Genomic DNA, 115343 nt, shown 5'->3' with positions numbered 1-115343 from the left:
AGGAGGAGTCCGTGACGGCCACGTCGTCGTCGACCACCACCGTCCGCACCTCGACGCCCTCGGCCTCGAGCAGCTCGGCGGCCGTCTCGAAGTTGAGCACATCGCCCGTGTAGTTCTTCACCACGAGCAGCGCGCCCCCGCCCGCCTCCACCTCCCGCACCGCGGCGACCACCTGGTCGGGGGTGGGTGAGGTGAACACCGGGCCGGGGCAGGCGGCCGCCAACATGCCCGGGCCGACGAACCCGGAGTGCAGCGGTTCGTGCCCCGAGCCGCCTCCGGACACGACCGCGACGGCGCCCGGCGGGGTCGGCTCCACCCGGGTGACCACGGCGGGGTCGGTGCTCACCCTGAGCAGCTCGGGATGAGCCAGGGCCAGACCTCGGAGCGCGTCGGTCACCACGGTCGAGGGATCGTTGAGGATCTTCTTCACGCGTCGAACCTCCCTGTCGACCCGCCCGGCTCGTCCGGGCAGGCCCCACGCCCGCCCCCTGACCGGGTGACGGCCGTCACCACGGTGACCCTACCGGTGCCAGAGGTGTCGGGTCGGGTGGACGGCCGGGGCGGATGCGGACACCGGACGACGGCGCCGCCAGGGGTCACCGCCGGTAGCGCAGGCGCAGGAGCCGGCCCAGCCGCCGCACGGCCCTGGTCCGCCCCGTGAAGGTCATCGGGTTCAGCAGGGGGCGGAACCGCCGCCGCACCACCGACTGCGCCCTGGCGAAACCGCGGAGGCCGTCCTCCCCGTGCACCCGGCCGAAACCCGACTCGCCGGAACCCCCGAAGGGGAGAGCGGGAACGGCGGCGAAGGTGAGGACGCCGTCCACCGCCACCATGCCCGCTCGCAGCCGGGGCGCGAGGTCCGCTCCGGCCGGACCGGCGAAGACGGCCGCTCCCAGCGCGTGGCGTCCGGAGTTGGCCCGGGCGACGGCGGTGTCGAGATCGGGAACGCGGTGGACGACGAGGACCGGCCCGAAGGTCTCCTCCGAACTGACCAGCGCCTCCTCCGGCACGTCGACCAGCACCACCGGCTCGACGTACGGCGGCCGTACGGACTCCACGCCGCCGACCAGCGCCCTGCCTCCCCGCTCCAGCGCCTCGGCGAGCTGGCGGCGCACGACCTCGACCTGGGCCGGGTCGGTCATCGGCCCGTAGTCGGCGTGGGGTTCACCGCCGGGTCGCACCCGGGCCACCCGTTCGACGAGCAGTCGGAGGAACTCCTCCGCGACGGCCTCCACCACGTAGATCCGTTCCACCGACACGCAGATCTGGCCGGCGTTGGACAGCCCGCCCCACACGGCGGCGTCGGCGGCGCGTCCCAGGTCAGCGCCCTCCCCGACGATGAGGGCGTCCTTCCCCCCGCATTCGAGCACGACGGGTGTGAGGCTGTCGGCGCAGGCGTGGAGGACGGCCCGGCCCGTGCTCGCCGAGCCCGTGAAGGAGATCTTGTCCACCCCGGAGGCGCACAGCGCCGCGCCGGTGTCGCCAGCCCCGGTGACGGTGTGGAGCAGTTCGCGCTCCGGCACGCTCTCGGCGAGTGAGGCCGCCAGCCACCGCCCCACCCCGGGCGTGAGCTCGCTGGGTTTGAACACGACCGTGTTCCCGGCGGCGAGCGCGTAGGCGATGCTGCCCATCGGGGTGAGCACGGGGAAGTTCCAGGGCCCGATGACGCCGACGACGCCGAGCGGGAGGTACTCGACCGTGGAGACCTGGTTGTTCATCAGCCACCCGGACGGCACCCGCCGGCGCCCCAGCACCCGCTCCGCGTGCCGAGCCGCCCAGCTGAGGTGTTCGACGGCCATCGCCACCTCGACCCGGGCGTCGTCGACCGGCTTCCCGGTCTCGGCGCAGACGAGGTGCGCCAGCTCGTCGAAGTGGCGGACGAGGTGGCGGCGCCAGGCGGCGAGCCGGGCGGCACGGCCGCCGAACCCCAGCCCGGACCACCACTCGCCGGCGGCGCGCGCCGAGGCGACGGTGTCCTCGACCTCCTCGGGTGTCCGCAGCGGGTAGTGGCCGACGGTCTCCCCGGTGCGGGGGTCGACGGAGGTGAAGCGCCGCGCTCCCGGCCCCGTCACCGACTCGCCGGTGACCGTCCCGCAGCCGCCCCCGGACACCCCCGCCACGCTGTTGTCCTGGCCTGGCACGGGGTTCGGCATGGTGCATCCTCCCAGGGACCGGGGAGCGTCGCGGGCCGTCAGCCCAGTTCGCGCGCCGGACACGTCGCGGTCGTGACAGATCATCTTCCGGACACCCCCCATTGCGCACCCGTTGGCGTGGGGCCGTGGTGAAGATCCGACGAACGGGTGATGGGCGGGGTGGGCGGGGAACACCCCGTGAGTCAGGCCGAGGGCGGCAGCTCTGGCCTGACCTCCTGGGCCGCGGCGAGCGCGCCGGCGCAGACGTCGGCCCCGTCCCGCAGGACGTCGTCCATCACCACCCGGACGATCTCGGACTCGTACGCGCCGCCGCCGGTGGTTCGGTGCAACCAGCTGATCTCGCACTGGGGGTAGACGATCTCGGACCGTTCGCGGTAGGCGACCGCGCCGGCCACCTCCACCTCCTCGGTGACGTCGTCGTCGGCGGGGTCCGACCCCTGCGCGAACTCGACGAGGAGGGACGGGCCCGCCGGGGCTCCCCAGCGGCACCGGTACAGGCCGTCCGGCCGCGACTCCTGATCGGGTCCCAGGACGTCCTCCACCACGTCCGGGGCCAGCAGGGCGCAGGGGTCCCGTTCCAGCAGGGTGCCGTCCGGGGTGTCCAACAGCGGGGGACCCTCACGGAGTCGTTCGACCGCCACGCGGGCCAGTTCGCCGCCCTGGTCGCACAGATCCTCGCCGGGGCCGTCGACCAGCACGGTCAGCGCGCGGGGGTGTTCGCCCTCGCTGGTGAGCAGCCGCACCGTGCAGTTCCCGCCGGACCCGCTGCTCATCGACTGCAGGTAGGTGGGGAGGCCGGCGATGTCCTCGGCAGCCTCCTGCGCGAAGAGGAGCGCGTTGTCCCCGAGCTGGAGGGACACGTTCAGGGAACGTTCCTCCAGGAGCTTGTACCCGTAGCAGCGGTCCCAGCCGGAGTTGGACAGGGTCAGGTCGTCGGCCAACGGGGCGAGGGCCGCGGGGTCGACCAGCGCGCACGGATCGACCCGCCGTTGGGCGTCCAGGGTCAACGCCGGGTCCTGTGGTCCGGTCCACTCCGCCGCGACCCCCGGATCGACCGGGGCGGGTTCCATCGGGACCGTGCTCCTGGCCGAGACGGTCTTGGTCAGGTCGGGTGCCGCTCCGCAGCCGGCCGCCACCAGGGACATGAGCACGGCCGCTCCCAGGAACGAGGAGGCGGGACCGGTTCGACGCACAGGCACGTCCGCACGCTAGCCGGTCGTCGGCGCCGGTGGGTCCACTACGGCCAACCGTGGTCCCCCGGCTCGCGCGGGGAGCGCGTTCGGTCCCGTACGGGAAGTGGAGGACTCCGCTGGGTGCGCGTCCGCGCTGGTCCCCGCGCGCGGCCAGCCCGTCGAGGACCGCGCCGGCGGGCGAGACCTCTCGGCCCGTTCCAGCCCCCGCCCGGACGGGGGCGCGCACGGGCGGCCGGGGAGGCGGTGAGGGCGGCCCGTCGGTTCACCGGCTCGGGCTCGTCCGCCGTCCCACCTGGATCCACCGCCGCTGGGGATGGCCGCCGCGCGGGGGGCTCCCGGAGTTCGGTGGCGAGCGGGTCGAGGGTCGTCACCAGGAACGTGAGGGGGACGTCGCGCGCGGCGAGCACGTCCGACGCCCAGTCGAGGAAACCGTGGAAGAGCTCGTCACCGCCGAGGTAGGGCGCGGTCACCAGGAAGCCGATGATGTGGACCCACGTCCTCGGCGGTGTGCTGGCGCTGCCGTTCGGTGTGCTCGGTGACAGCCGGGAACAGATCCTCCAGCCGCGCGCAGGTGGTCCGGACGAGACCCGTGGCACGCCGCGCGACCATCGTGCACTCCCGCGCCACCAGGCGCGGGAGGTCGTCGACGGGGTGGCGGGGGAGGTCGGCGGTGGTGGCCGCCGCGCCGCGAGGAGGTCGGCCGCCTCGCGGGCGTCCCGGGCCCAGGCGTGCGCTCCGAGCGGTTCGGCGTAACGGCCGTCCGCGCCGCAGGGGGCTCCGCCGACGATGACGGGCCTTCCGTCGGCATGGCAGGCGGTGACGGTCGCGTGCGCGGTGGGGAGGCGGGTGGCGATCGAGCGGGAGAGCGCCACGACGTCGGGGCCCTCCCGGTGCGGGTGGGTGATCAGCGGTGAGGAAACGGGAGTGCGCGTCGACCAACCACGCCGGTTGCCCTGGTCGAACCGGGCACCCCCGTCGGCGGCGGGGAAGCCGTTGAGGGCCCGCGGGGTGCCGTCGCGCCCGAGCAGCACGGCGGGACAGGGCGTGGAACCCCACAGCTCGTCACCCACGAGGGGCGGGGAGGCGCGCGTCAGGCCGTCCGTGTCCACCGTTCCCACTGGTCCCGACCTGGTTCGGCGGTCGCGAACGGGTCAGCGGCGCTCACGTGTTGAGCGACCAGACCGCGGCGTTCAGCAGGGCCGCGAACCCCACCCAGAGCAGGTAGGGCACCAGCAGCACAGCCGCCGTGCGGTGGAGCCGGGCGAACAGGCCCACGAGGACGGCGACGACGAGGAACAGCACCACGATGTCGACCAACGCGAGGCCGTAACGTCCGGCGGCGAAGAACAGCGGCGTCCACGCGGCGTTCAACACGAGCTGGGCGCCGTACAACCCGAGCGCGGTACGGGCTCCGGTGATGCCGTGCCGCCGCCACACCAGCCAGCCCGAGACGGCGATCAACACGTAGAGCGCCGTCCACACGGGCCCGAAGAGCCAGGAGGGCGGGGCCCAGGACGGCAGTTCGAGCGCCGCGTAGTCCTCGGCCGCGGATCTTGAGGCGAGCGAGCCGACCACGGCGGTCGCCGCGACGGCCGCGACGAAGACGAGCAGCCCGCGCACCGGGTGCGCGGGGGCGTGGCCTGGCTCCGGTTGGACGGGCATCCCCCCAGGCTAGGGCCGATGCGGACGCCCGTGTTCCCGACGCCCCGCGCTCAGAAGAGGCGGAACTCGTCCGGTTCGATGCCCCGCAGGGCGTCGTAGTCGAGGGTGACGCAGCGGATGCCCCGGTCCTCGGCCAGCACCCGCGCCTGGGGCCTGATGATCTGCGCGGCGAAGACACCCCGCACCGGCGCCAGCAGGGGATCCCGGTTGAGCAGGTCCAGGTACCGGGTCAGCTGTTCGACCCCGTCGATCTCACCGCGACGCTTGATCTCCACGGCGACCGTGGCCCCCGCGTCGTCGCGGCAGAGCAGGTCGACCGGGCCGATGGCCGTCGGGTACTCGCGGCGCACCAGCGACCAGCCCTCCCCGAGGGTGGTGACGTGCTCGGCGAGCAGCTCCTGGAGGTGCGCCTCGACACCGTCCTTGACCAGGCCCGGCTCCGGGCCCAGCTCGTGCTTGCTGTCGTGCAGGACCTCGCTGATGGTGATGACGAGCTTCTCGCCGGCCTTGTTCTGCACGGTCCACACGTCGGGGTCCTCGATCAGCCAGCAGGGCGGGCTCATCCAGTTCAGCGGTTTGTACGCGCGGTCGTCGGAGTGGACCGACACGGACCCGTCCGCCTTGATCAGCAGGAGCCTGGTGGCCTTCGGCAGATGGGCGGTGAGCCGGCCGACGTAGTCCACCTGGCACTGAGCGATCACGAGACGCACCCGGCACAGCCTAGATGCCCCGTCGACGCCGTCGCGCGCGCCCCGCCGGCCGGCTCGCCGTCACTGCCCGGTGTAGAGGAGGAGGTTGGGCGAACCCGCCTGCGGGTCCTCGACCACGTCCGGCGTCGCGGCGTCGGTGAGGGCCGCCGCGATCTCCTCGGGAGTGGCCTCGGGGCTCTCGGCCAGGAGGAGGGCGGCGGCGCCCGCGACGTGGGGTGAGGCCATCGACGTCCCGCTGATGGTGTTGGTGGCGTCCTCCCCGTCGATCCAGGCCGAGGTGATGTCGACGCCGGGGGCGAACAGGTCGAGGCACTCCCCCCAGTTGGAGAAGTAGGCGCGGCCGTCCTCGGCGTCGGTGGCCCCGACCGTCACGGCTTCCTCGACCCGGGCCGGTGAGGTCCCGCAGGCGTCGGTGTTGGAGTTGCCCCCGGCCACGACGTAGGTGACGCCGGCGGCCACGGAGTTGGCGACGGCCTCGTCGATGGCGGTGGCCCCGGCGCTACCCAGGCTCATGTTGGCCACGGCGGGCGTCTCGGCGTTCTCGGTGACCCAGTCGATGCCCGCGATCACGCCGGAGCTCGTGCCGGAGCCGTCGCATCCGAGCACGCGCACCGAGTAGAGGTCGACGCCCTTGGCCACCCCGTACTCCTCGCCGCCGATGGTTCCCGCGACGTGGGTGCCGTGGCCGTTGCAGTCCTCGCCCTCCTGGCCGTCGTCGACCGCGTCGAACCCGAGTTGGGCTCGGCCACCGAAGTCGACGTGCCCGTGGTTGATGCCGGTGTCGAGGACGTAGACGGACACCCCCTCCGCGGTCGACTGGTACTCGTAGGCCTCGTCGAGGGGGAGTTCCCGCTGGTCGATGCGGTCCAGGCCCCAGGTGGGGCCCTCCTGGACATCGGTGAGCCGAACCCGCTGGTCCTGCTCGACGAGCGCGACACCGGGTTCGGCGGCCAGCAGCGGCGCCTCGGCGTCGTCCAGGCTGACGGCGAACCCGCGCAGCGCCGTCCGGTAGGTCATCTCCACGGAGCCGCCGAACTTGGCGGCCAGATCACCGGCGGTTCCCACGACGTCCTGGGCGGAGACCGTGTCGTCCAGGACCACGATGTACCGGCCGGGCACCGCGTCGGGGTTCTCGGTGCCCAGCACGTCCCCGCGTGGGCCTTCCGTCGCGAGTGCCGTTCCTGGCAGGGCCGCGACGAGCGCCACCGCCCCCAGGAACGCCACCGCCCTGGACCATGAGTCGTTCATTGCCACTCCTCCCCGTCGATCCGTCAGGAAATTTCCAACAGGACCGACTATTCGTAAGGGAAAGATTGACATTCGACCGGCTGGTTGCGGAATGCCTTCGCGTTCGTCGGGCGGGGCTGTACCCCTTCGAATGAGGGGTCTCACCCGTTCGGCCAAGGAACCGTTCACGAGTGGTGGCGGGGACTGCTCCAACCGGAGCACGGTCTCCACAGCGGAGCGGGGTTCGTGGGTCGCGGAAGCACCACCCCCGGACTTGGCACCCTCCTCGCCAGGAGGCAGGATCATCGGCCGTGGACACGCTCGACAGCCGCCAGGTGTACGCGAACCCGTGGATGAGCATCCGAGAGGACACCATCCGGCGCCAAGACGGTTCGGTCGGGATCTACGGGGTCATCGACAAGCCACCGTTCGCGCTGGTGATCCCGGAGGACGGGGAACGGTTGTTCCTCGTGGAGCAGTTCCGCTACCCACTGGGTCGGCGGTGCTGGGAGTTCCCGCAGGGCACCGCCCCGGACCAACTGGAACTCCCGCCGAGGGAACTGGCCGAACGCGAACTCCGCGAGGAGACCGGCCTGCGGGCGGGTCGGCTGACCGAACTCGGCACGCTCGACCTCGCGCCGGGGCTGAGCAGCCAGCGCGGCGCGGTCTTCCTGGCCACCGAACTCACCATCGGCGTGCACCAGCGGGAACACGAGGAGCAGGACATGCGTGCCGCCTGGTTCACCCACGAGCGGTTCCGGGAGATGGTGGCCACCGGCGAGATCACCGACGCCCAGTCCATCGCGGCGTACTCCCTGCTCCTGCTGCACCGGGCGGGCGTCGGCGTCGCTGACTGACCGACGCCCGCACCCGCTCAGGTCTCGTCGAGCACGGACTCCAGGAAGGTCCTGGTGCGCTCCTGCTTGGGGTCGTCGAAGATCTCGGCCGGCGGAGCCGCCTCGATGATCTTCCCCTGGTCGAACATGAGCACCCGGTGGGAGACGTCCCGGGCGAACTTCATCGCGTGGGTGACGCAGAGCATGGTGATGTCACTGCTCTTCGCGATGTCGCGCAGCACGTCGAGCACCTCGGCGGCCAGCTCGGGGTCCAGCGCCGAGGTGACCTCGTCGAGCAGCAGGATGTCCGGGTCCATGGCCAGCGCCCTGGCGATCGCTACCCGCTGCTGCTGACCACCGGAGAGCTGCGACGGGTACGCCCGGAGCTTGTCACCGAGCCCCACCATGTCGAGCAGTTCCTTCGCCCGCTCCTCCGCCTCGTCCTGCGAGCGGCCGAGGACGTGCACCGGGGCCTCGGTGACGTTGCGCAGGACCCGCATGTTCGGGAACAGGTTGTACTGCTGGAACACCATCGTGATCCGACCTCGGACCTTGCGGACGTGCTGCTCCCCGGCCTTGACCAGCTCGCCGTTCCGCTCCTCGTGGTAGAGGTAGTCCTCCCCCACCCTGATGGTGCCGGAGTCTGGCTTGGTCAGCGTCATGAGCATCCGAAGGATGGTGGTCTTCCCCGAACCGCTCGGCCCGATCAGCGTCACCCGCTCCCCGGACCCGACCGAGAACGACAGGTCGTCGAGGACGACGTTCTTCCCGAAGCGCTTGCTGATCTGGTCGAAGACGATGAACCCGTCGTCGGTGGTCGCTTTCTCCCCCGGCGAGCCGGCCGCCGCGGCGCTGGGCTCGGTCATGTCGAATCCTCTCGGTCTCACGAAGAACGGTGGGGTGGGGCTGGCGGCGGATCAGGCCGCGCGGACGGTGCCGAAACGGCGCTCGAAGATGCGGGCGATCCACGACATCACCAGGGCGGTCGCCAGGTAGAGGATGCCGGCGACGGTGATGGGTTCCGGGTAGCGGAAGGTCTCCGACCCGATGCCCTGGGCGGTGGTCAGCATCTCCGGGAGCGTGATGACGATGAGCTGCGGGGTGTCCTTGAACATCGCGATCACGTAGTTGCCCAGCGCCGGCGCCGAACGCGGGATCGCCTGCGGCAGGATCACGCTCGTCCAGGTGCGGCGAGCCGGCAGGTTCAGCGCCTTCGCCGCCTCCCACTGCCCCTGGGGCACCCCCTCGATGCCAGCCCGGTAGACCTCCGAGATGTAGGTGGCGTAGTGCACGCCCAGTCCGATGGCACCGGTCATCAGGGTGGAGAGGTGCACGTCGAACTGCGGCAGCACGTAGAAGAGGAAGAACAGCTGCACGAGCAGCGGCGTGGACCGGATGAACTCCACGACCAGCCCCACCGGAGCGGAGACCCAGACCAGCCGGCTGCGCCGCAGCAGGGCGAAGACCAGGCCGAGCACCAGTGCGATCAGGTAGCCGACGACGGTCGCCTGGAGCGCGATGACCAGCCCGTCGAGCAGCCGGGGGAAGGAGTCCCAGAAGATCTGCCAGTCCCAGTTCATGCGGAGGCCTCCGTCCTGCGGAAGATGCGGGCGATCATGCCCGGCGGCACGGTCCGGCCAAGCGAGGCGGCGGCACGCCGTTCGAGGAGCCGCATGAGCGTGGTGAAGACCAGGGCGATCAGGCCGTAGGCGACCAGGAGCAGACCGAAGGTGCCAGCGGTGTTACCGGTGGAGGCCCGCACCAGCTGCGCACCGAAGGTGAGGTCGGACAGGAAGACGACCGAGACCAGCGCGGTGGCCTTGAGCAGCTCGATGAGGTTGTTGCTGAAGGAGGGGATCATCGCCACGACCGCCTGCGGGAGGATGACCTTGCGCATCCGCTGCCACGGCGTGAAGTTGAGCGCGATCGCCGCCTCGATCTGCCCCTGCGGTACCGCCCGCACCGCCCCGCGCACCACCTCGGCGCCGTAGGCACCGATGTTGAGCGAGAGCGCGAGGACACCGGCGAACAGCGGCGCCAACTGGACCCCGAAGACCGTCGGGAGCACGAAGATCAACCAGAACAGCACCACCAGTGCCGAGAGCCCCCGGAAAGCCTCGGTGTAGGCGAATCCCATTCCCCGCAACAGTTTGTTCCCGCTGAGCCGGGCCAACCCGGCCGCGAAGGCGAACACCAGTCCCAGTATCGCCCCGAATATCGTGAGCTGAAGGGTGACAAGCAACCCTTCGAACATGTAGTTCCAGAGACCCGCGGACATCTGCGCGAACTCCTTCTCGTCAGGACACCGGCGCGCTGCACAGTTCGTCGGCGGTCAGATCAGTCATCTCTGCCTCGGTGAAACCGAACGGCTCGACGATTTCCAGCAGTTCTCCCGAGCTCTTCATGTCGGCGAGTTCGCGGTTGAAGTCGTTGACGATGTTCCCCTGGTCCTGCCGGAAGCCGAAAGCGCCGGCGCCGTGCTGCTCCACCCCGTCGACGACGGCGACGAACGGAGGCCCGAGTTCCAGCGGGGTGCCGGGGCGGGCCTCCAGCGCGGAGCGCAGCGAGAGGCCGGTGAGCAGGAAGGCGTCCGCTCGACCCGCCAGGACGCCGTCGAAACCGGAGGGCTGGTCCGGGAACACCACGATGCGGCTGTCCGGCACCCCGATGTCCCGGGCGATGCCCTGCTCGACGCCGCCGACGATGACCCCGATCACCGCGTCGTCGCGCCGCACGAAGTCCTCGACCGTGCCCAGCCCCTTGGGATTTCCCTCGGGCAGCAGCAGGTTGTAGGGGGCGTTGTAGTCCGGGTTCGTGAAGCGGATCTGCTCGCAGCGCGCCGGGGTGATGTACATGCCGGCGGCGATCACGTCGAACAGGCCCGCGTTGAGACCGGGGATCAGCGAGCTGAAGTCGGCGAGCTTCGGGACGAACTCCTCGACCCCGAGCCGGCGGAAGATGGTCTTCCCGACCTCGGAGGCCTGGCCGGTGAGGTTCCCCTCGCTGTCGATGTAGGCGAAGGGCCGCTCGTTGGCGAATCCCATGCGGACGTTGCCTCGGCTCCGGAGCTCGTCGAGCAGGCTCCCGCCCTCCGTGGTGGCCTCGAGATCCACTCGACTGCAACCGGTCGCGAGTCCCGTGCCGAGTCCGACCACCAGCAATCCGCCTGCCGCACCCCGGAGGAAGTTTCGTCGGTTGACGTTCGCAGCAGACACAGCGGGCCGCTCCCTACTTGGTAACAGGTGACGCCGGGTTCCCGATTACCCGGGTGACCCGGCGCTCCGAACCTAGGCCGCGTCATCCCCCCGGTCAAAGACGACCGTTCACACGGTCAGGCGACGTTATCGGAACGAGATTCACGATTCACCCCGCGAGCGACAAAGATCGCCACGGGAAAAACTCTGCGTTACCAGCAGATTCACCCATTCGGCTGACATCGTGCGAACGTTGTGCTATATGGGTCTCGTTTTGATTACGATCAGCCGCGCACGCGAGGACTGCGCACCGAAGGAGAACGACCACGTTTCGTGAGCGGCGCCGCGTTCCCCGCCAGGGAAACAGACCGGACGCGATCAGGAAACGATCCGGCAATGCATGCGGGAAGAATACGTGTGGAACGCCGCGCGGATGGGTACTCGCGTCGGGTGCGTCCCGCTCCCCCAGGCGCTCCCGCCCGACGGCGGGAGCGGACACGACATCCCACTCCCGGGGCGAGGCCACGGGCCCGCCGAGAGGTACCGCCGGGCTCTCCGAGGGCGGTCGTCTCGCGTCGATCGACGCGCCTGGTCGGTTGGTGCCTCGGGGGATGGCGGATGGCGGATGCCTCGCGGATCGGGTCCGCCAGCCGCCCGGGCACGTGAGGACAGCGCCCGGGGCCGTGTCCAACGCGCCGAGGGCTCGAGCGCCGTCACCTCGCCACGGCCCGGTCAACGGCGGCGGCCACCGCACGAGCACGTGACCGTCCGCCACCGGCACCCGGACACGGCCGTGGGCCTCGGGACGCCCGCCGAACCCGGAGGATCACTGGACCGGGCACCAACGCATGCCGAACCGACGGGCGACGCGGCGAGGGGGTGGAGCGACCGTCGAACGACGACGGGCCGGGCCTGGGCGGAGACTCCCGGGAGCAGCGTGGGCCACGCCGTGCGAGCTGCCCGCGCACCGCCGGGACCGAACGCCCACTGACCTGGCCGGTCGCCGCCGACCGAGCGCACCTCGACACACGGGGCCTCGCCCCGCGCCACCGCCCCGGGATGGTCGGGCCCGAGGCCTCGCCCGCCCCGGGCCCGCCAGGACCGTCGGCGCGACCGCGGTCGCCGCCGGGGTGCTCGTTCCGGTCATCCTGGGAGCGTCACGGCACCGGGAGTTCGCCCGGCCAAGTCCGCTCCGGCCAAGCACGTCCCCACCCGCACCCACGAGAACGGTTCAACTCCGCCACGAACCGCCTGACCCGCATCACCAGAGCCCGCGAGAACGTGAGAAGTGGGGCCACGCGCCGACCGAGCGCGTGCTGGAGGCCGCGGCCCGGGCGACCCTCGGGCTGAGGGGCGCCACGCCGGCCCTCACCGGCGCCCAGACGCCCCGCCCGGCTCCCGGCGGGGCCCGGACCGGAGGCACCGGTCCGACCCCGGAGAATGCCGCTCAGCGCTGCGGGGGCTCCGACACCCGCTCGACGTCCGCGCCGAGCCCACGCAGGTTCTCGACGAACCTCGGGTAGCCCCGGTCGATGTGGAACACGTCCCACACCTCCGTGACGCCCTCCGAGCACAGCCCGGCCAGCACGAGACCGGCGCCCGCCCGGATGTCGGACGCCCACACCGGCGCGCTCGACAACCGCTCCACGCCCCTGATCACGGCGTGGTGGCCATCCGTCCTGGCATCGGCCCCCAACCGGACCATCTCGTCGATGAAGCGGAACCGGGCCTCGAAGACGTTCTCGGTGATCATCGACGTGCCGTCGGCGACCGCGGCCAGCACCACCGCGAACGGCTGGAGGTCGGTGGCGAACCCCGGGTAGGGCAACGTCACGAAGTCCACCGCCGAGGGCCGTCCGGACATGACGACCCGGAACTCCTCGTCCCCGACGGTGACCTCCGCGCCGGCCATCCGCAGCTTCTCCAGCACGAGGTCCAGGTGGTGCGGGTCGACGCCGCGCACGGTGATGTCCCCCCGCGTGGCCCCGGCGGCAAGCGCCCAGGTCGCGCCCACGATGCGGTCGCCGATCACCCGGTGCTGGGTCGGCTGGAGCGCCGTGACGCCGTGCACGGTGAGGGTCGACGTGCCCGCCCCCTCGATCTTCGCCCCCATCTGCTGGAGCATCGCGCAGAGATCGATGATCTCGGGCTCCCGGGCCGCGTTGTCGATCACCGTGGTGCCGTCCGCCAACACGGCCGCCATCAGGATGTTCTCCGTGGCGCCCACGCTGGGGAAGTCCAGCCAGATCTGCGCGCCGTGCAACCCCTCCGCCTCGGCCACAACGCACCCGTGTTCGATCTCGCTGCGCGCGCCCAGCTTCCGGAGCCCCGCCTGGTGCATGTCCAGCGGCCGCGAGCCGATCGCGTCCCCACCGGGCAACGCGACCACGGCCCGGCGGCACCGGCCCACCAGCGGCCCCAGCACGCACACCGAGGCGCGGAGCTTGCTCATCGACGCGAAGTCGGCACGGTGGTCCGGCTGGGCGGGCGTCGTGATGCGCACCGTCCCGCCGTCGATGGTCACCTCGCACCCGAGATTCCGCAGGACATCGCCCATCAACGGGACGTCCAGGATCTCGGGGCAGTTGGTGATGGTGGTGGTTCCCTCGGCCAGCAGTGCGGCCGCCATCAGTTTCAGGACGCTGTTCTTGGCGCCGACCACGTCGACGGTTCCCACCAACCGCGCGCCACCACGAACCCGGAAGTGCTCACTCACGGCCAGCCAGCGTAATGGTCGACTCCTCGGCCGTCCGCGACGGCCACCGGACGTGGCGGGTCCGACCGTGCGACGCTGGCCAGACGGGCGACGCCTCCGTAGGCTGCCCGACATGTCGGTGCACCTGAACAGGATCTACACCAGGACCGGTGACGACGGCATGAGCCGTCTCGGCGACTCGAGCCAGGTGCGCAAGACGGACCCGAGGCTCGTGGCCTACGCCGACGTCGACGAGGCCAACGCGGCGATCGGGACCGCCCTGGCACTCGGCGCTCCCCCCGAGGACGTCACCGAGGTGCTCCGCACGATCCAGAACGACCTCTTCGACGTCGGAGCGGACCTGTGCACCCCGATCGTGCCCGACCCCAGGTACCCGCCGCTGCGCGTCACCCAGGCCGCCGTCGACCGCCTGGAGGGGTGGTGCGACGACTTCAACGCACGGCTCGGCAAGCTCGACTCGTTCATCCTGCCCGGCGGGACGCCGGCGGCCGCGCTGCTGCACACCGCCCGGACGGTGACCCGCCGGGCCGAGCGGGCGGTGTGGGCGCTGCTGGAGACCGACCCGGAACGCTGCAACATCCTCACCGCCCGCTACCTGAACCGGTTGTCCGACCTCCTGTTCATCCTCGCCCGGGTCTGCAACCCCGACGGGGACGTGCTGTGGAAGCCCGGCAGCGGCCAGGCCTGAGGACCTCGGCGAAGGAGCGGCGGCATCGGCTCCCTGGGCCCGAACTCCTCCCCCGCCGTGGGCGGGTCACGGCACGGCGGGCCGGCACCGCCAGCGGTCGCGCGACCGCCCGCCCCGAGGAACCCGACGCGCGGGGCGGAGCTGACCGCGCCGAGGGCGGTACGGGAGGCGATCACCGGCCGCCGGAACGCGCCCTCCCGAGGAGGCCGGGACGGGTGACGTCACCGAGATCGCTCGGGGCGCGGCACCCGACCAGGGACGGCGGCGCGCTCCTCGACCGCGGTCCCAGCGACGCGGCCGCACCCACTCCGACACGGCGGGCGGCGGCGCGCTGGTACATCCCACGGGAGTAACGCACACCGGGCGGTGCGGGGCTCAGGACGCCCAGGGCACCGAACGGCCGGGAGGGGACGACTCCAACCACGACAGGAACCCGGTCAACGCATCCGGCCCCATCGCCAGCTCGACCTCGAGGTCCCCCTCGGCCCCGGTGCAGTGCAGGACCGTGGAACCCGGTGGCATGGCGTAGGCCTCCGGCGCCGTCGGGGAGCGGCGGCTGGCGATCTCCAGGCCGGTCCGCCGCAACACCCGGTCCGGCCCGGAACGGAGGCTCAACACGCGGTACCAGCGGAAGTCACCGCCCCGGTAGTGACCGACACCCAGGTGCCAGCCCCGGGGCGTGTCATCCACGCGCGACCGCAGGGCCACGTCGACCCCACCGATCCGGCGCAACAGCCGGATCCGCCGGGTGATCAGGACTGCCAGGACCACCACGGCCACGAACAGGCCCACCCCGATGGTCTCGATCACCCACACGGCTCGGCCCGCCCGTATCTCGGCTTCTCAGACAGCCTGCCCGGCCGCTCGGAGCTTGCCCCGGGCTTTCGCCCGGATCACCGAGTCCTCGCTCTCCGCCTCGAGCTTCGCCTGCTCGATGTCGATCTCGTGGGAGAGCTGGGCGTCCTCGGCGAGCACGCTCACCCGGTCCCCGGTCACGGACAGGAACCCGCCGTGCACCGCCGCGTTGATCCGCTCCCCGTCGGTGGTGGTCACGCGGAACACACCACCCTCGACGAGCTGACCGAGCAGCGGCTCGTGCCGGGGCAGGATGCCGATCTCCCCCTCGGTCGTCTCGGCCACCACGGAGGTCGCCGTCCCGGACCAGAGGCGACGCTCGACAGCGACGAGTTCGACGGTCATCTCGGCCACGCGCATCTCCTTCATCGGCTGGTTGCGTGCAGTCTAGACAACGGGACAGGCAACCTCCGCCGCCCTCCCGGTGTCCTGACCCGATGTACCCACTGACAGGAGACGGGAGCCGCCGGTGAACCGGCAGGACCGGGAGTTCCACGACGTCGTCGTCCACGGATCGCGCGCCCTGCCGCGCACCGCGTACCTGCTCACCGGCGGGGACGCCCCCGGCTGCCGAGGACCCGCTCCAGGACGTCCTCGCCCGGACGTACCCGAGGTGGCGGTCCGTCGCCGGTTCCCCTGGGGCCCACGCGCGGGCGACGCTGGCCAACGCCACGGCCAACCGCTGGCGCCACCTCTCCCGACGGGGGTCCGGGAGACGCCGTGGGAGGACGGGGGCGAACATGGACCAGGACCCGAGCTGGTCCGGCCCGACGAGGTCACGCGCGCGGGCCACGCTGCCGCCCCGACAGCGGGCGGTGATCGTGCTCCGCTTCTCCGAGGACCTGACGGAAGAACGGACCGCCACGGCCCTCTGGGCCTCCAGGGGCACGGTCACGGAGCCAGACCGCGCGGGCACTCGCCCGGCTGCGCGCCGTCCCGCACCAGGCAGGGGACGACCAAGGCGCGAAGGGCCGCCCTCTCCCCCACTCCCCCCTGCCCGCCGGGGAGAACGCCCCCGCGTCCCGGTCGGAGGAGACACCCCTTGGCCGTTGGGGAACCGCGGCGGGTACTGGCCCCCGCCGGCTCCGACCGCACACTCCCACCCGGCTTCGGGACGGGGCCGGGTCGCGGAGGCTGGCCAGAGGAACGCCGCCAGCTCCACCGCCGGCAGCCCGACCGTGCCAGTCACGAGGCCGAGGCGACGGCGTCGCCGGTAGCCACGGCCCTGGGCGAGGGTCGCGTCGGCCACGATCCTGGTGGCCCCCGGTACGGGCACCCGGCAGCGGGTGACCTCGCCGGAGCGCACGACCTCCTCCGAGGTGCTGGAGGGGTGACGGGAGTGGGTTCCCCACTTCGTGGAACCTGCGGCAGGGCCGGACGGAAGACATCCCCGGCGCCCCCAGGTGCCGTGGCGGGCACCACACCTGGCGGAACGGTGGCCGTGATCGGCCAACGCGTGCTCCTACCAGCGAACGGGTCGTCACGGGCGAGGACCAGGTGAGCACCCTGGTCGGCCTGGTCGGACCGGACGCGGAGACCGGCGAGCTCCGCGTCCTCGGCGAGGATCTCGGCCACCGCGTTCCCGGTACCCAGCAGATCATCCCCTCGGGGTTCCTGATCGGCGAGGACGACCGCACCCTCCTCGTCATCGACCCCCGGCCGGAGCCCGAGCCGCACGTCTCGACCCGCCGGTGGTGGACCGAGGACGCCCGGGGCGAGCGGGACTGGCGTGAGCTGGACGTCCAGGGCGCGGTGGCGGTCACCGAACTGCCCGAAGACGTGGACAGCGAGGCCGTCCAGGTCGCCACCCCCGATCCGGGGTCGAGGTGATTCCGGAGGACGGCGAGCCCGTCGTCGTGCCCCTCGCCGGCTGACCGCCCGGAGCGGGGCGCGACCCGACGTGTCCACGCCACTCCCGCCGGCGCGGCGTGGACACCGTCCGGCCGGCCGGGGACACCGGGCCGTCGACGACCGCTGGCCCAGCTGCCCCGTTCCCTCCCCGGCGACCAGAACCCCGGCGCCGGGCCCGTCGAACACCTCCCCTCGCAACCACCGGGACCGGCACGGTGTCAGGTCTGGTGACAGTGCTCCGCCAACCACCGAGGTGGTCCGTGACAGGAAAGAACAAGGACTGGGACACGGAGTTCACCGACTTCGTCGTCCACCGTTCCCCGGCACTCCTCAGAACGGCCTACCTGCTGGCCGGCGGGGACCCGGAGGCCGCACGGGACCTGCTCCAGGACGTGCTGGAGCGCATGTACCCCCGCTGGCCCCGCATCACCGGCTCCCCCGAGGCCTACGCCAGGGGCGCGCTGGCCAACACCGCCGCCAACCGCTGGCGCCGGCTGTCCCGCCGGGTGCGGGAGACACCGCTGGCACCAGGCCAGCTCGCTCCCGCGGTGGACGGGCCGGAGGAGGCCGTCGTCACGGCCGACCAGATCGCACCGCTGCTCGCCAGCCTGCCACCGAGGATGCGAGCCGTCATCGTGCTGCGGTTCTTCGACGACCTCAGCGAGCGGCAGGTGGCCGAGGTGCTCGGCTGCGGGATCGGCACGGTGAAGAGCCAGACCTCGCGCGGGCTCGCGCGGATGCGCGAAGCCCTGCGACCGGACGGGCCAGGAGCGGCCCGGTTGACCACCACTCCAGCGGGAGGACAGCGATGATCGACGAGGACTCGCTCCGGGAGGCCATGCGGGAGACCACTGACGGGCTCCGACCGCCGACCCGGTTGGCCGAGGAGGTCATCGGGGGCGCGCGTGCCCGCCGGCGTCGGCGGCGGCGGACCGGCGTCACGGCTGTCGCCCTGGCAGCGGCCCTCGTCGTGACCGGCGGAGCCCTGACGACGATGAACCTCACCACCACCGAGGTGCTGGGCGGCGAGGGTGCCCCCGCCGTCGCGAGGAGCTGGTTCGACGTGCCCACCCGGGGCGACCTCGCCGACGACCGGGACTTCGTCGGGCGAGCGAGCACGACCTGGCGGGATGAACTGCCGCTCTTCCTGGGCATCAGGGCGGGCCTCGACGAGGGTGGTCGCGGCGACCCCCACCTGGTGGCCGCGACCACCACCCCGTCCGGCCCGGCCGCGATCTTCGTCCAGCGCCATGCCCCCCCGGGCGACGACGAGAGCTACGACATGCTGGGCCTGGTCGCACAGTCGCCGGAGGACGGCGAGCTGCACCTGCTCTCCGTGGGCCGCGACGAGGGCAAGGGCCAGCTGTACCTGTTCGGCGAGGACGACCGCACCCTGATCGGCCTGCCCGGCCCCGAACCGCTGCACCTCTCCACGGGGCCCGACATCGACGGGAGCACCGGTGAGGTCACCCGCCAGTGGGAGGAACTGGTCGCCGAGGACGGCCTCATCCTGCGGCAGCTGCCAGCGGACAGCCATGCGCACGACGTCGTCGCCGCGACGGAGGTTCCGGACACCCTGATACCCGAGGAACTCGAGCGCCGGCCCCCACTGGCGGTGCTCACCTCCGAGAGCAGGGCGGCCGCGCTCGATCCGGGCGCGGCGCAGCACTTCCTCCGGCCCCGTTCGCTGGACTCGAACTGGAACGAGAGCCTCACCTTCTTCTACCTACCGGTCGCCAGCCGACCCGCCCTGACCTACCAGGAACGGCTGGCCGAGGAGGAAGCCCTGGACAGCCCGGACAACTGGCGGTGCGAGACCGGTGAGAACGGCGGGGAAAGCTGTGAGCGGATCACGGCAGCGCCCAGCCACCCCGACAGCGAGCGCGAGCTGGACCTGATGGACAGGACCCAACGCGCGCTCTGGGACTCCGGCCGCGCGGACCTGATCAACCACCACAGCGGGGGCGTCTTCGGCAGCTTCCTCGTCATCGTGCGCATGACCGACGGCAGGATCGCCACCATCGGCGAGCAGTGGAACCGCGTCCAGCACGGCGAGGCGCACGCCGTCGTGTTCACCGACGACAACCTCACCGAGGTCGACGACTTCGCCTACGGGGGCCCGACCCGGCCCGACGACCCGGTGCAGCTCTCCGTCCGGCTCCCGGACGACGAGGGCTGGGTCGTGCTCTCCTACCAGGCCGCGCTCAGGTACCGCACCACCCCGGACGGTCCGTGGCAGGCGGTGGAGTCCGACCGCGGAGCGGCCCTGCTGCCGGCGGAGGCCGTGCAGGTCGAGGTCAGCCGCGAGGGCGGGACGGACGTGGTCGAGCTCGTCCGCTGAGGGCGGTGGCCCCCCTGGTCACCGCTCCCGCCCTGGTCGCCTGGGCGGCGGCGCGATCCCATCGCCGCCGGCAGGCCCCGCCCGTGCCCTGCCAGGGCAGGGTGACGGCGAACGGCCGGGTGGAGCCAAGGGCGGCGCGCGACAGGTCGCCCGCGCCGTCCGCGACACCCACCCGGAGGTCCGGCCCTGCCGGAAGACACGTCGGGGCCGGACCTCCGTGGTGGAGGTCCGGCCCCGAACGTCGCGCCGTGTCCGGCGCGGGACGACGCGGCGGCGCCGTCCCCACCGATCACTTGCCGGTGAGCTTCTTGTACGCCTTCTCCAGGTCCTCCAGACCACCGATGGAGAGGAACGCCTGCTCCGGGTAGTGGTCGAAGTCGCCCTTGGTCAGCCGGTCGAAGGCCTCGATGGTCTCCTTGACCGGGACGAACGAGCCCTCCTCGCCGGTGAACTTCTGCGCGACGAAGAAGTTCTGCGACAGGTACCGCTCGATCCGCCGGGCCCGGCTCACCGTGAGCTTGTCCTCCTCGGACAGCTCGTCCATGCCGAGGATGGCGATGATGTCCTGGAGCTCCTTGTACTTCTGGAGGATCCGCTTGACCTCCTGGGCCACCCGGTAGTGCTCCTGCCCCACGACCGAGGCGTCCAGGATCGTGGAGCTGGAGGTCAGCGGGTCCACCGCCGGGTAGATGCCCTTCTGGGAGATCGCCCGGGAGAGCTCGGTGGTGGCGTCCAGGTGCGCGAAGGTGGTCGCCGGCGCGGGGTCGGTGTAGTCGTCCGCCGGCACGTAGATCGCCTGGAGCGAGGTGATGGACCGGCCCTTGGTGGAGGTGATCCGCTCCTGGAGCTCACCCATCTCGTCGGCCAGCGTCGGCTGGTAACCCACGGCGGAGGGCATCCGGCCCAGCAGGGTCGACACCTCCTGACCGGCCTGCGTGAACCGGAAGATGTTGTCGATGAACAGCAGCACGTCCTGGTTCTGGACGTCCCGGAAGTACTCCGCCATCGTCAGCGCCGACAGCGCCACCCGCATACGGGTGCCGGGCGGCTCGTCCATCTGACCGAACACCAGCGCGGTGTCGGGGAGGACGCCCATCTCCTCCATCTCGACCCAGAGGTCGTTGCCCTCACGGGTCCGCTCGCCGACGCCGGCGAACACCGAGGTCCCGGAGAACTCCCGGGCGATACGGGTGATCATCTCCTGGATGAGCACCGTCTTGCCCACACCGGCGCCACCGAACAGGCCGATCTTGCCGCCCTTGACGTACGGGGTCAGCAGGTCGATGACCTTGATGCCCGTCTCCAGGACCTCGGTCCGACCCTCCAGCTGGTCGAAGGCCGGGGCCTTGCGGTGGATCTCCCAGCGCTCCGCGTCCGAGGCGTGCCCCGGCTTGTCCAGGCAGTCGCCCAGGGCGTTGAACACGTGGCCCTTGACCGAGTCGCCGACCGGCACCGAGATGCCGGCGCCCGAGTCGGTGACCTTGGCGCCCCGGACCAGGCCCTGGGTGGGCTGCATGGAAATGGTCCGCACCGAGTTGTCACCCAGGTGCTGCGCGACCTCCAGGGTCAGCGTCTTCTCCATGCCCTCAGCCGTGATCTCCACCTTGAGGGCGTTGTAGAGGTCGGGCACCTCGCCACGCGGGAACTCGACGTCCACGACCGGGCCGAGAACCTGGACAACGCGGCCGGCCCCAACCGCGGTGCTGGTGGCAGTTGCAGTCATGTCACTCACTTCCTGCGGACGAGAGCGCCTCGACACCGCCGACGATCTCGCTGATTTCCTGGGTGATCTGCGCCTGGCGGGCCTGGTTGGCCTGGCGACTGAGGTTCTGGATGATCTCGTCGGCGTTGTCCGTCGCGGACTTCATCGCGTTCCGGCGGGCCGCCAGCTCGGCCGCCGAGGCGTCGAGCAGACCGGCGTACAACCGGGAGTTGATGTACTTCGGCAACAACGCCGCCAGCAGCGCCTCCGCGTCCGGCTCGAACTCGTAGTTCGGCGTGGGCGCGGCCTCGGTCGGCTCGTCGGTGTACTCGACCTCCAGCGGAGCGACCCGGCGGGCCACCGGCCGCTGCGTGAGCATCGAGACGAACTCGGTGTGCACCATGTGCAGCTCGTCGATGCCGAGCACGCCGTCGGCGCCGGGCTCGTCACCCTCGTCGTCGGCACCGGCCAGGAAGGCCCGCACCAGGGTCTCGGCGACATCAGCGGCGTCGGTGTACCCGGGCCGCTGGCTGAAACCCGTCCAGCTCCGCTCGATGTGCCGCTGGCGGAAGCGGTAGTAGCTCACGCCCTTGCGGCCGACCACGTACAGCACCGGGGTCTTGCCCTGCTCGCGCAGCAGCGTCTGGAGCTCCTCCGCCGCCTTGATCACGTTGGCGTTGTAGCCGCCGCAGAGCCCCTGGTCACTGGTCACGACCAGCACACCGACCCGCTTGGGCTCCTCACGCTCGACCAGCATGGGGTGGTCGAGCGAGGAGGACCCGGCGAGCGCGCTGAGCACGTTCGTGATCTCCTCGGCGTAGGGCCGGGAGGCCTCCACCCGCGCCTGCGCCCGGTTGATCCGCGAGGTCGCGATCAGCTCCATCGCCTTGGTGATCTTGCGGGTGGACTTGACCGAGCGGACCCGTTCGCGTAGTTCTCGAAGTTGGGCCATGTCATCGGCTCACTTCTTCGGAGCGGGACGGTTCACCTTGACCGTCTCCTGCCCGACCTTCTCGGCGTCCATCGCCTCGGCGGGGGCCTCGTTCGGGATCAGCGAGGAGCCGTCGGAGGTGACGAACTGCTTCTTGAACTCGTCGGTCACCGAGACGAGCCGCTCCGCGTTGTCGTCGCTGAGCACCTTGCTGTCCCGGATCTCGGTGAGGATGCCCTCGTGGGCGTGCCGCAGGTGGTCCAGCAGCTCGGACTCGAAGCGGCGCAGGTCGGCGACCGGCACGGCGTCGAAGTGGCCCCTGGTGCCGAGGTAGATCGAGACGACCTCCTCCTGCACCGGCACCGGCTGGCCCTGGCCCTGCTTGAGGATCTCGTAGAGCCGCGCGCCCCGCTCCAGCTGCGCCTTGGAGGCCGCGTCCAGGTCCGAGGCGAAGGCGGAGAACGCCTCCAGCTCCCGGTACTGGGCGAGGTCGAGCCGCAGCGTTCCGGAGACCGCCTTCATCGCCTTGATCTGGGCGGCGCCACCAACACGGGAGACGGAGATACCGACGTCCACCGCCGGCCGCTGGCCGGAGTTGAACAGGTCGGACTGGAGGAAGCACTGCCCGTCGGTGATGGAGATGACGTTGGTGGGGATGTAGGCCGAGACGTCGTTGGCCTTGGTCTCGATGATCGGCAGACCGGTCATCGAGCCGCCACCGAGCTCGTCCGACAGCTTCGCGCAACGCTCCAGCAGACGCGAGTGCAGGTAGAAGACGTCACCCGGGTAGGCCTCGCGGCCCGGCGGGCGGCGCAGCAGCAGCGAGATGGCCCGGTAGGCCTCCGCCTGCTTGGACAGGTCGTCGAAGATGATCAGGACGTGCTTGCCCTGGTACATCCAGTGCTGGCCGATGGCGGAACCCGCGTAGGGGGCCAGCCACTTCAGGCCGGGCGAGTCGGACGCGGTGGCGGCCACGATGGTCGTGTACTCCATCGCGCCGGCGTCCTCCAGCGACCGCTTCACCGAGGCGATCGTGGAGCCCTTCTGGCCGATGGCGACGTAGATGCAGCGGACCTGCTGCTTCGGGTCGCCGGTCTCCCAGTTGCCCTTCTGGTTGATGATGGTGTCCACGCAGACGGCGGTCTTGCCGGTCTTGCGGTCACCGATGACCAGCTGGCGCTGGCCCCGACCGATCGGGGTCATCGCGTCGATGGCCTTGATACCGGTCTGGAGCGGCTCGCGGACCTCCTGCCGCTGCACCACGGTGGCGGCCTGGAGCTCCAGCGCCCGCCGCTCCTCGGCGACGATCTCGCCGAGGCCGTCGATGGGCTCGCCCAGGGCGTTCACCACGCGGCCGAGGAAGCCATCGCCCACCGGCACCGACAGCACCTGGCCGGTGCGGCGGACCTGCTGGCCCTCCTCGATCTTCTCCGAGTCACCCAGGACGACGGCGCCGATCGACCTCTCGTTGAGGTTCATCGCGACGCCGTTGATGCCGCCGGGGAACTCCAGCAGCTCCTCCGTCATCACCGAAGGCAGGCCCTCGACATGGGCGATGCCGTCACCGGTGTCCGTGACGACGCCTACCTCTTCTCGGCTGACTTCGGGAGAGTAGCTGGAGACGTACTTCTCGATCGCACTGCGGATCTCGTCCGACGAGATCGTCAGCTCCGCCATGTCGTTCCTGCTCTCGGTCGTTCTCAAGCGGTGTTGGTCTTGGTTGCGCGGCTACTCGCGCGGGGCGCCGGCGCGCCTACCCCGCGAGCTGCCGCCGTAGTGCGGCCAACCGGCCCGCGGCGCTGCCGTCGATGATCTCGTCGCCGACCTGGATGACCAGGCCGCCGACCAGCGTCGGGTCCACCTCGGTGTGCACGGCGACTGGTCGGGAGTAGATCCGGCTGAGCAGCGCGGCCAGCCGTTCCTCCTGAGCGTCCGACAGCACGGTCGCGGAGCGAACGTGCGCCACGGAACGCTCCCGGCGCTTGGCGGCGGCTGCCGCCAACTCCTCCAGGCCCGCGACGGCCGTCCGGCCGCCCGGCTGGCTGACGAGCTGCTCCACCAGAGCCAGGGTCACCGGGTCACTCCGGTCGGTGAGCAACTGCCGGACCAGGGTCACCTTGCCCGCCGCCGACCCGGCCGGGTCGGACAGCAGCTGGTCGAGGTCGGGCTGGCTGGCGACGATCCGGCCGAGGCGGAACAGCTCGTCCTCGACGGTGTCCAGCCGACCGGCGCGCTCGGCGCTGATCAGCATGGCCTCCCAGCTCAGCCGGCTGACGCCCTCCACGAGTTCGCGAGGGCTCGACCAGCGGGCGGTCACCACGGTCGCGAGGACGTTCAGCGCCCGGGCGCCGATCTTGCGCCCGAGCACCTCCCGCACCAGCGACTCGCGGTGTGCCGGCTCACTGGCGGCGTCGGCGAGGGACCGGCGCAGCGAGGACTCCCGACCGAGCAGCCGGCTGACCGCTCCGAGGTCCTCGCCGACACCAGCCAGTTCCTCGCCGGTGACGCCGTCGAGTTCGGCGCGCAGCCGCTCGGCGGCGGCGGCGAAGGCGTCCCGACTCGCCGCGTGCAGTGTGGTCACGGTGGTCACGACGTCTCCACTCCCCTGTTCGGCACGATGGTCACCTGGTCACTTGCTCGCCGGAGCCGACACCGAGTCCAGCTCGTCCAGGAACCGGTCCACGGTTCCCCGACGACGGGCCTCGTCCTCCAGGGACTCGCCGATCACCCGGCTGGCCAGGTCGATCGACATGCGGCCCAGGTCGGCCCGGAGCTCGGCCACGATCTGGGCGCGCTGGGCGTCCAGCTGGGCCTGGCCCTGGGCGACGATGCGCGCGGACTCCTCCTGAGCCCTGGCCCGCATCTCCTCGATGATCTGGTCGCCCTCGGCACGAGCGTCGTCCCGGATGCGGGCCGCCTCGGCCCTGGCCTCGGCGAGCTGGGCCTGGTACTGCTCCAGCGTCTCCTTGGCCTCCTGCTGGGCCTTCTCGGCCCGGGCGATACCGCCCTCGATCTTGTCGGTTCGCTCGTCGAGCACGCGCTGGAAGATCGGGAGGACGAACTTCCAGAACAGCAGACCGACGAGAACGAAGCAGACCGCGGACCAGAAGATGTCGTACCCAGGCGGCAGCAGCGGATTCGGGTTGTCGCCCGCCGCCAGCACTGCGAATGTACTCACGATGGTCGCCTAACGGTCGGTTCGGATCAGCCCATGCCGCCGAAGAGGATGCCGGCGATGAGGCCCAGCAGACCCAGGACCTCGACGAAGGCGATACCCAGGATCATGGTGGTCCGCAGCTGGCCGGCGATCTCCGGCTGACGGGCCATGCCCTCGACCGTCTTGCCGATCAGGATGCCCAGACCGATACCCGGGCCGAGAGTGGCCAGACCGTAGCCGACGGTCGCGATGTTGCCTTCGATCGCAGCGAGGATTTCCACTTCCGTGTCTTCCCTTTCATGTTGGCCTCCCGGCGTTCACCGGAAGGTCGTCTCTGGTGCTCGCAGGTCGTGCCGTCAGTGTTCGGCGTGGGACGCCAGGTCGATGTAGACGGCGGCGAGCAGAGTGAAGATGTACGCCTGCAGCACCGCCACCAGGATCTCGAAGAGCGTGAAGGCGAACCCGGCCCCGAGGGTCAGGACGCCGACCGGCGCGAGCAGCGCCGATCCCGCCTCGACGAACATGAAGTTGGTGGCGGAGAAGAACAGCACCAGGATCAGGTGGCCGGCCATCATGTTGGCCAGCAACCGGACCGTCAGCGCGAAGGGGCGCAGGATGAACGTCGAGACGAACTCGACGGGCACGATGATCGGCGCCATGTAGAGCGGAACACCTGACGGGAGCAGGTTGCTCTTCATGTAGGGGCCGAAACCCTGCGCCTTGATCCCCGCGTAGTTGAAGACGATCCACGCCACGATGGCCAACACCAGCGGGGTGCCGATGAGGCTCGTCCCCGCGATGTTGAGCAACGGGATCACGCCGGCGAGGTTCAACGCCGTGATCATGAAGAAGAACGTGGTGAGGATCGGCAGGAATCGTCGCGCCGCCCCCTTGCCGAGGATCTCCTCGGCGATGTGCAGGCGGACGAAGTCCAGGAAGTACTCGGCGACGTTCTGGAGCCCCCGGGGCACGAGCTTGGCCCGGCGCAGCGCGAGGATGAAGAACAACGCCAACAGCGCCACCATGACGAACCGGACCAGCATGATCCGGTTGATCTCGAAGATCGTGCCCTCGAAGAGCAGGGCACCGGGGTAGAACTCCTCGATACCGGGCGCGTGGAAACCCTCTCCGTCACCCGCGGCCAGCACGGCGGCCAACACTTGCGCGTTCAGTGTGGTCTCCCTGGTCGTAGCCGGCGCGGATCAGGCCCGGCCGAAACGGACGTACACGATGTAGAGCGCAGTAAGCAGCCCCAGCCCCAGACCGACGAAGGTCCACAGCCAGCTGTCACTGATCAGGTCAACGGCGAACCCGATGCCACCCCAGGCGATGGGGCCGGCGATCAGGGTCCTGATGAGCAACCCTCGGGTGGACTCACCCTTCTGGGGTGGTTTGTCCGACTGATCACTCATCTTGAAACGCACTTTACCAATCGGTTTTCGCCAGGACGAACCCCAGGGGCGTTAGCCGTCGTCACTGGTCAGAGCCTGATCGGCTCGTAGCGGGAGCGGTGTCGACCGCGTCGCTCCCCTCCGGGGCCACCCCGGGTCGAGCCGGTTCGTCCCCGGTGTCCGGTTCACTACTCGGCGTAGTGGTGTCGACGTAGGGCACCCGACTGGTGAGGATCACCCGGGTCTGGACGGCCATCACGCCGATCACCGTCAGTACGACGACGCCGAACAGGACTATCCGCGAGTAGAAGTCCTCGTTGCGCAACAGGGCCAGCACGACGAACAGCACGATCATCTTGCCCAGCCACGAGCCGAGCACGGCCGCCGCCATCACGGTGGGGGACGCCGACGCGGTCATGACGCTGACCACGGTCGTGACCAGCATGAACCCGGCGGCCAGCGCGATCCCGATCGCCGCGCCCCACACCCCGGGAACCCCGTCGACCAGCCAACCGGCGCCCAGCAGCACCGGGGTGCCCACCCCGAGTGCCAGCAGCGCCTGACGCAGGGCGGAACGCAGTGTCCCCGCCACGGTGGCTGCCTTCACCGCACGACCCCTCACTCGTCGACTGCGCGGGACTCACGTCCTCGCGCGGCACCATTGTCGCCCATACCCGGACCTCACCCGGCGACCGGGTGCCGGGCCGGCGCGCTCCGGCAACGCTGGTCACCGTGCGTGATGACCAGGGAGGGACGCGGGGCGCGGCGGCCGGATGTGGCCAGCGGCGGTCAGGGGCGGCGGCGGTTCGCGAGCTGGCGCAGCCGGGGCACGGCGGACACGATCACCGCGAGGAGCAGCCCGCCCAGCACGCCCCAGACGACCACTGACGGGTCGAAGATGGTCACCGCGACCGCCCCGAACGCCAACAACGCCGCCCACAGGTAGATCAGCATGACCGCGCGACGCTGGGAGTGCCCGATCTCCAGCAGGCGGTGGTGCAGGTGCATCTTGTCCGCGCTGAACGGGCTCTGCCCGCGCCGGGTACGGCGGATGATCGCCATGATCAGGTCGAGCAGCGGCACGAAGAGCACCGCCGCCACCACCAGCAGCGGGGAGAGCAACGCGATCGCGTCGCTCGCGCTGTAGCGGGAGTAGTCGATGTCGCCGGAGGCCGTGGTGCTCGCGGCCGCGAGCATCAGGCCGATCAGCATCGACCCCGAGTCACCCATGAACAGCCGAGCCGGCTGGAAGTTGTACGGCAGGAAGCCCAGGCAACCGCCCGCCAGGGTGGCCGCGATCAACGCCGGCGGGTAGGCGCCGACGTCACCCCCCACGTCCGAGAGCAGGCCCAGGGAGAACACGCAGATCGCCGAGGCCGCGATGAACCCGATGCCCGCCGCCAGCCCGTCGAGGCCGTCGACGAAGTTCATCGCGTTGATCATCGTGACGGCGAGCAGCACGGTGAGCACCGCGCCCTGGTTACCGGAGAGCACCAGCAGCGAACCGACGCTGTCCCCCTGCTCCCCCCACGGCACCCAGAAGAAGAACCACTGCACGCCGAAGAGCACGAGGATGCCAGCGGTCATGATCTGGCCGGCGAGTTTGGTGATGGAGTCCAGCTCGAAACGGTCGTCGAGCATCCCGATCAGGACGATCACCCCGCCCGCGACGGCCACTCCGAGGATCTCGTAGGAGTAGTCGAAGGCGCGGCTGAGGACCGGGAGCCGCCAGGCGAGCAGCATGCCGGCCACCACGCCGATGAAGATCGCCACCCCACCCATCCTGGGCATGGGCTTGATGTGGACATCCCGCTGCCGGGGATGCGCCACGGCGCCGATGCGGATGGCGAGCAGCCGGATCACGCCGGTGACCAGGAAGGTCACGGCGGCTGCCGTCAGTCCCACGAGGAGGTACTCGCGGACCGGTAAGCCGGCCGGAGCGAAACCTGGCATCACGCTTGTCGTACCGCTTCTGTCGTCAGGCCGGACGGGGGTAGGCGGGGAGGGCGGCCACGAGCTCGGCCACCTCGGCACCGACCTCCGCGAGGACGTCGTCGCCGGTGGGGGAACCGGGTACCGCGCGGACCGCTCTGGCGAGCAGCCGGGCGATCTCCGCCATCTCGGGCTCCCGCATGCCCTGCGTGGTGACGGCCGGCGGCCCGATCCGGATGCCGGAGGCGACCGCGGGTCGGGCCGGGTCGAAGGGGATGGCGTTCTTGTTCAGGGTGATGCGGGCAGCCTCGGCCCTGCTCTCGGCCTCGGCACCGGTCAGCCCGAGCGGACGCAGGTCGAGCAGCGCCAGGTGGGTGTCCGTCCCGCCGGAGACGGCACGCATCCCCGCCGCCTCCAGGCCGCTCGCGAGTGCCCTGGCGTTCACCACCACCTGCCGGGCGTACTCCTGGTAGGCGGGGCTGGCCGCCTCGCGGAGCGCGACCGCCTTCGCCGCGACCGCGTGCATCAGCGGACCGCCCTGGGTGAAGGGGAAGACGGCCCTGTCGATCGCCCTGGCGTGCTCGGCACGGCAGAGGATCATGCCGCCACGCGGACCGCGCAACACCTTGTGGGTGGTGCAGGTGACCACGTCCGCGTAGGGAACGGGGGACGGGACGGCCCCGCCGGCGACCAGCCCGACGAAATGGGCCGCGTCGACCACCAGCACGGCTCCCACCTCGTCGGCGATCTCGCGGAACGCCGCGAAGTCGATCAGGCGCGGGTAGGCGGTGGCGCCGGCGATCAGCAGCCGGGGCCGGTGCTCCCGCGCGAGGTCGCGCACCTGGTCGTAGTCGATCAGTTCGCTGTCCGCGCGCACCCCGTAGGAGACCGCGTTGAACCAGCTCCCCGAGAAGTTGACCCGCGATCCGTGGGTGAGGTGGCCGCCCTGCTTGAGGTCCATGGCCAGCACGGTGTCCCCTGGCCTCGCGAACGCGGCGTAGACCGCGAGGTTGGCGCTGGCGCCCGAGTGCGGCTGGAGGTTGGCGTGCTCGGCTCCGAACAGTTCCCGCGCCCGCGCCGTCCCGATCTCCTCGGCGCGGTCGACCTGGGCGCAGCCCCCGTAGTAGCGGCGTCCCGGGTAGCCCTCGGCGTACTTGTTGGACAGCGTGGACCCCAGCGCGGCCAACACCGCCGGACTGGTCAGGTTCTCGCTGGCGATCAGTTGCAGCCCACCCCGCAACCGGTCCAGTTCCCCCAGGACCACGTCCGCGATCTCGGGGTCGGTGTCACGCAGGGAGTCGAAGTCCGGCCCCCAGAACGGCGTGCTCACTGCTGGATGCTCCTCGCCTCGGATGGGAACGAGTGACCGCGTCGCGTCGCCACGAGCGTTGGCCCGACCGGGCCCCGCGGTGTCCGCCCGTCGTCAGGTCTCCACCAACCGGCGCCCTCGCGCGTCGCGGTGCCCCAGACCTTAGCCCTGGTTGGTGGTGCCGGGCACACCAGCCTCGGGACGGGGAGGCCCCCGCGCGGGGGCGTCGGCGCGCCCGGAACCGGCGGGGACGCCGGGGCCGAACGCGCGCTCTCACGCTACTGCGTGATCTTGCTGTCAGGTCGGCGGCCCGATCTTCGTCCGGTCGGCGCGCCGTCCCCGAGCACCGAGGGGTCCCGCCTGTCGCGCCGTGGAGGGGCCAGCAGGGCGCCGCCGCCGAAGCCGAGGTCGACCGGCCCCACCCGCCTGACCGGGATGGCCGAGGCGATGCCTCGGCGCCCTGTCGTGCGGGCACCGGCTTCGGCGTCGAGGAGCTCGGCCGCCGGACCCCTCAGTCCGCGACGGCCACCTCGACGCCGAGGACCTCGGAGATCTCCTCAGCCGACACCGCACCCACCCGCAGGATCTGGGGCGTGGGGCCGGTCAGGTCCACCATCGTGGACGGGGTGGCCCGCTCGGCGGCGCCACCGTCGAGGTAGACGGGGACGTCCTCCGCCAGCTGCTCCCTGGCCTCCTCCGCCGTGGTGGCCGGCGGCTGACCGGACCGGTTGGCGCTGGAGACGGCCATCGGGCCGACCTCGCGCAGCAGTTCGAGGGCCACCGGGTGCAACGGCATCCGCAGCATCACGGTTCCCCGGGTGCGCCCGAGGTCCCAGGCCAGGGAGGGGGCGTGGTTGAGCACCAGGGACAGGCCACCCGGCCAGAACGCCTCGATCAGGGCCCTGGCCGGCCTGGGCACCGACAGCACCAGGCCATCGATCGTCGTCCAGGACCCGACCAGCACCGGGACGGGCATGTCCGGGCCACGCCCCTTGACGCTCAACAGGCTTCGGACGGCGGCGGAGTCGAAGGCGTCGCACCCCAGCCCGTAGACGGTGTCGGTGGGCAGCACGACGAGCTGGCCGGCGCGCACCGTCTCCGCGGCGGCGGCGAGCCCCGCCTGCCGGGTCTCGGGAATGTTGCAGTCATAGCTCGTGCTCACACGGACGATCCTGGCACCCCCGGTGACGGGGAGGGCAGCGGGACCTGCCCGCCGGTGGCGGACAGGGGAACGGCCCACCCGCTCCCGACCGCCGGGGCCGGTGCCAGCGTGCCCCGTCCCGCCCCCCTGGCCGAGCGGGGCGACGACGGCCTTCCCCTGGGGGTCCGGCGAGGGAACAGCCGTCCTCCGCGAAACGGACCGGCACGCGATGCCCTCGGCACTCCCGCGTTTTCCCGGCTCCGCTCCGACGATTCCCTTCGTTCACCCGATCGCCTTTCCCGCGTCCGCGAGTGGAACGAACGTCGAATGGCTGGCGCCGACTCCTTGTCATTCGCCCCGCACCGGGCGGGTGTACCCGCGATACGGCGAACCCGCAGCGCAACGGCGGCCACCTGGCCCGTTTTGGGCCGATTCTGACCACCTCTGATGCACCGCACGGCGGTATCCGGAGGTCCGGACGGAAGCGGTTCCAGTACTCCCGCCAGCCTCGCCCCAACCCCACGGGACATCCGCGCCCTTGACATCGGGAACTGGCGGTGTTTTGTTTCCGACCACAATTCTTCCGCCCGTGAGTGGAGGTCATCTTCATGGCCCTTTCCCCTGTGCCGACGTCCGGTCGACGTGGCCGGAGAAGGAATGCCGGCGTCCTGGCCGCTGTCCTGGCCGTCGGCGCGAGTCTCGCCGTACCGGCCGCCCACGCGGACGTCGACCCGGCACCCGATGTCGACGCGTCGACGGCGCTGGCGTCGACGACGAGCGCCCCCTCCTCGGCGGTCGGGGCGACCCCGCTCGCCCTCACCTGGGAGGACGACTTCGAGGGTCCCTCCGGCGCCGCCCCCGACCCCGCCAGGTGGAACCACGAGATCGGTGGCCACGGCTGGGGCAACAACGAACTCCAGTACTACACGGCCGACCGCCGCAACTCCGCGCTCGACGGGCAGGGCAACCTGGTCATCACCTCGACCCGGGAGGGCACCGACGGGCTGAGCTGCCACTACGGCCCCTGCCAGTTCACCTCCGCCCGCCTCACGACGCAGGACAAGTTCTCCCAGCGCTACGGCCGTTTCGAGGCCCGAATCCAGGTGCCCCGGGGCAACGGGGTGTGGCCAGCGTTCTGGATGTTGGGCGACAACTTCCCCGAGACACCCTGGCCGCACAGCGGCGAGATCGACATCATGGAGGTCGTCGGCCGGGAGGGTGGCACCGCGCACGGCACCATCCACGGCCCCGGCTACTCGGCCGGCGAGGGCATCACCGGCTCGTACACGCTGCCCGGCGGCCAGCAGTTCGCCGACGGGTTCCACGTCTTCGCGGTCGACTGGTCACCCGATGGCATGGTGTGGTCGGTGGACGGGCACGTGTACCACCAGGTCACGCGCTCCGACGTGGGCAACAACCCCTGGGTGTTCGACCAGGACTTCTTCATGATCCTGAACTCGGCGGTGGGCGGCAACTGGCCCGGCCCGCCCGACGACTCCACCCAGTTCCCCCAGCGGATGCTCATCGACTACGTACGGGTCTACGAGGGCTCGGGCACCCCGCCGCCCGGAGACGGGACCGGGACGATCAGGGGCATCGGCGAGCTGTGCCTGGACGTGGCCGGCGGCAACGCCAGCGACGGCACCCCGGTGCAGATCGCCCACTGCAACGGCTCGGACGCCCAGCAGTGGACCCGGGAAGGCGACACCATCCGCGCCCTCGGCTACTGCCTCGCCGTCGCCGGCGGCGACCCCTCCGCCGGCACCCCGGTGCGGATCGCGCACTGTGACGGGTCGGACGCCCAACGGTGGCGCGTCGAGTCGGGGGACATCGTCTCCGTGCTGGCCAACCGGTGCCTGGGCACGGAGCACGGCCGCTGGGACGACGGCACTCCGACCCTGATCTGGCACTGCACGGGCGCGGTCGACCAGAAGTGGTACCCGTACTGGTGACGGTTCACCGAGTCGGGGAGGGCGGCCGATCGGACGCCCTCCCCTGGTCGGATCAGGACAACGAACGCCGCAGGGCCGTGGCGAACCTCGGCCGTCCCGCCAGGTCGGGGTGGTCGGCGACCTCGGTGAGCACCTGGCGCGCCCGGAGCAGTTCGGGCACCGCCTCGCCGTGGGTGTCGTCATGTTCGAGCGCCAGCGCCCCACCTGGGCGGAGCAGCCGCACCGCGCAGTGCACGACGTGGCGGATGGTGTCCATGCCGTCGAGGCCGCTGAAGACCGCCGCGTGCGGATCGTGCTCCGCGACTTCGACCGGCACGGGCGTTCCCTCCGGCACGTAGGGCGGGTTGCACACGACGAGGTCGACCGTGCCGTCCAGCTCCGCCAGCAGCTCCGGATCGCCGACGTCACCGAACCGGAGATCGACCGGGCGGTCCCCCGCACCCACCAGCGCGTTGGCGTTGCGCCTCGCCCAGGCGAGCGCGCTCGGGTCCCGCTCGACCGCGTGGACGGAGGCGTCGGGGCGGGCGTTGGCGAAGGCGAGCGCCAGGACACCGGAGCCGGTGCACAGGTCCACGATCGTCGGCTGCCTGGTGCGGCGCAGGTGCGCCAGCCCCCAGGCCAGCAGCAGCTCCGTCTCCGGCCTCGGTACGAAGACGCCCGGCCCCACGCTCACCGTGATCGCCCCCATGGCCGCCCAGCCGGTGATGTGTTGGAGGGGGATGCCCTTCGACCGTTCCCTGACCAGTCGGTGCAGTTCCTCGACCACGGAGACGGACACCAACGGAACCATCGTGAGCTTGGTGCGTTCCACCCCGACGACGTGGGCGGCGAGCAGTTCGGCGTCCGCGCGGGGGCTCGCGACCCCGGCCTCCCGCAGGATTCGTTCGGCCTCGGCGACGGCGAGTCGCAACGGCTGCTTGGACAATTCCTCCCCCTCCCGGTCCGGAACCCGTCTCCCCCGCACCAGCCAACCACGGCCAGCGCGGTGCGCCCGGTCAGCGGGCGCCCGACCCGACCAACCCGCCGACCGGGCTACCGGGGTGGTCCCCCGCCGGAGTGAGCGCCCCGCCGGGGAGGTGGGCCGCCGATCGGTCCTCGAACCTCAGGCCGTCGGTGCCGCGCTGCGTTCCATCCGCTCCTGGCGGTCGGCGGCGCTCAGCGCGTCCAACACCGCGTCGAGGTCGCCCTCGAGGACCTGGTCCAGGTTGTGCGCCTTGTACCCGACCCGGTGATCGGAGATCCGGTTCTCCGGGAAGTTGTACGTCCGCACCCGCTCGGAGCGGTCGACCGTGCGCACCTGGCTGCGGCGGGCGGCGGACGCCTCCCGCGCGGCCTGTTCCTCCGCCGCCGCCAGCAGCCGCGCGCGGAGCACCTGCATGGCCCTGGTCTTGTTCTGCAACTGGCTGCGCTCGTTCTGGCAGGACACGACGATGCCCGTCGGCAGGTGGGTGATCCGGACCGCGGAGTCCGTCGTGTTCACGCTCTGCCCGCCGTGCCCGGAGGAGCGGAACACGTCCACCCGGAGGTCGTTCTCGTCGATCTCGACGGCGACGTCCTCCTGTTCCGGGTACACGAGGACCCCGGCGGCCGAGGTGTGGATGCGGCCCTGGGACTCCGTCACCGGGACCCGTTGGACGCGGTGCACCCCGCCCTCGAACTTCAGCCTCGACCACACGCCGTCGGCTCGCACCGGGCCCTTCACGACCATCGTGGCGTCCTTGATGCCCCCGAGTTCGGACTCGGTGACGCCCAGCACCTCGGTGCGCCACCCCCGGCGCTCGGCGTACCGCTCGTACATCCGCAGCAGCTCGGCGGCGAACAGCGCGGACTCCGCGCCGCCCTCCCCCGACTTGATCTCCAGCACGGCGTCGGAGGCGTCGTGCGGGTCGCGGGGGACGAGCAGCTCGGCCACCCTCGCCTCCAGCTCGGGGAGCTGGGCGGCCAGTTCCTCTGCCTCCTCGGCGAAGGCCTGGTCCTCGGAGGCGAGCTCCCGGGCGGCCTCCAGGTCGGTGCGCACCCGCTCCAGCTCGCGGGCGGCCTGCACGATGGCCGTCAGCTCGGCGTGCCGCCGGCCGTACCGGCGTGCCGCGGCGCGGTCCGCCAGCACGGCGGGGTCACCCAACCGCTCCTCCAGCTCCCCGTACTCGGTGAGCAAGCTCCGTAGCGCCGAGTTCTCCACGCCGCACCCTCCGTCCTGACGACACCGCCGGGCCCTGGTCACTGCCGACCGGACCCCGGACACACGCCGACGGCGCCCACCCCGCCAGCTCGGTGGGGTGGGCGCCGTCGAAAGAGCTACTTCTTGCGGCGGCCGTAGCGGGCCTCGAAGCGGGCCACCCGGCCACCGGTGTCCAGGATCCGCTGCTTGCCCGTGTAGAACGGGTGGCAGTTGGAGCAGACCTCGACAGTCACCGCACCGGTGGAACGGGTGCTCCGGGTGGTGAAGGTGTTGCCGCAACCGCAGGTGACCTGCGTGGTCACGTACTCGGGGTGGATACCGGTCTTCACAGGTGTGTCCCTTCCTTCTTGGGCCGCCGGGTCCGCCCTGCCTGGTCGCCTGGCACTCGCCAGGGGCCGGGTGAGGGGGTGAACCGGAGCCGGGTTCGGCGAACCAGTGTGCCAGATGGCCACCGCGTCGCCGCCACCCTCCACAACGCGTGGGGGTCGCCGTCTGTTTCCGAACGCCCCATGCCACTCACCGTGACGCAGGGGCCACCCGCCGCCGTCTCCGGTCCGTCGGGCGATCGGAGCGGCTGGCTGCCGCCGCGCCAGGCGGGGCTGTTCCATCCTGGCTCCGTGTTGTGCGCGAACCTGGGACCGCTGCGGGTGTGGGCCTGGCTGCTGGTGCCCCCGACGTTCCTGTGCACCGTGCTCGGGCTGGGTGGCCTGGGCCTGGTGCTGCCCGCCGCCGGGGATGCCGTTCACCCGGACTGGTCGGTCCTCTTCGGCGCGGCGGCCGGGTTGAACGCGGTGTTCGCCGGTTCGGTCGCGTGGACCCGCCCGTGGTCACCACGGTGGTTGAGCTGGCCCTACGGCCTGGTCCTGATCACCTGCGCGTTGACCGTGGGCGACCTGCCGGTCCCCACGTCGGCGGCGCTGGGGTGCGCCGCCGCGGCCGTGGTGTCCTGGGTGCTGCTGCTCGCCGGCCGGCGCCCCTGCCCGACCGATGGCGGCGAGGCGGACCGTTGTTCGCGGCCCGAGGTGGTGAGCGGCGCCGGGTGACCGGAGGCCCTGCCGCCGTGCGACGACGGCAACGCCTCCGGTGCGTCCTCAGTCCCCGTTCCCGCCAGGCGTGTTCTTCGCCACCTGCATCAGGAACTCGATGTTCGTCCGGGTCTTCCGCAGCCGCTCGAGCAGCAGGTCGAGCGCCTGCTGGTCATCCAGCGCGGAGAGAACACGCCGCAGCTTGTGCGTGACGGCGAGCTCGTCCGGGGAGAGCAGGAGCTCCTCCTTGCGGGTGCTCGAGGCGTCGACGTCGACCGCCGGGAACGTCCGCTTGTCCGCGATCTTGCGGTCGAGCTTCAGCTCCGCGTTGCCGGTGCCCTTGAACTCCTCGAAGATCACCGTGTCGCCGGCGGATCCCGTCTCGACCAGCGCCGTCGCGAAGATGGTCAGTGAACCACCGTTCTCGATGTTGCGGGCCGCGCCCAGGAACCGCTTCGGCGGGTACAGCGCCGTCGAGTCCACACCACCGGAGAGGATCCGACCCGAGGCCGGCGCCGCCAGGTTGTAGGCCCGGCCGAGCCGGGTGATGGAGTCGAGGAGCACGACCACGTCGTAACCCAGCTCCACCAGCCGCTTCGCCCGCTCGATGGCGAGCTCCGACACCGTCGTGTGGTCGGACGGCGGCCGGTCGAAGGTCGAGGCGATGACCTCGCCCTTCACCGAGCGCTGCATGTCGGTGACTTCCTCGGGCCGCTCGTCGACCAGCACGACCATCAGGTAGCACTCGGGGTTGTTGGTCGTGATGGCGTTGGCGATGGCCTGGAGCACCATCGTCTTGCCGGCCTTGGGCGGCGAGACGATCAGGGCCCGCTGGCCCTTGCCCACCGGCATGACCAGGTCGATGACCCGGCCGGTCAGGGCGTGCGACTCGGTCTCCAACCGCAGCCGCTCGTTCGGGTACAGCGGAGTCATCTTGGTGAACTCCGGGCGTCCCCGAGCGGCGTCCGGCGCGAGGCCGTTGATGGAGTCGACCCGCACCATCGGGTTGAACTTCTGGCGCTGCTGCTCGCCCTCACGCGGCTGGCGGACCACACCGGTGATCGCGTCGCCCCGCCGGAGCCCGTACTTGCGGACCAACGACAGGGACACGTAGACGTCGTTCGGGCCGGCGAGGTACCCCGAAGTGCGGACGAACGCGTAGTTCTCCAGCACGTCCAGGATGCCGGCCACGGGCAGGAGGACGTCGTCCTCCCGCACCTCCGGCTCGTTCCCGCCACCCTCGGCGCGGCCACGGCCCCGGCGACGATCCCGGAACCTGCGTCCCCGCCGCCGGCCGCCGCCGTCCTCGTCGTCATCGTCCCGACCGTCGTTCTGGCGGTCGTTGCGCGACGCGCGGTCCTGGCGGTCGCCGCGGTCCTGGCGCTCACCACGGTCCTGACGCTCGCCACGGTCCTGACGCTCACCACGGTCCTGACGCTCACCACGGTCCTGACGCTCACCACGCTCCTGGCGCTCGCCGCCCCGGTCATCGCCGCCGCCACCGTCGGTGGCGCTGGCGGCCCGGCTCGAGGTGCGGCGACGACGGCCGCGACGGCCACCGTCCTCCTCACCCTCACCGGACGACGCGCTCTCGGACGCACTGGCGCCCCTGGAGCGGCGGCTGGGAGCCGGCTGCGCCGGCGCGTCCGCGGAGGTCTGCTCGGTCTTGCCCTGGTCCCCGGACCCGAACGGCAGCTGCGCAGCGGTGTCGGTCTTGGCGGAACCACCGCCCTGCCGCTCCTTGATCGCGGCGATGAGATCACCCTTACGCATTCCAGTGGTGCTGGTGATGCCGAGTTCCCCGGCGAGCTGGCGAAGCTCCGCCATCACCATGCCGGACAGCCCTCCGCGCCGACGGGGAGCGGCTCCGTTGTCCGCCTGGTGCGGTACCTCCCCCTTCGCCGCAGAGCCCTTGCGTGACTTGGGCTTATCCGCTTCTGGCTGGTCAGCAGCCGAGGCCGCCGTGCCCGCCTCGCCGCTCAACAGTTCGGTGTTGCTCACAAATGTCCTTCCTGACCGGTCCGCGCCTCCTACGCGGACCAGCGGACCTGCCACGCTGCGGGACGCAGTGCGGCACTGCGGGCTCGGGGGCAGAACTGGCGGTCACGACGTTCTGCCCGCACGCACCCTAACCTGCCCGCTTATGGCGATTCTCGACGCTGCCACACCTGACGACACTCACGAAGAACCACCCGTACGGACTCCTCGGCCACCCCAGGCTGTCCGGGTACTCTCCACCGCTGGTCCCCGCTGGATAGCGTGAACCAACCTCATAGCGAGAGAATGCCTCCCGAGTTGACTACCCGGGACGGTACCGGCGCCCGTGCGCGCGGTGACTGATCGCCTTCGAGGGTAGACCGCTCGTCAACAGCTCGCAACAACCCGCGTCACCTGCGTGTCTCCCGGCGGCCGAACCAACGGCCAAGATCACCACCGATGGAGGGTGTTGTGCCGTCGATCGGGTATGGCTGACGGAGAAGGCGACCAGGTAGCGGGGGTACTGGCGAAAGGCTGGAGGTCCAGCGGTTCTGGCCAGCGCGGTGCTTCGCCGCGGCCATCCCCCTCCGATGACTCCATGTTACCGGCTGCCCGGGAGTCCCCTCCTACCGGGGACCCCGAACAGCCCAGGCACGCCCGCGGCACCGGTCACGGATCGGCCGGCTCCTCACGGACCGTCACCCCTCGGGTGTCCACGGCCAACGGGCACACCTCGAACCCGCTCGTGTCGAATCCCGCCCAGGACGGCGCGCCGACGGGGAAGGCGACCACGGTGGGGCCCGCCCCGGAGATGGCCGCCGGGACACCGGCGGCCCGCAGCTCCTCCACCAGCGCCAACGACCGGGGCCAGGCGGGTCGCCGGTACTCCTGGTGCAGCCGGTCCCCGGTCGCGTCCAGCAGCAGGTCGGGCCGCGAGGTCAGCGCCGCGACGGCGAGGGCGGCCCGGCTGGCCGCGAACGCCGCGTCCTCGTGGGGGACCCGCTCCGGCAGCAGACCCCGCGTGGTGTGGGTGGCCGACTCCACCTCGGGCACCAGCAGCACCGGCGCGAGCGCGCGGTGCGGTTCGAGCCGGAGCGCGCGGAACGTCGGGGACGCACCGGCCGACGACCAGGCCACGACCACCCCGCCGACCATGCTCGCCGCCACGTTGTCGGCGTGTCCCTCGAACCGGGCGGCGAGGTCGAGCGCCGACTCGTCCGGCTCCCGCCCGGCCAACGCGTAACCGGCGGCGATCCCGGACACGATCGTCGCGGCGGAGGAGCCCAGACCCCGGGCGTGCGGGATGCGGTTGACGCACCGCAGCTCCACCCCGGGCAGCTCCACGCCGAGCGCGTCGGTGGCGGCCCGCAACGCCCGCAACAGCAGGTGGCTGGCGTCCCGGGGCACCGCGTCGGCTCCCTCGCCCGAGACCTCCACCCGGACGCCCCGGTCCACCACCCGGAGCCACACCTCGTCGTACAGCGCCAGGGCCAGCCCGAGGGTGTCGAACCCCGACCCCAGGTTCGCCGTCGACGCGGGAACCCGCACCGACAGCTCCCGGCCGATCACGGTCGCCTCCACCCGGGGAACGCCGCTCGTCTCCAAAGGCTCACCGGAGCTCCAGGGCGGCGGCGACGGCGTTCGCGTCGACGGGCAGCGGCTCCACGTCCACCGCGCCCTCCAGTGCGGTGCCCGGGTCCTTCAGACCGTGCCCGGTGACGGTGCACACCACCACGGACCCGGGGTCCAACCGCCCCTCCTCCGAGGACAGCAGCAGACCGGCCACGCTGGCCGCGGAGGCGGGCTCGACGAAGACACCCTCCCGGGCGGCCAGCAGCCGGTAGGCGCTCAGGATCCGCTCGTCGGTCACCGCGTCGAACCGACCACCGGACTCCGCCCTGGCGCGCTCGGCCCCCTGCCAGGACGCGGGGCTGCCCACCCGGATCGCGGTGGCGATCGTCTCCGGGTTGGCGACCGGCTGGCCGTGCACCATCGGAGCCGCCCCAGCCGCCTGGAAACCGAACATCCTGGGCGTACCCCGCACCAGGCCGTCGTCCGCGTACTCCTGGTAGCCCTTCCAGTAGGCGGTGATGTTCCCGGCGTTGCCCACCGGCAGGCAGTGGATGTCGGGGGTGCGGCCGAGGACGTCGCAGATCTCGAAGGCCGCGGTCTTCTGCCCCTCGATCCGCACCGGGTTGACCGAGTTGACCAGGGTCACCGGGTGCTCCGCCTCGGTCTTGCGGGCCAGTTCCAGGCAGTCGTCGAAGTTGCCGGCCACCTGGAGGATGCGGGCCCCGTGGGCCACTGCCTGGGCCATCTTGCCCAGGGCGATCTTCCCGCTGGGCACCAGCACCGCGCAGGTCAGGCCGGCCCTGGCCGCGTAGGCGGCGGCGGAGGCCGAGGTGTTGCCGGTGGACGCGCAGATCACGGCCTTGCTGCCGGAGGCCAGCGCGTGCGTGATCGCCACCGTCATACCCCGGTCCTTGAAGGACCCGGTGGGGTTGACACCCTCCACCTTGAGGTAGACGGAGGTACCGGTCAGCTCGCTCAGGTGGGGGGCCGGGAGCAATGGGGTGCCGCCCTCGTGGAGGGTGACGATCCCGGCGCCGGCGGGTACCGCCACCCGAGCGGGGTAGGCGGCGATGACACCGGGCCACCCCGCCGCCGGACCGCCGGTGCCGGCCACCGCCGAGGGGCCGGCCCCGCCGGACACCGCCGGTGGGATGGGGGACAACGCGGTCTGTTCGGTCACGGCTCCTCGCCCTCCACGCGCATCACGCTCACCACTTCCCGCACGGCGGAGAGGGCCGCGATCTTCTCGACGGTGCCCCGCAACGCGTCCTCGGAGGCGAGGTGCGTGGCGATGACCAGGCTCGCCTCGTCGCGGTGGCCCCGCTGGGTCACGGTCGCGATGCTCACGTCGTTCTCCGCGAACACGGCGGCGACCTGCGCCAACACTCCCGTGCGGTCCGCGACGTCCAGGCTGATGTGGTAACGGGTCGCCACCTGCCCCATCGGGCGCACTGGCAGCTCGGCGTAGGCGGACTCCCGGGGGCTGCGCCCGCCGGCGACCCGGTTGCGGGCCACCGCGACGAGGTCCCCGAGGACGGCGCTCGCCGTCTGCGGGCCACCCGCGCCCTGCCCGTAGAACATCAGCTGCCCGGCTGCCTCCGCCTCCACGAACACGGCGTTGAACGCCCCGCCCACCGTCGCCAGCGGGTGGCCGCGCGGGATCATCGCCGGGTGCACCCGGACCGAGACGGACTCGCCGCCGTCCTCGTCCACCACCCGGTCGCAGATGGCCAGGAGCTTCACGACACGCCCCATGCCCCTGGCCGCCGTGATGTCGGCGGCGGTCACGCGCGAGATGCCCTCCCGGTGCACGGCCTCGGCCGGGACCCGGGTGTGGAAGGCCAGCGAGGCCAGGATCGCGGCCTTCGCGGCGGCGTCGAAACCGTCCACGTCCGCCGTCGGGTCGGCCTCGGCGTACCCGAGCCGCCCCGCCTCCTCCAGGGTCTCGCCGTAGGCGGCCCCGGTCGAGTCCATCGCCGACAGGACGTAGTTGGTCGTGCCGTTGACGATCCCCATCACCCGGTTGACCCGGTCACCGGCCAGGGACTCCCGCAGGGGCCGCAGCAGGGGGATCGCGCCGGCCACCGACGCCTCGAAGTAGAGGTCGGCGCCCGACTCGTCGGCCGCCTCGTACAGCTCGGGGCCGTGCTCGGCGAGCAGGGCCTTGTTGGCGGTCACCACCGACTTACCGGCGCGCAGGGCCGCCAGCAGCAGGCTCCTGGCCGGCTCGATCCCACCGATGACCTCCACGACGACATCGACGTCGGAGGCCACGAGCGCCTCGGCGTCCGTGGTCAGCAGTTCCTCCGGCACCTCACGGTGGCGGTGCGGTCGGCGCACCGCGATGCCGGTCAGCTCCACCGGAGCCCCGACCCGCGCGGTCAGGTCGGCGGACTGCTCCCGGATCAGGCGTTCGACCTGCGTACCGACCGTGCCGCAACCGAGCATCGCGACCCTGACCGGTGGGGTCGAACCGGTAGCCGATGTCATGACACCTCCAGGCGCAACAGGTCGTCCATGGTCTCCCGGCGCAGCAGCAACCGCGCCTGGCCGTCCCGGACCGCGACGACGGCGGGCCGGGGCAACCGGTTGTAGTCGCTCGCCATCGCGTAGCAGTAGGCGCCGGTCGCGGCGACGGCGACCAGGTCACCCGGTCGCAGGTCGGCGGGGAGCCAGCAGTCCCGCACGACGATGTCACCGGACTCGCAGTGCTTGCCGACGACCCGGCTGAGCACCGGCGGTTCCTCGGCCCGGCGGGAGACCAGGCGGCAGTCGTACACCGCGTCGTAGAGGGCGGTGCGGATGTTGTCGCTCATCCCGCCGTCGACGCTGACGTAGCGCCGGCTGGCCCCGTCCTGGACGACGACGTCCTTGGTGGTGCCCACCTCGTAGAGCGTCACCATCACCGGCCCGACGATCGAACGTCCCGGTTCCACGGCCAGCAGCGGCGTGTCCAGCCCGGCGAAGCCGCACTCCCGGCGGACGATCTCCCAGAGGGTGGCGGCGATCTCACCGACCTCGGGGACCCGGTCCTGCTCGGTGTAGGCGATGCCGAGCCCCCCGCCGAGGTCGAGGGTGTCCAGGTCCGCCATCGTCTGGGCGCCGTGCTCGTCGTGGAGGTCGGAGAGCAGGCCGACGATCCGCTTGGCGGCCAGTTCGAAACCGGCGAGGTCGAAGATCTGCGAACCGATGTGGCTGTGCAGGCCCACGAGCCGGAGCCCCCCAGCCCGCAGCACGCGCCTGGCCGCCTCGGCCGCGGCTCCCCCCGCCAGCGAGAAACCGAACTTCTGGTCCTCGTGGGCGGTCGCGATGAACTCGTGGGTGTGAGCCTCGACTCCCACCGTGACCCGGATCATGACGTCCTGCCGGCCGCCGGCCGGCGGGTTCTCGGCGGTGAGGCGGTCCAGGCGGTCGATCTCCTCGAAGGAGTCCACCACGATGACGCCGACGCCGGCGTCCAGGGCGGCCGCGAGCTCCGGGACCGACTTGTTGTTGCCGTGGAAGGCGATCCGCTCCGGGGGGAAGTCCGCTCGCAGCGCGACGGCGAGTTCCCCGCCGCTGCACACGTCGAGGCTGAGCCCTTCCTGGGCGACCCACCGGGCCGCCTCCGTGCACAGGAACGCCTTGGAGGCGTAGTGGACGCGGGCCCGTTCCCCGAAGGCGCGCTGGTACTCGCGGCACCGGGACCGGAAGTCGTCCTCGTCGAGGACGAACAGCGGGGTGCCGAAGTCCCTGGCCAGCTCACGGACGTCCACGCCACCGATCCGCACCGCTCCGTCGGCGTGGCGGGACGTGTTCGCCGGCCACACCGTGGGCGGCAACGCGTCGAGCTCGGCGGAGGACGCCGGCCGGGGGCCGGCGGTGTTGACCGGGAGCAGGACCTCCGCGTGGCGGGGACCGGCGGGATGGGCGCGCATGATCACATCCGTTCGGGTGCGCTGACGCCGAGCAGGGCGAGGCCGTTGGCCAGCACCTGCCGCGTGGCGGCGCAGAGCTGGAGGCGGGCCGAGGTCAACTCGGTCGGCTTCTCGTCGCCCATCGGCAGGACCCGGCAGGCGTCGTAGAACTTGTGGTAGGCGCTGGAGAGCTCCTCCAGGTACCTGGCGATCCGGTGCGGCTCCCGCAGCCGGGTGGCCATCTCCACTTTTTCCGGGAAGGCGGCGAGCTCCCGCAGGAGGTCACCCTCCCGCTCGTGGGAGAGCAGGCCGTAGTCGGTCCGCTCCGGGTCGCCGGCGTCCACCCCGAGCTCCAGGGCGTTGCGCTGGATCGAGGCGAGCCGGGAGTGCGCGTACTGCACGTAGAAGACCGGGTTCTCGTTGCTGCGCGAACTCCACAACTCCTGGTCGATGTCCAGCGGGGAGTCCACGGATGCCCGGATCAGCGAGTACCGGGCCGCGTCGACCCCGACGGCGTCCACCAGGTCCTCCAGGGTGACCACGGTGCCCGCGCGCTTGCTCATCCGGACGGTCTCCCCGCCCCGGACGAGGTTGACCATCTGGCCGATCAGGACCTCGACCGTGCCAGGGTCGTCCCCGAACGCGGCCGCGGCGGCCTTCAGGCGGTTGATGTAGCCGTGGTGGTCGGCCCCGAGCATGTAGACGCAGAGGTCGAAGCCCCGGGACCGCTTGTCCAGGTAGTAGGCGAGGTCACCGGCGATGTAGGCGGGCTGCCCGTCGCTCTTGATGACCGGCCGGTCCTTGTCGTCGCCGAACTCGGTGGAGCGGAGCCACCAGGCACCCTCGGAGTGGTAGAGGCTCCCCGCCTCCTTCAGCCGCTCGACCGCCCGGTCCACCGCTCCCGAGGAGTGCAGGGAGTCCTCGTGGAAGTAGACGTCGAAGTCGGTGCCGAAGTCGTGCAGGCTCCCTTTGATCTGCTCGAACATCATGCCGACGCCGACCCGGCGGAAGGTCTCGGCGACCTCGTCCTCCGGCAGGCCGAGCACGTCGGGCTCCGCCTGGAGCACGCTGGCGGCGATCTCGGCGATGTAGTCGCCGCCGTACCCGTCCTCTGGCACCGGCTCGCCCTTGGCGGCGGCGACCAGCGAGCGCACGAAGCGGTCGATCTGGGCGCCCGCGTCGTTGAAGTAGTACTCGCGGGTGACGTCGGCGCCGCGCGCGGCGAACAGCCGTCCCAGGGTGTCCCCGACCGCCGCCCAGCGGGTACCGCCCAGGTGGATGGGCCCGGTGGGGTTGGCGGAGACGAACTCCAGGTTGATCCGGGTGCCGGAGAGCTCGTCGCCCTCACCGAAGTGTTCGCCCCGGCGCAGCACCTCGCGGATGACCAGTCCCTGCGCCTCCGGGTCGAGGCGCAGGTTGAGGAAGCCGGGACCGGCGATGTCCACCGACCGCACGCCGTCCTGGTGCGCCAGCGCCTCGGCGAGCCACCCGGCGAACTCGCGGGGCGCCACTCCGACCTTCTTGGCGACCTGGAGGGCGAGGTTCGTGGCGTAGTCGCCGTGCTCGGGGTTTCTGGGTCGCTCCACGGTCACGGTGGCTGGCAGCACGGTGGTGTCCAGCCCACGGGTGGTGAGCGCTTCCGCTGCGGTGGAACGGATCAGGTCGCTGAGCACGGCGGGGTTCACCCGGGAAAGTCTAGGCAGCCGCCACCACGACAAACGAGCGGGTTGTCCGGTGGGCGCACCGCGTCCCGCCTGCTGGGACGCGGTGCGGCTTGGCCGCCCCGTGGGTGGCCCACCGCGCGTGTTCGCTCACGTCGAGTGCCCCCACCCGGTACCCACACCCGCTTCACCGCCGGGTGCGGACACCGCGCACACGCCCGGCCGGGGCGGGGTCGGCGACCCCCGCGAGGGGTCGGCACCGTCCGCCATCCCGGTCTGACTCTGGGTGAACGAGAGGCCGACCACACGTACCGAATTCCGCTCGCGGCTCATAGACTGTCCGCCGTCAGGTGCGGAGTGCGGTAGTCACGGAGACGAGGTCCGACAGGCATGGCGAGCGGAAAGAGCTCCAAAGCGGTACGCAACGCCCGCGCGGCGACGGCCGTGAAGAAGTCGAAGCCCTGGGGCACCCTGGCCGCCGTGGCGGTGCTGGTGCTCTTCGCCGGCGGCATCTTCACCTACGTCTACACGCAGTACGAGGCCACCGCCGACATCCGCGCCTTCACGCCCTCGGAGGAGAACCAGAACCCGGCCCTGGACATCGAGGGCGTCACCAGCGAGGAGTACGCGGGCCAGTTGCACGTGGTCGCTCCGCAGCGGGTGGCCTACGAGGAGTTCCCGCCCAACGGCGGACCGCACGACGAGGTGTGGGCTGGCTGCAACGGCGTGGTCTACGACGTCCCGGTGCGGAACGAGAACATGGTCCACTCGCTGGAGCACGGCGCCGTCTGGATCGCCTACAACGAGGACCAGATCCAGGGCGAGGACCTGGAGACGCTGCGGAACAAGGTCATCGGTGAGCCGGCGATGATGATGTCGCCCTACCCCGACCTCGACAGCCCGATCTCGCTCCAGGCATGGGGCCACCGGTTGAAGGTCGACAGCGCCGACGACGAGCGGATCGACCAGTTCATCACGGCCCTCCAGCTCAACGCCTACGTCTACCCCGAGATCGGTGCCACCTGCATGCCGAACCCGGCCCGCTTCGACGTGGACAACCCGCCGCCCTTCGACCCGAGCGAGCCCGGACCGGACGCCATGCCGATGTCGGCGAACCCGGAGGACTTCGGCGGCTACACCGGTCCCGGTGACGAGATGCTCGACCCCTCGGGCGCCCCGGAGGCGAGCGAGCAGCCGGAGGGCGAGGAGGACCCGGCCACGGATGAGTCGGAGGCCCCCGAGTCCGACGAGGGCGCTGACGCATCCGACGAGGGCGACACCAACGACTGAGGGCTGAGGGCCACGTGGTGACGAGGCACCCGAGGGCGCGGAGCGGGAGCGCCGAGAAGAGCGACGGTTCGCCGCCCCCGGGGGTCGGCTCCGGTGGGCCGCCGTGGATACGGGCGGTGACCCTCGTGGGCGCGGTGCTGGCGCTGCTGCTCCTCGGCGCCGCCGGCGGCATGCTGGTCGGGCTGCCGGGGGCCGGCGGTTCGGCGGCCCCGTCGGCGGAGTCCGTGGACGTCGGCTTCGCGCAGGACATGACGATCCACCACCGCCAGGCGACGACGATGGCGACCCTGTACCGGGTGAACGGGGAGGACCCGTCGATCTCCCAGCTGGCCTTCGACATCGACACCAACCAGCGCGAGCAGATCGGCTGGATGCAGGGCTGGCTGAACATCTGGGACCGTTCGCTGACACCCGTGGACGGCTACATGAACTGGATGACCGGCCCGGAGGGCCACCAGCACCACGGCGCCGTGCCCCAGGACGAGAACGGTGCTCCGGCGATCATGCCGGGCATGGCCAGCGAGGAGGAGCTGGCCGAGCTGCGGGCGGCTCGGGGCGAGGAACTCGACGTCCTGTTCCTCCAGCTGATGCTCCGCCACCACGAGGGCGGTGTCGAGATGGCCACCTACGCGGCGGAGCGCGCCGGTCGGGTGCAGGTGCGCAACCTCGCGTCGAACATGTTGCAGCACCAGACCGCGGAGAGCGCGAAGATGGTGGGCATGCTGCGGGAGCGCGGGGCCGAGCCGCTGCCCTTCGACAACTGACCGACCCCACCGGCGCCGCGAGGGCGGGTACTGGTCGGGAGCCCGACCCTGCCGGGTGCCGGGGTGTGTTCGTACCCCCACCGCGCTCGGGCCGTCGGTGCGCTCGTGCTGGCGTACCGACCGCCACCACCCCCGGCGACGCGCCCGCCGAGGCGGGCGACTGACCGGCGACGCGCCCGCGCGCTCCTCGGCGGCGGTGCGCCAGGTCGCCCCCGCCGTCCCGGGCCGCCCCGGCGGGGGTTCGTGGCCCTCTCCCGTTCCGACCTCCCGGGGGCTCGGCCGCCGCCCTCCACCCGTGCCGGTGCGACCGCCGGCGCGCTGATCGTCCCGCCACCACCGCCGGCTGCCCCCGGGAGGTCGGGGCGCGCCCGGGTTTGTCGGCGCCCCCACCTCCGGACGGTGCGCGACGGCTGGTCAGACCAGTGGTGGTCCGCCCGGTGCCCCGTCTCGGGCCGAACGGTTCACCAGCTCAACTCGCGGCAGCTCATCGGGAGGTGGGCGGGCTCCACCTGGAGGGTGGCGTGGTGGATGCCGTACTTCTCCGCGAGCATCCGTTGGGCCTCGCCCAGCACGGTCCCGGTGTCGCCGTCGGTCTCGATCGTCAGGTGCGCCTGGAGGACCTCCATGCCGGAGGTGAGGGTCCAGACGTGGAGGTCGTGCACGCCGACCACGGCCGGGAGACCGACGAGGTCCCGCCTGAGCTGGCGCACGTCGACCTCGGCGGGCGCTTCCTGCACGAGGATGCGCAGGGCCTGGCCCGCGAGCCGTGCGGTCCGGGGGATGACGAAGGCCGCGATGGCGACGGCCACGAGCGGGTCGGCGTACCGCCAGCCGAAGAGCAGCGTGACGGCGGCGCCGATGAGCACTCCGACCGAGGCCAGCGTGTCGGCCAGCACCTCCAGGTAGGCGCCCCGCACGTTGATGCTCTCGGCCGCGCCCTGTCGCAGCAGGGCGAAGGCGACGAGGTTGGCGACCAGTCCGGCGGCGGCGGCGATCATGACCGGACCGCCCTCGACCTCCGGCGGATCCGTGAAGCGGTGGGCGGCCTCGTACAGGATGAAGCCGGCGACCGCGAAGAGCAGCAGGGCGTTGGCCAGGGCCGCGAGCACCTCCAGCCGGTAGAGGCCGAAGGTGCGGCGCGTCCCGGAGGCGCGGCGCGCGGCTCGGCGGGCGGCGGTGATCGCGGCGAGGGCCATCCCGATGCCGAGGACGTCGGTCAGCATGTGGCCGGCGTCCGAGAGCAACGCGAGGGAGCCGGTGGCGAGGGCGACCACGACCTCCACGACGAGGAAGGTGACGAGCACGCACAACGCGGCCACCATCCGCCGCACATGCCTCCCGGACGCGCTCACCGCGTCGGCCGCGGTGATGCCGTGCCCGTGCCCGTGTCCGTGCCCGTGTCCGTGCCCCCGGTGCCCCTCGTCGGAACGACCGCCGTTGTCCGCTGTCATCTCGTCGCCTCCCGGAGCGAACATATAGCGATATGCGCATGAGTACAAGTCCGCAATCGCGCGCTCCCCTGGCCTGGGAGAACGAGGAGGTGAACTCGTTCAGGCGTCAACCAAGGGGGGGCGCGCGAACCCCCGATCGGGATGCGCTAAGCTTTCCCCGTCGCCGGCGAGGGGAATCCCGAAACCGACGATGGTGAGCCCTCGTAGCTCAGTGGATAGAGCACTGCCCTCCGGAGGCAGGTGTCACAGGTTCGAATCCTGTCGAGGGCGCAACGAGACCAACGAGCGCGGTGGCGGGCATCCCCCACCGCGCTTCGTCGTGTGCGGGCGACACGTCCTAGTTCCCCCTCGCGGTTTTCGGGAGACCCCAGACCCGCGAGACGGCACGTCTCCTCGACCAACTCCACGCTGGCGGACCGCGGCCGGCGGCTCACCTCACCCAGGGATGGGGTCGCGCCAGGAGAGCGGTCCGATTCCGCCATCGAGCTGTCCCCGGGACCCACGGGGGCGCGCGGCGCCCCACCGAAGCTGACGTGACGGTGGCGGCTTGCCTCCTCCCGGGCCGAGGGAGGCCGGCGGACGCTGCGCGAGCGAGCCGGTGCACGGGCGGGAGCGAGGCGTTCCCCCGGCAGGAGAACGACGAGACGTTCCCGCGCCGACGGCCAACCACCGCCGCCCCGCCCGGCTCGGCAGCTGACCCCGGCACGGAGACCCGAGGGCGCTCCCCAGCCCGCTCTCGCCCGCCCGGGTACGCCAGTCGGGACCGCACGAGCGCCCAGGAGCGGCGGCCCTGGGGGACGAGGTCCTCGTCGGCGTCCCGACACCCACCACCGGCCCAGCCCGCGTCCCCACCGGCGGGGAGGGCCGAGCCCGGGACCATCCGCTCACGGAGGAGGCGGGTCGCCAGGCTCAGGAGGGGACCGGCGTGTCGTCGCGGTCGCCCACGAGTTCCTCGATGGCGGCGAGGGCCTCCTCGGTGGGCAGGTCCTCGTCGAGCACCAGGTGCAGCATCAGCCCGTCGAGCAGCGCCACCACCAGGGTGGCGACACCGGCGCAGCGGCTCGCCGACCAGTGCGGTCGGAGCGTGGCCAGCCGGTCGGCGGCCTGCGCCCTCGACTGGCGCATCTGGTCCCGCATCACGGCACCGAGGTTGCTGTCCCGCATCGCTCCGACAACGAGTTCGACCGCGAGCCGGCTCGCCCGCGTGCTCCCGGAACTCGGCAGCAGACCACGCAGCGTGTCCAGGGCGGCCTGTTCGTCGGAGGCCTCCAACAGCTCGTCGATGACCGGGTTGATCACGAGGTCACCCGCGCGTTCGGCTATCGCGCGGTGCAGGTTGCCGACACCTCCGAAGTGGTAGTGGATCAGCCCGACGTTCGCGGTCGCCCGCTCGGCGACCGCACGGGTGGTCACGGCGGGCCATCCGCCCTCCGCCAGCAGGTCGACGCCGACCGCCACCAGCTGCTCACGGCGTCGTTCACCTCGCCCGGGACCTGGTCGATCGACTGTTTTGGTCACTCGACCAAATTAGCACCCCGGCGGGCGCCGTACCCGGAGTTTGCGCGATTCCCGGCGGTTCGGCCCGGAGAACGGCGGAATCGGCCGGTGACCATCGCGGGCAGGATGGACGCGTCGCGCCCCCGCCGACGGGAGCGCGGCGATCGTCCGACGGGGCGGCACCCGTTCGGCGGTTACCGAGCGTCAGAACGCTGCCGGCGGCGACCGGGTGCCCCACCACTGGGCGACCCTGGTGCCACCAGGTAGTTTCCACAGTGGAAGCTCCGGTGCACGCGTTTCCCGTGCTGCCACGCTCGGCACCTGGGATGACGTCGAAGCGACGGAAAGCCGCGTCAGGGGAACCCGCCCAGACCCGACGTCGGCTCGAGTTGGCAAGATACGGACTCGCCGGTGCCTCGTGACGTCTCGCGCGGAACGCGGAAGCAGAAAGGATCCTGGTGAACTCGCAAACCATCCAGGTCGACGACCTCCGCCTGCTCGCAGTGCCCAATGCCGTGAATCTCGCCGATCTCTTTCTCCGGTTCACCCTGTCCGAGTGGTCCTTACGCCCCTTGCAGGACGACGCGTCCCGCGTGATGAGCGCGCTGGTCACGGCCACCGTCGAGGACACCGACCAGCAGTCGGCGGGCTTCATCACGGTGCGCCTGCGCCTGCGCGGTGACTGCCTCGTCGTGGAGGTCGAGACCGAACGGTTCAACGAGCACGCCCCGGTGCTGGCCCAGTTGTCGGAACTGCGCACCGGGCTCGTTCCGCTCGACGGCGGAATCCGACTCGCCTGGTGTGAGCTCCCCCTGCCGACGGGGTTGAACGGCACGGCGGTCCCCCTGCCCCAACGGGAGCGACGCCCCTCCCCCGCCGCCGAGGCGATGGCGGGGGAGCCGGACGACTTCGACCCCCAGGTCATGCAGCGGCTGCTGTTCGGCCTGAGCGGAGCGGGCAAGCCCCCGCACGACGACGGCCTGGGCAACTGACGCCGCACCTCCGGGGCGGGGCGGTTTCGCCCCGCCCCGATCGGCGCGAGGTCCGTCCGGAAGGGTGACCGATCCGCGGGCCGCGCCCGAAGGCCGACGTCATCCACCCGACCGCGGCCGTGGTGCGCGCGCTGACCTCTCCTCGTGACTCCGGGGACGGGCTGGAGCGGAGCACCCGGCCGGGCCGTCACACCTCGGTCGCGGCCGACAGGTCCCACCGACCTGGTTCAGCGGCGCGGGGGCAGGCCCCCGAGGGCCTGGCCGGTGCGGTAGAGGCTGATCAGCAGTGGGCGCAGCGCTGTCCCGCGCTCGGTCACCGCGTACTCGGTCCGCGCCGGGAAGCCGGGGGCGCGCGTCCTGCCGACCAGGCCGCGCGCCTGGAGCTCACCCAACCGCTCGGTCAGCACCTTCGCGCTCAGGGTGGGAAGTCGGCGCCGGAGTTCCGTGAAGGAGCAGGGCCCGTGCAGGAGTTCCCGTAGCACCAGCGTGGTCCAGCGACCGGAGACGGCCGCCAGCGCGACCTCGACCGGGCAGTCCGGGTCCGGCCGCTGGGTGCGCCCCGCCACGTCCGGGACCAGCTCTCGGTCCCAGCCGCCGTCGGCCCTGACCACGGTTTCCGTTTGGTTACCCACGTGCGCCTCCTGTTGGCTCCGCTCCATGAGCGAGACTCCGACCCACATCCAACTCACGACGGACCCCGCACGGCACCCCGAGGTCTTCGCCTCGGCGTTCAACACCGGCGACGTCGACATCCTGGAACAGGTGTACGAGCCCGGGGCGCTGTTCGTTCCCCAACCCGGCACGGCCGTGACGGGGAAGGCACGGCGACTGGCCAACGCGGAGTTCCTGGAACTCGGGCTGCCCATCACCGTCTCCCCCCGCCACGTCTACGCCCTGGACGACGTCGCACTCTTGATCGTCGACTTCGTGATCGCCGGAACCGCGCGGCACGGCGGCTCCGTCCGCATCGAGGGAACGGCGACGGACGTGGCGCGCCGGGGGGCCGACGGGTACTGGCGCTACGCCATCGACAACCCCTTCGGCGTCGCGGAGGGGCCGGCGGGGTCGGGGCGAGCCAGCACCGCCTAACGGAGCAGGCGGAACCAGCCCAGGTCGATCTCTATCGGCAGGACCAGCAGGGGGAAGGTGAGGACGAGGCAGATCGCGCACAGCAGGAGGATGACCCGCCTGGTGGTCGGCGAGTCGCCCACCACCGCCGACAGGAGCGACACCGCGAGGCGAATCGCTTCCAACACCCCACCGCGCGAACCCCACCGTTCACCGGTCTCGCCCCCGACCTCGGTTGCGTCGAGCCAGGGGTCACGGCCTACTGTCATCAGGTTGGTCCTCCCTCGGAGCGCCAGGCGGACGCTGATCTCTGCCAGGAGCGGGCGTCCGCGAGCGCGGCTGGTGGCGACCGACCGGGGCGGCTTCCTTCCGAGGAAGCCGCCCACCACCGGCACCAATTCGTGCAAAGCAACCTACACCGGTGGGTCGATATCGCGACTACTGGCTGCCACCACTCGCTCAGCGGGCAGAAATCTTCCACGAACGGCCCAAGACGAGAGCCAAGGCGGTCAGCAGAACTAATATCGGCTGGTAGACGCAGTTCACTCGAGGCTGGAACACTCGTGGCGCCCTCGGCACGGCCCCATGCGCCGCCCGCGACTCGGACCTCCCCACCACCCGATCGTCCACGTCAGCCACCCCCAGTTCGACTACTCAGGGTAGTTTTCGGCCATGCCAAGCCTTCCCCCGCAAGGACTAATATTTCCTCGGCATATCGCCTACCGGTGATATGCTCGTCGCTCTCAGTCCCCACCGCCACGGGCGGGCTCCCCGCGTCGCGGTCGGAGCGACGGCGCCTTGAGGACGAGGCCGGCACGTCGCGCCTCGACTCCCCTCCCCCCGTGGTGGCCGAGCGGTTTGGAGCGGTGCCCACCGTTCCCGGGCTGGTAGGGTCCGTCGCGATGTCGCTCGCGCGGGGAGAGTGAGGTGCCGGTGCGCGTCGCCAGCTCGGCCCTCCCACCGCCACGGGAGCCCACCACGAGGGTGGCCGGTCCTGCCCCCAGGGCGCGGACCAGCCGCGCTCCGCAGCCACGACCGGCGCGCTGGCCCCAGGCGGTCCCAGCGGTGGCCCCCATCCCGTCGCCCGCGCTCGAGTCGACCCGTCGAGCCCTTTCCACGCCGCACCCGGTGCTGCCCCCCTCGGACACGAAACGGGCGACCGGCACCAACGGCTACACGAACTCCTGGGGAACCAACGCGCACGGCGAACTCAGCGGGTGCCCGCCGCCCCGTTCCCACGCCCTGGTCAGCGCCTCCTCTCCGCGCTGACCCGCTCCGTGGCCCCGGTCGGGACGCCACGGTCGTTCGCCCTACCCGGATTTCGCCCTCCTCGGGCTCCGGCTGTCACCGCCTTCCTCGTCCCGTGACCCGCGTCGCGGGACCACCGAGTGACGGCTGCCCCGAAGCCGAGCTGAGAGGTCACTCGTTTGGTCCTGCCACTGGTTCTCGCGGCGCTCACCGCGCTGGCGCTGGCGGCTCCCCTGCTCGACCGGTTCCTGGGCCGGTCGACGGGTTGGCCGTTGGCCGCCGCGTTCCTGGGCCTCGCCGCGCTCGTCGCCACCCGGGCACCCGAAGTGCTGTCCGGGGCCGGGGCCCCGTCCTTCGACGCACCGTGGATGCCCGCCGTCGGTGTGGGCTTCCACCTGCGGCTGGACGGTCTCGCCCTGCTGTTCGTCTCGCTCGTCCTGGTCGTGGGCGCACTGGTGATGGCCTACTCGGCCAGCTACTTCTCCCACGGGCGGCACGGCGACTTCTACCTGCTGATGACGCTGTTCGCCGCGGCGATGTTCGGTCTCGTCCTCGCCGACGACGTGGTGCTGTTGTTCGTCTTCTGGGAGATCACCACGATCTGCTCGTTCTTCCTCATCGGGAGATCGGGGTTGTCCGCGAGCCGCCCGGCGGTGCGGACGCTGATCCTCACGGCCGCGGGTGGCCTCGCGCTGCTCACCGCCGTGGTCCTGATGTGGGTGACCACCGGGACGACCCGGCTCAGCGTGATCCTGGAGCACTCCGCCTGGACCGACGACCCGGCCTTCGCCACCGCCGTCGCGGTCCTGGTGATCCTCGCCGCCTTCACCAAGTCCGCGCAGTTCCCGTTCCACTACTGGTTGCCCGACGCCATGGCCGCCAGCACACCGGTGAGCGCATACCTGCACGCCGCGGCGATGGTGAAGGCGGGGATCTACCTGCTGATGCGGTTCTCCCCCGCGCTGGCCGACCACGCGGTCTGGCAGACCGCGCTGATCGGCTTCGGCCTGGTGACCGCCGTCCTCGGCGCGCTGTTCGCCCTGCAACGCCACGACCTGAAGGAGCTGCTGGCCTACTCGACGGTGAGCCAGCTCGGGTTCCTCGTCGCGATCATCGGGGTGGGCACCCCGGCGGCGATGGCGGCCGCCACGGCCCACACCCTCGCGCACGCGCTGTTCAAGGCCACCCTGTTCATGCTGGTCGGCGTGGTGGACCGCGAGGCGGGCAGCCGGGACATCCGGAAGCTCACCGGTCTCCGACGGGTCATGCCGGTCACCGCGACGCTGACGGGGCTGGCGGCCCTGTCGATGGCCGGTGTTCCGCCGCTGCTGGGCTTCGTCAGCAAGGAGAGCATGTTCGGCGCCTTCCTCGACGCCCCGGGCCCCGGATGGGTGGGGCCGGTCGTGGGCGGGGTCGCTGTGGTGGGGGCGATCCTCACCTTCGCCTACTCCTTCCGGCTGGTCTACGGGGCTTTCGGCGGGCCCACCGAGCAGAGCCACCTCCGGGAGCCGAAGGCGGCGTTCCTGTTCCCCGCCGCCGTGGCGTCGGTGGCGGGTCTGGTGCTCGGGCTGGTGGTCCCGCTGCTCAACCCCCTGGTGGACCGGGTCGTCACCGATACCTGGGGGCTGGTCCACGACAGCGACCTCGCGCTCTGGCACGGTTTCTCCACCGCGCTGGGGATGTCGGTGGTCGTCCTCGGCGCCGGGACGGTGCTCTTCCTCCGACGGGCGTGGCTCGACCGGGTGTTGGACCGCTCGTTGTTCCCCGTCCGGGGGACGGAGGTGTTCGAACGCCTGTACCGGGGGACGATCGCGCTGGGTGCGCGGGTGGGTGATCTCACCCGGAGCGACTCCCCCGCCCAGCACCTCGCGATGCCCTTCGTGCTGCTGGCGGTGCTGGCCTCGGTCGCGTTGTCGGCCGGTCTCGCCGTCGGCGACTTCCCCGCTCCGGTGAGCCGGCCGATGGACTGGGTGCTCGTCGCCCTGATCGCCGCCTCGGTGCTCGGAGCGGTGGTGGCGCGCTCCCGCCTCGCCGCGCTGGGGTCGATCGGGGTGGGGGGTTTCACCGTCGCCCTGTGGTTCTTCACGCTCGGCGCCCCCGACGTCGGTCTGACCCAGCTGCTGGTCGAGGTGCTCACCGTCGTCGTCGCGGTCCTGGTCCTCCGGCGGCTGCCACGGTCCTTCCACCCCACGGGGAGGGTGCGGAGGGCCGCCGCCGCGGTCCTCGCGATCGTCGCCGGTGGGGTCGCCGCGCTCGCCACCTACACGATGACCGGTCGCCGGGAGCTGTCCCCCGCGGCGGACTACTTCCTGACCGAAGCCGAGAACGAGACCGGCGGCACCAACGTCGTGAACACCATCCTGGTGGACTTCCGCGCGTTGGACACGCTGGGGGAGCTGACCGTGCTCGGCATCGCCGGGCTGGTGATCGTGGCCGTGCTCAACGCCAACGGCCTGCTGCCGAACCGGCAGCCGACGGCCATCCACCGGTTCGCCGGCAGTCCCATTGATTCGCCGACCGATGCCACCATCCTGTTCCGCACCGTGGGGCGGTGGTTGGCGCCGCTGGTGATCCTGTTGTCGGCCTACCTGCTCCTGCGGGGCCACTACGAGCCGGGCGGCGGGTTCATCTCGGCGCTGGTGGGCGGCGCCGGGTTCGCCCTGGCCTACCTCAGCGCGCCGAGTTCGGACCGCGCCCCGATCCGCTGGCCCTACATCGCCCTGATCGCCTCCGGTGTCGGGGTCGCGGTGTTGACGGGGGTGGCGGGCTACCTGGAGGGGAGCTTCCTCCGGCCAGTCCACCTGGACATCCCGCTCCCCTGGGGGGGTGAGTACCACTTCACCTCGGCCCTGGTCTTCGACGTCGGTGTCTACCTGGCGGTGATCGGTGTCGTGGTCACGGCGTTGAACCGGCTGGGAGGGGATTCCGGCCCGCCGGGCGGGATGCCTCGATCGCGGGGCGCGTCCAGGTCCGGTCGGAGCGCGGGGAAGGAGACCCGATGACTCTCGCGATCTCCGTCGGCCTGCTGGTGGCCGGCGGCGTGTACCTGGTGGTGCAGCGCGGCATGGTGCGCATCACCTTCGGCTTCGTCCTGCTCGGCCACGCGGTGAACCTGCTGCTGGTGTCGGGTGGGGGCGCGTTCCGCAGGGAGGCCCCGCTGATGTCGGAGACGGACGCCTCGGTGGCGGCCGATCCGCTGCCGCAGGCGTTCGTCCTCACCGCGATCGTGATCGCGTTCGCGATCACCGTCTACATGCTCACCCTCGCCGGGGTCGGCAAGCGGGACGATGACACGCGGGGCGGCCCGGCCGTGTCCGGCGAGAAGGACGAGGAGAAGGCATGACCGGCGCTCTCCTGCCGTTGGCCGTGGCGGTGCCGCTGCTCGCCGCCGCGGTGTTGACCGTGCTCCGGGAACCCGCCCTACCGCGCCGGGTGATCCTGCTCGGAACGAGCGCGCTGAGCCTCGGGTTCGGTGTCCTGCTCGTCGTCGCCAGCTGGGACGGCGGCATCGTCTCGCACAACGTCGGTCTCTGGCCGAACGGGATCAGCATCCCGTTCGTCGGGGACATGTTCGGCGCCCTGATGATCGTGGTGACCTCGCTGCTGACACTGGTGTGTTCGGCGTTCGCGATCGCCGCGGGTGACGAGGAACGCAGGTTCTTCGCGCCGCTGGTCCTCGTCCTGGCGGCGGGTGTGAACGGGGCGCTGCTCACGGCGGACCTGTTCAACCTGTTCGTCTTCATCGAGGTGATGTTGCTGCCCTCGTACGGGCTGCTGGCGATGCTCACCGGCATCCGGGGGGTGCGGGCCGGCCGGCTGTACGTGGCGATGAACCTGCTGACCTCGACGGTGTTCCTCGCCGGCGTCGGCCTCGTCTACGGGGTGACGGGCACCGTCAACCTCGGGGAGCTGGCCGGGCTGGCCGCCGAATCCGAACTGGTGGCCACGGCGGTGGCGGTCGTGTTGATCGCCCTGTCGGTCAAGGCCGCCGTCGTCCCGGTGCACGGCTGGTTGGCCAGGACCTACCCCTACGCCTCCCCCGCGGTGACCGCGTTGTTCTCCGGGCTGCACACCAAGGTGGCGATCTACGCGATCTACCGGGTGTACGCGGTGGTCTTCGAGGGGGACAGCACCTACCTGTGGATCGGTGTGGTCGCGATGGGCGTGACCATGGTGGTGGGGGTGCTCGGCGCGGTCGGGGAGAACACGACGCGGTCGATCCTCGCGTTCCACATGATCTCCCAGATCGGCTACATCCTGCTGGGGGTGGCGCTGTTCGGCCCGCTCGGCCTGACCGCCGGCATCTTCTACCTGTTGCACCACATGGTCGTGAAGGCGTCGCTGTTCCTGTCCACCGGAGCGGTGGAGGTCACCTACGGGACGAACCGGCTGGACCGGCTGGGTGGGGTGGCCAGGACGGAACCGCTGCTCGCGGCGGCCTTCCTCGGTGCCGCCCTGTCGCTGGCCGGGATGCCGCCCTTCTCCGGGTTCGTGGCGAAGTTGACGCTGGTGCGGGCCGCCTTCGACGAGGGGCAGGTCGCGGTGGCGGTGGTCGCCGTGGCGGTCAGCCTGCTCACGCTGATGTCGATGCTGAAGATCTGGGGCGGGGTGTTCTGGGGCCGGTCCCCGGAGGACGTCGCGGGGCACCACCTCGAACGGCACCCGAGAGGAGCACTGCTCACCAGGGTCCGGCCGGCACTCGTGCTGCCAGCCCTGGTCCTCACCGGGGTGACCCTCGGGGTGGGTATCGGGGCGCAGGGCCTGCTGGTGCTGGCGGAACAGGCGGCGGCGGGACTGCTGGACACGTCCGGCTACATCGAGGCGGTGATCGGCCGATGACACGGCACCTGGCACGGATCCTCCGGCTGGTCGGGTTCCTGGGGTACTACCTGCTGGAACTCGTGAAGGCGAACGTCTCGGTGATCAGGGAGACCCTGGTCCCGAGTGACCGGTTGCGGCCCGGCATCGCCGAACTGCCGCTGCGCTGCCGGACGGACCTGGAGATCACGATGATCGCGAACCTGATCTCGTTGACCCCGGGGACGCTGACGGTGGCGGTCAGGGCGGAGCCGCCGACCCTGTGGGTGCACGGGATGTTCGCGGAGGACCGCGAGGCGTTCCGTGCCGAGTTGTACGAGATGGAGGGTCGGATGCTGGTGGCGATGCGGTTGTCCGCCGCCGCCGGCGCGCTGCCCGGTCCGGGGCCGGCGGATGGCCCCGCGTCCGAGGCGGGTGGCGTGGCGCGTCGGTCCGCCGACCGCGGCGAGGACGGAGACGAGACGTGATCCTCATCGATCTGGCGATCGTGCTGGTCGCCCTGAGCCTGCTCGCAGCCGTGGTCCGGTTGGTGCGCGGCCCCTCCGACGCGGACCGGGGTCTCGCCGGGGACCTGGTCTTCTTCGGTTTCGTCGCGCTCGTCGCCCTGGTCGGCCTCCGCGCGGACAGCGAGGTCGTCTTCGACGTGGTCCTGGTGGCCACCCTGGTCGGGTTCCTGGCCAGTCTCTCGATCGCCCGGCTCGTGACAGGGGGGAAACGATGAGCGTGCTGCTCGGTCACGTGGGAACCGCGCTGGTCGTGGTGGGTGCCCTCGTGCTGGCGCTGGCCGGGGTCGGGCTGCTGCGCCTGCCCGACCTGTACACGAGGGCCAGCGCGGTGACCACGGCCTCGGGTCTCGGGGTGGGGCTGGTGCTGGTGGGTGTGCTGCTGCACCACCCCAGCCTCGGGAACACCGTGAAGGTGGTGTTGGCGGTCGTGGTGCAGCTGACGACGGCGGCGGTCGGCGGTTACGCGATCGCCAGGGCCGGCTACCTGACCGGTGTCCCGCTGGCGAAGCGGACCCGCTACGACGAACTGGGGGCGGTGGTGCGGACCGCGCGGGGCGGTCCGGAGCGGCCGGGCCGGCGCCGCCGTCCCGGCCGTCGGCGGGGACGGGGACGGGGCTGAGCCACGGGCCTGGCCGGGCCGTCGCGTCCGGTCAGGCCCCGGGGCCGACGACGCGGGTGGTGCGCCCTCTGGCTGCCACCACGTCCCCCGGGGCGAGCTGGCGGCCCCGCCTGGTCTCCGGCTGGTCGTTGACGGTGACCTGCCCCGACTCCAGCATGTCCCTGGCGTCACCGCCGTCGGAGGCGAGGTCGGCGAGCTTGAGGAACTGACCGAGTCTGATGCTGCCGTCCCGGATCGGCACGTCGTCCATGCCGACCATCATGCCGGTGCCGGGCGCGACGCCGCGCACCGCTCCTCGGGCGCCCGGCCGTGGCGTGCGGCGCCGGTGCTCGGCGTTCCCCAGGACGCGGAGCGGGCCGGGTGGGAGCGCCGGGTGTGGGTTCCCCGACGCTCCCCGACCGTGGTGCGGTGACGCCTCGGTCAGCCGAGTTGGGCCTGGATGTCGGCGGCGTAGGTCGAGACGCGGGCGTAGACGCCGGGGTAGCCGGCCCAGGCGCAGCCGTTGCCCCAGGAGACGATGCCGATCAGCTTCCCGTCGACCACCAGCGGGCCGCCGGAGTCACCCTGGCAGGCGTCGTAGCCGCCCTCCGGGAACCCGGCGCACACCATGGCGGTGCTGTTGTACTGGGAGTAGGCCCCCGCGCAGGTGGCGTCGCTGGTCACCGGGACGTCCACCTCCAGCAGGTAGCGGGAGGCGGCGCCGCCGGAGGAGGTCGCCCCCCAGCCGAGGACCTTGCTGGTGGTGCCGGCCTCGTACAGCGCCGTGTCGGCGGGTGTGGCGAGCGGCAGCGTCTCGTAGGGGAGGTCGCGGTCCAGGGTGAGCACCGAGACGTCCTCGCCGATCAGGTAACTCCGGTAGTCGGGGTGGTTCCAGATGCTGGTGACGGAGGCGACCACGCCCGCCGTGCCGTTCTTGTCCTCGCGGCCCGCGACGACCCGGACGGCCGAGGCGGAGCGGTTGATCGTGCAGTGCGCCGCCGACACGACCTTGTTCGGCGCGACGAGCGCTCCGCCGCAGAACTGGGAGCCGGCGGTGTTGGTCAGGTAGACGGCCCACGGGTAGTCGGAGATGCTGGCCCGGGTTCCGCCGACGATGCGGGTGCCGACGTCTCCCGCCTCGGTGCCGGGCACGGTGGGGGCGGGGCCCCGGCGATGGGCTCCGTCTCGGCCGCGGCCTGGATGCCCGTGAGCGGGAGGAGCGCGGCGGCGAGCATGGCGCCGAGGGCGGCCCACCGTCGGGACTTCGTGTTAGCCACGTTGGTCTCCTTCGTTCGCGACGCCGTGTGGACGAACCTGCGGCAGGGAGTGGCCGTCCGGCATCAGGAACATCAAACAGACGGTCCACACGCCAACGACAGGCCCAATAGAGGTAACCCGAAGAGACTCCACAATTACCTTCGGTAATCACGGTTGGTGTTCACACGACCGTCATGAGCCGCTGGTCAGGACGTCATGCGCGGGTGGACGCTACGGCGCGACCACCGGGGCCACCGGCCCCGAGCACCAACCACCCGCCCCAGTGGACGCGGGCGCGATCAGGGCACGACGAGTCGCGGCGGCGAGGGAATTCGGGGCCGCCCCAGTGCCCGGCGGGCTCGGCCCCCGCTCGATGAAGGTGCGGCGAGCGCCGCCGATCCCGTCGAGGTGCCGCCGGGTCCCAGCCCAGGCGCGCACTCCGTTGGCCCGTGTCCCGCGGTGCCGCGCCCGCCACGCCGACGGCATCGAGGTCGAGTGGGTGGAGTGGACTGAGCACCTCGTCCGGTGGCTGAGGCCAGGGCGTGTGTCCGGAACCGGACCCGACCTGAGCCGTGCGGCGGCTGACCCGCCCCGGGCGCGGGGAGTCGACCCGCTCCGCCCGAGTTGTCGGTCTCCTCCCCCAGGCTGGGGACGACAGTGATCACCGGAGAGGAGAACGGACATGCGGGACCACGCGCAGGGCACCATCGGCACCGTCACGGGGTTCGACCTCACCGTGTCGGACACCCCGGGCATCCGGGACTTCTACGCGGCGGTGGTGGGCGGGGAGGCACGGCCCCTCGGGTTGGGGGACCACGACGACTACCAGATGCTGGCCGCCGACGACACTCCCAGGACCGGGGTGTCCCCTCGGCGCGGCGCCAACGCCGACCGACCCGCGCACTGGCTGAGTCACGTCACCGTCGCCGACCTCGACACCAGCCTGGAGCGGGTGCGCGCCCTCGGCGGCCGGGTGCTGACCGAACCCCGGGGCACCGGGCCGGGCGCCTACGCCGTCATCGCCGACCCCGCCGGGGCGGTGCTGGCACTACGGCAACGAGCGGTGGACGGATGAGGACCGGCTCGGCGGGCGCGCACCGGACGTCCGGGCCCGAGCCGCCGTAGCCTCGGAAGGACAGCCACGTCCACCTGGGAGCGGAACCCGACCATGACCACCCGTGACGTCCCACCCCGCGAAGTCGACCCCGGTGGGAGTTGCCTGGTCCTCGGCGGTGCCGGGGCGGTGGGCCGCCACCTCGCCCCGATGCTGGGGCAGGTCGTGCCGGGTGTGGTGGTGGTCGCGAGCCGGTGTCGCCACCGGGCGGCCGCCGTCGCCGCCACGGTCCAGGGCGGGAGCACCGCCGTCCAACTCGACCCGCACGACCCGACCGCCCTCTCCGAGGCCCTCCGGGACGTCGGGACGGTCGTGAACTGCGTGGAGGACCCCGAGGGGTGGGTGGCGGGCCGCTGCGCGGAACGCGGAGTCCGCTACGTCGACATCAGTGCCAACGCCGAGGTGCTGGGCGCCGTCGAGGCACGACGAGCGGACTTCCTCCGCAGCGGGACGACGGCGGTGCTCAGCGTGGGTGTCGCGCCGGGCCTGACGAACCTGCTGGCCACGCACGCGGTCTCCCGGCTGGCGGAGGCACCGGCCAGGGTCGAGATCGGCGTCCTGCTCGGGACGGGCGAGGCGCACGGAGCGGCCGGCGCGCGCTGGACGGCCGAAGGGCTGGCCGCCGCCCCCCGTGGTCGCGGCGCCGGCGGCAACCCCCGCCTCACCCGGTTCCCCGAGTTCGGTGCGCGCCGCGCGTACCCCTTCCCCTTCTCCGACCAGGAACACCTACGGGCCACCCTCGGGGTGCCGGTGACGACGCGGTTGTGCTTCGACAACCCGGCGGTGACGGCGGCGGTGTTCCGGGCCCGCCGGGCGGTGCGCCCGCTGGTGGCGCGTCTCGGAGCCGGTGAGCGGGTGGCGGCGACCGCTGGCCGGGTCCGCCTCGGGGGCAGCCGGTTCGCCGTCGTCGCCGAAGCCGTCGGGGCCGGGGGCGGGTCGGCGCGCTTCGGGGTGACCGGGGACGGGCAGAGCAGGGCGACCGCCCTGGTCGCCGCCCGGGTCGTGGAGCTGATGACCAGCGGTGCCCACCCGCCCGGCGTGTTCCACCTCGACCAGTTCGTCGAGCCGGCGCGGTTCCTCTCGTCCCTCACCGACGCGGGGCTGCGGTGGCACGAGCGGAGGAACGTCGGCTCGGGCTGAACGTCGCGGATCGCGGGAGCGAAGGGCGACTGGAGTGGCGCACCCGACGGTGGGAGGTCATCGGCGGGCTCCTCCGCATCGGCCAGCCGGACGTGTCGACTCATGGGCACTTTCTCGCGCGAGACGTGCTCGTGGGGGAGGCGAGCTCACCCACCGATCCGCCACGCGATGTCGCGATCCCGGGCATGACGAACGCGGGGAGCCCCGCCAACTCCGCCGGGTCGGCAGGCGGCAACTCGAAAGGGCCTGACGCCGGCCATAGCCCACTCTCTTCGTGGTGATGGGCGTACTTCAGGTTGACCTCAGCCACAAGGCATCGAGGGCCAGCCTTGCCAGCCTGGGATCTCACAGTAAGGTGCCCTTAGTGGTGACCCCGCTACGTCCAGTCACCGCCCTGGTTCAGGACCCGGACCGGCTGAAGCACCTGGCCGAGCGTCATCCCGTGCTGGTCTCGCTGACGGCCATACCCGGCACAGTCCACTTGGAAGTGAAGCGTGATCGGCATGATGAGTGCGCACCCCGCGAGCGGAAGGACGACGCCTGAGTGATCGTTGACTCGGTGATGACCGACCACCCGTCCTGGCTCGCTAGCGGTACTGGCGCCTTCCGAGCTGTGCGCTGCGGAAACGCCGTCTGGGCGATGACCGTCGCCTCCGCCGAGGACGGTTGTCGCCACCGCACCGCCGTCGATCGCGTGTCCGGTGATGGGGAGGCGCCAGTGGTCGACGTGGTTGATCCCGCGACTCTGACCGGGGCAGGCGACATCGTCGACAACCTGCGTGCCGCTGGACAAGTGGCGCGGTGGCGCAACCCGGATCTGTGGGACGCGTTGGCCACCTCGATCGTGCGGCAGGTCATCCGGGCGGGTCAGGCCCGCAAGCTCTACCGCGCCTTCGGCCAAGCCCACGGCGAGCCGGTAGTCACCTCGCACGGCCAGACGTGGCTGTTCCCTGATCCGGCGACGGTGCTCGAGCTGTCCGACGCCGAGTTCACGCGGCTGGGCATGGCGTTCAAAGCACGTCCCTTGCGCGCCGCCGCGGAAGCGTACCTGGAGTTCGGCGCCAAGTGGGCCGAACTCGAGCCGTCCACGCTGGTCGGCGAGGTGCAGAACGTACCGCGAATCGGTCCCTGGACCGCCGGCGCGACCGTAGCCGACCTCACCAACGACTACACCCTGTATCCCTTCGCCGACCTCGCCGTCCGCACCTGGGCGAAACGCCTCGCACCGCAGCGACTTTGGCCGGATACCGAGCCGGAGTTCGCGCGGGTGTGGGCGGAGGCGGCGGGGGGGCAGCTGTCCGCGCGGACCCTGCTCACTCTCGCCTGGGGAGTACGCCATGCCCGCACAACCGGAGTCGTCGCTCTCTAACCTGATCGCCGGTGCCGAGCACACCCGCCCGCTCGATGCCATCTTCGTCAACGCGCCCCTACGCGACTACACCCAACGGCCACGGGTCAACGACTTCACCCTGCCGGTCCTCGGCATGGGCTACCTCGCGACCTACGCCACGGCCCAGGGGTTCAACGTCGGTGTCCTGGATGCCGAAGCGCACGGCCAAGGCATCGCCGCAACCGTCGACCTGATCAACAGGCGGGGGCCTCGGTGGGTCGGGTTCAATCTGCTCGCTCCGACCTATGAGATCAGCGCTCGCATCGCCGCCCAACTCGATCCCTCGATCAAGGTCATGCTCGGCGGGCACCAAGCCAAGGCGATGCCCACCGAAATCCTGAACGACCCGCGTATGGCTGGGTGCGAAGCTCTGGTGCTGGGTGAGGGAGAGACCCGCGTGGCGGCCCTGTTGGCTGATCAGGGAGCCCGCGCCTACCTGCCCGGAGTGATGTGGCTGGACCCGATTCTGAAGTCTCCGGTTACCGGCGGGAAGCCCGGGACGGCGCACCACCTGGCGCCAGATATCAACGCTCTGCCCTTCATTGACCGCCGTTTCCTGGCCCAGGACCCACACCACGAGAACGGGCGGTGGGAAGCCAACATGGTCGGGGCACGAGGTTGCCCCTACGACTGTTCCTTCTGCGGCGCCGCTGTCTCAGCCAACCCGGACATCACCATCCGCACCCGTGACCCGTACAACATCCTCGCCGAGATGCACCAGCTCCGCGAGCAAGGCGTCACCGCGTTCCGCTTCGTCGACGACCTGTTCCTCGGCGCTCGGCGGGTCATCGAGCGGACGATGAACGCCTTCGCAGCCGACAGGGTCGGCGACTGGGCGGTGTGGGACGCTACCGGCCGCATCAACGTACTGGACCGCGCCAGTGACACCACCCTGGACAGGTTGGCACGTAACGGGTTACGCGAAGTCGCACTCGGGATCGAATCCGGAAGTCAACGGATCCTGGAGCTGATCGACAAACGCATCGATCCCGGTATGACCCAGCGTGTCGTGCGGAGGCTGACCGAACGCGGGATCAGTGTCAAGGGCTACTTCATCCTCGGATTCCCCACTGAGACGGTGGCCGAGATCGACTCCACCGTACGTCTGGTCCACGAACTCTGGAACCTCACCGAAGCGCTACCCGGACGATTCCGGGCCTCAGCTTTCGAGTATCGGCCCTATCCGGGGACCCCGGATTGGCACCGGCTCCTCGCGACCGGTCGCTACAGCACGGCCCAACTGCTCGATTACAGCGCCGTCGACCTCACCGGTGCCGGCCTGGACGAATCCATGCGAGAGCGCGACGAATTCAACTTCTCCGTCAACCTGCCCTTGGCCGAGGCACCGATCGACTACGTCCGCACGCGACTGGTCGCGCTCTCCCGCGAGCAGTACACCCGCAAGGCCACCGCCGCATGACCGCCACCGACTCGGTCACCGGGCATCGCGGGGTGTTCGTCACCCTCGACGGGATGGGTGGCGCTGGCAAGTCCACCACCACCCGGCATCTGAATGAGCACCTCGCCGCACAGGGGTACACGGTGCATGTCACCACCGAGCCCTCTCATGCCGAGTTGGGCGCAATCGCTCGTCACGGCACCGACACCTACAGCCGGCACGCCCTGGCCTGTCTGGTGGCCGCCGACCGCTACCACCACCTGGCCACCGAGATCCGCCCCAATCTGGCGGCTGGACGCATCGTCCTCTGCGACCGCTACGTCGCCTCCTCCTTCGTGTTGCAACGCATGGACCGTGTGCCCATCGAGTTCGTCGAAGCGCTCAATGCCGCCGCCGACATCCCGGACCTAGCGGTCATCCTGATTGCCGACGCGACCGTCACCGCTGGCCGGATCGAGAGGCGAGGCTCGCACAGCCGCTTCGAGAGCGGCCTGGCCACCAGCCGCGCCGAAGCCGAGCTCTACCAGGACACGAGCCGGCGCCTGGGTGCAGGCCGCTGGCCGCTGCTGACGGTGGACACCACCCGCACCCCCATCGCTCACGTCACAAGCCTGATCGCCAAGCGAATCGCCCACCTGGCGGGCCTCCCGCACGCCGATCCGGCCACCCCCTAAGCTCCGCTTGGTCCAGACCACGGGGGAGCCCTGCACTTGAGCGCTGCCCCCTACTGACCGCGCCGCAAGGGACTTGATGATGGCCGACCGTCACCTGATCGACGTCCACCTGCTCCTCGTGCGCGACGACCAGCTCCTGCTCAGTCGGCGGCGCGACACCAACCCGAGCTTCGACGGGCTGTGGCACCTGCCCTCAGGGAAACTCGACGCGCGTGAGTCCGTCCTGGACGCCGCAGCCCGGGAAGCCCACGAGGAGGTGGGGGTCCTCATCGATCCGAACGACCTGTGGCACGTGCACACCCTGCACGTCAACGGCTCCGGCCCCGACTCCCGCCTCGGGCTGTTCTTCGAGACCCGCCGGTGGGTTGGTGAACCCACCAACCGCGAACCCGACAAGTGCTCCGCGGTGTCCTGGTTCCCGCTCGACGCGCTTCCCGAGAAGATCATCGCCTACCCGGCGGCGGGTATCCACGCCTACCGCGCCGGCACCTCGTTCAGTGTCCACGGCTGGGCTGCGCGGCCGGTCCCCGCCAGTACGGCCGGCTGAGACAGCGTCCGCGACGCCCAGCTCGTCCCTCGCGCGCTCGGGGGTGGACGTCCCCGGTGCCGGCACGTCCACCGGGCCAACGTGCGCCGGCATGGACCGGGCGGGCCAGCCCAGGCTTCGCGCTGATCACGCAATGCGACCAAACGGCTCCAGGGACAATGCCACACTGCTAGTTTGATCTTTCATTGAGGCGACGCGAGCCGCAGTGGTGGGAGGCCCACGTGCACGTTGAGTCAAGCGGTGAGGATCAGGCGGGGTACGCCGCCGCGACGGCGAAGATGACGGGAAGCATCCACCGATTTCGGGCGGCGGCCGCTGCTGGCACAGTGACGGTGGACGCCGACAGCGCGGAACGCATGGCCTCGAAGCTGGAAGCCATGGCCGAACGCGCGACTGATCGGCTGACCCGCGTCGCGTTCCTTGAACAGCGTGTTCGCCTGGGGTCGAGCCCGGTGGCCCTGGAGATGGCGGAGCAGACCAGGTTGTCGGCCTCGGGCACGCCGACCTCCGCCAAGGAGAACCTCCTCCTCTACATCGACGCCCTACGAGAACTCGCGGCGGCCATTCGAACGAGCGCCAGAACCACGGCCGAGACCGACTCCACCACCGCAGCTCAACTTGAGCAGACAGGAGAGCAGTTGTGACGAGGTCCCTCTCCACCCGGCGGTGGACGGCGGCGCCGACTGCGTTCGTCCTCGCCGGAGCGATCGCCGGGTGCACGACCGCGGAAGCCGGACGGTCCCTTCCGGTGGAGGAGGGCCCGACAGCTGTCGACACGTCCTCAGCGCATCCAGGCGCCAGTGGTACCCCTGATGCCACGGTCGGTGAGAAGTTGGCGGCGATGCACCCCTGCGAAGTGCTGTCCGATGAGCAGTTGGACGGGATCGGGCTCGATCCCGCGACCGCCACGCTCGACGACGTTGGGGTGATCTACGCCTGCAACTACCGTCCTGGGCCGGGTATCAGGCCTTCAGTAGCTCTCAACCTCGACACGTACGGCGGTGTAGACACACTTGAGCTGACCAACTACCAGCCGGAGGAGACGCAGGTCGGGTCGCTGCGCGCCCTTCGTATCACGGATTCCCTCGACATCGAGTTCTGCCAGTTCGCTCTGGACCTGGACGGGGAAGCGACCGTCTCGGTCATGGTCCGTGGAATTCGTGACGGTGGGTCGACGGATGAGCCGTGTGAGATGGCCGAGCGGGTGGCGACGGCGGTCGAACCCTTGCTGCCCAGGTAGTGCTGCGGTGGCCCGTGACTTCGTCTCCTCGATGCGGCGACGGCTGGTTCACCACCATGAACAGTTGGCCTCCATTGTGCTCCCGATGGCCCGGGCGCTCAGCAGTCGTGCTTCACGGCCGTGCCGAAGGCGGCCGACAACCTACACCCGGCCCCGACGGCCGCCGCCGACTGAGGAGAACTTCACGCGGCGAACGCGAGGTAGGTGCCCAGTGTCAGGCCGGAGAAGGTGATGAGCTGGCGGGGCTTGAGGGCGCTGAACGCGGCGTGCATCACGATGCCGACGGCAACCGCGTAAGGCATCGTCTCCGGGATGAGCAGGGCGGGGGGCAACACGATCTCCACCACGATGACAGTGATTGCGACCAAACGCCAGAGGCGGATGTCGCGGGAGGTCAGGTTACCCGCGTGGCGGCGGACGAGGCCGGGAACGGCGTACTGGCGGTGGGGCAGCCGGTCCCTCACCTGGGTGTAGGTGTGGATCCACTGGGCGAGGTAGAGCCCGCTGCGAAACTGGCTGGAGCGGAGCTTCTGCCAGGCGCTGTTCCAGTAGATGTCGGTGGTGACAAGGACCAGGAGGCATTGCGACCAGGTGTTCTCCATGCTCAGGCCGTAGTCGACGTGCGGACCGTGACCCAGGTTTCCGGCGAGCAGGAGGCAAGCGCCGGTCAGCAGGGTGTAGCGGACAGCGTTGGGGCTACGGAGGTACAGCAACTCCATCGCGATACCCGCCAGGACTAGTAGTAGCGCGATCCGGGGTACGAAGCCGAGCGCCAGGGCGAGGGCGGCGGCCGTGCGAACCAGCAGCCCGGGTCGATAAAGGATGATCAGAGCCCGGGCACGGGCCTGACCGAAACGCTGCTTGGCAAGGTGGACACTCATCGACCCGGGAACGAATCGGTCCCAACCGCCCTGCCCGAACGCGAGAACGAAACGGGTGGTCAGCACGGCGCCGAAGATGATTCGAAACCACTGGAGCCGACCGGTGTCGGTGGGGTACTGGAAGCCGGAGGCAAGGGCGTCAAAGAACCACACGACTCTCCCTCACCTCGACGGGCTTTTCACCGTCAGCGGACAGCATGCGGCCGTGTCCGTCGATCCGGTCGTACCGGCCGCTCTCGATGAGGTGATCAAGAATCCTCTGAAGGGCAGAAGGGTTGAGGATGAAGGAACCCGGGGACAGGTGGTCGTAGACGTTCACGGGCTCGGCGCGTCCGTCCTTCGTGCCGATGAGGGTGACGATCGTGAAGGTGGCCCGGCAGAACATCCTCCATCGCAGCCAGTGGCCGGGTAGGGGCGTGAAACCGATGATCATCCAGACCACCAAGCCGAGGGTGACGGTCATCTGGACAGCGGACAGCACAGACACATGCATGAAACCTCCGGTGGGGAGGGTGAAAGGAAGTGCGGCTGCGCAGCCGGACGCTGTGATCAGCGCCGCTGCGTCAGCGTGGCCACCGCCTCTTCGAGGGTGATCTTCTCGTTCAGCAGGTTGGAGACCGTTTTCGTGATCGGCATCTCGATCTCATGGGCGCGAGCCAGGGCAAGGATCGCCTGGGCGGACTTGACGCCTTCGGTGGTCTGACGCGTGACGGCCGTTGCCTCTTGAACGCTAAGCCCCTGGCCGAGGTGGATGCCGAAGGTGCGGTTGCGGGACAACGAGGAGGAGCAGGTGGGTACCAGGTCACCCAGGCCGGACAGGCCGGACAGGGTGGTTCGGGTGGCACCCATGGCGACAGCCAGTCGAGTGGTCTCCGCGAGGCCACGAGTGATGAGCATGGCCTGTGCGTTGTGGCCAAATCCCATACCGGAAGCGATGCCCACGGCGAGGGCGATGACGTTCTTGACCGCGCCGCCCAGCTCACACCCGGTTACGTCGGTGCTGGTGTAGGGGCGGAAGTAGGTGGTGTGACAGGTCTGTTGGAACCGACGGGCAGCACTTTCGTCAAGGCACGCGATGGTGGCTGCGGCGGGCTGGCCGTCCATGATCTCGCGCGCCAGGTTCGGGCCGGACAGCACCGCGACCCGATCGGCGCTGACGCCGGTCACCTCGGTGATGATCTGGCTTGCACGTAGATGGCTCCCCTGCTCGATCCCCTTCATCAGAGAAACGATCACGGTGTGTTCCTCGATGTGCGGCGCCCAGGCGGCAAGATTGGGCTTGAGGGTCTGCGCGGGAATGGACAGCACCAGGAAGTCAGCGCCGTCCAGCGCGGCTGCGGCGTTGGTCGTCGCGTTCAGGGAAGCCGGCAGCTCGACGTCCGGGAAATAGTCCCGGTTGCGGCGCTCAGTGTTGATCCCGTCGGCGATCTCGCCACGGCGGGCGTGCATCGTGACACTGGTGCCGGCGTCAGCCAGGATCTTGGCCATGGTGGTGCCCCAGGCCCCGGCGGAGAATACTGCGGCACGAGCCGAAGGGTGGGTCACTGGTTGGTCCTCTCATCGAGGCTGTCGCCGGGCCCGCTGACCGTATCGGCCGTGCTGGGTGGCATCGGGAGAGTTGTGGGGCGGCGCAGGGTCAACAGGACCGCGCGTCGGTCCGGCAGGATGGGTAGCATCTGGTACGCCTCGCGCAGCATGCGCGAGGCCTGGATCTCGCCCAGCTCACGTCGGAGATCGTCGGCGTGGTCGATCCACAGCCGGTAGAGCCGGTTCCACAGGGCGGGCTCGGTTAGCTCGTACTGGGGCGGGAATCACTTGTCGACTGGAACTGTCCCGTGCGGACCTCGTTGTCCGTGTGGTGTGGCCAACACCAGGAGATGTGAACAGCCCGGTGGGTCGGAGGACCGTCGGACGCGACTTCGTCCAGGTGCTCGAGGTCAAGGAGCGTCCCGCTCGGTAGTTCAATGGGCCTCGTTGACGTCGGGCAGCTTCGTATCCGAGTGGAGGGCGCCGCCGTCGCGTTCGGTGCGGGCGGCTCACCAGCCGGGTCGTCTGGGTGGCTCACTGGGGTCGCGAAGTCCAGGCACTGGCATGGGCTCCCGTTGATGTCCCACCGTGCGGTGGGACCGTCCCGCCCCACGCGGCGGCTGCGCAACCAGCGTGGCAGCAGAAGGTTAGGCACCACTACGGAGTAGCCACCACGCCATTCGGACGAGCATTGCCCCGTGCCAGCGCACACAAACCTCGTCCTGCGGTGTCGACTGGGCAACAGGCAACGGGCAGCGACACCCCGGGAACACGGCGATTGAGGTGAACCGACCCCCGAACGCCTGGAGCCCCCGCGTCGCGGGGGCTCCACCACATCCGAGGAACGCTCAGAAGCGGTCGGACTTCACCGCCGCGATGAAGGCAGCGAAGGAGTCACGACCGACGACGAGGGTGCCAGCGTCCCGCTTCTTCGTGTCCCGGATACCCACGATGCCAGGCGCGCCGCCGACTTCGACGCATCCGCCGTTAGGTCCGCTACGGCTGGATTTTCTCCACCCCTTGAGCGTCTGTGTCACGTTGGTCCTGCCCTTCATACCTATCTCGGTACGTTGCGATGACCTTGGCGGACTCATCCGGGGTCATCGCCACGCCGGACAGCGTATCCACGGCCCTAACGTAGGTGCCGGTATCACTCGGACGATCCAGGTAGGTCCCGGTAGCAAGGTGTTCCAGGTACACCACCGGTGGTGCGTCAGTGAACTCGATGAGTGCGAACGTGCCCAGCGAGCCGGGCACTAGGTCCGGTGTCGGGGCCAGAGTTATGGGGATGATCCGCACAGTCGCTGTCGGATGAGAGATCAGTCGGGTGAGCTGGTCGGTCATCACGCGCGCACCACCAACCGGGCGCATCAATGCTGACTCGTCGATGTACGCGGTGTAGTCGGGTGCCGGCGGCTCGTTGAGGATTGACTGACGGCCCATCCTCGTGATCACCAGGTCGGCAGGGGCGTAAGGACCGTCCGCTGAGGCCAGCACGGCTCGTGCGTACGCACGGGTTTGGAGCAAGCCAGGGATCACCGTCGCGACGTCAGCTATTCGCATCGCCTCCTGCTCGTAACTGATCAGCGTCGCGAGCTGCCCCGGCAAGTCGGAGGAGGGCGTCCACGGTGACCCGGCGGCCAAGTTCCGTGTCTGATCGACTAGAGACTCCCGGTCGGCTGGAGCCAGCTCGAGTGCGCCGGCTATCGCTGCCACCAAGTCGGGAGTGAGCAGCACCTCCGCGCGTTCAACACGGCCGACCCACGCATGCCCAACGCTGAGCCGTCTGGCCAGTTCCCGAACCCCAATACCGGCATCTTCCCGCGCCTGTCGGATCGCCTGTCCCACAGCACGGGCGCGGGGTGAACGGAGCGATGACCGTGTCCGTCTGACCATGCGCGAATCGTAGCCGGTCCGTCACACCCGATCAGGCGATTGACCCCAGCGAACCAGGAGCCGGATAGTGGATCGCGATCCACCTACCGTCTTCTAATCCATCTGCGCTGGGAGGCTACTCGTGCAGCAGATCGTTCACTCCCCACTACTGTCCACTGTGGTCGTAGCCGGGATCGCGGTCCTGTTCGTCACGGTCGCCGTCCTCATTGGCTGGGAAGTCGAACGCACCGAAGCCCGCCACCGACCCGACCCCACACCACCGGCCACCACCCCCAACGCCCCACGCCGATCCATCCCCGCCCGCGTCCTCCTCGCCACCCGCGCCCAGGACAGGCCCGGCACGCCGCCCGGAACCCCGAGGCGCGCCCGGCCGGGGACAGCGACCCCCGACGCTGTCCCCCTCCCACGACCGGCCCCACCCCCTCCCCGGCGGGGCCGGCCCGGTACGGCGGCACACCACGCCGCCGCACCACCACCGCCGTCCCCCGTCCCGCACCACCACGGAGGACGACGGCAGGGAGCGGCGTTCCCCGGCGCCGTCTCCCCCCTCCCGCCAGCCACCACCCCCGACGCGCTCCGGCGCGGGCGGCTGGCCCCGGGGGTGGTGGCCCCCGAGGCCACCACCCCCACCCTCCCCGCGTTCCCCGCACGTCCCGCCCTGGCCGGTGTCATCCCGCAGTGGACGGAGCCAGCACCGTGATCACCCCCACCAGCCGCACCACCCCACACCCCTGGTCAGCCACCGTCCCCGCCGTCGACCCGACCGGAACGCTCACCACCCTCACCCTCGTCCTCGCCCCCGACCAGTCGACCGTCGTCCTGCTCGCCAACGGCACCCACAGCCCCCTGGCACCCCCTGCCGCCCGCCACCTCGCCGCCGCCCTCCGAACACAACGCCGACTGCTCCTCACCCTCCACAGCGGACCCGCCTGCCGAACCCTGTCGGTCGCCCCCACCGCGACCCGGCCCACCCCCACCTCCGGGGCCAGGCTCACCCTCCGCTCGGCCTCCCAGATCGCCGCCCACTGGCCGCTCATCCTCGGCCCCGGCCCCGCGCGATCCCTCACCCGCCTGCTCGACGAGGCGGCCCACCACTGCCGGCGGGCACCCTCGGCCCACCGACCCTGACGGAGACGACCATGACCACCCCGCCATCGCACCTCAACCCCACCCCGACCCGGGCCTGCCGTGTCCGCGCCTACGCCCTCCCGGTCCGCGCCCGCCGGGTCCGCCCCTACCTCCCGGCCCGGCCATGACCACCCCCGGGACCGTGCTGCCCGGCACCGAGATCGGACGCATCCTGGCCTGGTGGCCCGCCGGCCACCAGACGACGACCCTGCGGGTGGAGGCCAGCCCGCTCGGTGTCATCCTCCGCCCCGAGGACACCCCCACCGAACCGATGGGGATTCCCCCCGTCCAGGCCCGCCGCCTCGCCGGAGCACTCCTGGTTGCCCACGCCCACGCGGTGGCCACCGTCCTGACCACCGGGCCGGAGCTGGTGGCCTCGCTGATGGTCACCTCCCTGCCCGGTCTCGGGGGCAAGCTGCTCACCCTGGCCTGCCCCGGGCTGGAACCGCGGCGGTGGGCACTGCCCACCACCTGGCAGCCCACCCGCCCCGGGGATCCCCCGCTCACCCACCCGGAGGCCGCCGGCACGCTCCTCGGCCACGCCGCCGGCCACCCACCAATCGACCGAACCGCTTCTCCCCTGCCCTGATCCGACTCCCGGCACCGGCACCGGCACCGGCACCAGGATCGGGATCGGACGTCGTGTACGGCGGCGGGTGCCCGTGGCCGGATCGGCCGCCGTCCTCCCGGCGCACGGCCTCGACAGGAACCGGCGACCAGGTGGCCGGTTCGAGGGCACCAGCCCTGCTCGGCGGGGCAGCGGCGGCAGGGAGCGGCACGAACGGGGTTCAGCGCGCGGGCAGGGCGATGCTGGCCGGCAGGCCCACCTCCCCGGACTCCGTGATGCCGCGCAGCGCGGTGATGGTGGCCCGGCCGGCGGCGAGGTGCGCGGCGTCCGTCCCGGGCGCGAAGTCGGGTTCCCCGACCATGGTGGTCATCCGCAGGTCGCTGTCGCCGGCGCGTTCCACCCGTGTCTGCACGGCGCCGAAGTGGCCGAGGCGGGCTCGGTGCAGTGTGTCGCAGGGACCGACGTCGTTGGGCACGTTCAGGTTGAACACCGTGCCGGCGGCGCACTCGGCGAGGAGGTGCCGGAGCGCGATGGGCACCACGTCGGCGGCCGTCTCCCAGTGCGGCTCGTCGACACCGGCCGACTCGTCCTCCACGCTGGAGTCGAGCGAGACGGCGATACCGCTGACCCCACCGAGACCGGCGGTCAGGGCGGCGCCGACCGTTCCCGAGTGCAGGACGGCCCGCCCGACGTTCGGTCCCCGGTTGATGCCGGAGAGCACGAGCTCGGGCGGATCGCCGAACGCCCCCTGGAGGGCGCTGAAGACGATGAACGCCGGTTGGGCTCCGACGGAGTACGCGGGCACACCGGGGAGGTCGGGGAGGTCGACGCGTTCCGAGGAGACCGCCCCGTCGCGCACGTGCGCGGTCAGGGCGGCGCTGCTGCCGCTGGCGTCGTGGGCCGGGGCCGCGACGGTGACCTCCGCGCCCTCCCGGACCGCCACCGCGGCCAACGCGTGCAACCCCGGAGAGTCAATTCCGTCGTCGTTGGTGACCAGTACCCGCACCCTCATCACCGTCCCGCTCCGCGCCTATGGCTGCTTCCGTCCGCCACGCCCGACGGCGCGCACCGTCCGGACCCGGCCTTTCCGCTCCGGTTCGTACCGCTGTCCGCCCGCTCCGCAGTCCGGCGGGCGGCGACCTCATCAGCACCCGGGAGTCTCAGGTCACGGCCTCCTCGACAGGGCGAATCCTGACCAGGTCCGACACCGCCAGGATCGCCTCGTCGCTCCCGGTGCCCAGCCCCCTGCGGGTCACGTTCACCGCTCCGGCGGCGGCACCGAGGGCGATGGCGTCCATCACCGAGCCTCCCCTGGCGATCCCGGCAGCCAGGCCCGCCGTCATCGAGTCGCCCGCGCCCCGGGGGTCGGCGGCATCCAGCTCGGGCACCGCGACCTCGTACCAGCTCTGGCCGACCAGCGCGAGCGAGGGATGGCCGACCCGCGACACGAGCACCGTGTCCGCGCCAGCCTGGCGGAGGCCTTCCATGCCGCGTCGGATGTCGCCGAGTTCGAGGCTGGTGGCGCGGCCGTCGGCGACGAGTTCCTGATCGCTGATCTTGAGCAGGTCGACGCCGCCCTCCAGGCTGGCGTCGAGCCGGGGGCCGGCCAGGTCCACCAGCACCTGGCAGCCGGTGGCCGAGAGGTTCGCGGCCAGCCTGCGGTAGACGTGGGTGGGCAGGACGTGCTCACCCGCCGGGCCGGAGAGGATCGCCACCCGGCTGCGCAGCCCCTCGGTGAACGCCGACTCGTACAACCGGTCGACCTCGTGCCGTCCGAGGGCGTCGCAGGGTGACTCCACGATCTCCACCCGTCCACCGCCCCGGCGGTCGTGCACGTATCCCCCGTTCTGGCTGGAGATCCGTTCCCCGGTGAGTTCGATTCCCTCGCCGCTGATCAGGCTGGCCAGTACCTGGCCGATCTCCCCGCCCAGCCCGGCCACCAGCCGGACCGGCACGTCGAGGGAGCGGAGCATTCTGGCCTGCCAGACACCCTGCCCACCCGGGTGGAGGTGGATGTCCGGTCGGCCGCCCCGGTCCTCGATGGTCACCGTCAACTGCGGCGACGGCGCGAAGATCATCACGGCGTCGCTCATGGTGTCGACCTACCCCGGGCCGGCGGCGCGGAAACCGCCCAGCTCGACACGAAGCCGACCCGAGCGGGTGGGGCTCCGCTGGCCCCGACCCCCCTTGCCACGTCCCGTGCGGTGCCGCGCCGAACGAGGGCCGCCACTACTCCGTTCGCACCCGGATGCGGGGTCCGGCACATAGCCGGGGCCGAGCGGGGAAACCCGAACGGGTGTCGACGACGACCAGGCCTGGCCAGACCGGGAGGAGACCGCGACGATGACGGCCACCACCCACGCGGTGCCCACGACCCGCACCCCCGACGACGCCGCGCTGCCCGACAGCGCGACCCTGCGGCGGTACCGCCGCACCGCCGACTACCTCGCCGCCGCGATGATCTACCTGCGGGGCAACCACCTGCTGCGGGAACCGCTCCGGCGGGAACACCTGAAACCGAGGCTGCTCGGCCACTGGGGGACCTGCCCCGGGATCACCTACCTCTACAGCGGCCTGAACCGGCTGGTCCGGCGCACCGGGCAACGGACCCTGCTCGTGACCGGCCCTGGCCACGGCGCGCCGGCGGTCCACGCGAACCTCTGGTTGGAGGGCACCCACCAGGACCACGATCCGGCCCTGTCCCGGGACGGGCGCGGGCTGGCCAGGCTCGTGGACGGGTTCTCCTGGCCGGGTGGCTTCCCCAGCCACCTCTCCCCCGAGGTCCCCGGGGTGATCCACGAGGGCGGCGAACTCGGCTACGCGTTGTCCACCGCGTTCGGCGCCGCCATGGACAACCCGGACCTGCTGGTGGCCTGCCTGGTCGGCGACGGTGAGGCCGAGACAGGGCCGACGGCGGCCTCCTGGCACGGATCGAAGTACCTGGACCCGGTCACCGGGGGCGTCGTACTGCCCGTCCTGCACCGCAACGGCTACAAGATCTCCTCGCCCACCGTGTTCGGGACGATGGACGACGAGGAGGTCATCGCCTACCTCGCCGGCGCCGGCTGGTCCCCGTTGTTGGTGGACGTCGAGAGCACCGACGACCCGGACGCCCTGCTGTCGGCCACCCTCGACCGCGCCCACGAGGAGATCACCGCCGTCCAGACGAGCTACCGGCAGGGCTCGGCGACCCCGTCCCGACCGGTGTGGCCGATGATCGTCCTCCGCAGCCCCAAGGGTTGGGGCGCGCCGGAGCACGACGTGGACGGCACGCCGCTGGCGGGGACCTTCCACGCCCACCAGGTCCCGTTGGACGACGTCCACGACGATCCGGCGCAGCTGCGGCTGCTGGAACGTTGGCTGCGTTCCTACCGCCCGGAGGAGCTGTTCGACGAGGCCGGCCGCCCCCGCTCCGACGTCGTCTCGGTGCCGCCGAGCGGGGAGCTGCGCCTGGGCAGCGTCCCCGAGGCCAACGGGGGCCGGCTGCTCCGGCCGCTCCCGCTGCCCCCGGTCGAGGAGCACGCCGTCGACGTCCCCGAGCCGGGTGGGGCCACCGTCGGCGCCACCCCGGTGCTCGGTTCCTGGCTGGCGGACCTGGTGCGCCGCACCGAGGCGAGCAGGGACTTCCGCGTCGTCTGCCCGGACGAACTGGTCTCCAACAAGCTCGGGGCGATCCTGGACGTCACCGACCGGGCCTACACCTGGCCGGTCGACGAGTACGCCGAACACCTGGGCCGGGGCGGGCGGGTGCTGGAGGTCCTCTCCGAACACCTGTGCCAGGGCTGGTTGGAGGGGTACCTGCTCACCGGCCGGCACGGGCTCTTCCCCTGCTACGAGGCGTTCGCCTCGATCGTGGACAGCATGGTCAACCAGTACGCCAAGTTCCTCAAGATGTCGGCGGAGGTGCCGTGGCGGGAACCGGTGGCGAGCCTGAACTACCTGTTGACCAGCGAGGGGTGGCGCCAGGAGCACAACGGCTACAGCCACCAGGGGCCGGGCTTCATCAACAACCTGCTCACCAAGAAGGCCTCGGTCAGCCGGGTCCACCTCCCACCCGACGCCAACACCCTGCTGGTCACCATGCGGCGGTGCCTGGAGACGCGTGACCGGATCAACCTGGTCGTGGCCGGCAAGCAGCCCGGTCCGCAGTGGTTGGACCTCCCGGCAGCCGAACGGCACTGCCGGGCGGGGGCCGGCGTGTGGGAGTGGGCCTGCCACGACGGGAACGGCGCGGCGAACCCGGCCGAGCCGGACGTGGTGCTGGCGTGCGCCGGGAACATCCCCACGACCGAGGTCCTGGCGGCCGCGTGGCTGCTGCGCCGCCAGGCCCCGGACCTGCGGGTTCGGGTGGTCAACGTCGTCGACCTGCTCTCGCTGTCACCGCGTGACCGGCATCCGCACGGGATGTCGGACACCGACTTCACGCGCTGCTTCGGCACGGACGTGCCTGTCGTGTTCGGCTTCCACGGCTACCCCTCCGCCGTGCATGACGTGCTGCACGGGCGCGGGGTCAGCGACAGGGTGCACGTCCACGGCTACCTGGAGGAGGGTACGACCACGACCCCCTTCGACCTGCTCGTCAGCAACCGGATGAGCCGCTACGACCTGGCCGCCGACGCGGTGACCAGGGCGACCGGCTGGTCCTCGGCGGGCGGGGAGCTCGCCGAGTCCCTCGCCGGTGACCGGGACCGGCTGCGCCGGTACGCCTACCGGGAGGGAGCCGACGCGCCGGAGTTCACCGAGTGGCGGTGGTCGGCGTGACGAGGGTGCTGACGGTGAACGCCGGTTCGTCCAGCCTCCAGCTGCACCTCGTGGAGCTCCCGGAACCGCGCGTGGTGGACTCGGCGGCGGTGGAACGCCCGCCGGGCAGCGCCGAGGCGGAGCGGGAGCTGGACGACTTCCTCTCCCGCACCGACCCGTCGGGGGTCGCCGGGGTCGGACACCGCCTGGTGCACGGTGGTCGGGAGGTGCGGGCGCCCACGCTGGTCGACCGCTCCTCGGTGGCGTCGGTGCGGGCCGCGGCCGGGCTGGCGCCGTCCCACGTGCCGGCCGCGCTGCGCCTGGTGGACACCCTGCTGAGCAGGCTGCCCGACCACCCGCACGTGTGGTGCCCCGACACCGCGTTCCACGCCGAGCTGTCCGAGGTCGCGACCACCTACCCGCTGCCAGCCGAGTGGACTCGGCGGTACGGGTTGCGGCGGTACGGGTTCCACGGGCTGTCCTACGGCTGGGCGCTGCGGCGGGCGACCGCCCTGCTCGGTGACCTCGGCCGGCCCGCCGACCAGCTGCTGCTCACCCACCTCGGTGGTGGGTGTTCGGTGAGCGCGGTCCGGGACGGGCGGAGCGTGGACACCTCGATGGGGATGACACCCCTGGAGGGAATGCCGATGACCACCCGGTCCGGCAGCGTCGACCCGGGGTTGCTGCTCTGGCTCACCAGCCGGGACGGCGCCGGGTTGTCATGGGAGGACCTCGACGAGGCGCTGCGCCGGCGTTCGGGCCTGCTGGGCCTCTCGGACGGGCTGTCGGCGGACACCCGGGACCTGGTGCGCGCCGCGGGGGCGGGTGACGCCACCGCGGCGCTGGCGTTGGACGTGTTCGCCCGTGGGGTGAGCCGGGAGCTGGCGGCCGCCGCCACCAGCCTGGATCGGGTGGACGCCCTCGTGTTCACCGGGGAGATCGGCTGGGACCAGCCCGAGGTGCGCGCGGCGGTGTGCCGGCGGCTGAACGTGCTGGGTGTGGAGGAGCCGGTGGTCGGCGACCGCGCCGAGGACGGGCTCGTCTCGGCGGGGGACGCCTCGGTGCCGGTCCTCGTGGTCGAACCGCGCGAGGAGCTGGGGATCGCGGTCGACACGGCCGGGGTCGTCGGCGGTCTGTCCTCCCGGTGAGTGATCTCGGACGTTTCGGTGCTCGCCGCCCGGGTACGCCCGGCGGAGAAGCGGTCGTCCTCGGGCGACGACCGGGAACGGTCCGACCGACCAGATGGAGGTGAGAGACCATGCCTGGCTGGGACAGCCTCCCGGACACGCTGCGCCGCTCCCCCAAGAAGGCGCAGCGCACGTGGGTGAAGGCGCACGACTCGGCCATCGACAGCTACGGCGAGGGCCGGCGGGCCCACCAGGTCGCCTACGCCGCGCTGAAGCACTCCTACGAGAAGGTCGGCGACCACTGGGAGGCCAAACCGGAACGGGGGCCCTCGGATTCGCGGGCCCGGCGGGGCGCGAGCAGCTCGGGCGGGCGGTCCCGGTCGGGCGTCGACGCCAACGCCACCAAGGAACACCTGTACGAGGTGGCGAGGGAACTGGACCTGCCGGGCAGGTCGAAGATGAGCAAGAGCGAGCTGGTGCGCGCCATCGAGCGGACCAACGCCCGGGAGACGGCCCGCGCGCGACGCTGAGCGCGGGCCCACCGGGCCGGACGCATCACTCGTTCGGGACGGGGATGTCGGCCTCGTCGACCTCGCCGGTCCGGCAGAATGCGGCACCGGAGGTCCTCCCGGGCCGAGCCAGACCTGTGACAGCCCCGCATCCCGACCCGTGCCGGTAGCTCCGACGGCACTTCCCTGCGCCCAGCTCCCCCACGGGACCCGGAGGCGGCGGCTCCGGCGCGTGCGGGGTGTGGATGAGTGACGAGTCCGGCAGCGCGACCGTCGATCCCCAGCGGGGGCTGACCGAGGAGCAGGTGGCGACCCGGGTCGCCGAGGGCCGCACGAACGACGTGCCCGCCCGCGCCAGCCGCACCGTCTCCGAGATCGTCCGCGCGAACGTCCTCACCCGGTTCAACGCCATCATCGGGGTGCTCTTCGCCATCATCCTGGTGATCGGGCCCATCCAGGACGGCCTGTTCGGTTTCGTCATCGTGGTCAACACCGCGATCGGCATCGTGCAGGAGCTGCGGGCGAAGCGGACCCTCGAACGGCTGGCGATCACCGGGGAGGCCCGACCGAGGGTGGTGCGGGACGGCCGGGCCCGCGAGGTGCCGCCCGCCCGGGTGGTGCTGGACGACGTCGTCGAACTCGGTGCGGGTGACCAGGTGGTCGTGGACGGCGTGGTGACCACGGCCTCCGGTCTGGAGATCGACGAATCGCTGCTCACCGGGGAGGCCGACCCGGTGGTCAAGGAGCCCGGTGACAGGGTCCTCTCCGGAAGCTTCGTCGCCGCCGGCAGCGGCCGCTACCAGGCGACGAGGGTGGGGCGGGAGGCCTACGCGGCCAGGCTGGCCGAAGAGGCGAGCCGGTTCACCCTGGTGCACTCGGAGCTCCGGTCGGGCATCGACCGCATCCTCCGGTTCATCACCTACCTGTTGGTCCCGGCGGGCGCTCTCATCATCTACAGCCAGTTCACCCTCGCCGACGAGGCGCTCCCCGACGCGGTGCGGGGCATGGTCGCGGCCTTGGTGCCCATGGTTCCGGAGGGGCTCGTCCTGCTGACCAGCATCGCGTTCGCGCTGGGCGTGATCCGCCTGGGCCGGCGGCACTGCCTGGTGCGGGAGCTGCCGGCGATCGAGGGTCTGGCCAGGGTCGACGTGGTGTGCGCCGACAAGACCGGCACCCTCACCGAGAACGGGATGCGGCTCGCCGACCTCCGGCCCGTCGGCGTCGGTGGGGAGGTCGACCCCGGGCTGGTGCTGGCCGCCCTCGCCGCCACCGACCCGAGGCCCAACGCCAGCCTGCTGGCCCTGCGGGAGGCGTTCCCCGAACCACCGGGGTGGGGGGTGGCGGCGACGGTGCCGTTCTCCTCGGCCCGCAAGTGGAGCGGGGCCCGGTTCACCGAGGCCGGGGACTGGGTGCTCGGCGCTCCCGACGTCCTGCTGCCAGGCACGGATCCGCTGCTCGCCGAGGTCGGTGAGGCCGCCAGCCAGGGGTTGCGGGTGTTGCTGCTGGGGCGGCCCGCCGGCGCGGTGGACGATCCGGCCGGCCCGGGTGTGGTGGAGCCGGCGGCCCTGGTGGTGCTCGAACAGCGGATACGGTCGGACGCGCGGGACACCCTGCGGTACTTCGCGGAGCAGGGCGTCACCGTCAAGATCATCTCTGGGGACAACGCCACGTCGGTGGGAGCGGTGGCCGCCCGACTGGACCTGCCGAACGCGGACCGCCCCCTGGACGCCCGGGGGCTGCCGACCGATCCCCGCGAACTGGCCGAGGCCGTGGACGGGCACTCCGTCTTCGGCAGGGTGACGCCGGCCCAGAAGCAGGACATGGTCGTCGCTCTCCGGTCCCGGGGGCACACGGTCGCGATGACCGGGGACGGTGTCAACGACGTGCTCGCCCTCAAGGACGCCGACATCGGGGTCGCGATGGGCTCGGGCAGTCCGGCGAGCCGGTCCGTGGCGCGGATCGTGCTGCTGGACAACCGGTTCGCCACCCTGCCGCACGTGGTCGCCGAGGGGCGCCGGGTCATCGGCAACATCGAACGGGTCGCCAACCTCTTCCTGACGAAGACGGTCTACTCGGTGCTGTTGGCGATCATGGTCGGGATCGCGCAGGTGCCCTTCCCGTTCCTGCCGAGGCACCTCACGCTGATCGGCGCGCTCACCATCGGCGTGCCGGCGTTCTTCCTGGCCCTGGCCCCGAACGCGGAGCGGGCACGTCCCGGTTTCGTCAACCGGGTGATGCGGCTCGCCCTGCCGGCCGGGGTGATCGCGGCGACGGCGACCTTCGTGACCTACTGGTGGGTCAGCGGTCGGGCCGACGGTTCCGCCGAGCAGCACGGGACGGCGACCCTGGTCACCCTCTACGTGGTGGCGACCTGGGTGTTGGTCATCATCGCGCGCCCCTACACGTGGTGGAAGGTCGTCCTGGTGGCCGGCATGGTCGGGCTGTTCCTGCTCGTGCTGGCGTTCCCGTCCTCCCGGGCGTTCTTCGCGCTCGACCCGGGCGGGGTGGGCGCGGTGCTCACGGCGCTGGCCGTCGCGGGGGTAGCGGTGGTCCTCGTCGAAGTCGCGTGGTCGCTCGACGGGTGGTTGCGTTCCCGCCCCTCCTGAGACGGGGACACCACCCGCCCACCGGAGTGGGTGTGCCCAGGGGTTGGGTGCGGCACGACCTGCCCTGGCTGACGTGGCCCCTCACCCCGCCGCTCCGGCCGGCCCCGGCGGCTCCACCAGCGCCCCGGGCCGACGGCGACGGGTCCCGCTCCACGGGGGATCAGGTCACGTCGTCGTAGTCCCGCCGGATCTCCTTGCTGTCCGTGGCCTGCTCGGGACCACTCGGCGTCAGGTCGAGCCGGGAGGGCTCGTCGAGGTCGCCGCCCGCGAGACCGGCCGCCGCCAGCTTCTTGGCCTTGCGCCTGTCGTGCAGCCAGGCGATCTGACTGGCCGCGCCGAACAGCAGGCACAGCGCGATCGCGAGCACCACCATCGACACCGGGTCCTGACCGGGGGTGACCAGCGCGGCGAAGCAGAACAGCGAGAAGGTGATGCCCCGCCACCAGCTCTTGATCTTGGCGAAGGGGAGCACCCCGGCGAAGTTGAGCATCACCACGAGCAGGGGGAGCTCGAAGCTGATGCCGAAGATCATCAGGAGCAGCAGGACGAAACTGATGTACTCCCCACCCGTCAGCGACGTGAAGAACTGGTCGCCGCCGAAGGAGGTCATGAAGCGCAGCCCCTGCGGGGCGACGTTGTAGGCGAGGACCGCGCCCACGGCGAAGAGCACCGACGCGAAGCCGACGAACAGCCCGGCGAACTTGCGCTCCCTGGCGTAGAGGCCCGGGGTGATGAAGGCCCAGATCTGGTACAGCCAGATCGGGGAGCCCAGGACCAGCCCGGCGGCGAAGGCCACCTTCAGCTGGAGCATGAAGACCTCGAAGGGGGCCGTCTGCATCAGCTGGCACTGGCCGTCGTTGGGCTCGAAGCGGATCTCGGTGGGCAGGGCGCAGTAGGGGGCGGTGAGCAGCTCACCCAGCGAGGGCAGCACCCACACCGAGTTGGTGAACCACAGGAAGCCGAGCACGGTGGTCACCACGAGCGCGGCGAAGGCGACCGTGAGCCGGTACCGCAGCTCGTACAGGTGCTCCATCAACGGCATCGTGCCGTCGGGGTTGGCACGCCGTCCCCACCTGCGACCGATCCCGCGACGCCGGAACCTGCTCAGCGTCTTGACCAGGCGCAGTGCCTTCAATCCTCGAACCACGACCGGGGGCCCCGCCGTTTCCGTGAACGCCGGCCGTGATCAGCGGCGGCTGTCGTCAGTGCTCTGCTGCTCGGCCTGTACCGGTTGCGCGTTGGTGACGGGCTGCGCGACGACCGGCTGACCTGGCGTGATCTGCTGCTGCGGAGCGGGCTGCGCCGCCGGCTGCTGCTGCGCCGCCTGGTCCTGGGACTCGGCCGCCTCGTCGTCCTTCTTGAAGCCCTTGGTCTCGGCGCGCAGGATGCGCGCCGACTGGCCGAGCGACCTGGCCATCTGCGGCAGCTTCGAGGCGCCGAAGAGCAGCACCAGAACGCCCACGATGATCAGGAGCTGCCATCCTCCGATTCCACCCACGGTGGACCTCCTCTCTCACTACCGGCCGATGTTACGCAGCCAGACCCCGATTTCACGAGACCCACGGGACACCTTAGGCCCCCATGCGCCATTCCGAACGGGCACGCCCCGGGCAGCCACCCCAGTGACGGTCAGCGGAGAAGCGCGGGACATCCCGCGTTCACGCACCCGACGTGGCGACCGCGTCACCCTCCGCCGACGTCCGGCCGGGAAAGCAGCCACCCATCCGCCCGCGCGGGGAGGAAACGCACTCATCGGGTGCGCACCCGGACCGAGGGCGACGACGCGAAGAGCACGGAGGTGGGGCGCGCGGCCCCGAACGGCTGTTCCCCGCGCCGCGAGGAGACCTGAGCCACACCCTGAAATACTTGAACGCTCTACTTCGTTGCGGATCGCGGTGGCTCCGCCCCCGCCAACCCCGATCCAGATCCCGATCCGATCTCCAGGAGCATTGCCCGATGACCAGCACGACGACCCCGCACATCACGATCTCCCCTGAGAGCCAGGAACAACTGTTCCGCGAGGCCAGGACCGCGAACACCTTCACTGACGAGCCGGTCACCGACGAGCAGGTGCGAGCGATCTACGACCTGGTGAAGTGGGCGCCGACGTCCATGAACCAGCAACCGCTGCGCGCGACGCTCGTGCGGTCGCCCGAGGCCAGGGAGCGCCTGGTCGGGCACATGGCCGACGGCAACAAGGAGAAGACCGGCAACGCCCCGCTGGCCGTCATCCTGACCGCCGACACCGACTTCCACGAGCACCTGCCGAGCCAGTTCCCGCCCGTGCCGAACGCGAAGGACTTCTTCGCCGAGGCGACCGGCCGGGAGAGCTCCGCTCGCCTGAACGCGACCCTCCAGGTCGGCTACTTCATCCTCGGCGTGCGCGCGGCCGGACTGGCCGCCGGCCCCATGACCGGCTTCGACGCGGCCGGCATCGAGGCGGACTTCTTCCCCGAGGGCAACCAGCGGGTGCTCGCGGTGGTCAACGTCGGCCGACCCGGCCCCGACGCCTGGTACCCGCGTCTGCCGCGACTGGAGTACGACCAGGTGGTCAGCTCCGTCTGAGGCGGGGCTTCCGCCCCCGCTCCCCGGGCGACATCCGGCGGCGACACCAAGGGCGGCACAACTTCACGCACGACTCGCGCACGATGTCCGGAACGGCCGGTTCGATCCATTGATCGGACCGGCCGTTGTCGTGTATTGAGAGGGAAACACCTGGTCACCCGGGCCGTCGCCGCTTCCCGCGCATTTTTCCGCGCGCAGCCTTTACACCCATCCGGACTACATGCAAGATGTATGCAATCTGCGTTCATCGGGGTACGGGGGTGAGGAAGCTGTGCTCGTCAACAGCGTGATCATGCGGGGCGGCACCAGCAGGGGCCTGTTCTTCCACGAGCGGGACCTCCCCCGGGAGCCCGCCGCCCGCGACGAGGTGATCCTCCGCGCGATGGGCAGCCCCGACCCCCACGGACGGCAGATCGACGGGCTCGGCGGTGCCACCTCCAGCACCAGCAAGGTCGCCGTCATCAGCCCAGGCACCCGGGGCGCGGACGTCGACTACGAGTTCTGCCAGGTCTCGATCGACGCCGCCGTGGTCGACCGGGGCGGGAACTGCGGGAACCTCTCCGCCGCCGTGGGCCCCTTCGCCGTGGACGAGGGGCTCGTCACCCCCGGGGCGGGCACCACCCGGGTCCGCATCCACAACACCAACACCGGCAAGATCATCGTGGCCACCGTCCCCACCAGGGACGGCCGCTTCGATCCCACCGGCGACTTCGCGATCCCCGGGATCCCCGGCACCGGATCCCGCATCCAGCTCGACTACCTGGACCCCGGGGGTTCCCGCACCGGTTCCCTCCTGCCCACCGGCAGCCCCCAGGAGACCCTGGACGTGCCCGGGCTCGGGGAGATCCCGGTGACGCTGATCGACGCGGCCAACCCCTTCGTCCTGGTCCGCTGGCGCGACCTCGGGCTCACCGGCCGGGAGACCCCCGACGAGCTGGACACCGACGTCGACCTGCTGGCCAGGCTGGAGCACGCCCGCACGGCCGGGGCCGTGCGCATGGGGCTCGCCGCCAGCCGGGAGGAGGCCGGCGCCACGCTCAGGGCCGTCCCGAAGCTGGCACTCGTCGGCCCGCCGACCACCTACCAGGCCACCGACGGCAGCACCGTCGACGCGGCGGCCACCAGCCTCCGGGTCGCGGCGCTGTCCATGGGCCAGGTGCACCGCGCGCTCCCGGTGACCGCCGGCATCTGCCTCGCGGTCGCCGCCGGCGTCGACGGCACGGTCGTCGCCGAACAACTGCGGCCCGACGACGGCGGGTCGGAACGAGTCATCGGCCACCCCTCCGGAACCCTCGCCGTCGCCGCCGAACCACACCTGACCGCGAACGGCTGGACCGTCGACCGCGTCAGCGTCTTCCGCACCGCCCGCCGACTCATGGCCGGCCAGGTGCACGTCTAGCGCCTTCCGCTCCGACCCCGCCCGACCGGCGGCGCGTCGAACACCTCCCCGCACCGGCACGGCCGGTGTTCCCGGCTCGTCCCGGAACACCGGCGGCGTCGGCGACCCCGCACACCCACCGCCCTTCGCCACACCCACCCGTTCTCATGGAGGTCGAAGACGCAATGACGCGGCTCTTCCGACGCCGGGGCACCGCCCTGGCCGTCCTCACCACGGCCGCCCTGCTCGGCGCGGCCTGCGCGACACCCAACCCCCACGGGACGATGGCCGACGCCCACGAGGGCGACCCGCTCCCGTCCCGGGTCCGGGTCCTGATCCCCTACGCCGAAGGCGGCGGGACCGACGTCTGGGGGCGCTTCATCGGCAACCACCTCGGCGGGCACATCGAGACCGGCACGAGGTTCGTACCCGAGAACGTCCCCGGTGGCGAGAGCATCATCGGCTCCAACCGGTACGCGCGCAGCGCCGGCAACGACGGCTCCGAGGTCCTGGTGTCCTCCGGCACCACGTACTTCCAGTACCTGTTGGGGCGCCCGGAGGTCGAGTTCGACTTCGGCGAGATGCGCCCCCTCGTCATCAACGGCTCCGGCGGGGTCATCTACGGCTCGGTCGAGGGTGGCGTGACGTCGGTGGACGACCTCTTCACCCCCTCGACGCCCCTCCAGTACGGCGGGATCAGCATCACCGGCCTCGACCTCAGCGCCGTCCTCGCCTTCGAGGTGTTGGGGCTCGACGTCACCTCCACCTTCGGCTTCGAGGGGCGGGGGCCGGCGCGGCTGGCGATCGAACGCGGCGAGCTCAACGTCGACTACCAGACGACGTCCGGCTTCCTCACCCAGGTGCAGCCGCTCATCGACGAGGGCCGCGCGGTCCCCCTGATGTCGCTGGGGCAGCTCGACGACGCCGGCGAGGTCGTGCGGGACCCGAACGTGCCGGACCTGCCAACCGTGCCCGAGGTGTACGAGGAGCACTACGGCGAGCCCCCCTCCGGTCCCGGCTGGGACGCCTACAAGACCTTCCTCGCGGCCGGCTTCTCGTACCAGAAGGGGCTGTGGGTCCGCGAGGACACCCCGGACTCCGTCGTCCAGCCGGTCTTCGACGCCGTGCGCGAACTCCAGCGGGACGAGGCCTTCCTCGAACAGGGCCGCGAGGTCCTCGGCGGCTACCCCATCTACCCCGGCGACGAGGTGGAGGAGTCGGTGCGCGACGCGCTGCGCCTCGACGACTCCGTGCGCGAGTACGTCCTCGACCTGCTCGCCGAGAACTACGGCACGGTCATCGCCGGCTCCTGACCGGCCTCCCTCCCGAACCCGACACCGTCTCCACGGAACACACAGACAGGCGGTTCCACCATGCTCGACGCAGCGGCCTCCGCGCTGGGGGGCTTCCTCGATCCGCAGATGATCCTCATGCTGATCTCCGGCGTCCTCGCCGGTCTGGTCATGGGCATCATCCCGGGGCTCGGGGGCACCGGAGCGGTCGCCATCCTGTTGCCGTTCGTGTTCGTCCTCGAACCGCAGCAGGCCCTCGCCCTCATCATCGGCGCGACCGCCGTGATCCACACCTCGGACACGATCACCGCCGTGCTGATCGGGGTCCCCGGTTCGGCCTCGGCGACCGTGACGACCCTCGACGGTCACGCGATGGCCAAACAGGGGCAGGCGGCCCGGGCGCTGTCGATCGCCTTCATCTCCTCGATGGTCGGCGGTCTCGTCGGTGCGATCGGCCTGACCCTGGCCATCCCGCTGGCCCGCCCGCTGGTGCTGATGTTCGGCTCACCGGAGCTGTTCATGCTCACCGTGCTCGGCATCAGCCTCGCCGCCCTGCTCTCCAGGGGCAACGTCGCCAAGGGCCTGCTGGCCGGCGCCTTCGGACTGCTGATCGGCCAGATCGGCGCCGCCCCCGCGGCGGCCGAGTACCGCTTCACCTTCGGCTCGTTGTTCCTGACCGAGGGGCTCGACCTGGTCGCGGTCGCCCTGGGCACCTTCGGCATCGCCGAGATCATCGCGCTCATCGCCAGGAAGACCAGCGTCGCCTCCAAGACGGGGATCGGCGGCGGCTGGGGTCGCGGGTTCCGCGACGTCCTGACCCACTGGGGGCAGGTGCTGCGCGGAGCGCTCGTCGGCGTCTGGGCCGGCGTGCTCCCCGGCATCGGGGCGACCGCCGGCAGCTGGATCGCCTACGGCCAGGCCATCGCCACCTCGAAGGACAAGCGGAGGTTCGGCAAGGGCGACCCGCGTGGCATCGCCGCGCCGGAGGGCGCGAACACCTCGATCGCCGCCGGTGACCTGATCCCCACCCTCCTCTTCGGGATCCCGGGGAGCGCCGCCGCCGCCCTGCTGCTGGGAGCGCTGCTGGTCTTCGGCATCGAACCGGGACCACGGCTGATCACCCAGGACCTGGACCTCGTCTACACCATCATCTGGTCCTTCGCCCTGGCCGCCGTGCTCGGCGCGGCGCTGTGCTTCCTGCTCGCGGCACCGCTGGCCCGGCTGAGCTTCATCCGCTTCCCCGTCCTGGCCGGCGGCCTGGTCGTCATCATGTTCGTCGCCGCCTTCCAGGCCTCGCAGGAGTTCGGCGTCATGCAGGTGATGCTGCTGCTCGGCGTGTTCGGCTGGCTGATGAAGATGTGCGACTACCCGAGGGCGCCCTTCCTCATCGGATTCGTCCTGAGCATCCCGCTGGAGCGGTACTACTTCCTCACGGAGAGCCTCTACGAGCCGACCGAGTGGCTCACCAGGCCGGGCGTCGTGGTCATGATCGCCATCCTGCTGGCTCCGCTGCTCTTCAAGCTCGTCAAGGCGCTGCTGCGCGCCCGGCGGCAGCGGAACGCGGCCCCCGCCTCGGTCGGCGCCGGCGCCACCTCCGAGGGCACGTCCCCGGGCGCCGCGGGCTCGGGAACCGACACCGACGACCAGGGCGAGCGCTCGAACGACGCCACCACCGGCGGCGACGGTGCGGCCGCCGAACCGGTCATCAGCGAACCCGGACCGACGTTCACCGGCACCTACTGGCCGATGTCCCTCGCCGGGGTCTTCCTCGTGGTCTTCGGCGGGGCCTGGGTGATGAGCCAGGGCTTCGGCGAGGACGCCAGGCTGGTTCCCCAGCTGGTCGCCGGCATCGGGGTCCTGCTGACCCTCATCGTCGGCGTCCAGGAGTACCGGCGGTGGCGGGAGGAACGTGGGCGCGACTCGGAGTGGCGCACCGAGGTGAAGTGGACCGCGCACGCCCTCGGCTGGCTGTGCCTGTTCCTCGCCATCACCTGGGTGATCGGTGCGGTGCTCGCGGCCGCCGTGTTCGTGCCCCTGTTCCTGTGGAGGGTCGCGTCGATGCGGCCCGTCCCGATCGCGATCTACACGTCGGTGGTGGTCGCCGCGCTCGTCCTGCTCCAGGTCCTCGCGGACATCAGCATGCCGATGGGCTGGTTCACCCCGGCCTTCCTGGCCTGACACCGTCCTGGGCGGCGGGTCGGTACGCGCCGGCCCGCCGCCTCGGCGTCTCCGCCGTGGACCACTCGGGAGGCGGGGAGGCCAGCCCCACGACAGCGAAGGGGGACGACGTGCTCACGCTCCCGGCGCGCGCACGCGGCGGACCGGGGCACGAGGCGACGCGGGGCCCTCGGGGCGGGACCGCGCTCGCCGGATCGGGGCGGGCCTCCAAGGGCACCTGCTGCCCCGAAGCGGGTTCCCGGGGGGCGGGGGCGCGGCACCGGCCAAGCCCCGCACGGCAGCGCGGGAGGGAGGCGGCGCGAACCGCCTCAGGTGTTGAGCAGCACGGCCAGCCGGATCTCCCTGGCGCTGCGCATGTGCTGCTTGGCGGCGGCCTCGGCGGCGTCCGGGTCACCCTGCTGGATGGCCCGCACGATCGCGTCGTGCTCCTCGATGGCGGAGGCCGGACGGCCAGGACGGGCGAAGGTCGTCGGCGGGAGGCGGCGCACCGCCTGTTCGGCCTGGGCCAGGAAGCGGTCCAGGTAGTGGTTGCCCGCCGCCTCCCTGATGAGCCGGTGGAACTCGATGTTCTGCTTCGCGAGCCGCTCGACGTTGGGCCGCTTGGCGGCCTTGGCCATCTCCGCCTGGACCGCGTCCAGCCTGCCGATCAACTCCGGGGTGGGCCTCAGCGCGGCCAGCCGCGCGGCGAGCCCCTCGAGGTTCTCCCGGATGACGTAGAGCGCGAGGATGTCCTCCAGGGACATCGGCGCGACGACGGTGCCCTGGTGGGCCGTCTTCACCGTCAGGCCCTCGTCGGACAGCCTGCGCAACGCCTCCCTGACGGGTGTTCGGCTCACCTGGAGCGCGGCGGCGATCTCGTCCTCGCGCAGCCACGTGGACGGGGGCAACGCACCGTCGAGGATCGCCTCCCGCAGCGCGTCCGACACGGCGTCGGTCGTCCGTCCCCAGGTCGGCTTGCCGTCGAGGTAGCGCGGCAGGGCGGCCACCGGCGAGTCGTGGGCCGGTCCCGTCACGGCCGAGGCCGGCGAGCCGGGGCTACCGGAGCCACGCTTGGAGGGCGGACGGCTGCGGTTACTTTCTGAGGCCACAACAGAACGTTACTTCGCGGACGGGGTGAAGTCCCATGGTGGTGGCCAGAGCGAAACCTGGTTCTCCCGCCGGCGACCCCCCGGCCGGCCAGCGGTGGAGTGGTCACCCGGCCGCCAGGCGCTCGACCACGGCGGCGGTCACCGCGCGGGTCCCGCCCTCCGGTCGCCCGTCGGCGAGCCGCACCGCACCGTCGGCGAAGGCGCCGTGCACGGCGGCCCGCACCGCGTCCCCGGCGGCCGGCAGGCCCGCGTGGTCGAGCAGCAGCGCGCCGGCCAGGACCTGGGAGACCGGGTTGGCGAGGTCGCGGCCGGCCAGGCTGGGCGCGCTGCCGTGGATCGGCTCGAAGTAGGCGGCATCCGCCCCGACGTTGGCCGAGGGGCACATCCCGAGTCCCCCGACGGTGGCCGCCCCCAGGTCGCTGAGGATGTCGCCGAGGAAGTTCTCCATGACCAGCACGTCGAAGTGCCCCGGGCTCGCCACCAGGTCGTGGGCGGCGGCGTCGGCGTACCGGAAGTCGTGCTCGACGTCCGGGTAGTCGGCGGCGACCTCCTCGAAGATCTCCCGGAAGAACGCGAAGCTGCGCAGCACGTTGCTCTTGTCGACGCAGGTTACGCGGCTCACACCGTCGACTGGCGCACCTCGCCGGGTGCGGGCCAGGTCGAAGGCGTGGCGGACGACCCGTTCGACGCCGTGCCGGGTCATCATCAGCTGGTCGACGGCGGCGCGGTCGTTGCGCACCCCGACACCCCGGGACAGGTAGAGGCCCTCGGTGTTCTCCCGGACGATGACGTAGTCGATGTCCCCCGGCGCGTACCTGGTCGGCGTGGCGACGCCCGGCAGCAGGCGCATGGGCCGCACGTTGGCGTAGGTGTCCAGGCCGCCCCGCAGCAGGCCGCCCAACAGCCCGGCCTCCGTGCCGTCGGGGCGCCGCACGTCGGGCAGGCCCACGGGTCCCTTGAGCAACCCGTCGTACCCCCGCGCCCGGTCGAGGACCCCGGGGGCCAGCGCCTCCCCGGTGCGCCGGTAGGTGTCGGCGCCGCCGTCCTCGCGGACCAGCTCCAGCCGGTGGCCGACTCCGGCCACGGCGGCGTCGAGCACCTCGACGGCGGAGGCCACCAGTTCGGGTCCGATCCCGTCGCCCTCGATCACGCCGATCGTCAGCGTCCGCGCAACCTCGTCCCTACTTTGCATTCAATGAGTATGCAATACTCGCCCCACTGAGGGCCAGCGTCGCGACGACCGGGGTTGAGGTTGGCGCGAGAACCCCGCCCCAGCCGCCAGGGGACGACCCCTCCCGGCCGGCGGAGGCGCCTGGTCACGAATCGGACCAACCTGCGAGACGGCGGGAGGCAGCATGTCGATTGCGGTACCAGCGGTGCTGATGCGCGGGGGTACCAGCAAGTGCTGGACCTTCGACCTGCGGGAACTCGACGGCCTGACCGACGACCGGGACGGGCTGCTCCTCCGCGCGTACGGCAGTCCCGACCTGCGCCAGGTGGACGGGGTCGGCGGCGCCACCTCCACCACGAGCAAGGCGGCCCTGCTGGCCCCATCCCAGCGCGATGGAGTGCACGTCGAATACACGTTCGCGCAGATTGGTATCGCCGAGGCGAAGGTGGACTGGAGCAACAACTGCGGGAACTGCGCCACCGTCGTCGGCCTCTACGCCGTCCAGCAGGGGTGGGTCGCCCCGACCGGCGACCTCACCAGGGTCATGGTGCTCAACACCAACACCGGCAAGCTGATCGCCCAGGACGTGCCCACCCCCGGCGGGCACCCCACCAACGAGGGCGAGGTGCGCATCGACGGTGTGCCCTTCCCCGGCCCCGGTATCCGGATGGGCTTCGTCCGACCGCAGGGGGCCGTCACGGGTCGTCTGCTCCCGACCGGGCGCGCGGTCGACCACCTCGACACCGAGCGGGGCCCGGTCCGGGCGACGCTGGTCGACGCCGGCAACCCCTCGGCCCTGCTGTGGGGCCCCGACCTGGGTCTCGACGGCACCGAACTCCCCGCGCGAGTGGACGGGGACACCGACCTGCTCCGGGTGTTGGACCAGGCCAGGGCGCACGCCTCCGAACTCATGGGCATCGCCCCCGACCGGGCCCGTGCCGCCGAGGTGTCCAGGGCCATCCCCAAACTCGCCTGGCTGGCCCCGAGCACCGACCAGCGCACGCTGTCCGGGGAGGCGGTCCGCGCCGACGAGGCGGACGTCTCCGCGCGCATGTTGTCGATGGGGCGGACCCACCCGGCGCTGGCGGTGACGGTCAGCGTCGCTGTCGCCGCCGCGGCCGCGACGCCGGGGACCGTCGTCCCGGAGAGCGCGCGGCACCGCGACCCGCTGCGCCTGAGCACGCCCTCCGGCGTCCTCCCGCTGTGGACCAGCAGCGAGGACGGCGAGCTGGACACCGTGTTCGTGCTGCGGAACGCCCGCCGGCTCGCCACGGCGACCCTGGACGTCCCCACGTCGGCGGCCCTCGGCTGACCCTGGCCGGGTGGGCCCTCCCCGATCTCCGCCGGCCCCCGGGGCCTCCTCCGGGGGCCGGCACCCGGAACGGCAGCGCCGCCTCGCCACGAAGGGCAGTGGCGGCGGGGCGGCGCGTCCTCGGGACCGCCCGCGCGCCCCGGGCGGTCCCCACCCGACCTGTCGACGGGCCGACCCGCTGGCCACTCGACCAGCCACGGGCGAGCGCCCTCGGGGCACCCCACCACCCGGGGGACGCGCGGCCGCCCCTCGGAAGGCGCCGACGATCCGCGCCGATCGCGGGTCCGCGACGGCCTCCGCGCCCCGGCCCCCGAACCGGGGGACCCCCGCCACCCGCTGACCGCACCACCACCCGGCGGCGCGTCGACTGCCGGCGGGCAGCCCCACCAGCACCCCACACCCGCGGCAGCACCGGAGGCACGACGAGACCGGTCCACGGGAAGGACCCGGGGGCGGGTACCGGCGGGGGAAGCGGTTCACGAGAGGACCGCGCGGCCCCGCCGAGCTGGGTACCTCTCCCGACGGGGGAGCCTCCCGGGCTCCGTCCCGGCCGGGGGCGCTGCTCCCACCGACCGGAACCGTGCCGCCCCTCAGGCGCGGAGCTGGGCGCTCTCCCCGGCCGCCGCGTACCCGGCCAGCCGACCGAAGACCGCGCCCGCGGTCAGGCCGGAACCGCCCGGGTAGTTGCCGGAGAACAGCCCTCCGACGAGCTCCCCCGCGGCGTAGAGGCCACCGATGCCCTCGCCGGCCGCCGTCAGCACCTGGGCGGTCTCGTGGTGCACGCGCACGCCGCCGAAGGTGAAGGTGATTCCGCAGGCGACCGGGTAGCCGTAGAACGGCGCGGTGTCCAACGCCTGCGCCCAGTTCGACTTGGGCGGGTCCACCCGCGCGGCGCGACCGTCCTTGACGGCGGGGGTGAACTCCACGTCGACGATCGACTCGTTGAACTCCCGCACGGTGCCCATCAGGCCGTCGCGGTCGACGCCGAGCTTGTCGGCCAGTTCCTCCAGGCTGTCCGCCACCGCGCTCGTGATGGGCTCGCTGTCGTACTCCAGGGTCCGCAGGATCGGCCGGGTCTTGGCGTCGAAGAGCTGGTAGGCGACGCCCTCCGGCTGGGCGAGCACCTCGCGCCCGTACTTGGCGTAGGTGAAGTTGCGGTAGTCCGCGCCCTCGTCGATGAAGCGCCGCCCGTCCCGGTTGACCACGATGCCCACCGGGTAGCTCTGCCGGGTCAGCTGGTTGGTCAGCTCCCGGTTACCACCGTCGGGCGAGGCGCCGGCGTCCCACTGCACGCTGTGGCAGGAGCCCCAGTCGCCGTGCGGCGCGGCGCCGGCGGCCAACGCCATCTCCAGCACCTCGCCGGTGTTGAGCGGGTTGCCCCGGACCAACGCCCGCGACCACCCCGGCCCGAGGTGCCGTTCCCGCAGGTCCGGGTTCGCCTCGAAGCCACCCGCCGCCAACACCACGGCCCCGGCCGCGACCTCGTGGTGGGCACCGGATCCGTCCTGGTAGACCACGCCACGGACGGCTCCGTCGTCCCCCCGCACCAGCTCGCGGACCTCGGCCTCGTAGCGGATCTCCACGCCCGCGCTCTCGGCGGCGGCGGTGTGCTGGGCGATCAGGCCCTTGCCCCCGTCGACCGTGCCGACGGCGAGCCCGCCGAAGAAGACCCACCGGCCGTCCTCGACGTAGGTCTGGCGCTCGTACAGCAGCTGCCAGCGGAGGCCCTTCCCGGTCAGCCAGTCGACGGTGTCGGCGCTGTGGTCGACGAGGGTACGGGTCAGGACCGGGTCGTTGCGGCCCTCCGTCACCCGCGCTATGTCCGAGGCGAAGTCGTCGGCGGAGTAGGCGGGCAGCTCGGTCCTGGGCAGCCGCTCGACGCTGCCCTCGTCGAGGATCGGGGCCAGGGCCCGCCCGCCGCCGTGGGCGAAGCGGAAGGCTCCCGCCGTGTAGTAGGAGTTGCCGCCGGCCGCCTCCCGCACGCCCTTCTCCAGCAACAACACGCTGGCACCGCGCTCGCGGGCCGCGTGGGCGGCGGAGAACGCGGCGTTGCCGCCGCCCACGACGACGACGTCGACCCGCTCGGCCGCGTCTGGTGCCGGGATGGCGGTGGAACCACTGACTGGGGTGGACCGCATCGGCTGTCTCCTCACTCTCCGGTCTGACAAGCGTCTGATTCCATGCGACCTGGGTTCACCAGGGACCTGGAGTCGCACGCATTGTATGCAATAAGTATGCGATCACGGGAGAGGTGGGCGACGACCAGCCCGCGACCACGGCGAGGATGAGCTGGCTCACATCCGAGATGAAATCGCGGTGGTCGGACGTTCGCTGAAGGTTGTCTAATGAAACTGTCTGCCGGGTCAACCGGCGCCGCCTGGCGCCGCCGTTCACGGGCCCGGATCACAGGGAGGAATGGTGAATTCAGCACGCAATGGGCTCGCTGCGGACCAGCGTCAGCCCGCCGTGCCGTCCGAGGCGGACCACGCACCCAGCGTGGAACGCCAACCCCGACAAGACCAGGCATCGGAGCGGGCCGGCGAGCCCTTCCCGATCTCCCGGTGGCGACTGGCCGCGATCCTCGGAGCGCTGTCCGCGCTGGGCCCGCTGTCCATCGACACCTACCTGCCAGCGTTCCCCGCGATCGCCTCCGACTTCGACACCACCACCTCCCAGGTCCAGCTGAGCCTCACCGCCTGCCTGCTGGGTCTGGCACTCGGTCAGATCGTGGCCGGCCCCCTGAGCGACGCCCTCGGCCGACGGCGGCCACTCCTCGTCGGCCTGTTCGTCTACGTCCTCTCCTCCGCCGCCTGCGCGGTCGCCCTGACCGCCCCCATGCTCACCGGCGCCCGCTTCGTCCAGGGCCTGTCCGGAGCCGCCAGCCTGGTCATCGCCAGAGCCATCGTCCGCGACCGGTACTCCGGGGTCGCCGCCGCCAAGTTCTTCTCGATGCTGATGCTGGTCACCGGGGCGGCCCCCGTGCTCGCCCCCCTCATCGGCAGCCAGTTGCTGCTGATCACCTCCTGGCAGGGCGTCTTCGTCGTCCTCGCCGGCTACGGCGTCGTCCTGCTGCTGCTCGCCGGCCTGCGACTCCCCGAGACCCTGCCACCGGAGCGCCGCCGCAGCGGCGGCGTCCGGGACACCCTCCGGACCTACCGGAGTCTGTTGGCCGACCGCTTCTTCCTCGGCTGCGCGCTCTCGGGCGGTCTCGCCTTCACCGCCGTGTTCTGCTACATCTCGGCGTCGCCGTTCGTGCTCCAGGACATCTACGGGGTCTCCCCGCAGACCTTCGGCCTGCTGTTCGGCCTGAACTCCATCGGCATCGTGATCGTCGGTCAGGTCAACGGGCTGCTGGTCAGCCGGTTCGACCAGCGCAAACTGCTGATCACCGGGCTCTGCTCGGCCCTGTTCGGAGCGGTCGCGCTGCTGGTGGTCGTCACCACCGACGTGCTCGGCCTCGCCGGTGTCCTCCCGGCCCTGTTCCTGGTGGTCTCCAGCATCGGTCTGGTGATGCCCAACACCACCACGCTCGCGCTGGCCGACCACCCGGACGCGGCCGGTTCCGCCTCGGCACTGCTCGGGATGCTCCAGTTCGCGCTCGGTGGCCTGGCGGCCCCGCTGGTCGGACTCGGCGGCAGCGAGAGCGCGGTGCCGATGGCCCTGGTGATGGTGCTCACCGCGCTGGCGGCCCTCGGGGTGTTCCTCACCCTGACGCGGGGCCGGCAGCCGGCCTGACGAGACGCCTCCCACCGACCGCCCCCACCCGCCGGTTCCCACTGATGGGTCGGGGGCGGTCGGCTGTCCGGGCACCCGCGCGCACCGCCCGGGGCAGAGCGTGGCGGAATCCCGCCATATCACGATCTTGACCTCGAGCGAGCTTGAGCTCATACCGTGCGGGCATCCATCCAGACCCGGGAGCACACCCAATGCGCGCGATCACGCCGTCCTCCGTGCCGTCCGAGGGGGACCACGCACCCAGCGTGGAACGCCAAACCCGACCAGACCAGACCACGGAACGGACCGAGGAACCCTTCCCGATCTCCCGGTGGCGACTGGCCGCGATCCTCGGAGCGCTGTCCGCGCTGGGCCCACTGTCCATCGACACCTATCTACCGGCCTTCCCCGCGATCGCCTCCGACTTCGACACCACCACCTCCCAGGTCCAGCTGAGCCTCACCGCCTGCCTGCTGGGCCTGGCACTCGGTCAGATCGTGGCCGGCCCCCTGAGCGACGCCCTCGGCCGACGGCGACCACTGCTCACCGGCCTGTTCGTCTACGTCCTCTCCTCCGCCGCCTGCGCGGTCGCCCTGACCGCCCCCATGCTCACCGGCGCCCGCTTCGTCCAGGGCCTGTCCGGAGCCGCCAGCCTGGTCATCGCCAGAGCCATCGTCCGCGACCGGTACTCCGGAATCGCCGCCGCCAAGTTCTTCTCGATGCTGATGCTGGTCACCGGCGCGGCCCCCGTGCTCGCCCCCCTCATCGGCAGCCAGTTGCTGCTGATCACCTCCTGGCAGGGCGTCTTCGTCGTCCTCGCCGGCTACGGCGTCGTCCTCCTGCTCCTCGCCGGCCTGCGACTCCCCGAAACCCTGCCACCGGAACGCCGCCGCAGCGGCGGCGTCCGGGACACCCTCCGGACCTACCGGAGCCTGTTGGCCAACCGCTTCTTCCTCGGCTGCGCGCTCTCAAGCGGTCTCGCCTTCAGCGCCGTCTTCTGCTACATCTCGGCGTCGCCGTTCGTGCTCCAGGACATCTACGGGGTCTCCCCCCAGACCTTCGGCCTGCTGTTCGGCCTGAACTCCATCGGCATCGTGGTCGCCGGTCAGGTCAACGGGCTGCTGGTCAGCCGGTTCGACCAGCGCACGCTGCTGATCACCGGGCTCTGCTCCGCCCTGCTCGGAGCGATCGCGCTGCTGGTGGTCGTCACCACCGACGTGCTCGGCCTCGCCGGTGTCCTCCCGGCCCTGTTCCTGGTGGTCTCCAGCATCGGTCTGGTGATGCCCAACGGCACGACCCTGGCACTGGCCGACCACCCCGACGCGGCCGGTTCCGCCTCGGCACTGCTCGGGATGCTCCAGTTCACCCTCGGTGGCCTGGCGGCCCCGCTGGTCGGACTCGGCGGTAGCGGCAGCGCGGTGCCGATGGCCCTGGTGATGGTGCTCACCGCGCTGGCGGCCCTCGGGGTGTTCCTCACCCTGACACGCGGCCGGCGACCACTCGCCTGACCACTCGTCTGGCCGGGCGCCTCCCGGCCAGACGACGACCCCCGCCACGATCTTGAGCTCGAGCGAGCTTGAGCTCATACCGTGCGGGCATCCGTCCAGACCCGGGAGCACACCCATGCGCGCGATCACGCTGTCCTCCTTCGGCCCCGCCGACCACCTCGTGCTGGCGGAGGTCCCCGACCCCGTGCCGGCGGCGGGCCAGGTCCGGGTCCGGGTCGCCGCCAGCGGCGTCCACCTCGTCGACACCCAACTGCGTCGCGGTGAGCCGGCCGGCCCGGCGAAGGCGCCTGACCTCCCGGCCGTCCTCGGCCGGGAGGTCGCCGGGACCGTGGACGCGGTCGGGGACGGCGTCGACGGTGGCTGGCTGGGACGTCGCGTGGTGGCGCACCTCGGCTCCGTCGCCTCGGCAGGGGGTTACGCCGAGCTGGCGGTGGCCCCGGCGGCATCCCTGCACCCCGTGCCGGACGAACTCACCCCGGAGGCGGCGGTCGCCATGATCGGTACCGGACGCACCGCCCTGGCCGTGCTGGACACGGTCACCCCCGGCCCCGCCGACGTCGTGCTCGTCCTGGCCGCCGCGGGGGGCCTGGGCACCCTGTTCACGCAGGAGGCGCTGGCCGTGGGCGCCACCGTCGTCGGCCTCGCCGGTGGCCCGGAGAAGGTCGATCGGGTCCGCGCCCTCGGCGCCCAGGTCGCCGTCGACTACCGGAAGGAGGACTGGCCGGCCGCCGTCTCGGCCGCGCTCGGCCCGGACCGGGCTCCGACCGTGGTGCTGGACGGGGTGGGTGGCCAGCTGGGCCGGCGAGCCCTGGAACTGCTGGGGCCGGGCGGGCGGCTGGCGATGTACGGCTGGGCTTCCGGCGGCGGCCCCACCGAGATCACCACCGCCGACCTCGTCGGGCGCGGTCTCACCGCGAGCTGGGGACTCGGGGCGCTCCGCCGGCCCGGCGCGCTGCGGGAGCTGGAGGAACGGGCGTTGCGGGCGGCGGCGACGGGCCGCCTCCGGCCGGAACTGACCACCTACCCCCTGGCGGAGGCCGCCGCCAGCCACCGCGCGCTGGAGGAACGACGCACCGTGGGCAAGGTGGTCCTGCTGCCGTGACCGGTCGACATGCCCGGGTGGAGCAGGGCCCAGCCGGCGGCCGCCTCCCGCGTTCCGCCGGAGGACCGGCGGTGGTGCGCGCGGCGACGGCGTCGGAGGTCGTCCGGTCGGCTGGGACGTTGGGTCGCCGATGACCTGCCCGAGGCCGTCCTGAGCCCACTACACGCAGTTCCTGGTGTACGACTTCGACGGAGACGGTCGCGCCGAGGTCGTCCTGCGCGCCTTCGCCGTCGGCGGGGCGAACCGCCGGCCGGCGAGTGCCCTGGCCGATCAGGTGTGGGCCAGCTCCGCGCTCCGGAGCTGCTCGGCCAGTGCCCGCACCTCCGCCAGGGCCTGCCCGGGGTCGCGGTGCTGCTCACCGGCCAGTTCCTCGGCGATCTCGTCGTGGCTGAGCCCGGCGGTGAGGCCACGGACGACCAGGGCACCGGACCTGTTCAACACCCAGTAACGACCGGTGCGCCGGTCGAGGAGGACCATCCCGTCCTCGGTCTCGGTCGTCGCCACGTCCGCGCGCAGCCGCAGGGGGGTCATCGCTCCTCCTGTCCTCGAGGGAACGGTCGAACACCGGGGCGGGTGGCCCCGCCGGCCGCCGCCCGGCACCGGTCCACCGCGTCCACGGTCGGGTTCGACAGCGTCCCGAACCCGCACCAGCGTTTGGTGTCGCCCGTCCCGGAACAAGGGTGCCGAGGCGATCTCACTCCGGGAACCAACGGCCCCGGTGAGATGCGGGCGGAACGTCACACACCGTCGTCACCCCGGCGCTCGGACCGTCCGCGCCTGGGGCCCGGCAGCGGCCCCGGGACGCCGTCGTCCCCTGCCCGCCGCTCGGCGTCCACCGGGCCGTTCCTCCCCCGTGGACCGCCCCGAATAGGGTCGGCCCGTGCGCATCTGTGTGTTCTGTGGATCCTCCCGTGGTCGGGGCGAACGGTACGTCGAGGCGGCCAGGGCCCTCGGCGAGCTCCTCGCGGCCCGCGACATCGGGCTCGTCTACGGCGGGGCCTCGGTCGGCACGATGGGAGCGGTGGCCGACGCGGCCATCGCGGCCGGCGGTTCGGTGACCGGCGTCATCCCCACCCAGCTGGTGGACCGCGAGATCGCCCACCCCGGCCTCACGGACCTCCGGGTGGTCTCCGACATGCACGAACGCAAGGCCATGATGGCCGAGCTGTCCGACGGGTTCATCGCACTCCCCGGCGGCGCGGGCACCCTGGAGGAACTGTTCGAGGTGTGGACCTGGGCGCAGATCGGGTTGCACGCCAAGCCCCTCGGCCTCCTCGACGTCGGCGGCTTCTACCAGCCGCTCCGCCGCTTCGTGGACCACATGGTCTCGGAGGAGTTCCTCGCCCCGGTGTTCCGGGACATGCTGCTCGTCGGGTCCGAGCCGGCCGAGCTGCTCGACCGCTTCGTCCGGTACGAGGCCCCGGAGAACAAGTGGGCGAACGCCAGGGCCCGCCAACTCCTCGGCGTCGACGAGCGGGGCGGCCCCCCGATCGACTGAGACGACGTGCCGGAACGGCGCGCCGAACGGGTACCCACCGCGCCGGGCCCGATCGCCACCTGGCGTGACCCACCCGGCTCGGAGCCCGGCCCGCCCGGACCCGGCGGGCATATCGGACCCGTACCGCCCGGGCGAGCCGAACCGCGCGACCCCCTGTTCGCGGTGTCGCCGCGGTACTACCCTCGGTGCTCGAGGAGCCGGGAACGACGGTGTCCGGAAGGCCACCGGGAGGTGGGACGTGACGGGAACCGCCCGCGACGAACCCGAACTGCGCCTGCCCTTCCCCGACGCCTTCGCCGTCGACCCGTCCCCGACCTGGGCCGAGCTCCGGCGGGACGCGCCGGTGCGCCGGGTCCGCACCGTCGCCGGCGACGAGGTCTGGCTGGTCACCCGCTACGACGACGTCCGCGTCGTCCTCGCCGACGCCCGGTTCTCCCGGGCCCTCGTCGTGCGACCGGGTGCCCCCCGCACCGCCGTCGCCGCCCCGAGGGCCGGCTCGATCACGGCGGCCGACCCGCCCGAGCACACCCGGCTGCGCCGCCTGGTCGCTGGTTCCTTCACCCAGCGCAGGATGCGGGAGTTCCAGCCGTGGATCGGCGCGCTGACCCACCGCCTCGCCGACGACGTGGCCGCCGTCGAGGGCCCCGTCGACCTGCGGCGGCTGTTCGCGCTGCCCCTGCCCATCACGGTGATCTGCCACCTGCTGGGCGTGCCCGCCGAGGACCAGCCGCTTTTCGCGCGCTGGTCCGAGGTCGTCTACAGCATGGACATGGCGGAGAAGGACGAGGTCGAACGCTCCTACGACGCGCTCGACGCCTACGTGACGGCGCTGGTGGCCGAGCGGCGCTCCGCGCTGCTCGCGGGCCGGGCCCCCTCCGGCGCGCTCCTCGACGAGCTCGTGCTGGCCCGCGACCAGCAGGACCGGCTCAGCGAGGCCGAGTTGGTCTCCCTGGTACTCACCCTGCTGGTGGCCGGGCACGAGACCACGGCGAACCAGATCGGGAGCTTCCTGATCACCCTGCTCCGCGATCCCACCCGGTGGGAACGGCTGGTGGCCGAGCCCGACCTGATCCCCGACGCCGTGGAGGAGCTGCTGCGGTTCAACCGCCTCGGCGAGACGGGGCAGTACCGGGTGGCGGCGGAGGACGTGGTAGTGGCCGGCGTGCGCATCCGGGCCGGTGACGGGGTCATCGCCGCGATCGGTTCGGCGAACCGGGACGAGGCGGTGTTCGACTCGCCGGACTCGCTCGACTTCGGGCGGGGCGGCGGGAACCCGCACCTGGCCTTCGGGCACGGCATCCACCACTGCCTGGGCGCCGCGCTGGCCAGGGTGGAACTCCGGGAGGCGCTGCGGACCCTGACGACGAGGTTCCCCCGCCTGCGGCTCGCGGTCCCGGTGGGGGAACTCCGCTGGCGGCGTGTCCTCATCAGCGGCGTCGCGGAGCTTCCCGTGCGCACCGGACCGCCCACACCCCCTCCCGCGATCACAGCCCGTTGACCAGGGAGAACGCTGCGCTGAACCTGACCGCCGGTCACCGCCAGGATGCCCGTTTCCTAGCCCGAAAGCAGCATCCGATGTTGCTGCTTTCGCTCGTAGAGTTCCCACTACTCCCCACGTACGGTGAAGCCACCTCCCTAGCGAGGGCCCACAGTGATTCACCTCCTGTCGGGGTCTGAGCCGGCATCCGCAGTGGCCGGTCGGCTCGCCGGGACGGGACAGGAACCGCGCCGCAACACTCCTGTCCCGTCCGTGCCGTACTCCCCTATCGGTGGCTCCGCTCCGAGCCTCTCCCGTCCTCCCGCGCCCGTCGGCCATCCCGGGCCGGGCCCGTCCGGGGTTGGTCGAGCGCCGGACGGGACCGCCGAACTCGGCCCGTCCTGAGCGGGAAGCGGGGACAGCCGGCCGTTCCCCCGGACACGCCCGCCCGCCAGGCGCGGGCGGGCCGTGCCCCACCCCGGTCACCCTGTCGAGGGCGCGCACGGCCGCACGGCGGCGAGGCAGGGCCTCCTGGCGTACACGCGCGTACGGCCGGCTCCGCCTGGGGCGGAACCGGCCGTACGGCGACGAGCCCGAGATCACGAGGGGCGTGGCACACCCACCCGGCCCCGGCGGGGCCCGGACCAGACCGGACCCCGACCGGCGCTCACTACTCGGAGATGACCTGGTAGGAACGGATCACCGTCTGCTCCACGCTGTTGCCCTCCGAGTCGGTGGCCGAGGCCCGCAGCGACACGAAACCCTCCTCCGGGTGCTCGACGGTCACCGTGCCGTCCACGACCTCCACGACCTCCCAGGTCTCCCCGTCGTCCGTGGACACCTCCACCGACAACTCGGCGACCTCACCCACGGCCCGCTCCACGTCCACGCTCAGGACGTGCTCACCACCACCGGGCAGCCGACCCAGCAGGTCGGCATCGCCGGCGGCCCCGGAGAACCGCACACCGAGCATCGGCTGCTCCTCGGCCTCGGTCTCACCGGCGGTGTCCGAGTGGAAGGTCCACCGGGCCTCCGCCGAGGAACCGAGGGACGACCAGGGCACGTCCCGCGTCGCGTTCGCCTCCACCGTGAACTCGGCCGGTCCGCTGGGCAGCGGCGCGATCAGGTAGGCGACGTCCTCACTGGAGGCGATGACCTCACCCTCGTGGGAAAGGGTCACCTCCCCGGTCACGCCCCCGTCCGAGCCGCCGTAGACGTCGTAGAAGTCGGCGTCGGAGGTCGTGAAGAGGCTCGATCCGATCATGACCTCGTCGCCGAATCGCTGGGCGAGTCCCCGCACGGTGAGCGGAGCCAGGTTCCAGGAGCTCTCGGAGGAACCCGTCTCGTAGGTGCTGGTCCGGTCCCAGTACTCGTAGATCCCCGCGTCGGGGTCGCTGTGGTCGAAGCTCTCCATGTAGGAGAGGTTGTCCTCGACGCTGTAGTACAGGGTCTCCGTCGAGGGCACCTCCACCGTCCTGGGCACGCGGATGTACATGTGGGCGTAGTCGAAGCGCGCGATGACCGCCCGGTTGCCGGTGGCTTCGACGCCCTGGCCGTGGTAGGTCGCGGTGACCTCGGCCAACTCCTCGTCCGACGGGGCGAACAGGATCTCCTCCGGGATCTCGTCCACCAACTCGAAGGCGAGGTGGTAGGCATAGTCCTCGTCACCCGAGGTGGACTCCAGGATGGGCAGGTACGTCAGGGCGAAGGAGCCCTCGCCCGGTACCGCGTACAGGGGAGTGGAGCCGCCCCCGGCCATCCCGGCGACTCCCACCCCGAACAGCCGGTGCTCGCCGACCACGGAGCTGTCCCAGGCGGTGAGCTCAGCCGGCCGCTCGGTGTCGGCGCGCACCCGAACGCCGGGCGCCGCATCGAGCGTGGCCTCGGCATCACCCGAGGTGACGTCGATCCCCGACCCGATCACGTAGGTGTGGTCCTCGGAGATCTCCTCGTCGCCCTCACCACCCGGGTAGGTGGTGGTGATGATCCCGAGCAGGTTGTAGGTTCCCTTCGTGAGCCGGCCGACGTAGTCGCCGTTCTCATCGGGCAGGATCTGGGTGTCCTCACCCGTCTCGGCGTTCTCGGCGACCAGCAGCGCCCACTCCGGGGTCTCCCCCTCGCGGTCCAGGATCGTGAGGTCGAGGTCGTAGCTCTCCTCCTCGACGAACACCCCCGCCGGCGTGGACACCGACACCTCGCCGTCGGTGGCGAGCAGCTGACCGCTGAGGTACCCGGTCACCTCGTTGACGGTGGGGTCGACGGTGATCTCCACCTCGGCGGTACCGCCGGCCGGGACCGTCACCTCGCTGGCCGACAGCTCGACCAGCCCGTCCGGGGCAGCCTCGCCCTCCGAGCCGACCACGTCGAAGGCCAGGTCCAGGGTCACGTCCTCGTCACCGGAGTTGCGGTAGGTGACGGTCTCCACCACCGGCTCCAGATCGGCCTGGGGCCACAGGAAGTTGCCCAACGACACCGCTGCGGGCTCGCTGACCACGGTTTGGTCGATGGCCCGCGCCACGTCCAGCCGACCGGCGCCCTGACCAGCGATCCCGATGCCCTCCAACGGCTGGGCGGAGGCCATCAACGCGGCCCGGAAGTCGGGGGCCGTCCAGTCGGGGTTCGCCTGCGCCAGCAGGGCCACCGCGCCCGCCACGTGCGGCGAGGCCATCGACGTGCCGTCGGCCGAGGTGTGGTGCTCATCCACCGGGGACCCCATCGAGGTGCCCGCCGCCCGCGCGGAGACGATCGCCGTTCCCGGGGCCGCGATCTCCGGCTTCACCGCGCGGTCGCCCACCCGGGGTCCCCGGCTGGAGAAGTCGCTGAGCTCGTCGGACTTCGTGACGCTGCCCACGGCCAGCGCCGCGTCCGCCGCAGCTGGACTGCTGACGCTCTCGTCCGCGCCGAAGTTCCCGGCTGCGATGACGAACAGCGTGCCGGTGCCCTCGGTGAGGGCGTTCACCGCCAGCGACATCGGGTCGGTCCCGTCGGAGTGCCACCCGCCCAGGCTCAAGTTGACCGCGACCGCGTCACTCGCTGCGGCCCACTCCATGCCCGCGATGATCGCGTCCTCCGGGCAATCGAAGGGGCCGCACACCTTGCCCACCAGCAGGTCAGCATCCGGCGCCACCCCCCGATGCGCCCCGCCCGAGGCGGTCCCCCGGCCCGCCACCGTACCCGCCACATGCGTGCCGTGACCGTCCTCGTCCAACGCCGAACCCTCGGGGTCGACGAAATCCACCGCCTCCGTCACGGCATCCGCGAAGTCGGGGTGCTCCGGGTCGTAGCCACTGTCGAGCACCGCGATGGTCACACCCTCACCGGTGTACCCCGACTCCCACACCTCCGGCGCGCCCACCTGGGCGTTGCTCTCCTCGTCCAAGAGCTGGGCACGGCCGTTGAGCCACACCCGCTCCACCCCACCGGAGAAGACACGCACCTCCGCGTCGTCCTGGGTGATCTCGGACCACACACCGTCCCCGGAGTCCTCGTCCGGGTGCACCGCCACCGCGTTCAGGCTCTCTAACACCCGACCGGTGCTCGCCTCCTCGGAGAGCACCGACACCCGCGCCCCCGGATCGCTGCCCTCGGCGTAGGAGACGATCAACGGCAGCGGACCGCCGTCGGCGAAACCCTGCTCCAACAGCCCACGCACATCGAACAACCGCTCGTCCAACAGACCCGAACGCACCAGGCCCAGCGCGTCGGACGGGATCACGGTGAGGCGATCCCCGTCGGCGTAGCGGACGAAGGTCACGTGCTCGCGCCCCTCCGCCGGTTCCACCCGCACGCCGAGCGCGTCCCCGGCCTCGCGGTGGACGTGCAACCGGTCACCGGTCACCAGCGTCAACACCTCCGCCCGTCCGGAGGCGCTCGACGAGAGCGGTTGATCCCCGCCGTTCGGACGTTCGGCGGCGGTGGCGGAGGGCACGGCCAGGGACAGGCTCAGGCCCATCAACACCGCACCCCCCGCCGCTGTCAGTCGTCGTGGTCGCATGAACTCCCGCTTCCTTGGCGTCGCCCTCGTGAGACCCCGCGTGGCATCGCGCGGAACCTCACTCGGGATTTGCTGACGGCGAGTACGTTCACATATCGGCCAGTTCACGAACAGATCTCGGCGCCATTCCCGAACAGCTGGAACGGGAACAGTGGCCATATTGCCGAGAGTGCTCCGCCGAACGGCGTCGACCGAAAGTACGAGGCGAACCGGCCGGCTGGTCCCGCTCCCACGATGAGGCGGTCCGGGCCTCGTGCGCTGGCACACCACCCCTCCACCAGGGCGCGGCGGCGGTCCCCGTCGCGTCGCGGTCCCGAGCCCGCAGCCGTGGTCGAGGTCGGTCCAGCGGGCTGACCGGCGACGACGAAGGATTACCGGAATCAGCGGAAACGCATTCGGCGCGGTGGTGGAACTCTCGCGGAACATGACCGCGTTCGTATCACCGAATTCGCCGTGCGTTCTCTCCTCGTGCGACGCTCGCCCCCGAAGGGAACCAGGGACGACGGTGGCGGTGGAATCGCCAGCTCACCGCCAAGCCGATGGCGCCGGGACGGGCACCCACGATCCTCGCCAACCACGTCACGACGACGCCGCGCCACGAGACCGGCCACCCGGACGGTCAACTGCGCCTGGGGACCGGGCTCGCCCTCGTGGCCGAGTGGCACCGGGTGGGCGGCCGAGCGGGGGACGGCTGGTGCGACGTCCCGCCCCCGCGAGGTCGGGCCAGCGGCGCGGTGGTGGCGGGATCAGGCAGCAGCCGGGGACGGCGTGGCACATGGGGACGGAACGACCCCGTCGTCCCCAACGCGGGCGATGCCGAGCGGGCGATGCCGAGCCCGGGTCACGAGGGGCGTGGCACACCCACCCGGCCCCGGCGGGCCCGGACCAGACCGGACCCCGACCGGCGCTCACTACTCGGAGATGACCTGGTAGGAACGGATCACCGTCTGCTCCACGCTGTTGCCCTCCGAGTCGGTGGCCGAGGCCCGCAGCGACACGAAACCCTCCTCCGGGTGCTCGACGGTCACCGTGCCGTCCACGACCTCCACGACCTCCCAGGTCTCCCCGTCGTCCGTGGACACCTCCACCGACAACTCGGCGACCTCACCCACAGCCCGCTCCACGTCCACGCTCAGGACGTGCTCACCACCACCGGGCAGCCGACCCAGCAGGTCGGCATCGCCGGCGGCCCCGGAGAACCGCACACCGAGCATCGGCTGCTCCTCGGCCTCGGTCTCACCGGCGGTGTCCGAGTGGAAGGTCCACCGGGCCTCCGCCGAGGAACCGAGGGACGACCAGGGCACGTCCCGCGTCGCGTTCGCCTCCACCGTGAACTCGGCCGGTCCGCTGGGCAGCAGCATGAGCAGGACGGCATCCTCTGTGGAGGCGATGACCTCACCCTCATGGGAGAGGGTCAGCTGCCCGTTGACCCCGTTGCCCGTTCCGCTGTAAGCCTCGTAACGGTCGGCATCGGAAGTCGTGAAGAGCTGGGGTGCGATCATCGCCAGGTCGTAGATGCGCTCGGCGAATCCGTTCACCGTCACCGGGGCCAGGTTCCAGGAGCTCTCTGAGGAACCCGTCTCGTACGTGCTCACCCGCTCCCACTGCTCGTGGATCTCAGCATCCGGATCGCTGAGCGTGAGGAGCTCCTCGTAGGTGAAGCCCTGTCCCACCGAGTAGTAGAGGGTCTCGTCCGAGGGCAGCCCGACCTCCCTCACCTGGTACGCCCACATGGCGTCGTAGTCGAACCGCGGTGCCACGGTGCGTTCCCCCCGAGCCTCGATGCCCTGGCCGTGGTAGGTCGTGGTGACCTTGGCCAACTCCTCGTCCGAGGGGGCGAAGAGGACCTCCTCCGGGATCTCGTCCACCAGTTCGAAGGCGAGGTGGTACGTGTAGTCCTCCTCCGATGCGGACTCCAGGACCGGCTTGTACGCCAGGGCGAAACTTCCCTCGCCCGGGACCACGTACAGCGGGCTCGCGGCATCCGCGCTGGCACCCACGTTGGCATGACGATGCCCGCTGTTCAGCGAGCTGTCCCACGCGGTCAGCTCCGCCGGCCGCTCGGTTTCGACGCGGACCGGAACGGCCGGGGACGCGTCGAGCGTTACCTCGGCATTACCCGAGGTGAGGTCAACCCCGGCCTGGGACACGTAGGTCCATTCGCTGAACATCTCCGCGTTGTCCTCCCCGGCCGGGGAAGTGTCGACGAGGGCGAACAGGTCGTAGGTGCCCTTCGCGAGGCGGGTGCCGTAGTTGTCGTTCTCGTCCGTGACGAGGAAGGTGACGTCCCCCGTCTCGGTGTTCTCGGCGAACACCATCGCCCACGGCGCCGTCTCCCCCTCGCGGTCCAGGATCGTGAGGTCGAGGTCGTAGCTCTCCTCCTCGACGAACACCCCCGCCGGCGTGGACACCGACACCTCGCCGTCCGTGGCGAGCAGCTGACCACCCAGGTACCCGGCCACCTCGTTGACGGTGGGGTCGACGACGATCTCCACCTCGGCGGTGCCACCCGCCGGGACCGTCACCTCGCTCGCCGACAGCTCGACCAGCCCGTCCGGGGCCGCCTCGCCCTCCGAGCCGACCACGTCGAAGGCCAGGTCCAGGGTCACGTCCTCGTCACCGGAGTTGCGGTAGGTGACGGTCTCCACCACCGGCTCCAGCCCATCCCTCGGCCAGGAGAAGTTGCCCAAGGACACGGCGGTGGGTTCGGTCACCACGGTCTGGTTGACGGCCCGTGCCACGTCCAGCCGACCGGCACCCTGCCCGGCGACCCCGATGCCCTCCAACGGCTGGGCGGAGGCCATCAGCGCGGCCCGGAAGTCGGGGGCCGTCCAGTCGGGGTTCGCCTGCGCCAACAGGGCCACCGCGCCCGCCACGTGCGGCGAGGCCATCGACGTGCCATCAGCCGAGGTGTGGTGCTCGTCCACCGGGGAGCCCATCGAGGTGCCCGCCGCGCGCGCGGAGATGATGGCCGAGCCCGGGGCCGCGATCTCCGGCTTCACCGCGCGGTCCCCTGCCCGAGGGCCCTGGCTGGAGAAGTAGCTGAGCTCGTCGGACTTCGTGACGCTGCCCACCGCCAAGGCCTCGTCCGCCGTCGCCGGTGTGTTGACGCGCTCGCCCGGACCGTCGTTGCCGGCTGCGATGACGAACAGCGTGCCGGTGCCCTCGGTGAGGGCGTTCACCGCCAGCGACATCGGGTCGGTCCCGTCGGAGTGCCACCCGCCCAGGCTCAAGTTGACCGCGACCGCGTCACTCGCTGCGGCCCACTCCATGCCCGCGATGATCGCGTCCTCCGGGCAATCGAAGGGGCCGCACACCTTGCCCACCAGCAGGTCAGCATCCGGCGCCACCCCCCGATGCGCCCCGCCCGAGGCGGTCCCCCGGCCCGCCACCGTACCCGCCACATGCGTGCCGTGACCGTCCTCGTCCAACGCCGAACCCTCGGGGTCGACGAAATCCACCGCCTCCGTCACGGCATCCGCGAAGTCGGGGTGCTCCGGGTCGTAGCCACTGTCGAGCACCGCGATGGTCACACCCTCACCGGTGTACCCCGACTCCCACACCTCCGGCGCGCCCACCTGGGCGTTGCTCTCCTCATCCAAGAGCTGGGCACGGCCGTTGAGCCACACCCGCTCCACCCCACCGGAGAAGACACGCGCCTCCGCGTCCTCCTGGGTGATCTCGGACCACACACCGTCCCCGGAATCCTCGTCCGGGTGCACCGCCACCGCGTTCAGGCTCTCCAACACCCGACCGGTGCTCGCCTCCTCGGAGAGCACCGACACCCGCGCCCCCGGATCGCTGCCCTCGGCGTAGGAGACGATCAACGGCAGCGGACCGCCGTCGGCGAAACCCTGCTCCAACAGCCCACGCACATCGAACAACCGCTCGTCCAACAGACCCGAACGCACCAGGCCCAGCGCGTCGGACGGGATCACCACCAGACGATCCCCGTCGGCGTAGCGGACGAAGGTCACGTGCTCACGCCCCTCCGCCGGTTCCACCCGCACGCCGAACGCGTCCCCGGCCTCGCGGTGGACGTGCAACCGGTCACCGGTCACCAGCGTCAACACCTCCGCCCGTCCGGAGGCGCTCGACGAGAGCGGAGCATCCCTGTTCGATTGTTCGGCGGCGGCGGCGGAGGGCACGGCCAGGGCCAGGCTCAGGCCCATCAACACCGCACCCCCCGCCGCTGTCAGTCGTCGTGGTCGCATGAACTCCCGCTTCCTTGGCGTCGCCCTCGTGAGACCCCGCGTGGCATCGCGCGGAACCTCACCCGGGATTTGCTGACGGCGAGTACGTTCACATACTGACCGGTCCAGGAAGACGATCTTGGCGTCATTCCGAACGGCTGCGGCGGAACAGTGACCACATTGCCGAGGTCCGACCGAACGGCGTCCACCAAAACACGTGGCGACCGGCCGACCGCCCGACCACGCAACGAGCTGGCCGAACCTCGGGGAGCCCTGCGCCACCACCTCCACCAGGGCGCGGCGGCGGTCCCCCGTCGCGTCGAGATCCGATGGAGGGATCGCGGGCGAGGTCCGTGCAGCAGGCACCACCACCGACGACGAAGGAACACCCGGAATCAGGGAAAGGAATTCTGCGCGATGGTGGAACTGACGTGGAACACGACCGCGTTCGTATCACCGCATTCGCGCCGCGTCCCCTTCTCGTGCGACGCGCGATACTACCGAAACGGACGTTGGGCGGGCCTGGTCAGCGGGCCGGAACCTCCCATGTCGCCGTCCCTTCCCGACCGCAGCGCCACGCGGACGCCGCCCGGCCTGCGGTTGGGCGACGCGGACCGGCCGGCCCCGCCGCGAGGGCGAAGCCGGCCGGGAGTGGGCGCGGTGGTTCAGCTGCTGGCGCCGACGGGCTGCGGCGTGGGCGCCGGGGCGGTCTCACCCGTCGCCTCGGCCGCCGTCGCCTCCGGCGTGGGAGCTGCCGCGACGACCGACGCCGCCGCCTCGGGGGCGGATTCGGCCACGGCGGTCTCGGCGGGCGTGCCCGCCGGCACCTCCGGTGCCTCGGCCGGTGGCTGCGGGGCCACCTCGGCGACCGGGGCCGGCGCGGCGACCGGGGCCGGCGCGGCCTCGACCTCGGGGGCCGGGGCGACGTCCGACGGCCCATCGGCCGGCTCGGACTCCTCCGCGGCCGCCGGCTGCGGGGTGAGCTCGCCGAGGAGGCGCCTCGCCTCCTCCAGCTCGGCCTGCAACTGCTCGACGCGCGCCCGGTGCTGCTCGCGAGCCGCCTCCAGGACTGGCTCGATCGCGGCCTCGACGTCCTCGTGGAGCAGCGCGACGGCCTGCGACACGGCGGCCGGGCTGACGGTCGTCGGCTTGACCGCCTTCTTGGTGCCCAGCGTGACCTCGGCCGTCCAGAGGCCGTCCTGGGTGGACGTCAGGGTGAGTACCGCGGCCGTGGGCGCCTTGGCCTTCTTGGCGCTTCCCGCCTTCGCCTTCGAACTCCCGGACTGGGACGTCGATGACTGTTCGGACACGGAACCTCCGCTCGTGGATGGGGACTTGGGCAACGCCGCGCCGGGCGCGGCGGAGAACGTGGGGCTTGGGGGGTTGGCCGGCTTCTTCGCCGCCGGCGCGGCGTTCTTGCCGTCCTTGCGCTTCCGCCCCGGCTTCTCGAGCGTGAGCTCGCTGGTGGAGAAGGTCAGGGTGTCCTGGGACCCGGTGGGAGTGACCTGGATGAAGTCGCCGTCCGCCGGGTCGCCCAGGCCCACGACCTTGCCGGACTTGCCCGCCTCGACCCCCACCGCACGGGACGTGAACCAGACCGGGGGCTGGCGTCCGGCGGCGAGCTCCTCCGTCAAGTATTGAAGATCCTGCTGGGACAGCACTTTCGGCATCGCTTCTCCTTGATCACGGCGCGCGCTGCCAGGGTGTCGCACCGGACCGACACCCTCCACGCACACCACTTTCACCCGTCAGAGGGGGCCGACACCCTCAGTAACGGCCTTACAGCGTGCCGTTCCGCTCCCACCATGCGGGTCCCGTCATCCGGACGGACGATGAGGCCATGTGGGAGGGGAGTAGCACCATGGAACTTGCACCCATCACGGTCAACTACGTGCAGGACGGGGAGGACTGGACGGTCACCGTGGTTGGCGAGGAGAGTTCCCGGACCGACCACGCGTCCGGCCTGCTCGCGGCGCGGGCCCGCGCCGACGAACTGATCGAGGAACTCTCCGGCGGACATCCCGTCGCAGTGCACCTGCTTGACGGTGACGCCGTTGCCTTCACCCGTGCCTACCTGTACGCCAGGCACGTGGCACCTCGGGACCACGGCGACACCGAGCGGAAGACCGCCGCCCAGTCCGGTTCGGACACTGTAGCCGATCAAGATCAGCAACCAGCCGCCCCCGTCGGCGAAGGGGAGTCCACTGTGTCCGGTGTGACTGGTGGGACTGATGTTTCCGCGGAGACCTCTGATCGGCCGGTGGACGCCGAGGCCGGGGCGGCGCGCACCGCGTCGACCGACGAGGCGGGGACCGACGAGGCGGGGACCGAGGTACCTCCTCCGGCGACGGGCGCGGTGGAGGAGACCACGACCGACGTCCAGTCGCCGTCGGCGCCGGCCGCCGGGGAGGCCGACCAGTCGGGCGAGGAGGAGGACGAGCCCGACCAGGCCGCATCGTCGACCGGGCCGGGGTTCGACCGTTCCGCCCCGGCCGCCGACACGAGCACCGGTGGCGGGGGAACGAAGCCGACGGAGGGCGAGGGCGGGGCCACGCGGAAGAAGCGGTCCCGCTCCGACTCCGCGACGAGGCGCGGGAAGCGGGCGAGCTAGTAGCGGCGGCCGAGCCGGGGCGGGGCCGGTCGAGCGGCCCCGCCCCGCACCCAGGCCCGCCGACACCGGGCTCAGCGGATCAGTCGGAGACCGCCGTGACCGCCGACCCACCCGGTCCGGGACGCATGGCCTCTCCAACCCACCCCTCGTCGCGTTGGTCACCACTCGCCCGAGCATGCGCCCGCCATGCCATGCCTCGGGGCGGTGACGGGGCGAGTGGCGGACGTCCGCCGTCGTCGGCCAGTGCGAAGGGGCGGAGCGGGAAGCCAGGAGCCGTGCCGCCCCTCCGACTCACCGTGTCGAGGGACCGACCTGGTACGAGCGGATTACCGCCTGCTCCACGGAATTGCCCTCGGAGTCCGCTGCCCTGGCCCGCAGTGACACGAAGCCCTCCGCCGGGTGCACCACCGAGACCACGCCGTCGACGACCTCCAGCGGCTCCCAGGTCTCCCCGTCGTCCACCGAGTACTCGACCGCCAGCTCGGCGATCCCACCGGCGGTGTCCTCGACCGTCACGGCAAACGCGTGCTCCCCGTTCCCAGGCAGGACCCCGAGCGGATCGTCGACGGTCGCGACCGAGGTGAACCGGACCCCCATCAGGGGCAGACCGGTTGGTCCCTCGGTCCCCGGGTTCTCACTGCGGAAGGTCCACCGGGCCCGCGCCGAGGTGCCCAGCATCGACCACTCCACGTTCCTCGTGGCCGTGGCCTCCAGCGTGTACATCCCGGGCTCGCTCGGGACCGGAGCGCGCAGGAAGCCGTACTCGTCGCTGGAGGCGAGCACCCCCTGCTCGTCGGAGAGGGTCAGCTCACCGGCGAACACGTCGGCAGAGCCGTACCCGTAGTACTGGTCGGTGTCGGAGGTGACGAAGTACCGGGGCGAGAACGTCAGGTCGTCACCGGTGCGCCGTCCCTCCCCGAGGATCGTCACCGGAGCGGTGTTCCACCTGATCGACGCCGCTCCCGCCGCATACACCGAGACCCGACCGGTCTCCTCGTAGTTCTCGCCGAGGTCGTCCTGGAACCCAAGGTATTCG

The 115343-nt window shown here is 71.6% G+C and carries 101 protein-coding genes, 1 tRNA gene and 1 pseudogene (2 of these 103 running past the window's edge); 45 read left to right on the top strand and 58 right to left on the bottom strand.

Annotation, left to right across the window (positions count from 1 at the left end; all coding sequences use genetic code 11):
• From dhaK to G443_RS21560, 7 genes are all read right to left on the bottom strand, one after another.
• Positions 1-430, bottom strand: partial view of a dihydroxyacetone kinase subunit DhaK gene (gene dhaK / locus G443_RS21590; protein WP_026418606.1) — the 5' portion only. It extends 572 nt beyond the left edge of the window; the window shows 430 of its 1002 coding nt (coding positions 1-430); the start codon lies at positions 428-430; the stop codon falls past the left edge of the window.
• Positions 431-596: 166 nt separating this feature from the next.
• Positions 597-2153: an aldehyde dehydrogenase family protein gene (locus G443_RS21585; protein ID WP_308208869.1), complete on the bottom strand. Its 1557-nt coding sequence runs from the start codon at positions 2151-2153 to the stop codon at positions 597-599.
• 182 nt (positions 2154-2335) lie between these two features.
• Complete coding sequence (locus G443_RS21580; RefSeq protein ID WP_155886105.1) at positions 2336-3352, bottom strand: hypothetical protein; 1017 nt, start codon at positions 3350-3352, stop codon at positions 2336-2338.
• 38 nt (positions 3353-3390) lie between these two features.
• Positions 3391-4464, bottom strand: coding sequence for a hypothetical protein (locus G443_RS21575; protein ID WP_051313885.1), 1074 nt, complete (start codon positions 4462-4464; stop codon positions 3391-3393).
• A 43-nt stretch (positions 4465-4507) separates the two neighbouring features.
• Entirely contained in the window at positions 4508-5008 is a 501-nt protein-coding gene (locus G443_RS21570) for a TspO/MBR family protein (RefSeq protein ID WP_026418609.1), read from the bottom strand.
• A gap of 50 nt (positions 5009-5058) precedes the next feature.
• Complete coding sequence (gene nucS / locus G443_RS21565; protein WP_026418610.1) at positions 5059-5718, bottom strand: endonuclease NucS; 660 nt, start codon at positions 5716-5718, stop codon at positions 5059-5061.
• Between the two features lie 60 nt (positions 5719-5778).
• Positions 5779-6966, bottom strand: coding sequence for a S8 family peptidase (locus G443_RS21560; protein ID WP_026418611.1), 1188 nt, complete (start codon positions 6964-6966; stop codon positions 5779-5781).
• A 290-nt stretch (positions 6967-7256) separates the two neighbouring features.
• Between G443_RS21560 and G443_RS21555 the strand changes: the two genes are divergently transcribed.
• On the top strand, positions 7257-7802 hold the full coding sequence (locus G443_RS21555; RefSeq protein WP_026418612.1) for an NUDIX domain-containing protein: 546 nt from the start codon (positions 7257-7259) through the stop codon (positions 7800-7802).
• A 17-nt stretch (positions 7803-7819) separates the two neighbouring features.
• On the opposite strand, the gene ehuA is transcribed toward G443_RS21555, so the two are convergent.
• The 5 genes from ehuA to murA all read right to left on the bottom strand — a co-directional run bounded on the left by ehuA (position 7820) and on the right by murA (position 13691).
• Entirely contained in the window at positions 7820-8647 is an 828-nt protein-coding gene (gene ehuA, locus G443_RS21550; protein WP_026418613.1) for an ectoine/hydroxyectoine ABC transporter ATP-binding protein EhuA, read from the bottom strand.
• A gap of 51 nt (positions 8648-8698) precedes the next feature.
• A complete protein-coding gene (ehuD, locus tag G443_RS21545) occupies positions 8699-9361 on the bottom strand; it encodes an ectoine/hydroxyectoine ABC transporter permease subunit EhuD (protein WP_026418614.1) in 663 nt (220 codons plus the stop codon).
• A complete protein-coding gene (gene ehuC, locus G443_RS21540; RefSeq protein ID WP_026418615.1) occupies positions 9358-10059 on the bottom strand; it encodes an ectoine/hydroxyectoine ABC transporter permease subunit EhuC in 702 nt (233 codons plus the stop codon). Before ehuC ends, ehuD begins: the two co-directional genes overlap by 4 nt.
• 19 nt (positions 10060-10078) lie before the next feature.
• Positions 10079-10996 (bottom strand): ectoine/hydroxyectoine ABC transporter substrate-binding protein EhuB, encoded by a 918-nt coding sequence (ehuB, locus tag G443_RS21535; protein ID WP_026418616.1) that lies wholly within the window; start codon positions 10994-10996, stop codon positions 10079-10081.
• A 1426-nt stretch (positions 10997-12422) separates the two neighbouring features.
• Positions 12423-13691, bottom strand: coding sequence for a UDP-N-acetylglucosamine 1-carboxyvinyltransferase (gene murA, locus G443_RS21530; RefSeq protein ID WP_026418617.1), 1269 nt, complete (start codon positions 13689-13691; stop codon positions 12423-12425).
• A 112-nt stretch (positions 13692-13803) separates the two neighbouring features.
• On the opposite strand from murA, the gene G443_RS21525 reads away from it, so the two are divergent.
• Entirely contained in the window at positions 13804-14379 is a 576-nt protein-coding gene (locus G443_RS21525; RefSeq protein WP_026418618.1) for a cob(I)yrinic acid a,c-diamide adenosyltransferase, read from the top strand.
• Between the two features lie 375 nt (positions 14380-14754).
• Here G443_RS21525 and G443_RS21520 read toward each other — a convergent pair whose 3' ends face one another.
• Complete coding sequence (locus G443_RS21520; RefSeq protein ID WP_026418619.1) at positions 14755-15195, bottom strand: DUF2550 domain-containing protein; 441 nt, start codon at positions 15193-15195, stop codon at positions 14755-14757.
• A 27-nt stretch (positions 15196-15222) separates the two neighbouring features.
• Positions 15223-15588 carry a F0F1 ATP synthase subunit epsilon gene (locus G443_RS21515; protein ID WP_026418620.1) on the bottom strand — a complete coding sequence of 122 codons (366 nt, stop codon included), beginning with the start codon at positions 15586-15588 and terminating at the stop codon, positions 15223-15225.
• 386 nt (positions 15589-15974) lie between these two features.
• Between G443_RS21515 and G443_RS25915 the strand changes: the two genes are divergently transcribed.
• From G443_RS25915 to G443_RS21500, 4 genes are all read left to right on the top strand, one after another.
• Entirely contained in the window at positions 15975-16451 is a 477-nt protein-coding gene (locus tag G443_RS25915) for a sigma factor-like helix-turn-helix DNA-binding protein (protein WP_081715390.1), read from the top strand.
• A 280-nt stretch (positions 16452-16731) separates the two neighbouring features.
• Entirely contained in the window at positions 16732-17064 is a 333-nt protein-coding gene (locus G443_RS21510; RefSeq protein WP_026418621.1) for a hypothetical protein, read from the top strand.
• 281 nt (positions 17065-17345) lie between these two features.
• Positions 17346-17897: a SigE family RNA polymerase sigma factor gene (locus tag G443_RS21505; RefSeq protein ID WP_026418622.1), complete on the top strand. Its 552-nt coding sequence runs from the start codon at positions 17346-17348 to the stop codon at positions 17895-17897.
• Positions 17894-19426, top strand: a complete 1533-nt coding sequence (locus G443_RS21500; RefSeq protein WP_026418623.1) for a hypothetical protein — start codon at positions 17894-17896, stop codon at positions 19424-19426. The genes G443_RS21505 and G443_RS21500 overlap by 4 nt, the downstream gene beginning before the upstream one ends.
• Before the next feature lie 289 nt (positions 19427-19715).
• Here G443_RS21500 and atpD read toward each other — a convergent pair whose 3' ends face one another.
• From atpD to G443_RS21440, 12 genes are all read right to left on the bottom strand, one after another.
• On the bottom strand, positions 19716-21149 hold the full coding sequence (gene atpD / locus G443_RS21495) for a F0F1 ATP synthase subunit beta (RefSeq protein WP_026418624.1): 1434 nt from the start codon (positions 21147-21149) through the stop codon (positions 19716-19718).
• A 1-nt stretch (position 21150) separates the two neighbouring features.
• Positions 21151-22080, bottom strand: coding sequence for a F0F1 ATP synthase subunit gamma (locus G443_RS21490; RefSeq protein ID WP_026418625.1), 930 nt, complete (start codon positions 22078-22080; stop codon positions 21151-21153).
• Between the two features lie 9 nt (positions 22081-22089).
• Entirely contained in the window at positions 22090-23736 is a 1647-nt protein-coding gene (atpA, locus tag G443_RS21485; protein ID WP_026418626.1) for a F0F1 ATP synthase subunit alpha, read from the bottom strand.
• Between the two features lie 76 nt (positions 23737-23812).
• A complete protein-coding gene (locus G443_RS21480) occupies positions 23813-24649 on the bottom strand; it encodes a F0F1 ATP synthase subunit delta (protein ID WP_026418627.1) in 837 nt (278 codons plus the stop codon).
• 39 nt (positions 24650-24688) lie between these two features.
• Positions 24689-25237 (bottom strand): F0F1 ATP synthase subunit B, encoded by a 549-nt coding sequence (locus tag G443_RS21475; protein ID WP_245588770.1) that lies wholly within the window; start codon positions 25235-25237, stop codon positions 24689-24691.
• A gap of 26 nt (positions 25238-25263) precedes the next feature.
• The gene (gene atpE / locus G443_RS21470) at positions 25264-25497 is read right to left on the bottom strand and encodes an ATP synthase F0 subunit C (RefSeq protein WP_016696854.1); all 234 of its coding nucleotides are present in this window, start codon (positions 25495-25497) and stop codon (positions 25264-25266) included.
• Positions 25498-25572: 75 nt separating this feature from the next.
• Positions 25573-26376 (bottom strand): F0F1 ATP synthase subunit A, encoded by an 804-nt coding sequence (atpB, locus tag G443_RS21465; protein WP_016696853.1) that lies wholly within the window; start codon positions 26374-26376, stop codon positions 25573-25575.
• Between the two features lie 42 nt (positions 26377-26418).
• A complete protein-coding gene (locus G443_RS21460) occupies positions 26419-26628 on the bottom strand; it encodes a hypothetical protein (protein WP_103057086.1) in 210 nt (69 codons plus the stop codon).
• Positions 26629-26689: 61 nt separating this feature from the next.
• Entirely contained in the window at positions 26690-27214 is a 525-nt protein-coding gene (locus tag G443_RS21455; protein ID WP_211237509.1) for a Cg1360 family ATP-synthase-associated protein, read from the bottom strand.
• A 182-nt stretch (positions 27215-27396) separates the two neighbouring features.
• A complete protein-coding gene (locus G443_RS21450; protein ID WP_026418629.1) occupies positions 27397-28560 on the bottom strand; it encodes a glycosyltransferase family 4 protein in 1164 nt (387 codons plus the stop codon).
• A gap of 25 nt (positions 28561-28585) precedes the next feature.
• Positions 28586-29869 carry a serine hydroxymethyltransferase gene (gene glyA / locus G443_RS21445; RefSeq protein ID WP_026418630.1) on the bottom strand — a complete coding sequence of 428 codons (1284 nt, stop codon included), beginning with the start codon at positions 29867-29869 and terminating at the stop codon, positions 28586-28588.
• 490 nt (positions 29870-30359) lie between these two features.
• Positions 30360-31010 (bottom strand): L-threonylcarbamoyladenylate synthase, encoded by a 651-nt coding sequence (locus tag G443_RS21440; RefSeq protein WP_026418631.1) that lies wholly within the window; start codon positions 31008-31010, stop codon positions 30360-30362.
• Positions 31011-31597: 587 nt separating this feature from the next.
• Here G443_RS21440 and G443_RS21435 point away from each other — a divergent pair.
• On the top strand, positions 31598-32941 hold the full coding sequence (locus G443_RS21435; protein ID WP_030105512.1) for a family 16 glycosylhydrolase: 1344 nt from the start codon (positions 31598-31600) through the stop codon (positions 32939-32941).
• A gap of 52 nt (positions 32942-32993) precedes the next feature.
• Here the strand turns inward: G443_RS21435 and prmC are convergent, their stop codons facing one another.
• The 3 genes from prmC to rpmE form a co-directional block, all read right to left on the bottom strand.
• Positions 32994-33866: a peptide chain release factor N(5)-glutamine methyltransferase gene (gene prmC, locus G443_RS21430; RefSeq protein WP_026418633.1), complete on the bottom strand. Its 873-nt coding sequence runs from the start codon at positions 33864-33866 to the stop codon at positions 32994-32996.
• Between the two features lie 177 nt (positions 33867-34043).
• Entirely contained in the window at positions 34044-35120 is a 1077-nt protein-coding gene (gene prfA / locus G443_RS21425; RefSeq protein WP_026418634.1) for a peptide chain release factor 1, read from the bottom strand.
• Between the two features lie 116 nt (positions 35121-35236).
• Positions 35237-35449 carry a 50S ribosomal protein L31 gene (gene rpmE / locus G443_RS21420; RefSeq protein ID WP_016696860.1) on the bottom strand — a complete coding sequence of 71 codons (213 nt, stop codon included), beginning with the start codon at positions 35447-35449 and terminating at the stop codon, positions 35237-35239.
• 288 nt (positions 35450-35737) lie between these two features.
• Here rpmE and G443_RS21415 point away from each other — a divergent pair, with 288 nt between their 5' ends.
• A complete protein-coding gene (locus G443_RS21415) occupies positions 35738-36163 on the top strand; it encodes a hypothetical protein (protein WP_155886106.1) in 426 nt (141 codons plus the stop codon).
• 48 nt (positions 36164-36211) lie between these two features.
• Here G443_RS21415 and rho read toward each other — a convergent pair whose 3' ends face one another.
• The 6 genes from rho to argS all read right to left on the bottom strand — a co-directional run bounded on the left by rho (position 36212) and on the right by argS (position 45275).
• Positions 36212-38146 (bottom strand): transcription termination factor Rho, encoded by a 1935-nt coding sequence (gene rho, locus G443_RS21410; RefSeq protein ID WP_026418635.1) that lies wholly within the window; start codon positions 38144-38146, stop codon positions 36212-36214.
• A gap of 645 nt (positions 38147-38791) precedes the next feature.
• Complete coding sequence (thrB, locus tag G443_RS21405; RefSeq protein WP_026418636.1) at positions 38792-39691, bottom strand: homoserine kinase; 900 nt, start codon at positions 39689-39691, stop codon at positions 38792-38794.
• Positions 39692-39731: 40 nt separating this feature from the next.
• Positions 39732-40808: a threonine synthase gene (thrC, locus tag G443_RS21400; protein WP_026418637.1), complete on the bottom strand. Its 1077-nt coding sequence runs from the start codon at positions 40806-40808 to the stop codon at positions 39732-39734.
• 62 nt (positions 40809-40870) lie between these two features.
• Positions 40871-42184, bottom strand: a complete 1314-nt coding sequence (locus tag G443_RS21395) for a homoserine dehydrogenase (protein ID WP_026418638.1) — start codon at positions 42182-42184, stop codon at positions 40871-40873.
• On the bottom strand, positions 42181-43611 hold the full coding sequence (gene lysA / locus G443_RS21390; protein ID WP_026418639.1) for a diaminopimelate decarboxylase: 1431 nt from the start codon (positions 43609-43611) through the stop codon (positions 42181-42183). The genes G443_RS21395 and lysA overlap by 4 nt, the downstream gene beginning before the upstream one ends.
• A 2-nt stretch (positions 43612-43613) precedes the next feature.
• The gene (gene argS, locus G443_RS21385; RefSeq protein ID WP_026418640.1) at positions 43614-45275 is read right to left on the bottom strand and encodes an arginine--tRNA ligase; all 1662 of its coding nucleotides are present in this window, start codon (positions 45273-45275) and stop codon (positions 43614-43616) included.
• 366 nt (positions 45276-45641) lie between these two features.
• Between argS and G443_RS21380 the strand changes: the two genes are divergently transcribed.
• Positions 45642-46541, top strand: coding sequence for a thioredoxin-like domain-containing protein (locus G443_RS21380; protein WP_026418641.1), 900 nt, complete (start codon positions 45642-45644; stop codon positions 46539-46541).
• A gap of 116 nt (positions 46542-46657) precedes the next feature.
• Complete coding sequence (locus G443_RS21375; RefSeq protein WP_245588771.1) at positions 46658-47305, top strand: DUF305 domain-containing protein; 648 nt, start codon at positions 46658-46660, stop codon at positions 47303-47305.
• 461 nt (positions 47306-47766) lie between these two features.
• Here G443_RS21375 and G443_RS21370 read toward each other — a convergent pair whose 3' ends face one another.
• A complete protein-coding gene (locus G443_RS21370; protein WP_051313904.1) occupies positions 47767-48756 on the bottom strand; it encodes a cation diffusion facilitator family transporter in 990 nt (329 codons plus the stop codon).
• A 197-nt stretch (positions 48757-48953) separates the two neighbouring features.
• On the opposite strand from G443_RS21370, the gene G443_RS21365 reads away from it, so the two are divergent.
• A tRNA-Arg gene (locus G443_RS21365) sits at positions 48954-49026 on the top strand.
• A 639-nt stretch (positions 49027-49665) separates the two neighbouring features.
• Here G443_RS21365 and G443_RS21360 read toward each other — a convergent pair.
• Entirely contained in the window at positions 49666-50274 is a 609-nt protein-coding gene (locus G443_RS21360) for a TetR/AcrR family transcriptional regulator (protein WP_026418644.1), read from the bottom strand.
• A 437-nt stretch (positions 50275-50711) separates the two neighbouring features.
• Between G443_RS21360 and G443_RS21355 the strand changes: the two genes are divergently transcribed.
• Positions 50712-51245 (top strand): hypothetical protein, encoded by a 534-nt coding sequence (locus G443_RS21355; RefSeq protein WP_026418645.1) that lies wholly within the window; start codon positions 50712-50714, stop codon positions 51243-51245.
• Between the two features lie 227 nt (positions 51246-51472).
• Here G443_RS21355 and G443_RS21350 read toward each other — a convergent pair whose 3' ends face one another.
• On the bottom strand, positions 51473-51877 hold the full coding sequence (locus tag G443_RS21350) for a winged helix-turn-helix transcriptional regulator (protein WP_245588772.1): 405 nt from the start codon (positions 51875-51877) through the stop codon (positions 51473-51475).
• Between the two features lie 25 nt (positions 51878-51902).
• Here G443_RS21350 and G443_RS21345 point away from each other — a divergent pair, with 25 nt between their 5' ends.
• Complete coding sequence (locus G443_RS21345) at positions 51903-52334, top strand: YybH family protein (protein WP_026418647.1); 432 nt, start codon at positions 51903-51905, stop codon at positions 52332-52334.
• Here G443_RS21345 and G443_RS21340 read toward each other — a convergent pair.
• Positions 52331-52582 carry a hypothetical protein gene (locus tag G443_RS21340; protein ID WP_155886107.1) on the bottom strand — a complete coding sequence of 84 codons (252 nt, stop codon included), beginning with the start codon at positions 52580-52582 and terminating at the stop codon, positions 52331-52333. The two genes, G443_RS21345 and G443_RS21340, sit on opposite strands and share 4 nt — an antisense overlap.
• Positions 52583-53740: 1158 nt before the next feature.
• Between G443_RS21340 and G443_RS21335 the strand changes: the two genes are divergently transcribed.
• From G443_RS21335 to mnhG, 6 genes are read left to right on the top strand one after another with little or no spacing between them, the layout of a single operon-like run.
• Positions 53741-56563 (top strand): DUF4040 family protein, encoded by a 2823-nt coding sequence (locus G443_RS21335; RefSeq protein WP_026418650.1) that lies wholly within the window; start codon positions 53741-53743, stop codon positions 56561-56563.
• Positions 56560-56904 (top strand): sodium:proton antiporter, encoded by a 345-nt coding sequence (locus G443_RS21330; RefSeq protein WP_016697459.1) that lies wholly within the window; start codon positions 56560-56562, stop codon positions 56902-56904. Before G443_RS21335 ends, G443_RS21330 begins: the two co-directional genes overlap by 4 nt.
• Positions 56901-58400, top strand: coding sequence for a monovalent cation/H+ antiporter subunit D family protein (locus tag G443_RS21325; protein WP_016697458.1), 1500 nt, complete (start codon positions 56901-56903; stop codon positions 58398-58400). Before G443_RS21330 ends, G443_RS21325 begins: the two co-directional genes overlap by 4 nt.
• Positions 58397-58846, top strand: coding sequence for a Na+/H+ antiporter subunit E (locus G443_RS21320; protein WP_016697457.1), 450 nt, complete (start codon positions 58397-58399; stop codon positions 58844-58846). Before G443_RS21325 ends, G443_RS21320 begins: the two co-directional genes overlap by 4 nt.
• Positions 58843-59100, top strand: a complete 258-nt coding sequence (locus G443_RS21315; protein ID WP_016697456.1) for an MrpF/PhaF family protein — start codon at positions 58843-58845, stop codon at positions 59098-59100. The genes G443_RS21320 and G443_RS21315 overlap by 4 nt, the downstream gene beginning before the upstream one ends.
• Entirely contained in the window at positions 59097-59504 is a 408-nt protein-coding gene (gene mnhG / locus G443_RS21310; protein ID WP_051313888.1) for a monovalent cation/H(+) antiporter subunit G, read from the top strand. Before G443_RS21315 ends, mnhG begins: the two co-directional genes overlap by 4 nt.
• 31 nt (positions 59505-59535) lie before the next feature.
• Here mnhG and G443_RS21305 read toward each other — a convergent pair whose 3' ends face one another.
• Together G443_RS21305 and G443_RS21300 are read right to left on the bottom strand one after the other, a co-directional pair.
• Positions 59536-59754, bottom strand: a complete 219-nt coding sequence (locus tag G443_RS21305; RefSeq protein ID WP_051313905.1) for an RNA-binding S4 domain-containing protein — start codon at positions 59752-59754, stop codon at positions 59536-59538.
• A gap of 170 nt (positions 59755-59924) precedes the next feature.
• Entirely contained in the window at positions 59925-60635 is a 711-nt protein-coding gene (locus G443_RS21300; RefSeq protein WP_253860264.1) for a S1 family peptidase, read from the bottom strand.
• Positions 60636-61422: 787 nt separating this feature from the next.
• Here G443_RS21300 and G443_RS21295 point away from each other — a divergent pair.
• From G443_RS21295 to G443_RS21260, 8 genes are all read left to right on the top strand, one after another.
• Positions 61423-61815: a VOC family protein gene (locus tag G443_RS21295; protein ID WP_026418651.1), complete on the top strand. Its 393-nt coding sequence runs from the start codon at positions 61423-61425 to the stop codon at positions 61813-61815.
• A 93-nt stretch (positions 61816-61908) separates the two neighbouring features.
• The gene (locus tag G443_RS21290; protein WP_051313889.1) at positions 61909-62994 is read left to right on the top strand and encodes a saccharopine dehydrogenase NADP-binding domain-containing protein; all 1086 of its coding nucleotides are present in this window, start codon (positions 61909-61911) and stop codon (positions 62992-62994) included.
• A 544-nt stretch (positions 62995-63538) separates the two neighbouring features.
• Positions 63539-64363, top strand: coding sequence for a DNA glycosylase family protein (locus tag G443_RS21285; protein ID WP_026418652.1), 825 nt, complete (start codon positions 63539-63541; stop codon positions 64361-64363).
• A complete protein-coding gene (locus G443_RS21280; protein WP_026418653.1) occupies positions 64332-65804 on the top strand; it encodes a B12-binding domain-containing radical SAM protein in 1473 nt (490 codons plus the stop codon). The genes G443_RS21285 and G443_RS21280 overlap by 32 nt, the downstream gene beginning before the upstream one ends.
• Complete coding sequence (tmk, locus tag G443_RS21275; protein WP_016697086.1) at positions 65801-66457, top strand: dTMP kinase; 657 nt, start codon at positions 65801-65803, stop codon at positions 66455-66457. Before G443_RS21280 ends, tmk begins: the two co-directional genes overlap by 4 nt.
• A gap of 79 nt (positions 66458-66536) precedes the next feature.
• Positions 66537-67004, top strand: coding sequence for an NUDIX hydrolase (locus G443_RS21270; protein ID WP_016697085.1), 468 nt, complete (start codon positions 66537-66539; stop codon positions 67002-67004).
• Positions 67005-67225: 221 nt separating this feature from the next.
• Positions 67226-67648 carry a hypothetical protein gene (locus tag G443_RS21265; protein ID WP_026418654.1) on the top strand — a complete coding sequence of 141 codons (423 nt, stop codon included), beginning with the start codon at positions 67226-67228 and terminating at the stop codon, positions 67646-67648.
• Positions 67645-68244 (top strand): DUF3558 domain-containing protein, encoded by a 600-nt coding sequence (locus tag G443_RS21260; protein ID WP_026418655.1) that lies wholly within the window; start codon positions 67645-67647, stop codon positions 68242-68244. Before G443_RS21265 ends, G443_RS21260 begins: the two co-directional genes overlap by 4 nt.
• A gap of 182 nt (positions 68245-68426) precedes the next feature.
• Here G443_RS21260 and G443_RS21255 read toward each other — a convergent pair whose 3' ends face one another.
• The 5 genes from G443_RS21255 to G443_RS21235 form a co-directional block, all read right to left on the bottom strand.
• Positions 68427-69125 (bottom strand): hypothetical protein, encoded by a 699-nt coding sequence (locus G443_RS21255; RefSeq protein WP_211237510.1) that lies wholly within the window; start codon positions 69123-69125, stop codon positions 68427-68429.
• Positions 69126-69264: 139 nt separating this feature from the next.
• Positions 69265-69588: a hypothetical protein gene (locus G443_RS21250; protein WP_211215252.1), complete on the bottom strand. Its 324-nt coding sequence runs from the start codon at positions 69586-69588 to the stop codon at positions 69265-69267.
• Positions 69589-69674: 86 nt separating this feature from the next.
• Positions 69675-70670, bottom strand: a complete 996-nt coding sequence (locus G443_RS21245) for an NAD(P)H-dependent glycerol-3-phosphate dehydrogenase (RefSeq protein WP_026418657.1) — start codon at positions 70668-70670, stop codon at positions 69675-69677.
• A gap of 830 nt (positions 70671-71500) precedes the next feature.
• Entirely contained in the window at positions 71501-71707 is a 207-nt protein-coding gene (locus G443_RS21240) for a DUF397 domain-containing protein (protein ID WP_051313892.1), read from the bottom strand.
• Positions 71649-72548 carry a helix-turn-helix domain-containing protein gene (locus G443_RS21235; RefSeq protein ID WP_081715391.1) on the bottom strand — a complete coding sequence of 300 codons (900 nt, stop codon included), beginning with the start codon at positions 72546-72548 and terminating at the stop codon, positions 71649-71651. The genes G443_RS21240 and G443_RS21235 overlap by 59 nt, the downstream gene beginning before the upstream one ends.
• A 678-nt stretch (positions 72549-73226) precedes the next feature.
• Here G443_RS21235 and G443_RS21230 point away from each other — a divergent pair.
• Complete coding sequence (locus G443_RS21230; protein ID WP_026420744.1) at positions 73227-73676, top strand: hypothetical protein; 450 nt, start codon at positions 73227-73229, stop codon at positions 73674-73676.
• A 124-nt stretch (positions 73677-73800) separates the two neighbouring features.
• Positions 73801-74265: a hypothetical protein gene (locus tag G443_RS21225; RefSeq protein ID WP_026420775.1), complete on the top strand. Its 465-nt coding sequence runs from the start codon at positions 73801-73803 to the stop codon at positions 74263-74265.
• 199 nt (positions 74266-74464) lie between these two features.
• On the opposite strand, the gene surE is transcribed toward G443_RS21225, so the two are convergent.
• On the bottom strand, positions 74465-75256 hold the full coding sequence (gene surE, locus G443_RS21220) for a 5'/3'-nucleotidase SurE (protein WP_035293308.1): 792 nt from the start codon (positions 75254-75256) through the stop codon (positions 74465-74467).
• A 148-nt stretch (positions 75257-75404) separates the two neighbouring features.
• Positions 75405-76337: a PfkB family carbohydrate kinase gene (locus G443_RS21215; RefSeq protein WP_026420777.1), complete on the bottom strand. Its 933-nt coding sequence runs from the start codon at positions 76335-76337 to the stop codon at positions 75405-75407.
• 250 nt (positions 76338-76587) lie between these two features.
• On the opposite strand from G443_RS21215, the gene G443_RS21210 reads away from it, so the two are divergent.
• The 4 genes from G443_RS21210 (at position 76588) to G443_RS21195 (ending at position 83226) form a co-directional block, all read left to right on the top strand.
• Complete coding sequence (locus tag G443_RS21210; protein WP_155886287.1) at positions 76588-79005, top strand: phosphoketolase family protein; 2418 nt, start codon at positions 76588-76590, stop codon at positions 79003-79005.
• Positions 79002-80132, top strand: a complete 1131-nt coding sequence (locus G443_RS21205) for an acetate/propionate family kinase (RefSeq protein ID WP_035293324.1) — start codon at positions 79002-79004, stop codon at positions 80130-80132. Before G443_RS21210 ends, G443_RS21205 begins: the two co-directional genes overlap by 4 nt.
• Positions 80133-80242: 110 nt before the next feature.
• The gene (locus tag G443_RS21200; protein ID WP_026420780.1) at positions 80243-80641 is read left to right on the top strand and encodes a ChaB family protein; all 399 of its coding nucleotides are present in this window, start codon (positions 80243-80245) and stop codon (positions 80639-80641) included.
• 224 nt (positions 80642-80865) lie between these two features.
• A complete protein-coding gene (locus tag G443_RS21195) occupies positions 80866-83226 on the top strand; it encodes an HAD-IC family P-type ATPase (RefSeq protein ID WP_026420781.1) in 2361 nt (786 codons plus the stop codon).
• Positions 83227-83386: 160 nt separating this feature from the next.
• Here the strand turns inward: G443_RS21195 and tatC are convergent, their stop codons facing one another.
• Both tatC and tatA read right to left on the bottom strand, forming a co-directional pair.
• Positions 83387-84361: a twin-arginine translocase subunit TatC gene (gene tatC / locus G443_RS21190; RefSeq protein ID WP_081715770.1), complete on the bottom strand. Its 975-nt coding sequence runs from the start codon at positions 84359-84361 to the stop codon at positions 83387-83389.
• Between the two features lie 51 nt (positions 84362-84412).
• Positions 84413-84724 (bottom strand): Sec-independent protein translocase subunit TatA, encoded by a 312-nt coding sequence (tatA, locus tag G443_RS21185; RefSeq protein WP_026420783.1) that lies wholly within the window; start codon positions 84722-84724, stop codon positions 84413-84415.
• 458 nt (positions 84725-85182) lie between these two features.
• Here tatA and G443_RS21180 point away from each other — a divergent pair, with 458 nt between their 5' ends.
• The 4 genes from G443_RS21180 (at position 85183) to G443_RS21165 (ending at position 90639) form a co-directional block, all read left to right on the top strand.
• Positions 85183-85791 carry a malonic semialdehyde reductase gene (locus tag G443_RS21180; protein ID WP_026420784.1) on the top strand — a complete coding sequence of 203 codons (609 nt, stop codon included), beginning with the start codon at positions 85183-85185 and terminating at the stop codon, positions 85789-85791.
• A gap of 271 nt (positions 85792-86062) precedes the next feature.
• Complete coding sequence (locus G443_RS21175) at positions 86063-87190, top strand: 2-methylaconitate cis-trans isomerase PrpF family protein (protein ID WP_026420785.1); 1128 nt, start codon at positions 86063-86065, stop codon at positions 87188-87190.
• Positions 87191-87354: 164 nt separating this feature from the next.
• Positions 87355-88482, top strand: coding sequence for a Bug family tripartite tricarboxylate transporter substrate binding protein (locus G443_RS21170; RefSeq protein ID WP_026420786.1), 1128 nt, complete (start codon positions 87355-87357; stop codon positions 88480-88482).
• Between the two features lie 60 nt (positions 88483-88542).
• Positions 88543-90639, top strand: a complete 2097-nt coding sequence (locus G443_RS21165) for a tripartite tricarboxylate transporter permease (RefSeq protein WP_026420787.1) — start codon at positions 88543-88545, stop codon at positions 90637-90639.
• A gap of 308 nt (positions 90640-90947) precedes the next feature.
• Here the strand turns inward: G443_RS21165 and G443_RS21160 are convergent, their stop codons facing one another.
• The gene (locus G443_RS21160; protein ID WP_245588993.1) at positions 90948-91727 is read right to left on the bottom strand and encodes a GntR family transcriptional regulator; all 780 of its coding nucleotides are present in this window, start codon (positions 91725-91727) and stop codon (positions 90948-90950) included.
• Positions 91728-91830: 103 nt separating this feature from the next.
• The gene (locus G443_RS21155) at positions 91831-92919 is read right to left on the bottom strand and encodes an isocitrate/isopropylmalate dehydrogenase family protein (protein ID WP_026420788.1); all 1089 of its coding nucleotides are present in this window, start codon (positions 92917-92919) and stop codon (positions 91831-91833) included.
• 163 nt (positions 92920-93082) lie between these two features.
• On the opposite strand from G443_RS21155, the gene G443_RS21150 reads away from it, so the two are divergent.
• On the top strand, positions 93083-94210 hold the full coding sequence (locus G443_RS21150; protein ID WP_081715771.1) for a PrpF domain-containing protein: 1128 nt from the start codon (positions 93083-93085) through the stop codon (positions 94208-94210).
• Between the two features lie 590 nt (positions 94211-94800).
• Here G443_RS21150 and tcuA read toward each other — a convergent pair.
• Positions 94801-96348: an FAD-dependent tricarballylate dehydrogenase TcuA gene (gene tcuA, locus G443_RS21145; RefSeq protein ID WP_051314464.1), complete on the bottom strand. Its 1548-nt coding sequence runs from the start codon at positions 96346-96348 to the stop codon at positions 94801-94803.
• 358 nt (positions 96349-96706) lie between these two features.
• Between tcuA and G443_RS21140 the strand changes: the two genes are divergently transcribed.
• From G443_RS21140 to G443_RS25910, 4 genes and pseudogenes are all read left to right on the top strand, one after another.
• Positions 96707-97945, top strand: a complete 1239-nt coding sequence (locus G443_RS21140; protein WP_253860263.1) for a Bcr/CflA family multidrug efflux MFS transporter — start codon at positions 96707-96709, stop codon at positions 97943-97945.
• Positions 97946-98136: 191 nt separating this feature from the next.
• Positions 98137-99432, top strand: a complete 1296-nt coding sequence (locus G443_RS21135) for a Bcr/CflA family multidrug efflux MFS transporter (protein ID WP_253860262.1) — start codon at positions 98137-98139, stop codon at positions 99430-99432.
• Between the two features lie 115 nt (positions 99433-99547).
• Entirely contained in the window at positions 99548-100534 is a 987-nt protein-coding gene (locus G443_RS21130; RefSeq protein ID WP_026420791.1) for a zinc-binding dehydrogenase, read from the top strand.
• Positions 100535-100694: 160 nt separating this feature from the next.
• Positions 100695-100751: pseudogene (locus G443_RS25910) on the top strand (hypothetical protein); the annotation flags it as partial.
• A gap of 53 nt (positions 100752-100804) precedes the next feature.
• Here the strand turns inward: G443_RS25910 and G443_RS21125 are convergent.
• The gene (locus tag G443_RS21125; RefSeq protein WP_026420792.1) at positions 100805-101065 is read right to left on the bottom strand and encodes a lasso peptide biosynthesis PqqD family chaperone; all 261 of its coding nucleotides are present in this window, start codon (positions 101063-101065) and stop codon (positions 100805-100807) included.
• A gap of 349 nt (positions 101066-101414) precedes the next feature.
• On the opposite strand from G443_RS21125, the gene G443_RS21120 reads away from it, so the two are divergent.
• Together G443_RS21120 and G443_RS21115 are read left to right on the top strand one after the other, a co-directional pair.
• Entirely contained in the window at positions 101415-102032 is a 618-nt protein-coding gene (locus tag G443_RS21120) for a TIGR00730 family Rossman fold protein (RefSeq protein ID WP_030105688.1), read from the top strand.
• Between the two features lie 238 nt (positions 102033-102270).
• Positions 102271-103530 carry a cytochrome P450 gene (locus G443_RS21115; RefSeq protein ID WP_026420794.1) on the top strand — a complete coding sequence of 420 codons (1260 nt, stop codon included), beginning with the start codon at positions 102271-102273 and terminating at the stop codon, positions 103528-103530.
• Positions 103531-104179: 649 nt separating this feature from the next.
• On the opposite strand, the gene G443_RS21110 is transcribed toward G443_RS21115, so the two are convergent.
• The 3 genes from G443_RS21110 to G443_RS21100 form a co-directional block, all read right to left on the bottom strand.
• On the bottom strand, positions 104180-107503 hold the full coding sequence (locus G443_RS21110; protein ID WP_253860261.1) for a S8 family peptidase: 3324 nt from the start codon (positions 107501-107503) through the stop codon (positions 104180-104182).
• Between the two features lie 911 nt (positions 107504-108414).
• Positions 108415-111717: a S8 family peptidase gene (locus G443_RS21105; protein WP_253860260.1), complete on the bottom strand. Its 3303-nt coding sequence runs from the start codon at positions 111715-111717 to the stop codon at positions 108415-108417.
• 644 nt (positions 111718-112361) lie between these two features.
• Entirely contained in the window at positions 112362-113366 is a 1005-nt protein-coding gene (locus G443_RS21100; protein ID WP_211237536.1) for a DUF6319 family protein, read from the bottom strand.
• A 191-nt stretch (positions 113367-113557) separates the two neighbouring features.
• On the opposite strand from G443_RS21100, the gene G443_RS21095 reads away from it, so the two are divergent.
• Positions 113558-114307, top strand: a complete 750-nt coding sequence (locus G443_RS21095; protein ID WP_155886142.1) for a prolipoprotein diacylglyceryl transferase — start codon at positions 113558-113560, stop codon at positions 114305-114307.
• A 291-nt stretch (positions 114308-114598) separates the two neighbouring features.
• On the opposite strand, the gene G443_RS21090 is transcribed toward G443_RS21095, so the two are convergent.
• Positions 114599-115343 carry the 3' portion of a S8 family serine peptidase gene (locus G443_RS21090; RefSeq protein ID WP_253860259.1) on the bottom strand. 2534 nt of this gene lie beyond the right edge of the window, so 745 of the gene's 3279 nt are visible here — the last part of the coding sequence; its start codon lies beyond the right edge, outside the window — the gene reads right to left on this strand; its stop codon occupies positions 114599-114601.

This window comes from Actinoalloteichus caeruleus DSM 43889 (assembly GCF_000429185.2).
In the GTDB taxonomy this organism is placed as follows: Bacteria; Actinomycetota; Actinomycetes; order Mycobacteriales; family Pseudonocardiaceae; genus Actinoalloteichus_B; species Actinoalloteichus_B caeruleus.
This window is presented reverse-complemented; position numbering and strand designations above follow the sequence as displayed.

Excerpts from the sequence above, each read along its gene's own strand:
- G443_RS21585 (WP_308208869.1), bottom strand. The coding sequence starts at position 2,153 with ATGCCGAACCCCGTGCCAGGCCAGGACAACAGCGTGGCGGGGGTGTCC.
- G443_RS21570 (WP_026418609.1), bottom strand. The coding sequence starts at position 5,008 with ATGCCCGTCCAACCGGAGCCAGGCCACGCCCCCGCGCACCCGGTGCGC.
- G443_RS21560 (WP_026418611.1), bottom strand. The coding sequence starts at position 6,966 with ATGAACGACTCATGGTCCAGGGCGGTGGCGTTCCTGGGGGCGGTGGCG.
- ehuA (WP_026418613.1), bottom strand. The coding sequence starts at position 8,647 with ATGACCGAGCCCAGCGCCGCGGCGGCCGGCTCGCCGGGGGAGAAAGCG.
- ehuD (WP_026418614.1), bottom strand. The coding sequence starts at position 9,361 with ATGAACTGGGACTGGCAGATCTTCTGGGACTCCTTCCCCCGGCTGCTC.
- ehuC (WP_026418615.1), bottom strand. The coding sequence starts at position 10,059 with ATGTCCGCGGGTCTCTGGAACTACATGTTCGAAGGGTTGCTTGTCACC.
- G443_RS21525 (WP_026418618.1), top strand. The coding sequence starts at position 13,804 with ATGTCGGTGCACCTGAACAGGATCTACACCAGGACCGGTGACGACGGC.
- G443_RS25915 (WP_081715390.1), top strand. The coding sequence starts at position 15,975 with ATGGACCAGGACCCGAGCTGGTCCGGCCCGACGAGGTCACGCGCGCGG.
- G443_RS21500 (WP_026418623.1), top strand. The coding sequence starts at position 17,894 with ATGATCGACGAGGACTCGCTCCGGGAGGCCATGCGGGAGACCACTGAC.
- atpD (WP_026418624.1), bottom strand. The coding sequence starts at position 21,149 with ATGACTGCAACTGCCACCAGCACCGCGGTTGGGGCCGGCCGCGTTGTC.
- G443_RS21490 (WP_026418625.1), bottom strand. The coding sequence starts at position 22,080 with ATGGCCCAACTTCGAGAACTACGCGAACGGGTCCGCTCGGTCAAGTCC.
- atpA (WP_026418626.1), bottom strand. The coding sequence starts at position 23,736 with ATGGCGGAGCTGACGATCTCGTCGGACGAGATCCGCAGTGCGATCGAG.
- G443_RS21460 (WP_103057086.1), bottom strand. The coding sequence starts at position 26,628 with ATGAGTGATCAGTCGGACAAACCACCCCAGAAGGGTGAGTCCACCCGA.
- G443_RS21450 (WP_026418629.1), bottom strand. The coding sequence starts at position 28,560 with ATGCCAGGTTTCGCTCCGGCCGGCTTACCGGTCCGCGAGTACCTCCTC.
- G443_RS21435 (WP_030105512.1), top strand. The coding sequence starts at position 31,598 with ATGGCCCTTTCCCCTGTGCCGACGTCCGGTCGACGTGGCCGGAGAAGG.
- G443_RS21395 (WP_026418638.1), bottom strand. The coding sequence starts at position 42,184 with ATGACATCGGCTACCGGTTCGACCCCACCGGTCAGGGTCGCGATGCTC.
- lysA (WP_026418639.1), bottom strand. The coding sequence starts at position 43,611 with ATGCGCGCCCATCCCGCCGGTCCCCGCCACGCGGAGGTCCTGCTCCCG.
- G443_RS21380 (WP_026418641.1), top strand. The coding sequence starts at position 45,642 with ATGGCGAGCGGAAAGAGCTCCAAAGCGGTACGCAACGCCCGCGCGGCG.
- G443_RS21370 (WP_051313904.1), bottom strand. The coding sequence starts at position 48,756 with ATGACAGCGGACAACGGCGGTCGTTCCGACGAGGGGCACCGGGGGCAC.
- G443_RS21345 (WP_026418647.1), top strand. The coding sequence starts at position 51,903 with ATGAGCGAGACTCCGACCCACATCCAACTCACGACGGACCCCGCACGG.
- G443_RS21340 (WP_155886107.1), bottom strand. The coding sequence starts at position 52,582 with ATGACAGTAGGCCGTGACCCCTGGCTCGACGCAACCGAGGTCGGGGGC.
- G443_RS21330 (WP_016697459.1), top strand. The coding sequence starts at position 56,560 with ATGACTCTCGCGATCTCCGTCGGCCTGCTGGTGGCCGGCGGCGTGTAC.
- G443_RS21325 (WP_016697458.1), top strand. The coding sequence starts at position 56,901 with ATGACCGGCGCTCTCCTGCCGTTGGCCGTGGCGGTGCCGCTGCTCGCC.
- G443_RS21320 (WP_016697457.1), top strand. The coding sequence starts at position 58,397 with ATGACACGGCACCTGGCACGGATCCTCCGGCTGGTCGGGTTCCTGGGG.
- mnhG (WP_051313888.1), top strand. The coding sequence starts at position 59,097 with ATGAGCGTGCTGCTCGGTCACGTGGGAACCGCGCTGGTCGTGGTGGGT.
- G443_RS21305 (WP_051313905.1), bottom strand. The coding sequence starts at position 59,754 with ATGGACGACGTGCCGATCCGGGACGGCAGCATCAGACTCGGTCAGTTC.
- G443_RS21295 (WP_026418651.1), top strand. The coding sequence starts at position 61,423 with ATGCGGGACCACGCGCAGGGCACCATCGGCACCGTCACGGGGTTCGAC.
- G443_RS21290 (WP_051313889.1), top strand. The coding sequence starts at position 61,909 with ATGACCACCCGTGACGTCCCACCCCGCGAAGTCGACCCCGGTGGGAGT.
- G443_RS21280 (WP_026418653.1), top strand. The coding sequence starts at position 64,332 with ATGCCCGCACAACCGGAGTCGTCGCTCTCTAACCTGATCGCCGGTGCC.
- tmk (WP_016697086.1), top strand. The coding sequence starts at position 65,801 with ATGACCGCCACCGACTCGGTCACCGGGCATCGCGGGGTGTTCGTCACC.
- G443_RS21270 (WP_016697085.1), top strand. The coding sequence starts at position 66,537 with ATGGCCGACCGTCACCTGATCGACGTCCACCTGCTCCTCGTGCGCGAC.
- G443_RS21255 (WP_211237510.1), bottom strand. The coding sequence starts at position 69,125 with ATGAGTGTCCACCTTGCCAAGCAGCGTTTCGGTCAGGCCCGTGCCCGG.
- G443_RS21250 (WP_211215252.1), bottom strand. The coding sequence starts at position 69,588 with ATGACCGTCACCCTCGGCTTGGTGGTCTGGATGATCATCGGTTTCACG.
- G443_RS21240 (WP_051313892.1), bottom strand. The coding sequence starts at position 71,707 with ATGAAGGGCAGGACCAACGTGACACAGACGCTCAAGGGGTGGAGAAAA.
- G443_RS21235 (WP_081715391.1), bottom strand. The coding sequence starts at position 72,548 with ATGGTCAGACGGACACGGTCATCGCTCCGTTCACCCCGCGCCCGTGCT.
- G443_RS21225 (WP_026420775.1), top strand. The coding sequence starts at position 73,801 with ATGACCACCCCCGGGACCGTGCTGCCCGGCACCGAGATCGGACGCATC.
- surE (WP_035293308.1), bottom strand. The coding sequence starts at position 75,256 with ATGAGGGTGCGGGTACTGGTCACCAACGACGACGGAATTGACTCTCCG.
- G443_RS21215 (WP_026420777.1), bottom strand. The coding sequence starts at position 76,337 with ATGAGCGACGCCGTGATGATCTTCGCGCCGTCGCCGCAGTTGACGGTG.
- G443_RS21210 (WP_155886287.1), top strand. The coding sequence starts at position 76,588 with ATGACGGCCACCACCCACGCGGTGCCCACGACCCGCACCCCCGACGAC.
- G443_RS21200 (WP_026420780.1), top strand. The coding sequence starts at position 80,243 with ATGCCTGGCTGGGACAGCCTCCCGGACACGCTGCGCCGCTCCCCCAAG.
- G443_RS21195 (WP_026420781.1), top strand. The coding sequence starts at position 80,866 with ATGAGTGACGAGTCCGGCAGCGCGACCGTCGATCCCCAGCGGGGGCTG.
- G443_RS21180 (WP_026420784.1), top strand. The coding sequence starts at position 85,183 with ATGACCAGCACGACGACCCCGCACATCACGATCTCCCCTGAGAGCCAG.
- G443_RS21170 (WP_026420786.1), top strand. The coding sequence starts at position 87,355 with ATGACGCGGCTCTTCCGACGCCGGGGCACCGCCCTGGCCGTCCTCACC.
- G443_RS21165 (WP_026420787.1), top strand. The coding sequence starts at position 88,543 with ATGCTCGACGCAGCGGCCTCCGCGCTGGGGGGCTTCCTCGATCCGCAG.
- G443_RS21155 (WP_026420788.1), bottom strand. The coding sequence starts at position 92,919 with ATGCAAAGTAGGGACGAGGTTGCGCGGACGCTGACGATCGGCGTGATC.
- G443_RS21150 (WP_081715771.1), top strand. The coding sequence starts at position 93,083 with ATGTCGATTGCGGTACCAGCGGTGCTGATGCGCGGGGGTACCAGCAAG.
- tcuA (WP_051314464.1), bottom strand. The coding sequence starts at position 96,348 with ATGCGGTCCACCCCAGTCAGTGGTTCCACCGCCATCCCGGCACCAGAC.
- G443_RS21135 (WP_253860262.1), top strand. The coding sequence starts at position 98,137 with ATGCGCGCGATCACGCCGTCCTCCGTGCCGTCCGAGGGGGACCACGCA.
- G443_RS21130 (WP_026420791.1), top strand. The coding sequence starts at position 99,548 with ATGCGCGCGATCACGCTGTCCTCCTTCGGCCCCGCCGACCACCTCGTG.
- G443_RS21125 (WP_026420792.1), bottom strand. The coding sequence starts at position 101,065 with ATGACCCCCCTGCGGCTGCGCGCGGACGTGGCGACGACCGAGACCGAG.
- G443_RS21110 (WP_253860261.1), bottom strand. The coding sequence starts at position 107,503 with ATGCGACCACGACGACTGACAGCGGCGGGGGGTGCGGTGTTGATGGGC.
- G443_RS21105 (WP_253860260.1), bottom strand. The coding sequence starts at position 111,717 with ATGCGACCACGACGACTGACAGCGGCGGGGGGTGCGGTGTTGATGGGC.
- G443_RS21100 (WP_211237536.1), bottom strand. The coding sequence starts at position 113,366 with ATGCCGAAAGTGCTGTCCCAGCAGGATCTTCAATACTTGACGGAGGAG.
- G443_RS21095 (WP_155886142.1), top strand. The coding sequence starts at position 113,558 with ATGGAACTTGCACCCATCACGGTCAACTACGTGCAGGACGGGGAGGAC.